General features: G+C 58.3%; 85 protein-coding genes, 3 tRNA genes, 1 other RNA gene and 2 pseudogenes. 56 read left to right on the forward strand and 35 right to left on the reverse strand.

Features of this window, described 5'->3' with window-relative positions; all coding sequences use genetic code 11:
• Positions 1-237 precede the first annotated feature (237 nt).
• Complete coding sequence (locus KGA88_RS07535) at positions 238-1,002, forward strand: sulfite exporter TauE/SafE family protein (RefSeq protein ID WP_223589963.1); 765 nt, start codon at positions 238-240, stop codon at positions 1,000-1,002.
• Here KGA88_RS07535 and KGA88_RS07540 read toward each other — a convergent pair.
• Positions 992-1,306, reverse strand: a complete 315-nt coding sequence (locus KGA88_RS07540; RefSeq protein WP_223589965.1) for a putative quinol monooxygenase — start codon at positions 1,304-1,306, stop codon at positions 992-994. The genes KGA88_RS07535 and KGA88_RS07540 overlap by 11 nt on opposite strands.
• Positions 1,307-1,469: 163 nt before the next feature.
• Between KGA88_RS07540 and KGA88_RS07545 the strand changes: the two genes are divergently transcribed.
• The 8 genes from KGA88_RS07545 (at position 1,470) to KGA88_RS07580 (ending at position 10,342) form a co-directional block, all read left to right on the forward strand.
• Positions 1,470-2,060, forward strand: a complete 591-nt coding sequence (locus tag KGA88_RS07545) for an NAD(P)H-dependent oxidoreductase (protein ID WP_223589968.1) — start codon at positions 1,470-1,472, stop codon at positions 2,058-2,060.
• A 216-nt stretch (positions 2,061-2,276) separates the two neighbouring features.
• Positions 2,277-3,188, forward strand: coding sequence for a LysR family transcriptional regulator (locus tag KGA88_RS07550; RefSeq protein WP_110662165.1), 912 nt, complete (start codon positions 2,277-2,279; stop codon positions 3,186-3,188).
• 103 nt (positions 3,189-3,291) lie between these two features.
• Positions 3,292-4,185 (forward strand): NAD-dependent epimerase/dehydratase family protein, encoded by an 894-nt coding sequence (locus tag KGA88_RS07555; protein WP_223589971.1) that lies wholly within the window; start codon positions 3,292-3,294, stop codon positions 4,183-4,185.
• Between the two features lie 203 nt (positions 4,186-4,388).
• Positions 4,389-5,834 (forward strand): SulP family inorganic anion transporter, encoded by a 1,446-nt coding sequence (locus KGA88_RS07560; RefSeq protein WP_223589973.1) that lies wholly within the window; start codon positions 4,389-4,391, stop codon positions 5,832-5,834.
• Between the two features lie 220 nt (positions 5,835-6,054).
• A complete protein-coding gene (locus KGA88_RS07565) occupies positions 6,055-7,404 on the forward strand; it encodes a gluconate:H+ symporter (RefSeq protein WP_223589975.1) in 1,350 nt (449 codons plus the stop codon).
• 13 nt (positions 7,405-7,417) lie between these two features.
• Positions 7,418-8,278, forward strand: a complete 861-nt coding sequence (locus tag KGA88_RS07570; protein WP_110662680.1) for a MurR/RpiR family transcriptional regulator — start codon at positions 7,418-7,420, stop codon at positions 8,276-8,278.
• Position 8,279: 1 nt separating this feature from the next.
• Complete coding sequence (locus KGA88_RS07575) at positions 8,280-9,737, forward strand: N-acyl-D-amino-acid deacylase family protein (protein WP_110662681.1); 1,458 nt, start codon at positions 8,280-8,282, stop codon at positions 9,735-9,737.
• A gap of 236 nt (positions 9,738-9,973) precedes the next feature.
• Positions 9,974-10,342, forward strand: coding sequence for a glyoxalase superfamily protein (locus tag KGA88_RS07580; RefSeq protein ID WP_223589977.1), 369 nt, complete (start codon positions 9,974-9,976; stop codon positions 10,340-10,342).
• A 26-nt stretch (positions 10,343-10,368) separates the two neighbouring features.
• Here KGA88_RS07580 and KGA88_RS07585 read toward each other — a convergent pair whose 3' ends face one another.
• Entirely contained in the window at positions 10,369-11,397 is a 1,029-nt protein-coding gene (locus KGA88_RS07585) for an AraC family transcriptional regulator (protein WP_223589979.1), read from the reverse strand.
• 209 nt (positions 11,398-11,606) lie between these two features.
• Here KGA88_RS07585 and KGA88_RS07590 point away from each other — a divergent pair, with 209 nt between their 5' ends.
• The 8 genes from KGA88_RS07590 to KGA88_RS07625 all read left to right on the forward strand — a co-directional run bounded on the left by KGA88_RS07590 (position 11,607) and on the right by KGA88_RS07625 (position 22,201).
• On the forward strand, positions 11,607-13,202 hold the full coding sequence (locus KGA88_RS07590; protein ID WP_223589981.1) for an FAD-binding oxidoreductase: 1,596 nt from the start codon (positions 11,607-11,609) through the stop codon (positions 13,200-13,202).
• 5 nt (positions 13,203-13,207) lie between these two features.
• Complete coding sequence (locus KGA88_RS07595; RefSeq protein WP_223589983.1) at positions 13,208-14,797, forward strand: glycerol-3-phosphate dehydrogenase/oxidase; 1,590 nt, start codon at positions 13,208-13,210, stop codon at positions 14,795-14,797.
• 20 nt (positions 14,798-14,817) lie between these two features.
• Positions 14,818-16,386, forward strand: coding sequence for an FGGY-family carbohydrate kinase (locus tag KGA88_RS07600; protein ID WP_110661416.1), 1,569 nt, complete (start codon positions 14,818-14,820; stop codon positions 16,384-16,386).
• Between the two features lie 238 nt (positions 16,387-16,624).
• A complete protein-coding gene (locus tag KGA88_RS07605) occupies positions 16,625-17,914 on the forward strand; it encodes a phospholipase (protein WP_223589986.1) in 1,290 nt (429 codons plus the stop codon).
• Positions 17,915-17,959: 45 nt separating this feature from the next.
• Positions 17,960-19,918: a DUF1302 domain-containing protein gene (locus tag KGA88_RS07610; protein WP_110659751.1), complete on the forward strand. Its 1,959-nt coding sequence runs from the start codon at positions 17,960-17,962 to the stop codon at positions 19,916-19,918.
• Between the two features lie 160 nt (positions 19,919-20,078).
• On the forward strand, positions 20,079-21,452 hold the full coding sequence (locus tag KGA88_RS07615) for a DUF1329 domain-containing protein (RefSeq protein ID WP_223589988.1): 1,374 nt from the start codon (positions 20,079-20,081) through the stop codon (positions 21,450-21,452).
• Between the two features lie 87 nt (positions 21,453-21,539).
• A complete protein-coding gene (locus KGA88_RS07620) occupies positions 21,540-21,785 on the forward strand; it encodes a FitA-like ribbon-helix-helix domain-containing protein (RefSeq protein ID WP_046038645.1) in 246 nt (81 codons plus the stop codon).
• Entirely contained in the window at positions 21,782-22,201 is a 420-nt protein-coding gene (locus tag KGA88_RS07625; protein WP_223589990.1) for a type II toxin-antitoxin system VapC family toxin, read from the forward strand. Before KGA88_RS07620 ends, KGA88_RS07625 begins: the two co-directional genes overlap by 4 nt.
• Positions 22,202-22,311: 110 nt before the next feature.
• Here KGA88_RS07625 and KGA88_RS31725 read toward each other — a convergent pair whose 3' ends face one another.
• On the reverse strand, positions 22,312-23,175 hold the full coding sequence (locus KGA88_RS31725) for a methyl-accepting chemotaxis protein (protein WP_411740837.1): 864 nt from the start codon (positions 23,173-23,175) through the stop codon (positions 22,312-22,314).
• Between the two features lie 42 nt (positions 23,176-23,217).
• Positions 23,218-24,231: pseudogene (locus KGA88_RS31730) on the reverse strand (methyl-accepting chemotaxis protein); the annotation flags it as partial.
• A gap of 260 nt (positions 24,232-24,491) precedes the next feature.
• Here KGA88_RS31730 and KGA88_RS07635 point away from each other — a divergent pair.
• Both KGA88_RS07635 and KGA88_RS07640 read left to right on the forward strand, forming a co-directional pair.
• Positions 24,492-25,163: a histidine phosphatase family protein gene (locus KGA88_RS07635; protein WP_110659747.1), complete on the forward strand. Its 672-nt coding sequence runs from the start codon at positions 24,492-24,494 to the stop codon at positions 25,161-25,163.
• A 34-nt stretch (positions 25,164-25,197) separates the two neighbouring features.
• Positions 25,198-26,031, forward strand: coding sequence for a phosphatase PAP2 family protein (locus KGA88_RS07640; protein ID WP_110659746.1), 834 nt, complete (start codon positions 25,198-25,200; stop codon positions 26,029-26,031).
• Positions 26,032-26,149: 118 nt separating this feature from the next.
• On the opposite strand, the gene KGA88_RS07645 is transcribed toward KGA88_RS07640, so the two are convergent.
• Complete coding sequence (locus KGA88_RS07645) at positions 26,150-27,589, reverse strand: ArnT family glycosyltransferase (protein WP_223589992.1); 1,440 nt, start codon at positions 27,587-27,589, stop codon at positions 26,150-26,152.
• 222 nt (positions 27,590-27,811) lie between these two features.
• Here KGA88_RS07645 and KGA88_RS07650 point away from each other — a divergent pair, with 222 nt between their 5' ends.
• Positions 27,812-28,807 (forward strand): metallophosphoesterase, encoded by a 996-nt coding sequence (locus KGA88_RS07650; RefSeq protein WP_223589994.1) that lies wholly within the window; start codon positions 27,812-27,814, stop codon positions 28,805-28,807.
• A gap of 342 nt (positions 28,808-29,149) precedes the next feature.
• Here KGA88_RS07650 and KGA88_RS07655 read toward each other — a convergent pair whose 3' ends face one another.
• Positions 29,150-30,556 (reverse strand): DUF2252 domain-containing protein, encoded by a 1,407-nt coding sequence (locus KGA88_RS07655; RefSeq protein ID WP_223589996.1) that lies wholly within the window; start codon positions 30,554-30,556, stop codon positions 29,150-29,152.
• Positions 30,557-30,697: 141 nt separating this feature from the next.
• Between KGA88_RS07655 and KGA88_RS07660 the strand changes: the two genes are divergently transcribed.
• Entirely contained in the window at positions 30,698-31,606 is a 909-nt protein-coding gene (locus KGA88_RS07660) for a YeeE/YedE thiosulfate transporter family protein (RefSeq protein WP_110657625.1), read from the forward strand.
• Positions 31,607-31,703: 97 nt separating this feature from the next.
• Here the strand turns inward: KGA88_RS07660 and KGA88_RS07665 are convergent, their stop codons facing one another.
• The gene (locus tag KGA88_RS07665) at positions 31,704-32,066 is read right to left on the reverse strand and encodes a DUF6124 family protein (RefSeq protein ID WP_223589998.1); all 363 of its coding nucleotides are present in this window, start codon (positions 32,064-32,066) and stop codon (positions 31,704-31,706) included.
• A gap of 601 nt (positions 32,067-32,667) precedes the next feature.
• Here KGA88_RS07665 and KGA88_RS07670 point away from each other — a divergent pair.
• Complete coding sequence (locus tag KGA88_RS07670) at positions 32,668-32,931, forward strand: hypothetical protein (RefSeq protein ID WP_110657621.1); 264 nt, start codon at positions 32,668-32,670, stop codon at positions 32,929-32,931.
• 667 nt (positions 32,932-33,598) lie between these two features.
• Here KGA88_RS07670 and KGA88_RS07675 read toward each other — a convergent pair.
• A complete protein-coding gene (locus tag KGA88_RS07675) occupies positions 33,599-33,799 on the reverse strand; it encodes a hypothetical protein (protein WP_147307234.1) in 201 nt (66 codons plus the stop codon).
• Positions 33,800-34,098: 299 nt separating this feature from the next.
• Here KGA88_RS07675 and KGA88_RS07680 point away from each other — a divergent pair, with 299 nt between their 5' ends.
• Together KGA88_RS07680 and KGA88_RS07685 are read left to right on the forward strand one after the other, a co-directional pair.
• Positions 34,099-35,475 (forward strand): AAA family ATPase, encoded by a 1,377-nt coding sequence (locus tag KGA88_RS07680; protein ID WP_115948372.1) that lies wholly within the window; start codon positions 34,099-34,101, stop codon positions 35,473-35,475.
• The gene (locus tag KGA88_RS07685; protein WP_115948371.1) at positions 35,472-35,951 is read left to right on the forward strand and encodes a hypothetical protein; all 480 of its coding nucleotides are present in this window, start codon (positions 35,472-35,474) and stop codon (positions 35,949-35,951) included. Before KGA88_RS07680 ends, KGA88_RS07685 begins: the two co-directional genes overlap by 4 nt.
• 826 nt (positions 35,952-36,777) lie before the next feature.
• Here the strand turns inward: KGA88_RS07685 and KGA88_RS07690 are convergent.
• The 3 genes from KGA88_RS07690 to KGA88_RS07700 form a co-directional block, all read right to left on the reverse strand.
• A complete protein-coding gene (locus tag KGA88_RS07690) occupies positions 36,778-37,671 on the reverse strand; it encodes a hypothetical protein (protein WP_115948369.1) in 894 nt (297 codons plus the stop codon).
• A 121-nt stretch (positions 37,672-37,792) separates the two neighbouring features.
• Positions 37,793-38,377, reverse strand: a complete 585-nt coding sequence (locus KGA88_RS07695; RefSeq protein WP_147307233.1) for a hypothetical protein — start codon at positions 38,375-38,377, stop codon at positions 37,793-37,795.
• 656 nt (positions 38,378-39,033) lie between these two features.
• Entirely contained in the window at positions 39,034-40,146 is a 1,113-nt protein-coding gene (locus KGA88_RS07700) for an SAVED domain-containing protein (RefSeq protein ID WP_223590000.1), read from the reverse strand.
• A gap of 127 nt (positions 40,147-40,273) precedes the next feature.
• Here KGA88_RS07700 and KGA88_RS07705 point away from each other — a divergent pair, with 127 nt between their 5' ends.
• Positions 40,274-41,464, forward strand: coding sequence for a nucleotidyltransferase (locus KGA88_RS07705; protein WP_115948366.1), 1,191 nt, complete (start codon positions 40,274-40,276; stop codon positions 41,462-41,464).
• Positions 41,465-41,615: 151 nt separating this feature from the next.
• Positions 41,616-42,107 (forward strand): hypothetical protein, encoded by a 492-nt coding sequence (locus tag KGA88_RS07710; RefSeq protein ID WP_158560147.1) that lies wholly within the window; start codon positions 41,616-41,618, stop codon positions 42,105-42,107.
• A 338-nt stretch (positions 42,108-42,445) separates the two neighbouring features.
• Here KGA88_RS07710 and KGA88_RS07715 read toward each other — a convergent pair whose 3' ends face one another.
• From KGA88_RS07715 to KGA88_RS07810, 20 genes and pseudogenes are all read right to left on the reverse strand, one after another.
• A complete protein-coding gene (locus KGA88_RS07715; RefSeq protein ID WP_223590002.1) occupies positions 42,446-42,742 on the reverse strand; it encodes a hypothetical protein in 297 nt (98 codons plus the stop codon).
• The gene (locus KGA88_RS07720; protein WP_223590054.1) at positions 42,739-43,719 is read right to left on the reverse strand and encodes an integrase domain-containing protein; all 981 of its coding nucleotides are present in this window, start codon (positions 43,717-43,719) and stop codon (positions 42,739-42,741) included. The genes KGA88_RS07715 and KGA88_RS07720 overlap by 4 nt, the downstream gene beginning before the upstream one ends.
• Positions 43,697-44,056: a hypothetical protein gene (locus tag KGA88_RS07725; RefSeq protein ID WP_223590005.1), complete on the reverse strand. Its 360-nt coding sequence runs from the start codon at positions 44,054-44,056 to the stop codon at positions 43,697-43,699. Before KGA88_RS07725 ends, KGA88_RS07720 begins: the two co-directional genes overlap by 23 nt.
• On the reverse strand, positions 44,040-45,440 hold the full coding sequence (locus KGA88_RS07730) for a YfjI family protein (protein WP_223590007.1): 1,401 nt from the start codon (positions 45,438-45,440) through the stop codon (positions 44,040-44,042). The genes KGA88_RS07725 and KGA88_RS07730 overlap by 17 nt, the downstream gene beginning before the upstream one ends.
• A 1,028-nt stretch (positions 45,441-46,468) precedes the next feature.
• Positions 46,469-46,789, reverse strand: a pseudogene (locus tag KGA88_RS07735) (tyrosine-type recombinase/integrase); the annotation flags it as partial.
• A gap of 20 nt (positions 46,790-46,809) precedes the next feature.
• On the reverse strand, positions 46,810-48,165 hold the full coding sequence (locus tag KGA88_RS07740) for an McrC family protein (protein ID WP_317851660.1): 1,356 nt from the start codon (positions 48,163-48,165) through the stop codon (positions 46,810-46,812).
• A 3-nt stretch (positions 48,166-48,168) separates the two neighbouring features.
• On the reverse strand, positions 48,169-50,550 hold the full coding sequence (locus KGA88_RS07745) for an McrB family protein (RefSeq protein WP_223590011.1): 2,382 nt from the start codon (positions 50,548-50,550) through the stop codon (positions 48,169-48,171).
• 5 nt (positions 50,551-50,555) lie between these two features.
• On the reverse strand, positions 50,556-51,269 hold the full coding sequence (locus tag KGA88_RS07750) for a SprT family zinc-dependent metalloprotease (protein ID WP_223590014.1): 714 nt from the start codon (positions 51,267-51,269) through the stop codon (positions 50,556-50,558).
• Positions 51,270-51,273: 4 nt separating this feature from the next.
• Positions 51,274-54,591: a type I restriction endonuclease subunit R gene (locus KGA88_RS07755; protein WP_223590018.1), complete on the reverse strand. Its 3,318-nt coding sequence runs from the start codon at positions 54,589-54,591 to the stop codon at positions 51,274-51,276.
• Positions 54,591-55,928, reverse strand: a complete 1,338-nt coding sequence (locus KGA88_RS07760) for a restriction endonuclease subunit S (RefSeq protein WP_223590020.1) — start codon at positions 55,926-55,928, stop codon at positions 54,591-54,593. The genes KGA88_RS07755 and KGA88_RS07760 overlap by 1 nt, the downstream gene beginning before the upstream one ends.
• Positions 55,921-58,422, reverse strand: coding sequence for a type I restriction-modification system subunit M (locus KGA88_RS07765; RefSeq protein WP_223590023.1), 2,502 nt, complete (start codon positions 58,420-58,422; stop codon positions 55,921-55,923). The genes KGA88_RS07760 and KGA88_RS07765 overlap by 8 nt, the downstream gene beginning before the upstream one ends.
• A gap of 162 nt (positions 58,423-58,584) precedes the next feature.
• Entirely contained in the window at positions 58,585-59,841 is a 1,257-nt protein-coding gene (locus KGA88_RS07770) for an integrase domain-containing protein (protein WP_223590025.1), read from the reverse strand.
• Between the two features lie 187 nt (positions 59,842-60,028).
• Positions 60,029-60,422: a transfer-messenger RNA gene (ssrA, locus tag KGA88_RS07775) on the reverse strand.
• Positions 60,423-60,516: 94 nt separating this feature from the next.
• Complete coding sequence (locus KGA88_RS07780) at positions 60,517-60,795, reverse strand: hypothetical protein (protein WP_223590028.1); 279 nt, start codon at positions 60,793-60,795, stop codon at positions 60,517-60,519.
• Between the two features lie 229 nt (positions 60,796-61,024).
• The gene (locus tag KGA88_RS07785) at positions 61,025-61,297 is read right to left on the reverse strand and encodes a hypothetical protein (RefSeq protein ID WP_223590032.1); all 273 of its coding nucleotides are present in this window, start codon (positions 61,295-61,297) and stop codon (positions 61,025-61,027) included.
• A gap of 201 nt (positions 61,298-61,498) precedes the next feature.
• The gene (locus KGA88_RS07790; RefSeq protein ID WP_223590036.1) at positions 61,499-64,309 is read right to left on the reverse strand and encodes an FAD-binding and (Fe-S)-binding domain-containing protein; all 2,811 of its coding nucleotides are present in this window, start codon (positions 64,307-64,309) and stop codon (positions 61,499-61,501) included.
• Positions 64,306-64,977 (reverse strand): lactate utilization protein C, encoded by a 672-nt coding sequence (locus KGA88_RS07795; RefSeq protein WP_223590039.1) that lies wholly within the window; start codon positions 64,975-64,977, stop codon positions 64,306-64,308. Before KGA88_RS07795 ends, KGA88_RS07790 begins: the two co-directional genes overlap by 4 nt.
• Complete coding sequence (locus tag KGA88_RS07800; protein ID WP_223590042.1) at positions 64,977-66,431, reverse strand: LutB/LldF family L-lactate oxidation iron-sulfur protein; 1,455 nt, start codon at positions 66,429-66,431, stop codon at positions 64,977-64,979. Before KGA88_RS07800 ends, KGA88_RS07795 begins: the two co-directional genes overlap by 1 nt.
• The gene (locus KGA88_RS07805; protein ID WP_110657597.1) at positions 66,428-67,252 is read right to left on the reverse strand and encodes a (Fe-S)-binding protein; all 825 of its coding nucleotides are present in this window, start codon (positions 67,250-67,252) and stop codon (positions 66,428-66,430) included. The genes KGA88_RS07800 and KGA88_RS07805 overlap by 4 nt, the downstream gene beginning before the upstream one ends.
• Before the next feature lie 150 nt (positions 67,253-67,402).
• Positions 67,403-69,097, reverse strand: a complete 1,695-nt coding sequence (locus KGA88_RS07810; RefSeq protein WP_110657595.1) for a lactate permease LctP family transporter — start codon at positions 69,095-69,097, stop codon at positions 67,403-67,405.
• Between the two features lie 261 nt (positions 69,098-69,358).
• Between KGA88_RS07810 and KGA88_RS07815 the strand changes: the two genes are divergently transcribed.
• Positions 69,359-70,126, forward strand: coding sequence for an FCD domain-containing protein (locus tag KGA88_RS07815; RefSeq protein WP_110657593.1), 768 nt, complete (start codon positions 69,359-69,361; stop codon positions 70,124-70,126).
• A 139-nt stretch (positions 70,127-70,265) separates the two neighbouring features.
• Here KGA88_RS07815 and smpB read toward each other — a convergent pair whose 3' ends face one another.
• Positions 70,266-70,748 carry an SsrA-binding protein SmpB gene (smpB, locus tag KGA88_RS07820; RefSeq protein WP_027619335.1) on the reverse strand — a complete coding sequence of 161 codons (483 nt, stop codon included), beginning with the start codon at positions 70,746-70,748 and terminating at the stop codon, positions 70,266-70,268.
• A 118-nt stretch (positions 70,749-70,866) separates the two neighbouring features.
• Here smpB and KGA88_RS07825 point away from each other — a divergent pair, with 118 nt between their 5' ends.
• Genes KGA88_RS07825 through KGA88_RS07835 form a run of 3 tightly spaced genes read left to right on the forward strand, consistent with a single transcriptional unit; the run spans position 70,867 to position 73,019 of the window.
• The gene (locus tag KGA88_RS07825) at positions 70,867-72,270 is read left to right on the forward strand and encodes a sodium-dependent transporter (RefSeq protein WP_110657808.1); all 1,404 of its coding nucleotides are present in this window, start codon (positions 70,867-70,869) and stop codon (positions 72,268-72,270) included.
• Between the two features lie 7 nt (positions 72,271-72,277).
• On the forward strand, positions 72,278-72,712 hold the full coding sequence (locus KGA88_RS07830; RefSeq protein WP_046038689.1) for a type II toxin-antitoxin system RatA family toxin: 435 nt from the start codon (positions 72,278-72,280) through the stop codon (positions 72,710-72,712).
• Entirely contained in the window at positions 72,705-73,019 is a 315-nt protein-coding gene (locus KGA88_RS07835) for an RnfH family protein (protein WP_110657810.1), read from the forward strand. The genes KGA88_RS07830 and KGA88_RS07835 overlap by 8 nt, the downstream gene beginning before the upstream one ends.
• A 61-nt stretch (positions 73,020-73,080) precedes the next feature.
• Here KGA88_RS07835 and KGA88_RS07840 read toward each other — a convergent pair whose 3' ends face one another.
• Positions 73,081-73,608 carry an outer membrane protein assembly factor BamE gene (locus KGA88_RS07840; protein ID WP_110657812.1) on the reverse strand — a complete coding sequence of 176 codons (528 nt, stop codon included), beginning with the start codon at positions 73,606-73,608 and terminating at the stop codon, positions 73,081-73,083.
• Positions 73,609-73,705: 97 nt separating this feature from the next.
• Here KGA88_RS07840 and fur point away from each other — a divergent pair, with 97 nt between their 5' ends.
• Entirely contained in the window at positions 73,706-74,110 is a 405-nt protein-coding gene (fur, locus tag KGA88_RS07845) for a ferric iron uptake transcriptional regulator (RefSeq protein WP_003197684.1), read from the forward strand.
• 75 nt (positions 74,111-74,185) lie between these two features.
• Here fur and recN read toward each other — a convergent pair whose 3' ends face one another.
• A complete protein-coding gene (gene recN / locus KGA88_RS07850; protein WP_110657814.1) occupies positions 74,186-75,859 on the reverse strand; it encodes a DNA repair protein RecN in 1,674 nt (557 codons plus the stop codon).
• A 240-nt stretch (positions 75,860-76,099) separates the two neighbouring features.
• Here recN and grpE point away from each other — a divergent pair, with 240 nt between their 5' ends.
• The 8 genes from grpE to KGA88_RS07890 all read left to right on the forward strand — a co-directional run bounded on the left by grpE (position 76,100) and on the right by KGA88_RS07890 (position 86,565).
• Positions 76,100-76,666: a nucleotide exchange factor GrpE gene (grpE, locus tag KGA88_RS07855; protein ID WP_056728221.1), complete on the forward strand. Its 567-nt coding sequence runs from the start codon at positions 76,100-76,102 to the stop codon at positions 76,664-76,666.
• 102 nt (positions 76,667-76,768) lie between these two features.
• The gene (dnaK, locus tag KGA88_RS07860) at positions 76,769-78,685 is read left to right on the forward strand and encodes a molecular chaperone DnaK (RefSeq protein ID WP_110657816.1); all 1,917 of its coding nucleotides are present in this window, start codon (positions 76,769-76,771) and stop codon (positions 78,683-78,685) included.
• Positions 78,686-78,981: 296 nt separating this feature from the next.
• Positions 78,982-80,106: a molecular chaperone DnaJ gene (dnaJ, locus tag KGA88_RS07865; protein WP_110657818.1), complete on the forward strand. Its 1,125-nt coding sequence runs from the start codon at positions 78,982-78,984 to the stop codon at positions 80,104-80,106.
• A gap of 10 nt (positions 80,107-80,116) precedes the next feature.
• Entirely contained in the window at positions 80,117-80,920 is an 804-nt protein-coding gene (gene dapB / locus KGA88_RS07870; RefSeq protein ID WP_110657820.1) for a 4-hydroxy-tetrahydrodipicolinate reductase, read from the forward strand.
• Between the two features lie 259 nt (positions 80,921-81,179).
• Positions 81,180-82,316 (forward strand): glutamine-hydrolyzing carbamoyl-phosphate synthase small subunit, encoded by a 1,137-nt coding sequence (gene carA, locus KGA88_RS07875; RefSeq protein ID WP_110657822.1) that lies wholly within the window; start codon positions 81,180-81,182, stop codon positions 82,314-82,316.
• A gap of 115 nt (positions 82,317-82,431) precedes the next feature.
• Positions 82,432-85,653, forward strand: a complete 3,222-nt coding sequence (gene carB / locus KGA88_RS07880) for a carbamoyl-phosphate synthase large subunit (protein WP_110657824.1) — start codon at positions 82,432-82,434, stop codon at positions 85,651-85,653.
• A gap of 2 nt (positions 85,654-85,655) precedes the next feature.
• On the forward strand, positions 85,656-86,132 hold the full coding sequence (greA, locus tag KGA88_RS07885; protein ID WP_056728592.1) for a transcription elongation factor GreA: 477 nt from the start codon (positions 85,656-85,658) through the stop codon (positions 86,130-86,132).
• 28 nt (positions 86,133-86,160) lie between these two features.
• Complete coding sequence (locus tag KGA88_RS07890; RefSeq protein WP_110657826.1) at positions 86,161-86,565, forward strand: MFS transporter; 405 nt, start codon at positions 86,161-86,163, stop codon at positions 86,563-86,565.
• A gap of 9 nt (positions 86,566-86,574) precedes the next feature.
• On the opposite strand, the gene KGA88_RS07895 is transcribed toward KGA88_RS07890, so the two are convergent.
• Positions 86,575-86,883: a YhbY family RNA-binding protein gene (locus KGA88_RS07895; protein WP_007942889.1), complete on the reverse strand. Its 309-nt coding sequence runs from the start codon at positions 86,881-86,883 to the stop codon at positions 86,575-86,577.
• A 101-nt stretch (positions 86,884-86,984) separates the two neighbouring features.
• Here KGA88_RS07895 and rlmE point away from each other — a divergent pair, with 101 nt between their 5' ends.
• The 17 genes from rlmE (at position 86,985) to KGA88_RS07980 (ending at position 102,983) form a co-directional block, all read left to right on the forward strand.
• On the forward strand, positions 86,985-87,614 hold the full coding sequence (gene rlmE, locus KGA88_RS07900; RefSeq protein WP_110657828.1) for a 23S rRNA (uridine(2552)-2'-O)-methyltransferase RlmE: 630 nt from the start codon (positions 86,985-86,987) through the stop codon (positions 87,612-87,614).
• 202 nt (positions 87,615-87,816) lie between these two features.
• Positions 87,817-89,727 carry an ATP-dependent zinc metalloprotease FtsH gene (ftsH, locus tag KGA88_RS07905; RefSeq protein ID WP_015093436.1) on the forward strand — a complete coding sequence of 637 codons (1,911 nt, stop codon included), beginning with the start codon at positions 87,817-87,819 and terminating at the stop codon, positions 89,725-89,727.
• 8 nt (positions 89,728-89,735) lie between these two features.
• Positions 89,736-90,587, forward strand: a complete 852-nt coding sequence (gene folP / locus KGA88_RS07910; RefSeq protein WP_110657830.1) for a dihydropteroate synthase — start codon at positions 89,736-89,738, stop codon at positions 90,585-90,587.
• Between the two features lie 16 nt (positions 90,588-90,603).
• Positions 90,604-91,941 carry a phosphoglucosamine mutase gene (glmM, locus tag KGA88_RS07915; RefSeq protein ID WP_110657833.1) on the forward strand — a complete coding sequence of 446 codons (1,338 nt, stop codon included), beginning with the start codon at positions 90,604-90,606 and terminating at the stop codon, positions 91,939-91,941.
• 66 nt (positions 91,942-92,007) lie between these two features.
• On the forward strand, positions 92,008-92,763 hold the full coding sequence (tpiA, locus tag KGA88_RS07920) for a triose-phosphate isomerase (RefSeq protein WP_223590044.1): 756 nt from the start codon (positions 92,008-92,010) through the stop codon (positions 92,761-92,763).
• A gap of 4 nt (positions 92,764-92,767) precedes the next feature.
• The gene (gene secG, locus KGA88_RS07925; protein WP_017336473.1) at positions 92,768-93,151 is read left to right on the forward strand and encodes a preprotein translocase subunit SecG; all 384 of its coding nucleotides are present in this window, start codon (positions 92,768-92,770) and stop codon (positions 93,149-93,151) included.
• A 22-nt stretch (positions 93,152-93,173) separates the two neighbouring features.
• Positions 93,174-93,259 (forward strand) — tRNA-Leu (locus KGA88_RS07930).
• A gap of 97 nt (positions 93,260-93,356) precedes the next feature.
• Positions 93,357-93,433: transfer RNA gene (locus KGA88_RS07935), tRNA-Met, on the forward strand.
• Positions 93,434-93,571: 138 nt separating this feature from the next.
• Positions 93,572-94,030, forward strand: coding sequence for a ribosome maturation factor RimP (gene rimP / locus KGA88_RS07940; RefSeq protein ID WP_064387885.1), 459 nt, complete (start codon positions 93,572-93,574; stop codon positions 94,028-94,030).
• Positions 94,031-94,089: 59 nt separating this feature from the next.
• Positions 94,090-95,571 (forward strand): transcription termination factor NusA, encoded by a 1,482-nt coding sequence (gene nusA / locus KGA88_RS07945; protein ID WP_007900474.1) that lies wholly within the window; start codon positions 94,090-94,092, stop codon positions 95,569-95,571.
• Positions 95,572-95,598: 27 nt separating this feature from the next.
• Entirely contained in the window at positions 95,599-98,124 is a 2,526-nt protein-coding gene (infB, locus tag KGA88_RS07950; RefSeq protein WP_223590047.1) for a translation initiation factor IF-2, read from the forward strand.
• 159 nt (positions 98,125-98,283) lie between these two features.
• Positions 98,284-98,685 carry a 30S ribosome-binding factor RbfA gene (rbfA, locus tag KGA88_RS07955; RefSeq protein WP_007973108.1) on the forward strand — a complete coding sequence of 134 codons (402 nt, stop codon included), beginning with the start codon at positions 98,284-98,286 and terminating at the stop codon, positions 98,683-98,685.
• A gap of 3 nt (positions 98,686-98,688) precedes the next feature.
• Entirely contained in the window at positions 98,689-99,606 is a 918-nt protein-coding gene (gene truB, locus KGA88_RS07960; protein ID WP_223590049.1) for a tRNA pseudouridine(55) synthase TruB, read from the forward strand.
• Between the two features lie 142 nt (positions 99,607-99,748).
• Complete coding sequence (rpsO, locus tag KGA88_RS07965; RefSeq protein WP_003177875.1) at positions 99,749-100,018, forward strand: 30S ribosomal protein S15; 270 nt, start codon at positions 99,749-99,751, stop codon at positions 100,016-100,018.
• Between the two features lie 206 nt (positions 100,019-100,224).
• Complete coding sequence (pnp, locus tag KGA88_RS07970) at positions 100,225-102,330, forward strand: polyribonucleotide nucleotidyltransferase (protein WP_053117036.1); 2,106 nt, start codon at positions 100,225-100,227, stop codon at positions 102,328-102,330.
• Positions 102,331-102,468: 138 nt separating this feature from the next.
• A tRNA-Thr gene (locus tag KGA88_RS07975) sits at positions 102,469-102,544 on the forward strand.
• A gap of 133 nt (positions 102,545-102,677) precedes the next feature.
• The gene (locus KGA88_RS07980) at positions 102,678-102,983 is read left to right on the forward strand and encodes a DUF6388 family protein (RefSeq protein ID WP_223590052.1); all 306 of its coding nucleotides are present in this window, start codon (positions 102,678-102,680) and stop codon (positions 102,981-102,983) included.
• The last annotated feature ends 64 nt before the right edge of the window (positions 102,984-103,047 follow it).

Below are 103,047 nucleotides of genomic sequence, written 5' to 3' on the forward strand. Positions count from 1 at the left end.
TGTGGGATATTTACCTCTGCAGTTACCTATTAGGCAGGCTGAAAAGCGGCGAGAGCCGCCTTTCAAGCCAACAGAAACGTAAAGGATGTCCCCGGTTTCAATCGTAAAGGATGTGTCCGTTTCTACATCGCGAAGGCGCCAGTCGCTGCAGCGAAATACTCAGCCTCTACCAAAGCAAGAGGCAACCTCAGTATATGGCAGATTTTCAATCAACCCTGGCGGGCTCACCATAGCCCCATGAATACACTCTCGGCGTTTTACCAGAATCTCGGCCTGGCCTTGTCACTGTTGGTGATCGGCACCTTCATGCTGGCCGGCATGATCAAGGGCGTGATCGGTCTCGGCCTGCCCACGGTCGCCATGGGCCTGCTCGGCCTGGCTATGGCGCCGTCGCAGGCTGCGGCGCTGCTGATCATTCCGGCGACCCTGACCAACGTTTGGCAACTGGCATTCGGCGGGCATCTGTCGGGGCTGGTCAAACGGTTGTGGCCGATGTTGCTGGCGATCTTCATGGGCACCGGGGCAGGCACTCTGTGGATCGGCATGAGCGGTGGCCATTGGGTGGTGCGAGGGTTGGGGGCGGCGTTGTTGCTCTATGCGCTGAGCGGTTTGTTCCTGCCGACCCTGCGCGTGGGGCGGCGCCGCGAACGCTGGTTCGGTCCGCTGTGTGGCCTGCTGACCGGCGTCATCACTTCGGCCACCGGCGTGTTTGTGATTCCGGCGGTGCCGTACCTGCAAGCGCTGGGCTTGAGCAAGGACGAACTGGTGCAGGCACTGGGCCTGTCGTTCACCGTTTCGACCCTGGCCCTGGCCGGTGGCTTGTTATGGCGCGGCGCTCTCGGTGGGGGCGAGTTGAGCGCATCGCTGCTGGCGCTGATCCCGGCCATGCTCGGCATGTGGCTGGGGCAAACGCTGCGCCAACGGATCAGCGCGCTGTGGTTCAAGCGCGTGTTCTTCGTTGGCATGGGGTTGCTCGGCGGCCACTTGCTGATCAGCGGCTAGCGGACGACCGGCTGATCATGTCGATGGCGCGGATCTCGAAATCCCGCTCCAGGTACTCATCACGCTGCTCGAGGAACTGCTTCATGTGTGGCAGGTTCGAGTGCACGTCGAGGTGGGCCTGGGATTGCCAGATCTCGTAGAAGATGAACAGGCTCGGGTCCTGTTTGTCGCGCAACATGTGGTATTCGATGCAACCGGGTTCGGCTCGGCTCGCCTCCACGTAGCCGCTGAAAAATGCTTCGAAGGCGTCGGATTTTTCCGGACGGGTCTTGGCGTGCAGGATGAAGCCCTGGATTTCACTCATCTACATCTCTCCTCAAGTCAGAACTGGCGCCAGTCTAAGGCAACAATAGCCTGTTGATTCGTGCTTGTAGGTCAAATGAATTTTGCCAAACCGAGGCTTATTCCGCGCGAGGCCGATCGGTACTCTGCCGCCATTGAATTCCCGACCCTTCCCGAGATCTCCCATGAAAAAAGTCCTGTTGCTCAATGGCGGCAAAAAATTTGCGCACTCCGACGGCCGCTACAACACCACCCTGCATGAAGCCGCGTTGAGCGTGCTGGATCGTGGCGGCATGGATGTGAAAACCACCTTCATCGATGAGGGCTACGAAGTTGCCGAAGAAGTGGCCAAGTTCCTCTGGGCCGACGTGATCATCTACCAGATGCCCGGTTGGTGGATGGGCGCGCCGTGGACCGTGAAGAAGTACATCGACGAAGTCTTCACCGAAGGCCATGGCAGCCTCTATGCCAGCGACGGCCGCACTCGCTCCGACGCCTCGCAGAAGTACGGCAGCGGTGGCCTGATCCACGGCAAGCAGTACATGCTGTCGCTGACCTGGAACGCCCCGCAGCAAGCCTTCGACGACCCGACCGACTTCTTCGAAGCCAAAGGCGTGGACGCCGTGTACTTCCCGTTCCACAAGGCCAACGAGTTCCTGGGCATGACCGGTTTGCCGACGTTCCTCTGCGTGGACGTGATGAAGCGTCCGGACATCGAAGGCGATGTGGCGCGTTATGAGCGGCATTTGAGTGAGGTGTTTGGCCTGTCGTCGTAACTGTTTCGGGCTACTATCGATTGTTTGAGTCAGGCACAGTTCCTGTGGCGAGGGGGCTTGCCCCCGTTGGTGCGCGAAGCGGACCCATAACCGGTGCGCGCGGAGGTTCAGATACACCGCGTATGTCGATTTTACGACGGCTTCGCCGCCGAACGGGGGCAAGCCCCCTCGCCACAATGGACTTCCTCTGCACAATAGAACGACGCAGGACTATCGATGAAAGCCAGATCCGATGAATTGCAGATTTTCGTCTGCGTGATTGAATGCGGGTCGATTTCTGCGGCGGCCGAGCAGGTCGGGCAAACGCCCTCGGCGGTCAGTCGTACGCTGTCGCGGCTGGAGGCCAAGCTCGACACCACCTTGATCAATCGCACCACACGGCGCATGGACCTGACCGAAGAGGGCAAGTATTTCTTCGAGCACGCCAAGCGCATTCTCGATCAGATGGATGAGCTCGAAGAGCGCCTGTCTTCGCGCCAGCAAACGCCGTCCGGGCGTCTGCGGATCAACGCGGCATCGCCGTTCATGCTGCACGCCATCGTGCCCTACATCGATGAGTTCCGCAGGCTCTACCCCGACATCCAGCTTGAACTCAACAGCAATGATCTGATCATCGATCTGCTTGAGCAGAGCACCGACATCGCCATCCGTATCGGCACCCTGACTGACTCGACGTTGCATGCCCGCTCCCTGGGTTGCAGCCCGTTGCACATCGTCGCCAGCCCGGCGTACCTGGAAAAACACGGCACCCCGCAAGCCGTGGCCGATCTGGCTGACCATACGCTGCTGGGCTTCACCCAGAACGAAGGCCTCAACCAATGGCCGCTGCGTTATGTGCATGGCGATCGCTGGCCGATCCAGGCGTCGATCAGCGCCTCCAGCGGCGAGACCATCCGCCATCTAGCTCTGGACGGCCAGGGCATCGCCAGCCTGTCACACTTCATGACCATCGAAGACATTCGTGCCGGGCGCTTGAAAGTGTTGCTGGGTGAATTCAACAGCGGCTACCGCCAGCCGATCAACGCGGTGTACTACCGCAACTCGCAACTGGCCCTGCGGATTCAATGCTTCCTGGACTTTATCCAGGGCAAGTTGGCGGGTTATGCGAGCGCAGATTTCAAGGGCTGATTCGTGATTCCTGCGCAAAAGTGAATTGGGTCAGAGGGCATTTTTCGGCAGTGATCGCTCCTTGATACTCCTTGCATCACTTATCCACGCAGGGAGTTTCTCCATGAACGTATTCGTTACCGGCGCTGCCGGTTTTATCGGCGGCTCCATCGCCACGGGACTGGTCCAGGCCGGCCACAACGTCACCGGCCTGGTGCGCAGCGCCGAACAAGCGGATGAACTGCGTGCGCTGGGCATCGCCCCGGTGATCGGCACCCTCGACGACTCTGCCCTGTTAGCCGATCAGGCGCTGGCCGCGGACGCTGTGATCAACGCGGCCAGCAGCGATCATCGTGGTGCGGTGGAGGCCTTGCTCGATGCCTTGCGCGGTTCTGGCAAAGTATTCCTGCACACCAGCGGTTCGAGCATCGTCGGCGATGCCTCGGGCGGCAAATCCAGTGATGTCATCTACTTCGAAGACAACCTGCCAGAGCCGACCGTGGACAAAGCTGCGCGCGTGGCCATCGATACTCTGATCCTGGCGGCGGCCATGGATGGGGTGAACTCGGCGGTGATCTGCAACACCTTGATCTACGGCCACAGCCTGGGTGTGCATCGCGACAGCGTGCAGCTGCCGCGCCTGCTCAAACAGGCACGTAAAAGTGGCGTGGTGCGCCATGTCGGCACGGGGCGGAACATCTGGTCCAATGTGCACATCGAAGACGTGGTTTCTCTGTACCTGCTGGCGCTGACTGAAAACGTACCTGGCACCTTCTACTTCGTTGAAAGCGGAGAAGCGTCGTTCATCGACATGACCACTGCCATGGCAAAGGCGCTGAACCTGGGCGAGCCGCAGGACTGGCCGCTCAAGGACGCCGAAGCCGAGTGGGGTTATGAGATGGCCAACTATGGTTTGGGCTCCAACAGTCGGGTTCGTGGCAAGCATGCGCGGGAGTTGCTGGGTTGGGTGCCGAAGCGCACGTCGGTGGTGGAGTGGATTCGCGAGGAGATGGTGTGAGTTCGCTATAGATCGCGTCATCGTTCTTCGCGAGCAAGCCCGCTCCCACAATTGATCGCGCTCCGTCAGAAGGAATGCGATCGAATGTGGGAGCGGGCTTGCTCGCGAAGACTTTTTCGATGACACAGATGATGGCCGCTCGGCCCTCGATTCCGTAACATCCGCACACTCTTTTTCGTTTTTCCCTGTGTGCGGTCCCCCCCATGAAAGCAAAACGTCTACGCGCCGATGTCCTGGCCGGACTTACCACTTCCTTCGCCCTGTTGCCCGAGTGCATCGCGTTCGCGCTGGTGGCCCATCTCAACCCGCTGATGGGGCTCTACGGTGCGTTCATCATCTGCACCCTGACCGCACTGTTCGGCGGGCGGCCGGGCATGGTCTCCGGCGCGGCCGGCTCGATGGCCGTGGTGATCGTCGCGCTGGTGGTGCAACACGGTGTGCAGTACTTGCTGGCCACGGTGTTGCTGGGCGGGCTGATCATGATGGCGTTCGGGCTGCTCAAGCTCGGCAAGCTGGTGCGCATGGTGCCGCACCCGGTGATGCTCGGTTTCGTCAACGGCCTGGCGATTATCATTGCCCTGGCGCAACTGGAGCACTTCAAGAGCGGTGAGACCTGGTTGAGCGGTACGCCGCTGTACATGATGCTGGGCCTGGTCGCGGTGACCATGGCGGTTGTCTACGTGCTGCCGCGCCTGACCCGTACGGTGCCGCCGGCGCTGGTGGCGATCCTCGGCGTGGGCCTGGCGGTGTATCTGCTCGGCCTGCCGACCCGCACCCTGGGCGACATGGCGCACATTGCCGGTGGCTTGCCGACCCTGGCGCTGCCGGACATTGCGTGGAATCTGGAGACCCTGCGCATCATCGCGCCTTACGCGATCCTGATGGCGCTGGTCGGCTTGCTGGAAACCCTGTTGACCCTGAACCTCACCGACGAAATCACCGAAAGCCGTGGCTTCCCGGATCGCGAGTGCGTGGCGCTGGGGGCGGCGAATCTGGTGTCCGGTGCGTTCGGCGGCATGGGCGGTTGCGCCATGATCGGCCAGACCGTGATCAACCTCAGTTCCGGCGGTCGCGGGCGCTTGTCCGGGGTGGTGGCCGGGGTGTCGATCCTGCTGTTCATCCTGTTCCTGTCGCCGCTGATCGAGCGCATTCCCTTGGCCGCGTTGGTTGGGGTGATGTTCGTGGTGTCGCAGCAGACCTTCGCCTGGGCTTCGTTGCGGGTACTGAACAAAGTGCCAGTGAACGACGTGCTGGTGATCATCGCAGTGACGGTGATTACTGTGTTCACCGACCTGGCCACCGCGGTGCTCTGCGGCATCATCATCGCGGCACTCAATTTCGCCTGGCAGCAGGCCCGACAGCTGTATGCCGACAGTCATCTGGAGAACGACGGCAGCAAGCTGTACCGGGTGCATGGCACGCTGTTCTTCGCCTCGACCACACCCTTTCTCAATCAATTCGATCCGGCCAACGACCCGGCGCAAGTGACCCTGGATTGCCGTCACTTGAGTTTTGTCGACTATTCGGCCATCGCCGCGCTGGGCACCTTGCGCGAGCGCTACGCCAGGGCCGGCAAGCACCTGCGGGTGCTGCATTTGTCCGAGCGTTGCAAGAAACTGCTCAAGCGCGCGCGGATGCAGCACGACTGAAGTCAGCCGTTCGATCGTTCCCACGCTGATAGGGGAACGATCTGACAGTCGGCGATGAAAATTCACACGGCCGACTTTCATAATTTGCGACACGGCATACCTCTGTGCGACATGTCTTACCTCTGTACGAAAATTATTTTCACCTCGTTTGAAAATAACGCCTCGAAATGTTTTAAGAGTTTCACAAATATTTCGACGTGACCCTCTCGAGGAGTACCGCATGACCCTGTCCTTCGGCTATTGGCTGCTGGTGTATGCCGCCATCGCCATCATTGCACTGATCGTTCTGATCGCCCGTTACCGGCTCAACCCGTTCATTGTCATCACCCTGATTTCCATCGGCCTGGCGCTGGTGGCGGGGATGCCGCCGTCGGGTGTGGTGGGGGCGTACGAGGCGGGTGTCGGCAAGACGCTGGGGCACATCGCGCTGGTGGTGGCGCTGGGTACGATGCTCGGCAAGATGATGGCCGAATCCGGCGGCGCCGAGCAGGTGGCGCGGACCTTGATCGACCGTTTTGGCGAGAAGAACGCGCATTGGGCGATGGTCTGCATCGCGTTCCTGGTGGGGCTGCCGCTGTTCTTCGAAGTCGGTTTCGTCTTGCTGGTGCCGATTGCCTTTACGGTGGCGCGGCGCGTGGGCGTATCGATCCTGATGGTCGGCTTGCCGATGGTCGCCGGGCTCTCGGTGGTGCATGCGCTGGTGCCGCCGCACCCGGCGGCAATGCTCGCGGTGCAGGTGTATCAGGCGTCGGTGGGGCAGACCTTGCTCTATGCGATTGCGATCGGCATTCCGACCGCGATCATCGCCGGTCCCCTGTACGCCAAATTCATTGTTCCGCGCATTCAATTGCCAGCAGAAAACCCGCTGGAACGCCAATTCCTGGAGCGCGAACCGCGCGACAGCCTGCCGGGGTTCGGCATCACCATGGCGACCATTCTGTTGCCGGTGGTGTTGATGCTGATCGGCGGCTGGGCCAATCTGATTTCCACGCCGGGTACAGGTTTCAACCAGTTTTTGTTGTTCATCGGCAACTCGGTGATCGCGCTGTTGCTGGCCACCTTGCTGAGCTTCTGGACCCTCGGCCTGGCCCAGGGTTTCAACCGCGAATCGATCCTCAAGTTCACCAACGAATGCCTGGCGCCGACCGCGAGCATCACCCTGCTGGTGGGTGCCGGTGGTGGCCTGAACCGGATTCTGGTGGACGCCGGCGTCACCGACCAGATCGTCGGCCTGGCCCACGAGTTTCATCTGTCGCCGCTGTTGATGGGCTGGCTGTTTGCCGCGCTGATGCGCATCGCCACCGGTTCTGCCACTGTGGCCATGACCACCGCTTCAGGTGTGGTCGCCCCCGTGGCCATTGGTCTGGGTTATCCCCATCCGGAACTGTTGGTGCTGGCGACGGGCGCGGGGTCGGTTATCTTTTCCCACGTTAACGACGGCGGTTTCTGGTTGATCAAGGAATACTTCAACATGACCGTTGCCCAAACCTTCAAGACCTGGACCGTGCTCGAGACGTTGATCTCGGTCGTCGCCTTCGGCCTGACCGTTGGCCTTTCTTACCTGATTTAACCGGAGCCACTGCATGGACATCCTCTACCAGATCCGCGCCCGTCAGGATTCCTTCAGCGCCGGTGAAGGGCGCATCGCCCGCCTGATGCTCGACGACGTCGGATTTGCCGCCTCGGCCAGCCTCGATGAGCTGGCGTTGCGGGCGGAGGTCAGCAGCGCCACGTTGTCGCGTTTCGCCCGTACGGTCGGCTGCAAGGACCTGCGTGACTTGCGCTTGCAACTGGCCCAGGCCAGCGGCGTCGGCAGCCGCTTTCTCGACCCGGCGGGCACGCCCGAGCAGTCGGCGTTCTACGGGCAGATCGTCGGCGATATCGAGACGACCTTGCGCCAGCACCTGGCGGCGTTCGACGAGTCGCGTTTCGCCGACGCGGTGAAATTGCTGGGCAAGGCGCGGATGATTCACGCGTTCGGCATGGGCGGCTGCTCGACCCTGTGCAGCGATGAACTGCAAGTGCGCCTGGTGCGCCTCGGCTATCCGATCACGGCGTGCCACGATGCGGTGATGATGCGCGTTACCGCCGCCAGCCTCAGCGCTGAACAGGTGGTGATTGTCTGCTCGCTGACCGGCATCACCCCGGAACTGGTGGAAACGGTGGAGCTGGCGCGCAACTACGGTGCGCGCATCCTCGCCATCACCCGCGCCGATTCGCCGCTGGCGCAGCTGGCCGACATCGTCCTGCCCCTGCAAAGCGCCGAAACCTCGTTCATCTACAAACCCACGGCAGCGCGCTACGGCATGCTGCTGGCCATCGATGTGCTCGCCACCGAGCTGGCCCTGGCCAATCCTCAAGACAATCAAGAACGTCTGCGGCGGATCAAGCTCGCCCTCGACGAATACCGCGGCGGCGACGACCACTTGCCGCTGGGAGACTGACATGCAGTACGACACGCTGATTCGCAACGCCCTGATCATCGACGGCAGTAACAGCCCCGGATACCCCGCCGACGTGGCCATTCTCAACGGGCGCATCGAGCGTATCGGCGACTTGCGCGATGCACGCGCCAATGAAGAAATCGACGCACAGGGCCATGTGCTGGCGCCGGGTTTCATCGACGTGCACACCCATGACGACACCGTGGTGATCCGCCAGCCGCAGATGCTGCCCAAGCTCAGCCAGGGCGTGACCACGGTGATCGTCGGCAACTGCGGGATCAGTGCCTCGCCGGTGAGTTTGCGTGGTGATCCGCCGGACCCGATGAACCTGCTGGGCACGGCCGCTGCGTTCGTTTACCCGACCTTCGGCGCCTACCGCGCCGCGGTCGAAGCGGCAAACACCACGCTGAACGTTGCCGCGTTGGTCGGCCATACGGCGTTGCGCAGCAATCATCTGGACGACCTGTTTCGCACCGCCAGCGCCGATGAAATCAGCGCGATGCGCGAGCAATTGCGCGAGAGCCTCGAGGCCGGCGCGTTGGGTCTGTCCACGGGTCTTGCCTATGCCAGCGCCTTCTCGGCATCGACCGATGAAGTGATGCAACTGACCGAAGAGCTGACGGCATTCGGCGGGGTCTACACCACTCACTTGCGCAGCGAGTTCGAACCGGTGCTGGAGGCCATGGACGAGGCGTTCCAGATCGGTCGACATGCGCAAAGCCCGGTGATCATTTCCCACCTCAAATGTGCCGGTGCCGGTAACTGGGGGCGTAGTCCGCAGCTGCTGGCGTCCCTCGAAGAGGCGGCGAAGACCCACCCGGTGGGTTGCGATTGTTATCCGTATGCGGCGAGCTCCTCGACCCTGGACCTCAAGCAGGTGACCGATGCCCATCGCATCACCATCACCTGGTCGACCCCGCATCCGGAAATGGGCGGCCGCGACCTGATGGACATCGCCGCCGAATGGAATGTGTCGCTGTTGGATGCTGCTCGCCAGCTGCAACCGGCCGGCGCGGTGTACTACGGCATGGATGAGGCGGATGTGCGCAGAATACTTGCGCACCCGCTGTCGATGGTCGGCTCCGACGGCTTGCCGGAAGACCCGTTTCCGCACCCACGCTTGTGGGGTGCATTCCCTCGCGTACTCGGACATTTCAGCCGTGACGTAGGACTGTTCCCGCTGCACACGGCGGTGCACAAAATGACCGGGCTGTCGGCGGCACGCTTCGGTTTGAAGGCGCGCGGTGAAATACGCGAAGGTCATTGGGCCGACCTGGTGTTGTTCGATCCGGCGACTGTCCGCGATGTCGCCGATTTCAACGATCCGCAACGGGCGGCGCAAGGCATCGAGGGCGTCTGGGTCAACGGTGTGTTGAGCTACCGCGATGGCCAGGCCAATGGGCGCAGGGAAGGGCGGTTCCTGGCTCGGGAAGGGGATTTGCGCACGGGTTTTCAGTGAGTTTCGAGGACTGCGTCACAGTAGTGGCACTTTGAGACTAAAGAACGCCATTTCCGCGCCGAAGGACTGATATCAAGACCGACTTCCCTTGCTGGTCGGTTACGTATTGTGTAGGAGCGAGCTTGCTCGCGATGGTCGTTAACGATAACGCGTTTTGACTGGCTAAACGCGGTGCCTTTGACTCCATCGCGAGCAAGCTCGCTCCTACAGGTCTTTCACCGTCTGGGAGCAACTCGATGAGCTTCGGCAAAACCACTCCGGTCCTGCGCATTTTCGACGAAGTCAAGGCCGTGGAGTTTTACGTCGATTTCCTGGGGTTCAAGATCGACTGGCAACATCGATTTGCAGCGAGTTCCCCGCTGTACCTGCAAATCTCCCGTGGCGAATGCGTGCTGCACTTGTCCGAACACCATGACGACAGCGCACCGGGTTCTGCACTGCGGATCGAGACCGAGGAGCTTGAGCAGTTCCAACAGCAACTGTTGGCCACGGAATACGGCTTTTCCCATCCGCAGATCCAGGTCATGCCGTGGGGCAGCCAGGACCTGACCATCGCCGATCCTTTCGGCAATCGGTTGGTGTTCACCAACGCGATCAGCCTCTGAGCCTTCAGCCCCTCAGGCTTAAGCCTTCAGCCTTCGTTCGGCACCCGGTGGGTCTGGCGAAACTCGCCGGGCGGCATCCCGCGCCGGCTTTTGAAGGTGCGGTGAAACGAGCGGGGTTCGGTGAAACCCAGGTACTGGGCGATGTCCTGAATCGGCAGGGTGCTGTTGAGCAGGTAATGCTCGGCCAGCTCCTGGCGCAGGTCATCGAGGATCTGCTGGTACGACGTACCGGCCTGATGCAACTGGCGTTGCAGGGTGCGCACTGACACGGCGAGCTGCTCGGCCACCTGCTCCTTGCGTGGCAGGCCTTCCTTGAGCAACTGGCGCAGGATGTTTTTGACCCGCTGCTGCAGCGACGCGTCCTCCAGTGTGGCCATCAATCCCAGGGCATGTTCTTCCAGGGTGCGCAGCAATTGCGCATCGGCCTGGCGCAAGGGCAACTGCAAATACGGCAACGGCACAATCAGCGCCGAGTAAGGCTGGTCGAACAGCACCGGGCAGTCGAAGAACTGCTCGTACTCTACCAGCGTCGTGTCGGTCGGACGTGCATGTTCCAGCCAGACGGCGGCCGGCGACAGTTGCGTGTCGGCGATCCAGCGCGCGTATTGCAGCCAGGAGCCGAGCACGTTTTCCACCAGGTGCCGGCGAATTCGCGGGCGTTGATGGCGGCAGGTCCAGATCAGGTGCACCTCGCTGCCTTGCACCTCGGCGCGGCTGACGCCCATGTCGCCCACCAGCTTCTCGAACGGCATGATGCGACTCATCGCATCGCCCAGGGTCGCGCAGTTCATGGTGATGTAGCCCAGCACGCTCCAGGAGTTGGGCAACACAAAACGCGCGGCGTTGAGACCAAACAAGGCATCGCCCGAGTGTTCGCAGAAATAATCGAGCAGCCGTTCATGGGCCTCACCCGGCAACCGCAGGCTGTTGTCACTCAACTGCTGTGCCTGCAACCCGGCAGCCGCCAACGCAGGCTCGATGGCCATGCCCAGTTGTTCGGCATGGCGCAGGTATTTGAGCAGCGGCGGAACTGAAGTGAAGCCCAGGGATTGCATGATCGTTTCCTTTGATCAAGGCCCGCGTGCGCGGATGAATGCCCTGAAAGGTAATTTGAAACCACGGCTAAAGTAAATGGCTGACGCTTGCGCGACGTTTGACTCAATTGGCTACTCGAACTGGCCGGATGCGACCGTGACACTTTCGGGCGGCTGACTAGTATGGGGGCCTGAAATATCACTGATCAGAACCGCAAAAGGACACACGCATGCGACGCTGGAACGGCTGGGGAGATGCAACCACGGTGGTCGAACTGCCGGCCCAGGGCGCGAGCTTTCTCGCGCAACGAGTGGGTGACGGTCGAGCGCTGCCCGATGCGACGCTTGAGACGGCATTGGCCCGCGTGCCCGTATCGCGGTTGCAGCAACACCTCTTGTACAGCCTGGATGCCCATGATCGCTTGCTGCATGCCCGAGGGCAGAGCCTGCCGGACTGGCTGGCGTTGCGTGAAGGCGCGCTGGGTAATTATCCCGATGCCGTGGCCTTTCCCGAGAGCGCTGAACAGATTCGCCAGTTGCTGGCGCTCGCTCATGAGCAGGACCTGTGCCTGATTCCTTATGGTGGCGGCACCTCGGTGGCCGGCCACATCAACCCGCCGAATTCTGCGCGGCCGGTGGTGACGGTTTCCCTGGCTCGCATGAATCGCCTGCTGGAGCTCGACGAAGAGAGCCTGCTGGCCACCTTTGGCCCCGGCGCCAGTGGACCGCAGGTGGAAAGTCAGTTGCGCGCCCGTGGGTACACCCTGGGGCATTTTCCGCAGTCCTGGGAGCTGTCGACACTGGGTGGTTGGGTCGCCAGTCGTTCCAGTGGCCAGCAGTCGCTGCGCTATGGGCGAATCGAGCAATTGTTCGCCGGCGGGACACTGGAAACCTTTGCCGGCCCATTGGAAATTCCCACCTTTCCAGCCTCGGCGGCCGGTCCCGATCTGCGCGAAGTGGTGCTGGGCTGTGAAGGCCGTTTCGGGATCATTTCCGAGGTCAAGGTTAGGGTCAGTGAATTGCCCGCCGATGAACGTTTCTACGGCGTTTTTCTGCCCGATTGGCCGCAGGCGCTACGCGCCATCCGCCAGTTGGCCCAAGCGCGGGTGCCGCTGTCGATGCTGCGCTTGTCCAACGCGGTGGAAACCGAAACCCAACTGGCGTTGGCCGGTCATCCACAGCAGATCGCCTGGCTGGAAAAGTACCTGGCCCTGCGCGGCGCCGGCGAGGGCAAATGCCTGCTGACGTTCGGCGTGACCGGCAATCGTCGGCAAAATGCGCTGTCCCTGCGTCAGGCCCGGCAGCACCTGAAGGCGTTCGGCGGGGTGTTTACCGGCACCTTGCTCGGCAAGAAGTGGGCGCAGAACCGTTTTCGCTTTCCCTACCTGCGCGAAAACCTGTGGAACGCCGGTTACGTGGTCGACACCCTGGAAACGGCCACTGACTGGAGCAACGTCGATAACCTGCTCACGCTTGTCGAAAACAGCCTGCGTGACGCCTTGGCTGCCGAAGGCGAGCGCGTGCATGTCTTCACCCACCTGTCCCATGTCTACGGCGAAGGATCGAGCATCTACACCACCTATGTGTTTCGCCCGGCGGCGGACTACCCCGCCACCCTGGCGCGCTGGCAGGCACTCAAGCAGGCGGCCAGCCAGACCATCGTCGACAACCACGGCACCATCAGTCACCAGCATGGCGTGGGCAAGGACCACGCGCCGTATCTGCGACGGGAGAAGGGCGCGCTGGCGATGGACACCCTGCAGGCACTGAGTCGGCATTTTGATCCGGCCGGGCGCCTGAACCCCGGCACGTTGTTGCAGGAGTGACGGCCATGAGCCTGGACTGGAACGCGGCGTGGCGACAGCAGGTGCTGCCGACGCTGGCGGAGGAAACCTGGGACCTGATCGTCATCGGCGGCGGCATCAGCGGCGCCGGTATCCTGCGCGAAGCAGCGCGCCGTGGCTGGCGTTGCCTGCTGCTGGAGCAGCGCGATTTCGCCTGGGGCACCTCCAGCCGCTCCTCGAAAATGGTCCATGGCGGCTTGCGTTACATCGCCAAGGGCCAGTGGCGCCTGACCCGCGATTCGGTCCGCGAACGCCAGCGCCTGCTCGATGAAGCGCCGGGGCTGGTGGAGCCAATGAGTTTCATGATGCCGCATTACCGTGGCGGCTTTCCCGGACCGCGCGTGCTAGGTGGTTTGCTGTCCGTCTATGACGCCTTGGCCGGGCGGCGCAGCCATCACTTCCATGACGCGCAACAACTGCGTTATCTGGCGCCCGGGGTGAAGGAAGATGACCTGTTGGGGGGTACCTGTTTTGTCGATGCGCTGACCGATGATGCGCGCCTGGTGATGCGCGTATTGGGCGAGGCCCGGGCCGACGGCGCCGTGGTGCTCAACGGCGTGCGTGTGCAGCAGTTGCTGCGTGAACAGGGGCGCGTTTGTGGGGTTCAGGTCGAAGACGGCGAGGGCGGTGGATTACTGACATTGCGTTGCGGTGTGTTGGCCGTCGCCACCGGTGCGTGGGCCGAGCGCCTGCGCCTGCCCGATGCCCCGCGCCAGTTGCGCCCGTTGCGTGGCAGTCATTTGTTGTTGCCGGGCTGGCGCCTGCCCGTGGCGCAAGCCTTCACCTTCCTGCACGAGCGTGACCGTCGACCGGTGTTCGTGTTCCCTTGGGAAGGCGCCACGGTGGTCGGCACCACGGACCTCGATCATCACGGCGATCTGGACCAGAGCGCGAGCATCAGCCCTGAGGAACTCGACTATCTGCTGGCTGCCTGCAGCCAACAGTTTCCCGGCGCTGAAGTGGTCGCCGCCGATGTGCTGTCGACCTGGTCGGGCGTGCGTCCGGTGGTGGGCAGCGCTGCGGGTGAACTCAAGCCGTCGAATGAAACCCGTGAGCACGTGCTGTGGCAGGAGCCTGGTTGCGTGACCCTGGCTGGCGGCAAGTTGACCACCTTTCGCCCGCAGGCGATCGAAGTGCTTAAGGCCTGCGCGAGCATGCTCGAGCGGCCCTTCGATGATGACGCCGCGCCGGTGTTCGCCGTCGTGCCGCCGCTGGCGATACCGGGACTCAGCGCCAACCGCTGGCGGCGCCTGGCCGGGCGGCATGGCCGTGACCTGCCGAGGCTGGCGCAACTGATCGCCGAGCTGGGCCACGACACTGTCGGCGGCACTGACACCTTGTGGGCGGAACTGGCCGTTGCCTGCGATACAGAAATGGTCCTGCACCTGGATGACCTGCTGCTGCGCCGAACCCGCCTGGGCTTGTTGCTGCCGCGCGGTGGCGAGGATTATTTCGCTGCCATTCGCCGACTCTGCCAGCCACGGCTGGGCTGGGACGACGAGAGCTGGAAGCACGAGCAGCAGCGCTACCTGGAGTTGTGGCAACGCCATCATGGTTTGCCGGATGCCGCGCATTGATGCCCATTGAAGAGAGCTCCATGGATAACCACCCGAACAAGCGTTACCTGTTGGCCATCGACAATGGCACCCAGAGCGTGCGCGCGCTGCTCTTCGACCTGCAGGGCAATCTGCTGGGCAAAGGCAAGGTCGAATTGCAGGCCTATTACTCGACTCAACCCGGCTGGGCCGAGCAGGACCCAGAATATTACTGGGCAAAGCTGGGTGAGGCGTGCCAGCAGTTGTGGCAGCAGACCGGCATCGATCGTTCGCAGATTGCCGGCGTATCCCTGACCACCCAGCGCGGCACCGTGATCAACGTCGATGCCCAGGGCAAGCCGCTGCGCCCGGCGATCCTGTGGCTCGATCAACGCCAGGCCGAAGTCGAAGGCGGTATCAAGGGGCCGTGGGGCTGGTTGTTCAAACTGGTCGGCGCGAAAGCCACGGTGGACTATTTTCGCGCCCAGGCCGAGGCCAACTGGATTGCCCGCCATCAGCCTGAAGTGTGGGCGGCGACCGACAAGTTTCTGCTGCTCTCGGGGTTTCTCACCCATCGCCTGTGCGGGCGCTTTGTTGATTCCGTGGGCTGTTGCGTCGGTTACCTGCCGTTCGACTTCAAACGCCTGAAATGGGCCGCGCCGGCCGACTGGAAATGGCAAGCGCTGGCGGTGCGTCCCGAGCAACTGCCGAGCCTGCACAAGCCCGGCGAAACCCTCGGCCACATCAGCGCCGAGGCCAGCCGCCACACCGGTATTCCCGAGGGGTTGCCGCTGATCGCCGCGGGTGCCGACAAGGCCTGCGAGGTCGTGGGTTCCGGCGTGGTCGACGCAGGCACCGTGTGCCTTTCCTACGGCACCACGGCGACGATCACCAGCACCCGCTCGCGCTACCTGGAAATCGTCCCGTTGATTCCGCCTTACCCGTCCGCGGTGCCGGATCAATTCAACTGCGAGGTGATGATTTATCGCGGCTACTGGATGGTCAGCTGGTTCAAGAACGAGTTCGGCCTGCGGGAAATGCAGCAGGCCAAAGCCCAGGGCGTGGAGCCCGAGCAGCTCTTCGATGCGCTGGTCGATGCCGTGCCGCCGGGCTCGATGGGGTTGATGCTGCAACCCTATTGGTCGCCCGGCATTCGCGAGCCGGGTGTGGAAGCCAAGGGCGCGATGATCGGCTTCGGCGACGTGCATACCCGCGCGCACATCTACCGGGCGATCCTCGAGGGGCTGGCGTATGCATTGCGCCAGGGCATGGAGAAGATCGAGAAACGTTCGAAGGTCTCCATCACGCGCTTGCGCGTCGCCGGCGGAGGTTCGCAGAGTGATGCCGCGATGCAACTCACGGCGAACATTTTCGGCCTGCCGGCCGAGCGACCGCATGTCTACGAAGCGTCCGGCCTGGGCGCGGCTATTTGCTGCGCGGTGGGGCTGGGGCTGCACGCGGATTTCCCCACGGCGATGGCCGCCATGACGCGGGTTGGTGCGGTATTCATGCCGCAACCCGAGGCGCAGCAGATCTATGAGCGACTGTACAAAGAGGTCTACCTGCGCATGTATCGACAGCTCAAGCCGCTGTACCAGAGCATCCGCAAAATTACCGGTTACCCCGCCTGAAAGAACACAGCAGATCCCCTGTGGGAGCGGGCTTGCTCGCGAAGGCGGCGTGTCAGTTAAATCAATGGCGACTGACACTCCGCCTTCGCGAGCAAGCCCGCTCCCACATTGGTCCGTGGTGTTTTTTGCGCCGAGGCGTGGCGCTATCGGAGAACTTTTCTGGTGAGATCGGACAGTGTCAGGGCCCGGGTCGGTTGTTAGGCTCAACCCCCACGGCACATCCAATAAGAACCAGGCAATGAAGCTGAAATTCCTCCTGTTGCTGTTTTGTGCAACGGCCCCGACGGCCTGGGGCTGGTCCAACCATACGGTGGGCAGCTACCTGGCGTTGCAGGACCTGCCGGCCTTGCGCGACGCACCGCAGGTCAAGGTCGAACCGCTGGAACAGTTTCTCTCACAGCAATACGAGGCCGTGAGCGCGTTGCTCGACGAGCAGGAGCGCTTCGCCCGCGAACACTTCGCCCAATACCCGCCGCGCCCCGACAACCTGCGATTGCCAGCAGTACCCGGGGATAAATTGCGCCACGATTTCCTCACCGCGCTGCGGATCAATCCACAGATTCATCTGGCGATGGTCATCCAGCCGTTGCCCGGCAAGGATCTGCCCGAGCGTGAACACCTGAGCGCCGAGCAGGTCATGGTCGAGCAAACCCTCTCGCCGTGGAATCGCCAGCGCTTCATCCGCGTGACCGACAACGAACAAGTCACGCCCCTGGCCGTGTTGGCCAGCGCTGCCGATGAGCCGGATTACGGCCACGACATCAACCTGTTCAGCGACAACCCAGGCGAGGTGGGCGTGCTGTACGGCTTCGGCCCGCAGCCCTTCGGTGACGCGCGGTTTCAGTACAGCTCCCAGGCACCGTTCCATATGGGCTTCTTCCATGAGAGCGCGGTGGTGTACGCCGCTGCCGGATTCCTCCAACGCAGTTGGCCGGACTGGCGCGCCTACCAGTACATGGGGTTGGCGCGATTGGCCTTTGCCACCGGCCATTCCTACTGGGGCTATCGCTTTCTCGGCTGGGGCCTGCACCACATTCAGGACCTGACCCAGCCTTATCACGCCAAGCCATTGCCTGGTGTCGACCTCGCCAATCTTCTTCTGCTGGAGGGCAAGGCACTGGCCGGTTTCGCTGCCGACAAGCAGGCGGCCATCGAACGGGTGGCCACCCGGCACATGGAAGTGGAGAAGTATCAGTCGACCTGGCTGCGTCGTTTGCTGCGCGCCGGTCAGCCCCATCCAATGCTCGACGCTTATGCCGATTCTGCCCAGGACGCCCATTACCCGCCGTACTCGGTGGACTACCTGCGCGACGTGGTGAGCGCCGAGTCTGTTGACGACAGCGCAGTGTTTGACAAAGCCATCGGGCAGTGGCTCGAGACGGCGCCGATCACCAGCGATTTCAGCAGCGGCAATCAAGTGCAGCGGGAAAATTTCGATCACCCGGAACTGAACCGGCAACTGTTCAAGCTGCTGGGGCATTTCGGCGCCCACAGCCGGATTTATGCCCGTGCGGGATTGGCGCCATAGCTTTCGCTCATGACCAAAAAAATAAAAACAGGGAAGGAGGAACACATGATCAACACTCGATTGCGCCTGTCTGGCATGGCGCTCCCCGGCGTCGGCCTGGCCGGGCTGCTGCAACTGTGCGCAGTCGATAGCGCACACGCTGTGGAATTCAGTGCGCTGGACCAACAAGTCACGGGTTCGTTCGACAGTACCTTGTCTTATGGCCGCTTGTGGCGGGTCCAGGGTCGGGACAAAAACAACGACGACATCAACACCAACGACGGTGATCGCAACTTTGATACCGGGCTGGTTTCCGAGGTGTACAAGATCACTTCGGAACTTGAGGCCAACTATCAGAACTACGGATTGTTCGTGCGTGGCACCGCGTTCTATGACACGCAACTGATGGACAAGCGCAACGACTACTACGACAACAACAACCCGTCGCAACCGAGCCAGAGCTACCCGCAGGACGATCACTTCACCAGCCAGACCCGCGACATCGCCGGCAGCCGGATCGAAATGCTCGACGCCTACGTGCATGGCAGTTGGGACGTCGCACAGATGCCGGTCACCGCGCGTGTCGGGCGCCAGGTGTTCAACTGGGGTGAGGGGATTTTCTATCGCGGTGGGGTCAATACCACCAACCCGGTGGACGCGGCCAAATACCGTTTGCCGGGTTCAGAGGTCAAGGAAGTGCTGATTCCGGTGGAGGCAATCAGCTTCAATGTCGGCTTGACCGACAGCCTGACCATGGAAAGCTTTTACCAGACCAACTGGAAGGAAACCCGCATCGACCCGGTCGGTACGTTCTATTCACAAACCGATTTGTTCGCCGACGGTGGCAACACCGCTTACAACAACTTCAGTGGTACGGCCCTCGACACGCCGGTGCCGGGGTTTGGCAACGTCATTGGCCTGTACAGCGCACTGGGCAACAACCCTTTGCTGGCGCCGGCCCTGAAAAGCACCGGCCTGTACGCCAATGGTGTGACCCCGGCCTTCGGCAACACCCTCAAGGTGGCGACCATCGGCAAGGATGACAACGCACGCAACGATGGCCAGTTCGGATTCGCCTTTCGCTACATCGCTGAAGAACTCAACAGCACCGAGTTCGGCTTGTATATGGTCAATTACCACGCCAAGGAGCCGACCGTTGCTGCTGACCTGGGCGGTTACAAGGGCATCGACATGAACGCCTTGACCAACATGCTGGCCAGCGTTGCCGGCAGTCAGGCAGGGGCACTCGCCAACGGTCTGGCCACTGCCGATGTCATGGGCAACATTCAGGCGCATCGACGCTATGCCGAAGACATCCGCATGTACGGCTTCAGCTTCAACACCACGCTGGGTGATGCATCGGTGTTCGGCGAAGTGGCCTATCGGCCTAACCTGCCCATCGGCATTGCGGCCACCAACGACTTGATTGGCGACTTGGCCAACGGTGCCGCCACGGCGGTGACCGGCAAGGCCATCAACGTCGGGGGGCAGATGGTCACCCTCGACAGCCAGATCAACAACGCCGAGCGCGTCGAAGCGTTCAACACCTCATTGGGCAGCATCTACAACTTCGGTCCGACGATGTCGTTCGATTCGATGTTTGGCGTCTTCGAACTGGCCTCCGAGCACCTGCGCGGCAGCAGCCTGCAATACACCGCCTACGACGGCAGCACCCGTTATTACGCGGGTACCGGCAACACGTCGTATGTGTCTGGCGGTGACCGCGACGACCAGGTCAATCGCGACTCCTACAGCTACACGGTGATGTTCAACGGTACCTGGAACGACGTGTATGCCGGGGTCAACGTTTCACCCTACGTGGTCTACAAGGACGACTTCCAGGGCAACAGCTATCAGGCGGGCAACACCATCGAAGGCCGCAAGGCCTACACATTGGGGATCAAGGCCAACTACCAGAACAAGCTGGAGGCCGAGCTGCAATACACCGAGTTCTACGGCGGCGGACAGAACAACGGTCTGCGTGACCGCGACAACGTCGGCTTCAACCTCAAGTACTTCCTTTGATTGCTGCACGCAAACCCATTGTGGGAGCGGGCTTGCTCGCGAAAGCGGTGTATCAGGCGACATCTGTGCTGGATGAGCCGCCCTCTTCGCGAGCAAGCCCGCTCCCACAGGGGATCTGCTGTGTGTTGCAGACCTGCGGCCTTTATTTCGGAGAACGATCATGTTTCACACTTCACGATTGACCAAGACCACGCTGGCGCTGTTCCTGAGCCTGACCGCCGGCAGCGCACTCGCCGCGATCACGCCCCAGCTGGCCGAACAATTGAAAACCACGCTGACGCCGCTGGGCGCCGAACGTGCCGGCAATGCGGCCGGGACCATTCCTGCATGGACCGGCGGCATCACCCAGGCGCCGGCGGGCTACAAGCCTGGCCAGCATCACCTGGACCCCTATGCGGCGGACAAGCCGCTGTTCACCATCACCAAGGCCAACCTCGATCAGTACAAGGCCCACCTCAGCCCGGGTCAGATCGCCCTGTTCAACAGCTACCCCGACACCTTCCAGATGCCGGTCTATCCCTCTCGCCGCTCGGGCTCGGCGCCGCAGTGGCTGTATGACAACACCTTGAAAAACGCGACCTCGGCCAAGCTGCTCGATGGCGGCACCGGATTTGCCGATGCCTATGGCGGTGTGCCGTTCCCGGTGCCCAAGGACGGGGTCGAGGTGCTGTGGAACCACATCACCCGTTATCGCGGCATCTATGTGGTCCGTCGTGCTTCCGAAGCACCGGTGCAACGCAACGGCAGCTTCGCGCTGGTGACCTCGCAACAGGAAGGGCTCTTCAATTATTACCGCCCGGGCGGGCAGTTTGCCGACCTGAAAAACATCCTGTTCTACTACCTGGCGTTCGTTAAGAGCCCGGCCCGGCTGGCGGGCGGTGCGGCACTGATTCACGAGACCCTGGACCAACTCAAGGACCCGCGTCAGGCCTGGGTCTACGACGCCGGTCAGCGCCGTGTGCGGCGGGCGCCGAACCTTGCGTATGACACCCCGATCGCCTCATCCGACGGCCTGCGCACGGCGGACGATACCGACCTGTTCAACGGCTCGCCGGACCGCTACGACTGGAAGCTCAAGGGTAAGCAAGAGGTCTACATTCCCTATAACAATTACAAAGTCGGTAGCCCCGAGGTGAAGTACGAGCAGTTGCTCACACCGGGCCACCTCAACCCGCAATTCACCCGTTATGAGCTGCACCGGGTCTGGGTGGTCGAAGGCACGCTCAAGCCGGGCGCGCGGCATATCTATTCCAAGCGCGTGCTGTTTCTCGACGAGGACAGTTGGGGCGCTGCATTGGTGGATCAATACGACGGACGAGGGGAGTTGTGGCGGGTGTCGATGGCCTACCTGAAAAACTTCTACGACCTGCCCACCACCTGGAGCGCGCTGGACGTCTTCCATGACTTGCAGGCGCGTCGTTACTACGTGCAGAACCTGGATAACGAAGAGCAGGGCACAGTCGACTTCGCCCAACCGGTGCCGGAAGACGCGTACTTCATGCCGTCGGCATTGCGTCAGCGCGGTACGCGGTGATATTGGCCATTGGGAAGATTGCCGGGGTTTGGTTTACCAGGATGTGCTAGCCTGCAATCAATGATTTCATTGATTGCAGGAGGCATCATGGCCAGCATCACCATTAGAAACCTTGATGAGAAGCTCAAGGAGCAGCTGCGTATCACGGCGGCTCATAACGGACATTCGATGGAAGAGGAGGCTCGCCTGATTCTGGGCCGGGCCTTGGCGACTGTTGATCGCGCCGGTGGACTTGGAAGCAGGATCCGCAACAGGTTCAGCGCTCTCGGAGGCGTGGAGCTTGATCTGCCAGAACGCTCAGAGAAAGCGACGGCGGTGGATTTTTCTGAATGATAGTGCTCGATACCAACGTTCTTTCAGAGTTTATGCGAGTCGAACCTGAAGCCCGGGTGCTTGCCTGGGTTGATGCGCAGCCATCGATGGATCTGGCAGTCAGTGCGGTAACGGTGGCGGAAATACTCCACGGCATCGCACGCCTGCCTTCCGGCAAGCGCAAACAAAAACTTGAAGCCCATGCCATGGCAATGTTCGAAGAGGACTTTGCCGGACGCATTTTGCCGTTCGATGCTCATGCCGCTGTCGAGTACGCAACGCTGGTAGCAGGTGCTGAAGCCAATGGGCGTGCGGTTTCAATGGCAGATGCGCAAATTGCCGCCATTTGCCGAAGCCATGGGGCTGCCATAGCCACCCGCAATGTTCGAGATTTCGAGTTCAGCGGTGTTGAAGTGATAGATCCCTGGATAAGCTGAGCCCCCTCTGTAGGAGCGAGCTCGCTCGCGAAAAACTTGCCAGCGCCGCGATCATTCAGAATGCACGCGTTATCGTTGGCCACCATCGCGAGCAAGCTCGCTCCTACAGGTCAGACGCGGAAGTGGCTCACCATCTGCTGCAACTGACCACCCAGCCGCGCCAGCTCAACGCTGGACTTGGCGGTTTCATCGCTCGCCGCCGCGGTCTGTTCGGACACATCGCGCACGTTGATGATGCTGCGGCTGATCTCTTCGGCCACGGCGCTTTGCTGTTCGGCTGCGGCGGCGATCTGCTGGTTCATCGACTGGATGTTGGACACGGTGCGGGTGATGCTCTCCAGAGACTCGCCGGCCTTGCGAGTCAACGCCACGCTGCTGTCGGTGAGGACGCGGCTGTTGTTCATCACGGCGGACACTTGTTGCGTGCCGTTCTGCAGGCCGGCCACCAGGCCTTCGATTTCCTCGGTGGATTTCTGCGTGCGCTGGGCCAGGCCGCGGACCTCGTCGGCGACCACGGCAAAACCACGACCGGCTTCACCGGCGCGGGCCGCTTCGATGGCGGCGTTGAGCGCCAGCAGGTTGGTCTGTTCGGCCACGGCCTTGATCACGTCCATGACGCTGCCGATCTTGTCGCTTTCCTGTTGCAGCACGCTCATGGCCTCGGTGGAGCGCACCACTTCGCTGGCCAGACGCTCGATCTGGGCGATGGCTTCGTTGACCACCTTGTCGCCTTCACGGGCTTCGCCGTCCGCCGCCGCAGCGGCTTGCGAAGCTTCTTCGGCATTGCGCGCGACTTCCTGCACGGTGGCGGTCATCTCGTGCATGGCGGTGGCAACTTGATCGGTCTCGATTTTCTGGCTGTTGACCCCGGCGCTGGTCTGCTCGGTCACCGCTGACAGCTCCTCGGCGGCGCTGGCGATCTGGGTCACGCCGTCGCGGATACCGCTGATCAAGTCGCGCAGGGTCACGCCCATGCGCGCGATGCCTTGCTGCAACACGCCGAGTTCGTCACGACGGGTGACCAGCACGTTCTGCGACAGGTCACCGCTGGCGATGCGATCGACCACCGCCAGGGTTTCACGCAATGGGCGGGTGATCTGGCGGGTGATGACCACGGCGGCAATGATGCCCACCAGCAAGGCCAGCAGCGTGCTGATCAGTTGCAAGGTGCGCGCCTGGGCGCTTTCGGCGTCACGGCGATCGAGCTGGATCTGATACAGCTGATCGCTCTGGGACACGATGGCGGCGCCCTGCTCGGTCATTTCCTTGCGCGCCTGCACGGCGTCATTGCTGGCGCTCTTGTAGGCCTGCAAGGCACTGCGATAGTTGCCCAGCGCAGTTTCCAGCTGACGCAGGGCGTCTTGCTGGGAATCGGCGAAATGCGCGTTCAGCGGTTTCAGGCTGGCGATGGCCGCGTCCAGTTGGCCGACGGCTTTTTGTTCGGTTTCGGCGTTGGTACTGGCGGTGTAGCCGCGCACTTCGTAGCGGGCCAGCAGGAACGCTTCCTTGGCCGCGGTGATGGCCTGGAACTGTTCGAAGCGCTGGTCGCTCAGCGGCATTTGCTGCACGCGGGTGTTGATGTCATTGATCAGCGTGTTGGCGGTTTCGGCGTTGGCGCTCATGGCGTCGCGGGCGCTGTTGCCGGCGCGGTAAGCGTTGCGCATCTTGCCCAGGGACGTCTTGTAGGCGTCGATGACGGTGCCTTGCTCGCGCAGTAGCTTGAGGTTTTCCGGGCTCTTGAACTTCGCCAGCAGGGCTTGCTGCTGGGCCGAGAAGGCGTCGAGGGTGGTCTGCACGCTCTGGGCGGCGGTTTCGTCGCCGTTGGTCAGCATGTATTGCAGGCGAACCACGCGCAGTTTGGTCAGGCCGGCATTGAGCTGGGTGATATCGCTCATCCAGTTGCTGCGGTCGATCAACCCGCCCAGGCTGGTCCAGCCGGTCAAGGCGAGGACGCAGGTCAGTGCCAGCACCAGGCCAAATCCAAGGCCCAGTTTCAGGTTCACGCTGATGTTGCCGAACCAGCTATTCATCAAATTCCTCCAGGAACGTAGTGCTTCTTTATCGTCGTTTGGCTGGAAGATTGTTTTTTTTGGGGGCCGCCAAGCTGTGTAAGCAGGATGTATCGGCAGCAATCCCTGTAGCTGAAAGGATTTTTCCGAACGGATTCTGTAACAAGGTTTTTACAGTGCTTTTAAGCTTTTTTTCACATGAGTTTCACCAGCCACCGACGCACGCTTCTTTAACCTCCCGGGATCTAATGAGGTGGTGCGTGCCGGCGAGGCGGCTTGATGTGGAATTAAGACTGAGTCTTTTCGGGATAAAACGCTCGATCGATCTGAACCGCTTCGCCCGTTATCGCAACGCTGCGGTGGTGTTGGCTTCGGCGCTGCTGGTCATCCCGCTGACTGTGTTTTTGCTGCGTCCTGCCACCGCACCGGACCTGGCTCACGGTAATGTGGCCGGCGCACAGGCCTTGATGAAGGGGTGGGCCAAGGGCGACATGATCGTGTTGGTGCGCCACGTCGAACGCTGCGATCACTCCCCGGCGCCTTGCCTGCTCGGCAACGATGGCATTACCGAGCGCTCTCGTAGTGTGGCCGAGAGTCTCGGTGCGCAGTTCAAACATCTTGGCCTGGACAAGGCCGATATCTACAACAGCCCGATCCTGCGCACCGCGCAGACCGCCAACTTCATGTTCAACAAGGTTGGCACGGGCGAAGACTGGCTGATCAGTTGCAAGGGCACCATGCTGCGCGATGCGCTGGCGCATAAAGTGGCCGGGCGTAATCTGATTCTGGTGACCCACAGCGAGTGCATGGAGCAACTGGAAAAAGATCTCACGTTGTCGCCCTCGACACTGGCTTATGGCGCCTCTCTGTTTATTTCCGCCGAAACCCCGCAGACTCCGCGCATGCTTGGCTTCATCGAAGCTTCTGACTGGAGCTCGGTGAGCACTCATTGAGTTTTTCCCACATCTTTCTGAATCAGGATCCACAATGCTGACCGCTTCCCGCTACCGCTTTTACTGGGTGAATTTCGGTATTCCGCTGGCCTGCGCGGTCGCGGTGTTCCTGATGTTCGACATGACCAAGATCGACATCGCCTTCAACAACTATTTTTTTGATCCGGTGACGCAGACTTACCCGCTGGACCAGGTCCATCTGTTCGAAAAAATCACCCACAAATGGGCACGGATCATCCCGAACTGGACCGGCGAAATCGCGATTATCGGCGCCTTGCTGTCGTTTCTCTGGCCGCGCCTGAAGGCTGAAAAGCACTCGAAAATCATCGCGTTCCTGGAAAAAATCAAGGTCGCACCGGTACTGCGCTTTGCCACCCGGCACCGTCGCGATTTTCTCTACGTGGTGTTCGCGTTTTCCATCAGCACCGGGGTGATTCACTACCTCAAGGGCCACACCAGCGTGTATTGCCCGATCGAGACCACCCTGTACGGCGGCAAAATGCAGCACGTCGAATGGTACGAGAATTTCAAACTGCTCAAGACCGCCGGTGATGGTCGCTGCTGGCCGGGCGGACATGCCTCGGGCGGTTTCACCATGCTGGCGTTGTACTTCGTGGCTCGCCGTTATCGCTGGCGCTATTCGAAAGCGATCATGTACGGCTCGCTGACCCTCGGTTTCATCTACGGCACAACGCGGGTACTGCAAGGCTGGCACTACATGTCCCACACCTTCTGGGCCGGGATCTTTGTGTGGCTGGCGTGTTTGCTGACGGCGCTGGCGTTCTATGGGCGAGCGAGGCTGGAACAGCCGGTGCTCTCCAAAGCACAACAACCGGTGCCGGCGGGCGAGACTCAACCCGTGAATTGAGTCAGCGTTGAACTGCAAAACCCGCACCCCGAAAGGGTTGCGGGTTTTTTGTTGCCCGGGGAAATGTCAGCGAACTCAGGAGTTGGAAGCAGCAACGATCCTACACGTGGCGGATGCTTCACTGGCTAACGAAGTAATAGGCCTGACGCCCCACCATCATCGTCTTGATCACCTTCAGCGGCGCGGCAGGCTCAGTGTCGCCGGAGAGCACCGCGACATGATCAGGCGATGCACTCAGAAACTCATGAAGCTGCGACTCGGTATCGAGCCCCTTGAGCACGCTGCGGGTATAGAACACGCTGGCGCCGCCCAATCGTTCATTGGCCTGGAACAGCGCGACTTGCTGCCCCATGGCCTGCATCGACTGGATCTGCTCGGTCAGCGGCAGGAAGGACAACGTGCGGTCGGCATGGGGCATCGCCCATTGTGCAGCGGCGAAGTAACCGCTAATGACCACGGCCAGGGTGCCAACAGCCAGACCGTTACGATGCCCGGCCAAGTGGCCGATCCAGGTCGAGGTGCCTTCACGGGACTTCAGGCGCTCGAACAGGACGCTCGCGTACTCGGCGGCGATCACTGCTGCGGCGGGCGTCAGCGACATCAGGTACACCGTACGTTTGCTGGATGCCAGCGTCAGCATCACAAATTGCGCCAGCAACCACAGGGTGAAGAACAGCAAGTAACGGTTGGCCATCAGGCTTTTGCGGAAATGCCACAGGCCCAGGTACACCAGAATGTTCCAGGGCAAGAATGCCTGGGGCAGTTTGACCAGGTAGTAATAGTACGGCTCGTGATGCCCCGCTTCGACGAAAGAACCGCTGAAGCGACCGACGCTGTTGGTCAGCAACACCTCCGTTACGGCATGGGCACCACCACGCTGGTACAGCATCGCAAGCCAGATCATCAGCGGTACCAACCCCAGCAGCGTCAACAGGCCTGGCCGCAGCCAGCCCGCGACGTTCAGGCGTTTGTCCATCAGGCCGGTAGCCAACAGATACGCGAAGATCACCACACCCGGCATGGCCAGGCCCAGCACACCCTTGCTCAAGGTCGCGATGGCGATCCCCGCCACAAACAGCAATCCATTGCTGATACTTGCTTGTCGTTGCCCTGCAAGGAACGCCAGCAGCGCGGTGCTCACTCCCAGGGCGAGCAACGCATCTTCACCGACTCCGCGCACGTTGCTCCAGTAACTGGCCATGGTCGCCAGCAAAATCGCGGCCGTCCACGCGACAGTGACGGGCCGACCGAGCCGACGCAGCATGGCGTACAACAGCATCACACTGAACAACCCGGCGAATGCGGACGTCAGGCGAACGGCCCACGGCGTACCGCCAAATGCGCGGATGGCCCCGGCATCAAGCCACAGGCTCAGGGGTGGTTTTTCCAGAAACGGTTCGCTGAAAAGCCGCGGCGTTACCCAATCGTTATCCAGGTGCATTTCCATGGCAATTCCGGCGACCCGCGCTTCGGTGGAACCTTGTAATTGGTGGTTGCCAAGGGCGAAGAAAAACAGCAGGGAACACAGGGCAAACAGTAGTGGGACAGGGCGCGACATGACTTCTGGCTACCGGAAAAAGAAGGCCGAAAAAAACAGGCTGGAAAAAAAGTATACGGAACGATTTCTTAACAAATCGTGAACAACTGCTGTGATCTATTGGGGGGGAAGGTTGACCTTCATTTCGCCAACCAATTTGGCATTCGATGCCCGGTGATTCCCTGATTGAATCGCACAACTTCCCCCTCCAAATCTGCCAGGCGTCGGGTGCTCCGACGGATCATGTCTGGTTCAAGCGTGGCCTTCATTTTTCTGCTCATCGCGGGTGGCTACTGGTTGTTCACTCCGCCGTCACCTTATGTTCCGCTGAGCGGCCTGGACCCCACGTCGGCGTCGTTGATCGCTGTGGGCGATCAAGGCAGCGGTGACTGGCAACAGTGGCGTGTGGGGCAGGCCATGGAACGAGTCGCGGCTCGAGAGGGGCGCCTGGACATGGTGGTTTTTCTCGGCGACAACTTCTACGGCAAGCCATTGACCAGCACTCGCGATCGCCACTGGGAAACCCGATTCGAACGTGTCTATTGGGGACACTGGCTCAGCCATGTGCCGTTTTACGCAGTGCTGGGGAACCACGATTACCCGGTATCGCAAAAATACGAGATTGAGTACGGCCAACAGCACAGGGGATCGGGTCGCTGGCAGATGCCGGCGAATTTCTACGTCAAGGATTTCGGTGAAGTCGACGGGCGGCCATTGGTGCGAATGGTGTTCCTCGATACCTCGGCGCCGCGTGAGAGTTTGCAGCAGCAAATCGACTTGATCGACCAGGCGTTCCAGGCACCCGGACCGGCTCCGGTATGGCGAATCGCAGCGTCCCATCACCCAGTGCGCAATCAAGGCCGACATGGAGAGGAGCCAGATCTGGTCACACGGCTCTTGCCAGTGTTGGAACGCAACCACGTCGATCTGCTTCTGTCAGGTCATGATCACAACCAGCAATTGCTGTTGCGTGCAGGTGAGCCGGCTTGGGTGATTTCCGGGGCGGGTGGCCAGAAGTTGAATGCTTTGAATACGCCAACATCCGATAGCACGTTTACCGCCTCGCGGGCCGGTTTTGCCAAGCTCGACCTGAGCGCCACTCAACTCAGGCTGGGCTACTACAACGACCGCGGCGATCTGGAGTCGGGCTTTCGCTGGGCCCGGGACTGCCAGTGGATGGCCAAAGGCTGTTTGCTGCCTGAGCAACCGCAAGGGCGCCTTGCACAGGTGGCGCAGTGATGGGCGCAAACCCGCAGGCAAAAAAAAGGTTCTTCACGCATTCCCGGGAAACTGTAGGAGCCGGCTTGCCGGCGATGGACTCAAGTGCGCCGCGTTTATCCAGTTCACGCGCGTTATCGTTAGCGACCATCGCTGGCAAGCCAGCTCCTGCAAGGGACCGCGTCCGAGTCAACAATGTGGGGGCCTCCAAACCAGTGAAAGTTCCAAAAAAAAAGCCCGCGGGAGGGCGGGCAAACCGTAGTTTCTTGAATGAGCGAGTGAAATGTACAGGCTGGCGCGAGGCGGCGGGGTGAAGAAAAATTCATTTCGATCAAAGCCCCCGTGCCAGAGCCTGCGCCACAGTTACGGCAAATGATCAGCGGCAAAATCGGCTTCCGAGCGTGCACGTAAACGGCCCTTGCGACAGGCCTGCTGGAACCGCTCGAAATCGCGCTCGTTCTGCTCGGTATAGCCTTGGGCGTATTTATAAAGCGCGTCGGCCAGTGCGTCGCTCTTGCCAATGTAGCCGCTGATCACCGCCGCCTGGCCCGATGCCTTGGCGTGGGCGCGAGCCAGGGCTTGGCCGCAGAGCCGGCCGTATGCCGCGAACGCTTCGCCATCGAAGGTCTCGAGTTCGGCGGAGATTTTCATATCGCGCAATTGCCGCACATAGAAATGACGCCCGCTGGGACCGGTGGTCCAGCCAAGGAACAGGTCGCTGGCCGATTGCATCAAGCGCTGACCGTCGACCACCCGTTGCCCTTCATGGCGCACCCGCGACTTGGCTTTCACGTAGCCGGCAAGCACCGAGCGCCGCGCTTCCTTGAATTGCAGGAACAACGGGAACTCCTGATCGTCGGTCAGCAGCGCCACCAGGCAACGGGTGCCGACACTGCCCACGCCCACCACCTTGAACGCCATGTCCTGAACGTGAAAGCGCGACACCAGATCACGGCGGTCCGCTTGCAGGGTGCCGCGATAGTCGCGCATGAAGGTGTCGTAGAGCGGGCGCCAGTCCGAGAGACGCAACCAGTCATCATCGGCATCCAGCAGCGTGGTGTTTTTGTGCAGGTGGAAAATTTCCGGCAAGTCATCGCGAATGATCAGACGACCATGGGCGTCGCGCTCGCTGATTTTTGGCAGCAGTTCAGCATGGGTGCGCCGTTCGGCCTTGGCGATGGCGCGCTCCACGTGTTCCAGGGTGCTTTTGTTGGCCTGCGCCAGCAGGTCGTCATAGCTGATGGATTCGTACCAGGTTTCCAGCGCACTTTGTTCGGCGCATTCGAGCATGGTTTCCTGATAGGCGCCCACGACGTGGTGGCAAACCGTTTCCTCAACCGTTTCCCCATGACGCAGGTCGCGAGCCGCCACCAGGAAACTCGCCACCAGACGCTTCAAGTCCCACTCCCACGGCCCGGGATGGGCCTCGTCGAAGTCATTGACGCTGAACAGCAGGTTGCGCTCAGGCGTCGCGAAACCGCCGAAATTCATCAGGTGGCAATCGCCGCAAATCGGTGAAACCAGCCCCATGTTCGAGGTGCCCGCCAAATCGTGGGCCTGCAGCAGCGCATTGCCGCGATAGAAGGTGAACGGCGACACCAGCATGCGCCCGTAGCGCAGCTCCACCAGCGATTTGACGCGCCCTTCACTCGACGCCTTGATCAGCGGAATCGGGTCGCGATCGACATTGCCCAGGGACGCTTGCGAACTGCGCGAGCACTTCTTGCGCGCATCCTTGCCTTGCTTCAAACGGTCGGTGAGGGTGGTCATGGGGGCCTATTCGACAGGTGTTGTAGGGCGTTTGCGGATTGAGTGTAGAAGGGCTTTGCGGGTTTATCGGAAGTGTTTGCCCAGCGACTAATCTGATTGTCAGGCATCGACGCGATGCCACCACCGGAAACAGGGAGGCCCGTGTATTCACTGCTGATTTCGCTGCTGCTGGCGTTCCTCATTGGCTGGGTATCCCAGCGCATGGGTATGTGCCTGGTCAATGCCATGGGGCTGCTGCTCAAGCGCCGGCCGACCCTGTTCGTGTCGCTGGTCAGTTGCGGTTTGTTCGGCCTGTTGCTCGCACCGCTCTACGCCTTGTCTGGCGTCAGTCAACCTCTGTTCATCCCTGAAGTCGGCTATCTGTCACTGGTCGGTGGCGGGTTGTTGTTCGGCCTCGCGTCGGTGCTCAACGACGGGTGCAGCGTCGGCACCCTCACCAAACTCGCCAGCGGCAACCTCAACAAGGTCTTCACCATCCTCGGCTGGGTGCTGGGCATCGTGCTGTGGCATCACCTGAACATGCTGACCGAACACCGGGCGCTGCAAATGCCGATGATCACCAGCCGTCATTACTGGCTGGTCATTGGCATCGTGCTGCTGATTTTGCTGTTCCTGATCCGGATTCACGGCGACAAACACCTGGTGCTGTCGAGCCTGCTCCTGGGGGCGTTGACCAGCGCCCTTTACACCTTTGAACCGCTGTGGACCCCCAGCGTGTTTTTCTACGATCTCTCGCAACCGTTCTGGGGGGCGGGCGACACATCATTGACCACCCAGCGTGTGACGGTGTTCGCCATGCTGATGCTGGGCATGCTCTGTTACACCCTGCATCGCCGCACGTTCAGCTATCAGCGGTTTGCAGCGATGACAGCAGGCAGGCATTTGCTCGCGGGCGTGGTGATGGGGACCGGGGCATCGATGATGCTCGGTGGGAATGACTCGCAGATTCTGTTGGTGTTTCCGACGCTGACCTGGGTGGGAGCGGTGCCGTTGGTGTCGATTGTGTTGGGGATATTGGTGGGGGTTGGGGTTAAGCGGTTGCGTGCTTGATGATCGCGGATCTGGAGTGGGACGACCTCAATGAGACCGTCCATTTTTCAAGGCAATGGTGCAGTCGATGCCGGTCATCGGCATGTATCGATCCTTCTCAAGCCTCCATTTCGTCGAGTGGCGCGATGTTGTCCAGTGCCCGGTTCACCAGCAATTGCGCCAGCACGGCCAGTTGCTGAATTGCCAGGGCGATGTTGCGACGGGAGCTTTCAAGTTCACAGGCAAGGTCGGTGCTCATGACGTTGAGCGAGGCTAGGGTTTCGCTGGCGTGGGTGAGCAGGGACGGTGTGTCGATGTCGGGGCGGAGGGTGAAAACGTGGCTGATGGGGTCGAGGTGATTGGGGTTGCGCAGGCGGGCGCTGATGGCGGGTTCGGTGGTTTTGGAGAGTTGGGATAAGTCGATTTTGTCTTCAGCTAAATTAGCTGGGGTTTCCGGGGGATTGGGGCTGTTCTTTTTCAAAATGGCATTCCTCACACTGTTTAGAGAAGCTGCCATCCCCTGCTGTCAAACAGGATTGGGTGGCAGCTATACGCGGGTTGACAGACCGGAAGTGTGAGAACCCGGTGCACCCGAAGGTGCCCCGCGCACAGCCGCCATAATCGTGACTACATGCGCAAATGCATGCTGTCTGATTTGGGAGGTGTGAAGATTACACTTTCAGCCTGTCAAAGCCGATCGCTGAATTGCAGCGACCCCTGAAGGCTATCGTCGAGAAGTTGCGTCCGCCAGTTCATGAAAGGCGATGCGTTTTGCGGGAAATGTCCTAGGACGTGAGGAAGGCGTCGAGATGGGTCCGCTGGTGTCCAGTGACGACACCACCGTCAAATCCGTGATCAATGTCGGCTGCAAACCCGCATCAAATAGCTCAGCCGTTACCGATTCCCATATTGCCACCATGCACATAACAGCCTGGCGCGACGGCCTATGTGATCCTATCGTCAGAATTCACCTGCCACAAAGTGCTTTTGTGAGTTGTGAGCGTACGATGTAATACAGGTTGTCGCTGAATTCCTGCTTGAGCGAACGAAGCGACTGAGCGAAATGGAATTGGAGATACATCATGATTCCCAAGCACTACTTGAAAGCCCTGGCGACGCTGCTCATCGCCGCTGGCGTGCAGTGGGTGACGCTACCCGCCTATGCGACCGAGCAGGGTGAACAACGGCGTGAAGCTCGCGATACCAGGCAGGAAGGGCGCTCCACTGCCCGGCAAACCAAGGATGCCTGCAGAAAGGGCAGTGACAAGAGCAACGTGGAATGTCGCCAGGACAAGCGCAGCACCAAGCAGGATACCCGTCGCACAGCCCGGGATATCAAGTACTGATCGCTGGCGTGGGGCCTGTTTCAGCCCCGTGCGGGACTTGCGATTCAGCCAGAAACAACAAAGCCCGCACAAGGCGGGCTTCGTTGGTGTCTCAATTGGTGGGCCGGGGTAATTTGAATCCGTTTAGTAAATTGTTGATTTATAACATTAATATCTAATTTGATTTCTAGTTGGAATACCAATTGGAATACTGCACTCCAGTTGACCACCCGTTTGCATTCGATCTGACCAGCACGTTTCGTAACCATGATTGGCAGTGAACTGCCCATAACTGCTGGTGGCGGCAGGCAGAAATCGGCCGATTCTGTTGAAAAAGTCGGCCATCCAAAACTGCCCGATCATTGACCGGTGAAAACGCCTTTTATACACGCTGCTACGTGAAATCTGCGTCTGAAAACCTCTGACGAAAGTAAAGATTTCAATCTCGGACGCGTACGTTTCAGCTGCGGAAACCATGGCCGACTTTTTCAACACAATCGGCCAAAAGCGGGCATTCGATTTCGCTATTCATCAATCTCCCAAGCGTGCGAAATTACCAGCCCTTCAATTTCTCTCAAAGGCAGGCTCATGACCTCCAACCCTGGCAGTCTCGGATATTTTAGGTCCATGGAGTGGGGATGCCCCCACAGGACTAATTCAGCGTTGCAGGGAGGCATGGGACACACCTCTAGAGAGTTTGAATGATCTTATAGTCGCTACTTTTTTGAATCAGAACATCGCGACCAAACACCTGCTCATCGAGGCTAAGCGCCGCATGAAAGACCAGGAACGAGATGAAACCGAGTACTTCGACGGCCAGCTTCTCGAAGCTATCGAGCGCTTGCAATCCGGGGAGTAATTCATCCCGACGGTTTGTTGCGTTCGACACGGACTATCTATATTGGGTCGCTTTCTGTCTCACGCGACTGGCAGAGAACGGCCAGAAGTAGTCATTCGAAGACGCCTAGAAAATAACCAGTGGTGATTCAAATACGTTTTCCACGCGCGAACCACCGCGGCCGCTTCAATTTTTGTGCGTCCCCCTAACCTGGGCATCCCATCCACACCGGGATTTCGGTAACTGATACTAAAAAGCTCCGGGTTAGAGCTAGAGAAATTAAGGTGTTTTTTAGAACTCTTGACGTTACGATGTGTAGAAATGAGCTCCATAAAATTCGCGGAGAAAATATGCTTAAGCACCTAAGCGTAAAAAATTTTAAGTCATGGAAAGACTTGAATATAGTATTTGGCAACGTAACTGGGCTTTTTGGAACCAATAGTTCTGGGAAGAGTAGCTTGTTGCAATTTTTACTACTCCTGAAACAAACCAAAAATGCTACCGACAGAGGCCTTGTTCTAGACTTCGGAGGCCCAGAGCAATACATAAACTTAGGTAGCTTCCAGGATGTTGTTTTTAAACATGACGTTCAACAAGTAATAGAGTGGTATTTAGAATGGTCTCTGCCTAAAAAAAGAACAATTAGTGACCCGCTCGGAAAGAGAACTGATGTTTTGGCGTCGGACAACAACCTTGCAATGTGGAGCGAGGCGCACTTAAAAAATAAACAAGTATTTTGTACGTACTTAGAATATGTATTTGGTGACTATTCATTTTTCATGCGGCCTAAAAAAAAGGGGGCAACCGAGTTTGAACTAATTGCTGGAACAGATGAAGAGCAAGAAAAATTTCGATTTAAAAGAGTAAAAGCCAGAGCTTGGTCACTTCCTGGTCCAGTGAAGACACACCTGTTTCCCGATCAAGCAAAAACGTATTTTCAAAACTCCGACTTCTTAAGCTTGTTTGAGACGGAATATGAAGCCTTTATGGATAATTTATATTATCTCGGCCCTCTAAGGGAACCACCAAAGCGCGATTACTCTTGGTCAGGCGCGAGCCCATTAGATGTAGGTAAAAAAGGGGAACTCACAGTTGCCGCCCTGCTTTCGGCAACTATTAGAAATGAGGTAAGAAATCTTGGGGGCAGAACACATTACAAAAGCTTTCAAGAGATGATTGCATATTGGCTAAAAGAACTTGGTCTGATACACGAGTTTGAAATTTCTGAAATTGGTGAAGGATCAAATCTTTATCGGGCTTACGTCAAAAAAGATAAGTACAGCGCTCCTGCTCTTCTTACAGATGTTGGCTTCGGTGTATCGCAAGTTCTACCAGCACTTGTGTTGCTCTACTATGTGCCTGAAGGCAGCATAGTTATTATGGAGCAACCTGAAATTCATCTGCATCCGTCTGTCCAGAGCCGCTTTGCTGACCTAATACTCACCGTTTCAAAAACGAGAAAATTGCAAGTAATACTAGAAAGCCACAGCGAACATATTTTAAGGCGCCTCCAGCGGAGAGTTGCTGAGCAAACGGCAGAATCACAGGATATAAAGTTATTCTTCTGTGACCAAGTTCGCGGTGAATCTACTATTTCCGAGCTTGAGCTTACTGAATTTGGTGACATAAAAAACTGGCCAGATAACTTTTTCGGTGACGAAATGGGTGAGATTTCTGCCACCAGAACTGCAGCACTTAAAAGAAAAATTGCGCTGGCAAAAAAATGAAAGTAATTGAAACTAATGTTGCTATATCTGCAAACGGAAAAAATACACATTCGAGTTTAGAGTGTCAACTCGCGTGCGTTGTTTTTTTAAGTGATGTCGTTGCTCGAAAAGAGTTGATTGCAATAGACGAGCTAGGACTAATGCTTGAGGAATATGCGAAGTACCTAAACTATAGTGGGCAGCCTGAGGTCGGTGATGAGTTCTTCAAATATCTACATGATCACCAATATTACCCGCAGCGAGTTTTAAGAGTCAACATAACACCTAATGACGTTCAAGAAAGAGGGTTCGATGAACTTCCCATAAATACTATGGATCCTTCAGATCGAAAGTTCTTAGCTGTAGCACTTGTTTCAGGCGCTATAGTGGTTAACGCTCTTGATAGTGACTGGGATGAAAACATAGAAGAAATCAATAATATGGGTGTCCAAGTCAGCCAGTTATGCCCGGAGCATGCATGCAAACTACACCCCTGAGGGAAAACAGGGGTCAGACAATAATTCAAAAGCATGGCCCACCCATTTTCCATGTGAGGTCCCTCAGTGTCTGACTCTTATCCTTCTTTAGTCTTTAACGCGACGGCCGTCACTTTACGACTGTGCTGGTCCGGCAAGCCAACTTGCCAACGGTATGAATTGGCCTGGCTTCGTAGACATCTCGAACGACTGCTTTTCGCCGATTCTGTTGAAAACAGTCGGCCATGGTTTCCACAACAGAAAAGTACGCGCTTGAGATTGAAATCTTTACTTTGAGCAGAGGATTCCGGGCTCGGATTTCGCGTAGCTGCGCGCAAAAAAGGCGTTTTCAGCAGTCAGTACGCGAGCAATCTGGAAGGACCGACTTTTTCAACACAATCCGCCGATCGCTGCCGTTCGCGACCGGCGGCTTTCGGCTCAGAGTGTGTAAAAACGCGCTGATGCACTGTTGGCGCGCAGCTCTGACGGTGTTAGCTGAGTAATTGCTCACAACAAGTCCTGGGGATCATCACTAGGGCCTGAGAGCCCCTAGCACGAAAGGTAGAGACAAATCCGTAATATTTGGGTACCTCACCATCATAAAAAACCAGTTTGAAAAAATCTTAGACTCTACAAACAAGTACTTTAAATATTAAGGGCTTCTTTTAGCAGTATTCAAAAGGGATCAGAAGATTCAACAAGCTCACAAAGAGCATCCCAGTTGACGGCGGAACCCGGATTATCGGTAAGCATTTTTATTAGTCTGCCCGTTCGGCCTAAACTCAGGTCGCACGGGGCGCTGCCAGGATTTCAATAGTTAGACGCCCAAGCCAAATGGCATACAACTTCAATCCTCCGGCCTATCAATAAAGCATCGTTTGGATGCATCAATCAGTCGCCCACAACCATCATGCTCGAACTCTATATCATCCCGCGGAGTCCAAAAAATAAAAGACAATCCGCCAAACAGGACCACCTGAGTATACATCATATCTTCTTTCAAGCTTGTAACAAACATATGATGCTTCACAGCAAGCTTTACAGTAGGCTCGTAATGATCGGCCGGAAGATTCTGCCAATACAGCCCTGATGATTTTAGTTTCTCTTCATTACGAGCCTCAAAGGCGGCCCTAAATACAGCGCCACTCTTTGAAGTGATTGCGATATCCCCATACACTTTCACAGTAAACAGATAAGCTGCTTTGATTGCCTCACGAATAATCAACATAAAGTCGCTATAAAGGGACATATCCAGACGCTCTTTACTGTGAATAAACATAGTTATATCATCTTTTATCTCCCTCCCCTTGCCAGCCATATTTTTGGCAATTTTAGCCGCCTCGCCAAAAACCTCTTCACCAAAGCCTTTTACCAAAATTTTTCCGGTAGCCTTATCTTTTTCAACAGGCTTACTATATTTAAAATCGATAGATTCTTTGGTGACATTTGCAGTGAATCGACCTCCGATCTCCGTTTCTCCATGCATCGTAGCAGCCTTGCCTCCAGACCGTCCGTTAATATCGGCCATCATGCAAAACATTTTAATAATTGGATCATTTATCATTGGAGCGTCAACCAGATCATTAAGGCGACTATTTTCTGATAAAGCTGCCTCTACATAAAATGACTCTGGAGCACCAATCCCTACTGGTAGCACATGCTCCCTATTAACTTGCTCAATCTCTGTCAGCGGCTTGACAAGATAGGGGCAAAGAGTATTTTTAATCTCAGCACTTGCCATCTAAGAAACTCCATAATCCATGAACTTAGCGCTAAACCCTGAGCCTTGCAAACAAGGAAGCTAAATCCACCATAAAATCCATTAATTTAAAGTCATGCAACCCCGCCCTGGCAACTCCAGATCATAATACTGACGCAGGATCTCTTGCGTAGTTACCTAAAAAATTAACAGCCTGCGCCAAGTATTCATTATGAGAAATAAGATTTACCATCTCCCGTTCAAGATCATGAATAGAAAGTACGACGAATCCCAACATGCCGACTTCCAAAGCAGTTATCCCTTTCTTCTTAGCTTGAGGCGCATTAGTGGTCAGGAGCACAAAGGCATTGTGATGTTTCGCCCGGCGGCCAGCCCAGTGAGCGAAATGGTGGCGCAAGTCGCGGTGCATCTCTAGCGTTTTTGCTGATGCAACCAAACCACTTTTGACAGCTGGCAAATTCTTCAGAGACGCTGCCTCAGAAGCCAGATGCGTGAGCACATCCGTATCATTTAAATTTCCTGAAAAATTACGTGCATCCCCACTGTTAATCTGCCTAAGGTAATTCACGGCGCGTCGAGCATTAAAATCCGCCCAGCAATACTGCTGTACAAACCGCCCTATAAGCATTTCATCCTCAGTCGATAGCGGGACAGTATTCCCGATAAAGTCATCATCCCCACCGAGATTCACGACGATCTCTTCCAATAACGAAGTATTTGAATTCAAAACATTCACTCCAAAAACGAAGCCCTCACGAAAAAATACCCAAGCAACACATCACCTAAGCGCAAAATTAGCCGGTTCCCACAAATATCGAGCCTGATAGAAACAAAGGGACTAGACTGCGATTGCGCCATCCGCCAGCCAACAGGCACTCGATGACGTTGCGCTCTCGGTATTTTGGTTTGTCGAATTGAATCACCCCTTGTTCTATAAAGGCCTCAGTAAAGTCCATAAGATGAGCTTTTCTTTATCAGTTTTGCACATCAGTATGCCATCAAGCAGAATAGCTCTGCGAGTGAAGCGAATCGACTATTTCAGCGGTGGGCGGTGGTCTGCGGTAAACGTAGACGTTCACGACCGTCCCCTTCTGGCCGAGGCTGTGTAAAAACGCAGACACCGTTTTGAAGTGTGCGTTGCTACGTAAAATTTGCCAGCGTTTAGTTGGTCAGCAGCTCCAAAATTTGCATAGAATCGCGTTTTTCGTTGCGATCCTGACTGCCAAACTCGCTCTAAAACGTTTTCACACAGCCTGGGCCGATAGCTGCCTGACCTGAAGGGCAGCTATCGACCCCATTGCAGCCACTCGCCAACGACTCCAATAGTCCTGAAGTGGTAGCTTGGTTTGTCGTATCGCGACAATTAGATAGAAGCTAGCTGCTTCACGTCTGCTGTTCCGTAGCGGTAGTTGCCCGCGACCGGTAGACGAGTTGGGGCGCAGTTACCCCATGGCTTGGCAACTCAATACCCCATGGGTATGCAGGCGATGAAGTACGCTCGAACTGGTGAACTATCGCTGGTGGTAGATTGCGCCTGTCGTAAATTCGCCCCAGCTGGAAGACGACACTATTTGGGGCGGCGATGATCAGGTGAATACGACTGAAACCGCAGGCAGCTAGCCTCTTGAGCTCTTCGAAGAACTGCATGGCCAACGAAGCCTGCTTCTCGCTTGACCAATGCGAATCTGACGATAGCTCGCGCATTCTCAGATGAGTTAGAGGCAAATCTCCGAATGTTTTCCGGATCGCGGCGAGCTCCACCTGGTAAGACACGGACAAAGCCAAAATCGCCTCTCCCTGATTTCCCTCGGATCGCTGGTCTACTTCGAATCGTTTCTGATCGTCACCACCAATAGCGATCTCTTTCCAATGCCCCGGTGGCTTTCGATCCCAATCGAAAACCTTGATGTGGCTTTCATCATCGAGCAATAAGCCTGCGAGGAAGGTCAGAGGCACTGCGTTCAAGCCGCCGTAGACCAGCACCACATCTTCCGGACTTTCACGCTCTAGACGACGCTTTAAATCCCCCCTTGAATCGACGATTTTTTGTAGCGCAATGTCAGGTCGTGTGAGCTTGCCGTCTTCAATTCCCTCCCGCACGTCGACGATGAGCTCTTCTCTTCTGCCTACATCCGTCGACGGCAACGAGCTAGCCAGTGGGGTGTCTATCGGAAACAGACCTCGGTGCTCCATCACGATGACGCACTTGCGCTGCATTTGCTTTCGATCTTGCCAAGCCAGAATTAAGCCAAGCACTACCAGTAGAAGCCCCAAAGCACCTATACCGTAAAGCCAAGCATTAGGCAGGCCCCCGGTTGTCGAGCCACTAACACGCAGCTCTATTTCCTGGCTCTTAAAAAGCATGTCGCCTGCAAAGTTTCCCAAGGCCGAGATACCTATGAGCGCGACACCAGCGCTGATCAACTTCACGGCCAGCGTTTTTGGCCTGGTGTACCAATCGATAAGCTTGTGCCACAAGGCCATCCAATCATTCATTACCCATCTCCCTCTTGAAATACTGTAAACGCCCCCAACATCTGGCATCACGGGGCCACTATGAGCGATATTCGTAGATACCTGGAGGAAAAACCACAGTATTTCTGATCTTTGATGGAGATAGAGCATGACTGCCGACAGCTACGAGAAAACGCTCAAACTGGCCGTAGATGCCCTTGAGCTTCCCGACAGCGCTTACGAAAAGGCTATCAATCGCTACAAGGATCTGGGGGAATGGTTCGGGCGCCCCGAATCCACGATTGAAGCCAACGACCCGCATGTTTTTGCCCAAGGCTCGTTCGCTTTAGGCACAGCCATCCGGCCCTTGCTCGAAGGGGAAAGCTACGATCTCGACTTGGCGTGCAAGCTGCGTACGGGGGTGAGTAAAGCAACCCACAGCCAGCACGACCTCAAACAGCTGGTGGGGAAAGAGCTTGAAAGCTATCGGGAAGCTCGCCGTATTTCTAACCCCTTGGAGGAGAAGCACCGCTGCTGGCGGCTCGAGTACCGCGACGAATTGAGTTTCCATATGGATGTTGTGCCCTGCATTCCTACCGACTTCAACGTCAAGCAGCAGCTGACTTCTATCTTAGAAAGTCGAGGGCTGGACAAAGCCCTGGCCAGCACAGTGGCCGACGACTCAGTGAACATCACCGACGACCGCTTGCCCAATTATCGGATGAAGGATGGTGGCTGGCACATCAGCAACCCAGAGGGCTATATCGAGTGGTTCAAGTCTCGGCAACGCGCGGAAGGTTTGCTGAACCTGGCTGAAGCTCGTGCTCAGGTAGACGAGGTACCACTGTACCGCCGCAAAACACATCTCCAACGTTGCATTCAGTTGCTCAAGCGCCATCGCGACTTGATGTTCAAAGACGAGCCTGATTCGAAGCCAATCTCGATCATCATCACAACAATTGCCGCTCGCGGCTACACCGGCAGACCCACCCTCGCAGGGGCAATGGAGCAGGTGCTTAGAGGTCTTAGCGAATTCCGCGCCTCGAACTCAAACGAAGTTCCGAACCCCGCTAACCCGAACGAGAATTTCGCTGATCGCTGGCAGACAGATGAGGGGCGCCGGCTGCGCCTCAAGGAGAATTTCAACGACTGGGTGCGCCAGGCATCCATCGACATTCCACGCCTAGGAGATTTCGTAAACGGCACTGACTTGTCTGAACAGCTCAACGAGAAGTTGGACGTCAATTACTCCGCCGCAGCACTCGAGACCAAAGTTGGCCTACAGGTAACGGCGGTCGCCTTCCAGGCCCCTCATGTGCACATCCCACAAAATGCACCTAGCCCGTGGAGTCAAAATTAAGTTGCCGTTACGGAACGATATCGATCTCTTCCTTAATGCCCAACCTGGGATGGCCCTCAAGCCGTCCCTGGACGGCTGTGTACACATTAAGGGGCGATTCAGACTCTCTGCCTCAAGCGAAGGGGCACCTACGGTTGAAGACGCCTTTCAGTTGCACATCAAAATCTCACGGCACTACAAAGAGCAACTGCCATTGGTGTATGAGACAGACGGGAGAATTCCCCCGGACGGCAATCACCATGTCAATCCGGACGGCTCACTCTGTCTTGGTGCGCCGATCAGGCTCCACAAAATTCTGGGCAAAAACTTTTCACTAACTGATTTTGTAGAGCGGTGTGTTGTCCCGTTCCTCTACTCCATATCGCTAGCAGAGGCAGGGCATCAGCGCTTCCAATTTGGCGAACTTGCCCACGGCGTCAATGGGCTTATCGACGACTACCTCAAGTTGTTTGGCTGTTCATCCAGAGAGGCATTGACGCGATACCTACATACACTGACGCTGAAAAAGCGCCGAGCGAATAAACAGCGCTGCCCCTGCAACTGCGGGAGAAAGCTAGTGAAATGCCGCACCCACAAGGCAATGCTGGAGATGCGGGGCACTATTCCCAAACGCCTGTTTAAGGAAACACTGGCGATGATCTGAAATGGTGCTTATCGCTATGGCGTGAACGACTGCTTTTGGCCCAGGCTGTGTGAAAACGTTTTAGAGCGAGTTTGGCAGTCAGGATCGCAACGAAAAACGCGATGCTATGCAAATTTTGGAGCTGCTGACCAACTAAACGCTGGCAAATTTTACGTAGCAACGCACACTTCAAAACGGTGTCTGCGTTTTTACACAGCCTCGGTCGTTTTCGGCCTGTCACGACTAACCAGTTTGGGTTGTTTTTTGCCATTGCGGCGGTGTTTTTCGAGCAGGTTTATCCGCAAGAGAATATCCACGCTGAGATAGATGAAGGTGGGCAAGTGAGACTGGGGGGCTGCCTACCTACGACTAGTCGAGCTACCAATCAGCAATTGCCGGTCATTCCCTAATCGCTTCCAGACCAATAGAGCGGTGAGCCGATAGTAATACCGGGTGGCGTCGGAGTGATCTCTCAGGTGCTGAGTGAGAAACCAGCGCACATGCTTGAGCTGCCAGGTCCAGGGATTGTCTCGCTGCCATCGCTGCTGAATGGCCGCTTGCATGATTCGGGCTTGCCGTAGGTGTCGTTGCTGCGTGGCATTCGAACCAGTCAGTACGCCGCTCAGGAACAGCGCCATACCGAAGGGCTTGCTCACGCACGACCTCCAATGTAGGCCGAAACCACATCGATCCGGTTATGCCCGAGCTCAAGGCTGATCTGTTGGCGCGCCTGTTGATCAAGGTCGCGGTCAATGCAATAGCAGTGGCCGCCGTTGACCGGTGCGGCATGGCCAGTGAGCTGTTCGTAACGCTCGCAGGCGTAGGCTGCTCGCAGTTCATGAAAGCCCTTCAGCCCGTGTTCATGCAGCGTTTCGCGGGCGGGGAGCACGGTCTGTTGCAGGAACGCGGCGTAGCTTTCGTCTCGGGCCAGCAAGTTGCGGCTATGGGGCGGCGACGCATGACGAGCCAACTGCAGTGCCGCCTTCACCGCTGCATTGGCCACAACCCATCGCGGCGCGGAAGCCCCTGAGCGACCGCCTTTGGTGCCGTCCTGGATGTTGATGCGGCCTAAGTGTTCGGCTTCGCGTTGCAGTCGTGGCAGCTCAGCCAGGATCGCTTCGCGCAGGCGCATACCGGTTGTTCGGGCCAACAGGACAATCGCTGCCACCCGCTCGTGTTGCTGTTCGCCAAGCGCCTCAATCACTCGCCGCACCTGTTGGTGGTCTTGGCCATCCGGCGCGCGGGTGCGTACGCTCGAGCGCTGCAGTCCTAACGCCTGGCTCGGACTGGCGATCCTCACGTCCTGATCACCGCGCAGCGCAGCGAGGGTGCGGTTGACGCTGCTCAGGCGGTTCTGCGCGGTCGCGATGCAGAGTTCACCTTGCTGGATCTGCTGGCGCAGATACGCGGCGTAGTCTTGCAGCGTCCGTCGATCGATCTGGCGCGCATCGTTGTAACCGGGGCCGTGCTCTGACCGACACCAACGCACGAACGCTTGCCAGCGATCGCTGTGCGCTTTGACCGTGGCGAAGTGGCCGCCGGCAAACAGATCCTTGAGCGCTTGTGGGCCGGCGTAGCTCAGCTGACGACCGTAGCCGAAGTTGCGACCATCACGCCGACCGACCAAGGCCATCATCATCACCGTCTTCGTTTTTTTGCAAAAAGAGCAGTAAGGCTTTCCAGTGGAGGCTGAGCCTGTCTACCTGCTGCCAGTGTGTTGGGCGGATCAGGAGGGTGTTCTCGTGGTGTTGCAGCAGTGCCCCTTCCTCACGCAGTTGCTCAATCAGCAGGACGAGGTAGGCAGGATCAAGTGGTGGTGTGGCGACATCGGCGACAGTGGCGACAACCCGAGTCGTTTCTGGCCTGGGGCGCGGCGACAGGGTGGCGACAGAGGTGGCGACACGCCGCGATTCTGGCTGAGGTTGATGTTGCGCTTGGTAGCGGCGCACCGCGTCATTGAGGCGGAACATGGCGTACCTCGAAGGTTCTTCCATCGCGACTGCTCAGCCAGCGATGAGTGATCAGTACGACCAATAAAGAGGCGGTATGGTCAGCGCTCTTACGGGCAAAACGAGGGCCGTTGCGATTGACGTCTCGGATGCTGAAGTGGGTCCAGCCTTTCTGCACCAGCCAGCGCAACAGCCGATCCGCCTCTTCGCGTCGGCTATTGACTGGCTCCTGTTCGGTCAGGCGCTGGATCTCGGCCAGGTAGTAATCCATCAACGTGGAGGCGCGCTGGATGTGTGCTTCATCCAACTGACTGGCCTCTTCAACCATGGCCAGCACGCCCGCGATGCGCAGCACATTCGCCGGGGCTTTGCCCGCGAAAGGCTGGACGCCGGCTAGCTCGCCGAACTCGCCAGACTGGCACTCGATGGTGTCGTGAATATCAATCCAGGCACGACGGGCACGGGCGGTCAGCTCGAGCGTGGCGGGATTGAGTGAGCCATCCTGGTGAAGTGACCAGGGCTTTTGCAGCAGGGCGGTGATCCGCTGTTGGTAGCCCTGGACTTTGGCATCTCGGGTCAGGTCGATTGCCTTGTAGAGTCGCTGGCCAGCCAGGCGCTCGGGCCAACTGATCAGGCAACGGCCGAGGATGCCTTGGCCATTGATCACCGGGTCTTTGAACAGTTGGTTGGCCAGGTAGGGCTGCAGCATCAGATGCAGACTGAGGCGGCGGTCATAGGCGCGCAGGCTTTCTCCGGCCATGGAACGCGCCCGGTCGATCGGGCTACCATCCCACAGTGTCGACAAGGTGGTGATCGCCTTGAGCAGGTTCTCTTTGCTCATGGTGCTGCTGCCCAAGAACTGGCCACCTTCATCATTGAACAAGCCCATGCTGGGCAAACCATGGCACAGGCTTTTGACCAGAGCCTCAATGGTGGGTTCGGCAATGATCAGTCTCGGCGGTACCGGCTCGGATAGCTCACTGTCTTCCGCCTCCGCGTGTTTCTTTGAGGTTTTGGGTTTGGTAATGATGCTGGTGGCTACGCGATAAGCTTTGAGCTTTTCCGCATACAGGGTCCACTGCTGTCGTTCCCAGTCGCGCGCGGCCTTCAGTGCCAGGTGGTCCACCGCGCTTTTGCGATCACCCGAGGACGCCACCGTCAGTAGGTAGAGGGACAGCGGATAGGTTCGGCCGTCGAGTTGGACATTGGCATGACCCTGGCTCACCAGGGCGGCAGTGGCCAGCACCGATTGCGCCGCCATGGCGCAAGGCACGCCGATCACCTCGGCCAGTCGTTCGACCGCAGGGCCCAACAGTTCTCCGAGTGCTTCGACCGGGTAGGGCAGTGGCGCCTGCTGGCATTCCAGCAATGGTTGTGGTGGCTCGAACGCTTCGCACAGTTGCATCGCTATTCTCCTGAGATTATCGACTTCGTCCTCACTCATCCCGCCACGGTTGTTGAGTGTTATCAGGGATCAAGGCCCCTGCGACCTGTGAGGTTTGTCCACTCACGCGGGACTGACGGCTCCTTACGACCGGGAGCTTGGGCATCTCATGATCCGGCCTCCTGAACACCGATAGCGGTGGGCGGGTGGAGGCTGCACTGGCTGACGAAACCAGCGCCGCGAGATCCTGAGTCGTGTGAAGGCAGTGATTTGATGACTGGGACATGCCTGACTGTCAGTCAGGTGCAGTCCATTCCGTGGGCTGCGGCACCGTCATCGGCATCGCTGTGGCGAGTGAGCATTCGGTGTTTGTCACGCCGATTGTCACGAGGGGGAAAGCCGCAAAGACCCGTGCGAGCAGGGCTGCAGCAGTGGTAGGGGCGCCCGTCTCTTTAGGGGGCAAAGAGACGGGAAAAAACTTGGCGCAAGAAATGGCCAAGCGGATAAATTGCTGCAGAGCAGCCAGGAGGGGCATGAGCTACCGCAGTGGGCATTCTGGAAGAAGTGGCATCCATCACATCGCTGTGACCGTGCGAGCCGCCGGATGCTAATCGCACTTGGGGAGAACCACCACAATGTGGCGTAGCCTCAAAGGTTCTGGCTACCTGGGTGCTGTCGAGGACAGCGCTTGTACAGTTCTGGTTTAGCGCTCGTTCTGCTCGCGGTCAACAGTATTTTGGGGGGCGGCTGTTGCGCTAATCGGTAGCGCTGGAAGACCTTGGATGCCGGTGGCTTTCCATGGCAGGGTGGTCGTTCGTCGGTTTTTAATGTGAGCCCATGCGAGTGGGAATGCGGAGCCTTCCCGCTCGCGTGGGCTTGGCCGAGAAAGCCCCAAGAGAGAGGTTTGCAACGGCGACAGTCGCCACTTCTGTCGCCATGCTGCAAACCAGGTATTACGCGGGTTGTCGCCGGTGTCGCGACTGTCGCCAAATCAACCATCACTCCACCTGGGGAGTCATTTTCGGTTACCTGCGGCGTTCGGTGAGCGCTTACCGTATCGGCACGACATTGCAGTTCCTGGTGTCATTGATGGCAGCTACCGACAGACTGCCCATTGCTGCTTTTTGGATGTGCTCACTCCACTAAGCCATCATCGGACGCCGGCGTTCGATGTAATCCGCTCGGTTGTAAGCGCTTCGGACTTCGTCCTTGTCGACATGCGCCAGCGCGACTTCGATCAGCTCCGGATCCCACCCATGCTCGTTCAGGATGGTGCTGGCCATGGAGCGCATGCCGCGGCTGACCAATCGGCCCTCGAAGCCCATGCGTTTCAAGGCCATGTTGGCGGTCTGGCTATTGCTGCTCTGGCGAACTACGAGTGGAACAGTTGTCAGTCAAATGTCGGCAGCTCAACTCCGGAAGTAATTTCCCTCTGCGTGCCCTTGAAAACTGCAGTAAACGGAGCACCGCCCGGAACCAAAAGCTGGCGTGACTTCAGGCAAAAGGGTAGTACCCACAGCCGCAGACCGTCTATCTTGGGGAACTCGAATACTGAAAGCGGCCGGTCGAATGCGGCCGTCTTAGGGTAAATCAGCACCACATCCCCCGTTCCATTAAGATAGCTCTGTCCGTAGGCCTGTAATTGGTAGAAATCGCCTTGCACGAGGCCGTACTTGTTCGTGCCATTCGCCTTCAGTCCATCCAACAGTTTCCACTTTGTGTCGAGAACCAGCAGATCCTTGTTGGTATCCCGAATCAACAGGTCTGGCTTTAGACAAAACCAGTTCTGCTCTCGATGTCGAACCAGGTGATGACTGCGTGCTTGGGTTTTTAGGACAAGCGGCCGCGTCAGTTGTTTCGCGAGATGCTTGGAGACGAACGCTTCGAACACTGCCTCCATTGGAAACAGCAGTGATGGAGCATTGTGACCGCCGCTGCCAGTCAAGGGCGACTGCTCCTCTAGAATCAACCTCGCCCAAGCCAGCGCATCACTGTAGTAGCCCATTCCCCGGTCGAGCCGCACTCGCTGGAAATCGATCCGTGGCTGTATTGAAATCGGGACCTCTGCAAATACGAACTCTAACTCACAGGCCAGTTGCTGATGAGCCTGAGACGCCGACAGCATTAGTACTCGTCGCAATGCGGTGTGCAGCAAGCGGTTTTCCGGGCGATCGATCGAAAACTCGTCGTGCTCTGTGAAAAAACGGTCTGCCCGATATAGGTTTTGCCGCAGATGCGATGCCATCATCAGCTTGCCGCGAAGTGCAAATAGGTTGTCCTGCCGACAGGAGTAGTTGCTGCGCAATCCTCGTTTGACGATGTGCTCGACCGCGCGCAGAAACTCGGCAATAAAAACTTCCAGCAAGGGCATTCGTGTCGCCGAGAGCTTGGCGCTGTCGGTTTGAACGTGGCGGAAGCCTTGAAGACAGCAGAGCATCTCAATTAGAAGCTGACGCGCCTCCATTGCGCCGCCGCCTATCGCTTTGCCGACCTTGGGTAGCACTTCGATCTGGTAACCGTCCGGTGCGCGGATCACTCCGACAAAACTGGTGACCTGAACGACACGATAACCACGCCGCTGAGTCAGACGCAGCCATTGAGAACCACTTTCGTTGGCTGCCCGCAGGCACTGGCGTTCGAGCCATCCGTAGACCTTGTCCGGGACCGTGTGCAAGACCTCGGAATGCGCATCACTCGACGTCGCTGCTGTCAGCACGTCAAATTCGTAGATCGTGATGCCGCTCACCATTCAAGTCGACAACGTCAGGTAGATGCCGATGTAGGCATCCGGATTTGAGAACGCAGCCTCCTGCACAGCGTAGTGGCGCTTAGTGGAGTAGCTGTCCATGCCATGGTCGCTGCCGAACAGTCGAGCCAAATCGTCCTCCTGATCTTGCCCCTCAACAACAAAACGTGCGGCGGGGGATTTCTGGTTGTCCGCCAATACAAGACGGATCTTTTGCCAGTCTTCAAAAAAGTACTCTTCGAGTAGGGGCAAAATGCGAGTACTGAACACCTGTTGCAATGCTACAAATCGTTCATCCCCATCAGGAACCTGCGCCAACGGTGTGAAGTATGCGTGGCCGATACAATGGTCGCGATCGTAGAGCATCTCAACGCGCTGGTTTATGGCATCAAGCATGCGAGGCACATCTACCAGCTGTTCGCCCATGCTGACCCGCAGGCCTGCGAGCGGTGCACCCGGCTCATCGCGAGCGTCCGGCATCACCGGCACAAATTCGAATCGACGGCGCAGCGCGGTATCCAGCAACGCAAGCGATCGGTCTGCCGTGTTCATTGTGCCGATAATGTCGATGTTGGCTGGCACCGAAAAACTTTCGCCGGAATACGGCAACGTCACTGAAATGGCGTTTACAGCTCCTTCGCGCTTATCAGCTTCGATCAGGGTGATCAGCTCGCCGAAGATCTTGCTGATGTTGCCTCGGTTGATCTCGTCGATCACCATCGCGAATTGCTGATCTGGTGCCAATCGTGCCTTCCGGCACAGATCCTTGAAAGCCCCCGCGCGGATCTCGTAATGGATTTCACCGGTCTCTGTATCGCCGTCGAGAACCGGTCGGAGCCCCTCTACGAATTCTTCGTAACCATAGGATTGGTGAAAGGTGACGAAGCTGTAACGTTTGATGTATTCGGTTGAGGGTGGGCCGGCATCGTACTCATCCACGAGCCTTTTCAGGTCGGCGGCTGCGTCCTCCCAGTCCCCAGCAAGTATCCAGGACGAATCCGGTAGCTTGTCAAACACAGCCGGTGCCATCCGTTTGCTCATCTTGACAGTTTCAGATGATTCAATCGTGTGGTACTGAAGGGCACCCCAAACGGTGTTTCGTACATTCTTGTTCGCACTCTTGGCGACGGCAATAGCTTTCATGAAAGGGTGATCGAGCAGTGTGTCGACGCTCGCTTTCCCGCCCAGATGGTAGAGAGCCGCTGCAGCAGCCTCCCACCAGGTGAGGCCCACTGCATTTGCGCCCACAAATTGATTTTGCCACTCTTCCTTGGAAACGGAGGTCATGGCCTGCTCATACTCTCGCTTAAGCAGCTTCGACAACTCGTAGGTCTTCCCCGTGCCGGGAGGGCCGTAGTAGATACGGTTGATGGGAAACCTCACTGCATCAGAGTCGGCTGTTTCGTCTTCGTCGGCATCATCACCTTGCTCCACTGGATCATCCCGCAGTTGATCTGGCCACAGTCCCGGCCGCTCCGTTTCAAGCACCAGCCAGTCGTCGAGTGATTCACGCTCGGCAGAAAGGGCTGCTTCGATCTTTGAGACTAATTCCTCGGTCAGCGGTTCGCGGTTGAGCTTGGTTAACGCACCCATCTCCCGCGTCCATGAGAGCCTCCGCGTCCGTGTGCCCCGAATGACGCCAAGCACACCGACCGCGCGCTCACTTCCGGGATTCTTCCGGCCAAACCGCACTTGGACGCCCTTATTCATGTGCCACCAGTCCAGACCTGCCGTATGGACAGCCCGCGCCAATCGACAGAACAGAGCTTTGTCTTGTGGTGACCACGAGGCACGGAAAGTCTGGAAGGCAGGTTTACTGTCGAAGTGCTTAAGCAGGTCCTCGTCGCTCAGTGTCTTACCGAGGCTCAGCTTGGCAACCACCTCGTCGTAGCGCAGCTTGAAGCTGCGAATGGCTTCAATGCTCCAAGTAGTGAGCTGGTCCAACGATTTTCCCAGACCATCGGCTGCGGGTAGTTTGGTGACAAAGGGGGATGAGTTGTTATAGGCGCCACGCAGCGTTAGATAGGCTCTTCGCGTCACATCCAATTCGTCCAGTCCGACGGTATCGATCTTGACCACGAAGCCGTCATTGGCTTCGATGCCTACGGTGTAGGCCAACTCCTTCGGTGCTTCGGACGAGGGGTAGAGTTTGGCCCAGTTGTAGCCAGCGAAATTATTGCCTTGGTTGGTAGGGCGCTTGCGAATCTCGACGCGGCCCATAGGAAACAACTCGGCCTTGAGCCTGTTCGCCCACTCCTCTGTTACTTCATAGGCCTTTTTTAGATCTTCGTAGGCCCGGTTTTGCTCAGGGTTTGATTCGTCACGCTTTTGTCCCTTCCACTTGTTCAGCAGTTTGAAGTGGTCACTGGTGAAATAGTCCGCCATGGTTCTCAGATCCCTTCGACATCAATCCCGTGTTCGGCCAGCCAAGTCTTTCGCTGCGCGAAATCAGGCATAGCGCGCTCCACGCGTAACCAGAACGCGGGAGTATGGTGCGGCTCGTGCAAGTGAGCCATCTCGTGTACTACTACGTATTCAGCGATACGTGTCGGCAATAAGATCGCTTTCCAGTGGAAGTACAGCCAGTCGCCCTTGCCACAGGAACCCCACCGATAACCCAGGTCCTGCACCTTCACGCCCGCCGGTCGCACCTCCATCCGCGACTGGCAGTCGGCCACCCGGCCCGATAGCCAGGCCTTCGCACGTGCGCTGTACCAGCGAATGAAATGCGCGCGCGCGGTGGGTATGGCGTCACGGCGTATACAGAAGCGGCCACCTGCAAGCTTCAGCGGCACGTTCTGTTCCTCGACCACCTTCAGCCGGTGGCTGCGCCCGAGGTACAGGAAACCCTCGCCGCCGACGAACTCCTTGTGCGGAATCTGGCGCTGCAAACGTTCCTTCTCAGCTATCTTGGTGTAGATCCAGAAGCGCTTCTCCAAGACAAATTCGCGCAGCTGAGCTTCGCTAACCTCCGGCGGAGCAGACAGAACCAAGTTACCACTGCGTTCTACCGTGATCTCCATCGTTCTGCGACGTGCGCTGCGTCGGATGGAGAACAATAAGTCGTCCACTTGGAGTACTGGTGATCTCGTAGATACGAGCATCGGATTACACCTGCACCAGCTTGTCGTGGTTGGCGCGGGCCTGCTCCATCAGCTTGTCAGCCAGCACACCGGCTTTGTCCGCATCCACCAGAGGCGGACGAAGGCGCATTAGCTGGTCGAATAACTGGCCGTTCAGCTCGTCCTGTGCGGCGCGTTTGTGCGGACTCCAGATATTGCGGTTGCTCTGCAGTTCCTGAGCCAGAGATTCGACCAGCTCAACCGTTACATCCTTCAGGCGCAGCAACTCGGCTGCAGTTGGCGTCTGGCCAGCACAAACGACATCAAGGACAGTGCGGAGGAACGGCGCGTAGTGTTCGGGTAAGTCGCTCGGCGTATCGGCACTTCCCACCTTGCCAGTGCGCAACTCGTCGATAATCTTCTGCAGTTGCGAGATCACCTCGTTCCACTTTTCACCTAGTGTTTTGAGAATGTCGTTCAAGTGCTCGGAGAGCTTGCGGTACAGCACCGGGTCTTCATCGGTGTGCTTACGGATGTGCGAGCGAATCGCATGCTCCATCTCGGAAGCCTTGGCGCGGTCGTTTACGGCACGCGCAAGGTGTGTATCAAACTCGGCATCGGTCAGCTGAATCGGCGGGATCTTTGGGTCGATGCCCAGCGAGATCACATGGTCGTCGATCAGCTTACGAACCTTGGCACCCACATCCTTGCCCAGTACCGGCGTGTCCTTGTAGCGATTGCGGGCGCGGGCATGGATGTAAGCTAGGCGCTTGGCGTCTCCGGAATAAGGCAACCCTTCCGGTCGCGGCAGCACCGTGTCCAGTGACCCCAAGAAAGCCTTGAGCTTAACGACGAACTCGGCGCGCAACCTCTCGTTGCCCAATGCCTCAACACAGGCTTCAGTGTCCTCCAGCGACTCGATACCGTGCTGGCGGAACAGGTCTACTACACGCAGGTGCCTGTCGCGCAGCACCGGTACTTCGTCCTTTAGGCTAGCCAGCGCGCCGTCCACGTCCTCATCAGCGTAGGCTGCCAGCGCCTCCTTCAAATGCTGTGCCACGCCGTAGTAGTCCACCACAATGCCGCAGCGCTTGCCGAAGCCGGTACGGTTGACGCGGGCAATCGCCTGTAGTAACTCAGCCTCGCGGATCGGGCGGTCGAGGTACATCACGCCTTCGATTGGCGCATCAAAGCCGGTGAGCAGCATCGACTTCACGACAAGGAAGGCCAGCGGGTCGATCTTCTCCGGCTTAGCATTGAACAGCGGCTTCTTGAAGCGCTTGATCAGTTGCTCATGCACCGCGCCGTCTGTCCACTGCTTCCACGCAGGGTCGTCATTGTTGCTGCCCGAAATGATGGGCGCGAATTCAATGCGCGCCAGCGTGTCACGGTACCGCCAGGCCTGTACCACCGCCTGCACGCTCAAAGGACGCTGACACAGGGCCTCGTCATCCAGGACCTTGTCTTCGGGCGAGAGCACCTGCGCCTCGGCCAATAACTCATCGCGGGCTGACCGTAGCGCTTCAAAATAACGAATCGCGGCCAACCGGCTGTACGCCACCACCTGCGCCTTGTAGCCGTTGGGCAGGATGTTGGTCACGTAGTGACGAATGATATCGCGGGCCTTGTCGGCGATCAGCGCCGGGGCATCAAAGATGTGGCCTTTGGTGGCGTACTTTTTCTTGATCGCCTCCAGCTCTTCCGGGGAGTGCTGGCGGAACAGATCTTCGAACAGTTCGTCCAGGCTGGCGCCGTCCTTGATCGCTCCATTGGCCGTTCGGCCCTCGTAGAGCACCGGGACCGTAGCGCCGTCGGCCTCGGCTTCCTTGATGGTGTAGCGGTCAATGAACTCGCCAAAGATCTCATGGGTACGCTTCTTGTCACCCATAATGATTGGAGTGCCGGTAAAGCCGATGCGCGCGCAGTTGGGCAGGCCCGCCAGCAGGTTGGCTTGAAGGTCACCAGCCTGGGTGCGGTGCGCCTCGTCCACCAGCACAAGGATGCTATCGTCTTCGTTCAGCACCTCAAATTTTTCGTCAGCCTTGTAGATGACCTTGGACTCTTCCACTTTCGGTAAATCGTCCGCTGTCAGCGGCGCATCACCGGTGCTATCTGGGTCACGGTATTTCTGGATCGTGGCAAAGATCAGCCCCGGGCCCTTGCGCCGTGCCAGCGCCTTTACGCCCGCAGTGCTCTCTGCTACGTCCACCACTTCGCCGGTCAGCGTGGCGGTCGCGGATAACTGGCCCTGCAAGTCTTTGCGGTCGGTGACGACGACTACCTTGAAGCGACGTAGTCGCGCGTCTGTGCGCATCTTGCGAATCAGGAACACCATTGTCAGACTTTTGCCGGAACCCTGGGTGTGCCAAATGATACCGCCGCGCTTGTCGTGTTCGCCGTGCTGCAACCGCGTCTGTCCGGTCTTGAGGCGGGCAATTGCCCTGTTTACTGCCCGGTACTGCTGGTAGCGGCACACCGTTTTGATGGTCTGGCCGCCTGTCTGCATGAACAACATGAAGTTCTTCACAACATCCAGTAGATGCGAAGGCGAAAGCAATCCGGCGATCAAGCGCTCTTGCTCGGATAGAGCCGCCTTGCCTAGCGCCTGAGCCACCTCAATCTCGCTACCTGCGCCATCAGGGCCGACCACTGTCTTCCACTGAGCATAATGCTCAAAGGCTGCACCCACGCACCCCACGCGCGCCTCGTCATAACTGGTCGCCACCAGCATCTGGTTGGTGGCAAATAGCGCCTCGTTGCCCTCATTGTCGTCCACCTCAAGCGCAGCTTTGCGCTGGTTGGTGTAGCGCCGCAGTTGGTCCACCGCCTCGGTCAGCGGCTCAGGGACGGACGGGCTCTTGCACTCCACTACCACCAGCGGGATGCCGTTCACCAGTAGCACCAGGTCAGGAACGATGAAGGCCTTGCCACTATTGAAGCCGGGCGGGCAATCGACGCGGTATTGATTGATCACCGTGAAGCGGTTGTTGGCGGGGGTATCCCAGTCGATGTAGCGAATCGTCTGGCCCCGTCCGCCGTCCCAGCCCGGCAACCCTTCCACAGTCAGGCCTTTGATCAGGAGCCCAGTGGCTTTCTCATTGGCCTCTATCAGCTTGTGTGTTCCCAGCCGTGTGATAGCTGCCACGACTTCCGACAGCCGCGCATCGTCCAGCCAAGGCGCATCATTCGCCCCTGGGTTCAACGCGCGTAGTTGCTCGCGCAGCAATCCCTCTTGTATCACCTCAGCAAAACTGCTTCGGCCGGTGATTGTTGGATCGTCGAGACTGCCAGCCTTATAGGTCCAACCAAGTGCCTGTAACTGGGCGACGAATGGTGTTTCGACGTCATCGAGCTCCCATCCCATCAGGCATTCCCTTCTGCTTGTGCGGCATCGGCCAGCAATGGTGTGACGCGGACTCGACCGGTGAGGAGGTCGTCCATAAGGGCGGACTTTTGGTGTCTGAGTTTTTTCAAAGTATCTGCTTCGTATTCCAAGCGATCCAGTGAGGTGCGCATCCTACGAGCGATCTCGCGTTGCTCATAGGGTTTTGGCCAGGGAATATCAAAGGCAAGGACGTCTGTCTTGGTTATATTCGGGTCTTTTCGGGTACTGGCTGCGACCCTTTGCCAGCGCGGTCGACCGTGCTGCAGAGCTCGCAGAGCGAACTCGGGACTGGCCTCGGTAGACTTGAAGGTCAATGCACTGACCGCTTGGTTTGTAGCAGCAGCAATAGCCAGAAGAGCAGTTCGCCCAATCTGCTCCCATCCCCCATACATGGCGACCAAAACAGTGCCTTCTGGCAAGAGGCTGCAAGAAGTTTCCCTAAGAGCCGTTACCGTTATGCTCTCGTCAGTTTCTCGAATCAGATCTTCGTTCAAGTCCTGCGTCTTGACCCATGGCACACCAACGACAGAGAAATAACGATTTTCCTGCTCGCGGGAAGGAGTTGAGCCCGATTTCACGTCTGCAATCTCACTGACTTTCTTTGCGTCCCAATCCTTCGGGATCCACCCCAACTGCGACTCTTTGTAGAGATGCGGTGCTTCTGACTGGGGCGGGCGCAAGGCACCGTTGGCGGCTATGCCGCGTGTCAAAAGGTCGTGCAGCAGACCTTGCTTGACGGACGTGAGCTTGGCGATGATCGCCTCGGTTTCGTAAATGGCAGTGTCGAGGGTATCTATAACCAGTCCCATCGCTCGTTGGTCATCGATATGGGGGGTGGGTAATCGACTCACACGCAATGGAGTGCGATTTAACTCTAGTTGATTGGTTGAGCCTGCAAAGCAAAACCGCTCTAGATGTCTTTGAAGTGCTGGCATGCGGAGCACAGAGTTCAGCCACCGGCTATCAGCAATGTCGGCACGTGGCCGCATCACAGTGACGTGCCCATCAACAATAAAAGTACCGGGTGCATTGAAAACAACGGATCGACCAATAGTCCCAGTACCCGTCGAATTCAAAAGAACATCACCAGATTCTGGTCGAAGCACATTGCGCATTGCGCGGTGCGAATGGGGACGTGCGAAGTCGGGAGCAAATCCTGTGGAAGCAACACAGCGCTGGCCGATCGCCAAGACTTCGCTGTATTCAACGTAGACTGGTGCCGTTCCGCGCGAAATCAAACTACATAGGCTATCGACCGATTGTATCGGCCAATCTGCTTCGTTTGGGATGTCGACGTTTAGTTCGGGTTCAGACATATTGCAACTCCTTCAAGAACCCTTGCAGTGCCTTTGCAGCTTCATCACGCTTGCCCTCGATCTCGGTCAGCGTCACGCGATACTTGTCCCACCAGTTCTCGTACGCTGTCACGATCTGTTTGCGCTGCGCAGCCATGTAGCGCTCAACAATGGCCTGCATATCGTTGTGTAGAATGGTCAGCAGCAGGGCGTCGGCAGCTTCCGGTGTCAACCCCTCAACCGCGGCGCCGATGTGCTGTTTGAAGCTGTCATTCTTGGACTTGAGTTGCTTTTTGACGGAGGTAAGGTCCTTTCTCCAAGCTTTGAGCTGAGCCTCATCCACGACGCGTTCTTCGTCGGCTTCGTCATCTGCAGCCTCAGCGGCTTCGCCATCTTCCCCTTCTGCATCCTTGGGGCTGGCGGCCTTGATTTGGCTTTCCAACTCGGACTTTCTGGCCTCCAGTTCGGTGATGGCCTCGACGAAATCGCTCATCAGGAACTTGACCAGCTTGTGCTCCAGGGGGTTTTCTTTACTGGCTTTATCTTCCAGCGCGGTGACGATGCTAGTGCGCCAGGCGTCGGCCACGCCCTTTGCACCGCGTGCCATCAGGGTTAGGAAGTCGTACTTGGTCTGGTACCAGAAGCCGGCAACGATGCCGCGCACTTGGAAGGGGTTGAGCAGACCGACGGTTTCCAGGCTTTGGCTGAAACTGGCCAACAGCTCGTTGCGCAAAGCTACCAGGCTGGCGGCGTTGTCCATTTGCCCGGATAGCGCCGTGATGCGTGCGCTGTGGGTTTGCCACCACTCCTCGAAGGCGGTTCGGATGGCCGCTTCCTTTGCGACCAGACCGGCATTGCTTTCGATTGTCGGTTTGAGAGCCTGTCGTTTATCGAGCACAGGAGCGAAGTCGAGATACTTGGCCTCACGCTCCACCAGCAGGTCCATCGGATTCAGGCCGTGGGCGCTGAACAATCCTGCTTTGTCGGCTACTTCGGCCTTTGGGATGCCGCCGACCAAATGGGCGCGCACGTCATGTGGTTCGGGCGGCGGGGAATTGTCGGCATAGCGGCGAATGTTGAGGTTGTAGTCGTTTGCCTTGAGTGTGGCGTTGTCGACGATGGCCGAGAAACCGTCGATGGCACGAAACTCGTCGAAGGTGGTGACTATCTTTTCGATGTGCTCCGGCAGCAGGTAATTCTGTGCCCGGCCTTCGAAGAGTTCACGGTCGGCATTAATAAACAATACCTTGCCTCGACGTTCGGCGGGTTTGCCGCTGACGCGGTTGGCACCTTTCTGCACCCTCTGGCGCAGTACCAGAATACAGGCCGGAATACCGGTGCCGTAGAACAGATTGGGGGCGACGCCGATGACGGCTTCGAGCAAGTCGTCCTCAATGATGCCTTTTCTGATGATTCTTTCTTCACCACCCCGGAACAGTACGCCGTGGGGCAGAACAGTGGCCACAATGCCACCGTCGCGCGTGACGGCCAGCATGTGTTGCAGGAACATCATGTCGGCCTTCTTGGCACCCAGCGGCACCTGGCCATAAGAGAAGCGCTCAGTTTCAAACTTGGGCTTCCAGGCGGGCTTGCCATCAGCATCCTTTTCGGTATTACCCCAGTGGATGGAAAACGGCGGATTGGTGAGCACGCGGTCGAAGTGTTTCAACTCGCCACCCTCAACGTGTTGGGGCTCGGCTAGGGTGTCCTCGTTTTGCAGATCGGCGTTGCTGATGCCGTGTAGCAGCATGTTCATCTTGGCGATGGACCACACTGTGCCGTTGAACTCCTGGCCGAACAGGTTCGCCTTGCGACCATCTTCGCCGTGCTCGTCGATGTATTCCTTTGCAGCGATCAGCATGCCGCCGGAACCACAGCAGGGGTCGTAGATGTCGTGTTTGAGCTCGGGTTTGATGAGCCGCACCATCATCCGCACCACCGAGCGCGGCGTATAGAACTCGCCACCTTTTTTGCCCGCCGAATCGGCGAATTCGCCAATCAGGTATTCGTAAGCAGCACCCAGCAAGTCAGGGAACTCGAAGTCCTCGTTGCGCAGGCGAAACACACCAAAGTGCGTGATGAGCTGGCGCAGCTTGATGTCGGAGATCTTGCTCTGGCCGACCTTGCGCGTGAAGTCGATATGCTCTAGTACGTCGTACAGGCTGGTGTTGGCTGTCTCGATACCGGTCAGCGCCTTATTCAGGAAGTCGCCCACGTTCTGGTGCGCATCATTGAGTAAAAAATCGTAGCGCGACTGCGGCGGCACCCAGAACGAGCCTTCTATTTTGTACCAGCGCGAAATCTCCGCAGAGACTTGCGCCTGGACCTTGCTCTTGCCGCCCTCCATCTCGAGGCGAATCACTTCCTCGCGACGTTGATCGAACATGTCGGAGCAGCGCTTGAGGAACAGCATCCCGAAGATGTATTCCTTGAATTCGGAGGCATCCATCTTGCCGCGCAGAATGTCGGCGGCCTTAAACAAGTGGCGCTCTAGTTGGGGCAGAGTCAAAGGCATTGGTTGATATCCAGACAGATCATTACTAGCCATCATGTTGAGGCATTTTCGGGTCGACAGTGTATTCGCAAAGACGATTGCAATTCATGCCTAAACGAGAGCTCGAGAAAGTCCCCGTTTCTCTGATGCGTCATTTTCGGCCACCAGCGCGTTAGGTGGGCCTCACCGTATCGGCACGACGTTGCTGTCCCTGATTTGATTGATCGCAGATGCCGAGAGGCTGCCCATTGCCGCCTTCTGGATATGCTCACTCCACCAAGCCATCATCGGCCGCCGGCGTTCGATGTAGTCCGCCCGGTTGTAGGCGCTCCGAACTTCGTCCTTGTCGACATGCGCCAGGGCGACCTCGATCAGCTCGGGATCCCAGCCATGCTCATTCAGGATGGTGCTGGCCATTGAACGCATGCCGTGGCTGACCAAGCGGTCCTGGAAGCCCATGCGCTTCAACGCCATGTTGGCGGTCTGGCTGTTGGCGTGGGTGCGCGGATTTCTATCTGCCGGGAACACGTATTCCCTGTGGCCGCTGTGGGGCTTGAGCGCCTCCAGTAACGCGAGTGCCTGTTCGGTCAGCGGGATGGTATGCGGGCGACGCTTTTTCATGCGCTCCGGCGGGATGGTCCAGATGCGTTTGTCAAAGTCGATGTCTACCCATCGGGCGGTAGCCGCTTCGGCAGGACGGGTCATAGTGTGCAGTTGCCATTCGATCAGGCAGCGGGTGATCCGCTTGATGCTGGCGTTCGCGATTTCGATCATGAGCTCGGAAAGCTCATCGGGTCGTAGCGCGGCCATGTTCTGTTTCTTGGGTTTCTTGAATACCGCCCGAATGCCACTGAGGGGGTTAGCGAAAATCAGCCCGGAGTTTACCCCGTAGGTCATGATCTCATTGAGCCGTTGGCTCAGTCGCTTCACTGTCTCGAGACTGCCTTTAGCTTCTATTGGGCGCAGCAGTTCGATGACCATCGGTGCGCTGATTTTCGAGAGCGGCGTTGTTTTCAGGTCTGGAAATACATGCAGCGTGAGCGACCGCCAGATGTCTTCGGCGTACGCCGGCGTGACGGAGTCCTTCTTCAGCTCGAACCAGGCGGTGGCCACGTTCTCGAACGTATGTTCCGTCTCCGCTCGTTTGGCTTCGTCCTGTGCATTGCGTTGCACCTTGGGATCAATGCCTTGTGCAAGCAGCTCGCGCGCTTCCACCACTTTTTTCCTGGCGTTCGCTAGTGAGAGCTCTGGGTACGTGCCCAGCCCCATATTGATACGATTTTTGGTTACCGGCTCGCGGTAGTTGAAGTTCCACAACATCGAGCCATTGCTCCTGACTCGGAGCTGAAGGCCGTCACCATCGCTGAGGACGTAATCCTTGTCTTTTGCCTTGACTGCCTTGAGCTGGCGGTCGGAAAGGCGAAGGGCTGGAGCAGGCATGAGAGCTACCTCTGACACCGTTTTGGTATTCCAAAAAATAGCACCGGATGGCTTGGAATACCATTTGGAATACCCAAACGGCTGGAACTCAAAAAACCTCTCCAGCGCCCAGTAGCGCTTAAACCCTTGATTTCACTGGATCTCAGGCACAAAAAAAGACGTCCGTGGACGTCTTTAGATGATGAAGTGGTGGAGCCGGGGGGATTTGAACCCCCGTCCGCCAGTACTCCGCTGTCGGTACTACATGCGTAGCCGTGTCTATTAAGTTAACCCTCAGCGACCCGACGGGCAGGGTGCATTGGGCGAGTTGTGTAAGTTTTAGCCGCTTCGTCCACAACGTACTGCACGGCGATTCTGTTCTATATGACAATCACTTTGGGTTTACAGACATCCCCTGATGATTGCTGGACCCGAAGGTACCAGAAGGGAAGGGCTAAGGCTGCTTACGCAGCGAGAGCGTATTCCCCGTAGGTTTCGTCATTGGCAACTATAGAAAGTTGCAACAGTGGATTTACGAGTTCTGTTACCAACTCGGCATGCACCTAAAGTTTCGCAACCGGCGTCGAATCCAAAACGGCCCCGAGCCTGGTGCTCTGTGAATCAAGTGAGCAACAAGCCTGCACAGTGTACGTCAACGTGATCCAGAAGGCCAACCCGAAGGTTGGCCACCACAGATCATGGGTTTGCTTCGTTGCTCTGTCTGTCAGCGAGTGCCAATGCCTGGGTGGCCTCGGTGACGCATTTTTTGTCGTCTCCGGAGGCTTGTGAGGCTTCGGCGCTGGACATCAGTCGTTTGATCTCCATGGCGGTGTTTCCGGCGGTCGCCGGCAGGGCGTTCACTTTGCCTTTGAGCTCTTGCAGCTTGCTCGTGCAAAGGTTGTTGTCCGCGGCAAATGCAGGAGAGGCCAACATGGCTGCAGAAATGAACAGAGCAGCGAGTGCGGTACGTTTCATGGATGTCTCCTTGAACTGATGGGGCATGTTTCAAAGACCCCGATTCAACGCAAGAATTCGTTTTTTTAGAAATCTGCCGCACAGTGCGCGGTTACACATTTCCAGACCCCGGATGCAACAAAACCCGCAATTGGCGGGTTTTGGTTTGCTTCGTATTGGACGCCGCCGGGTTCTGAATTCCCGGTTGCGGAGCCAAGAAGGCCAACCCTAAGGTTGGCCCTGAGCTGAGTTACTTCCCGCCTTTTTTCGAGTCGGTGACGGCCTTGATGATGTCGTTGGTCTCGGCAATGCAATCATTAGTACCTTCCGTGGTGCCTTTTGCCTGGTCGACTTTGGCTTGTTCGACGGAGGCCTTTACCTGGTCAGCCATTTCCGGAGGAATCTGTGCCTTACCGTTTTCGATGGTTTTCAGGTTGACCGCGCAAAGGTCTTCTGCAGCAAACGAAGTGGAAGCCATGATGGAAGCAGCAACGAACAAACCTAACAGCACAGAACGATTCATGTGTTTCTCCTTGAACTGAAGGACCAGGCATTGCTGGCCATCAAATCGGTCTACCGAGTTTTGGGAAGGTCCCGCATTAGCGGGACTTGATCAGTGGACTGCAGCGGCACATCAGGGTTCTGTTTTTTTACTGTAGAGCTGTCGATTCCGAATGTAGCGTTAAGGAAGGTACATCTATGCACCTTCCTGTAGATCCTGCTATCAGGGCACCCTAGCCTGGGTAACGCGGTCCACCAGATAGACTAGCCCGTGGTAGTCAATGCCGCCATGTTGCGTCAGACCGATCTCACAGGTGCGGCTGGTGGAAATGCCTTCGCTGCATTGTTGCACCGCGTCCTTGAGCGTGCGCAGCGAGTGGGCATTCAACTGCGGCGTGGTGAAGCCCTTGTCGCCGGCGAAGCCACAGCAGTGAATGCCTTCAGGAATGACCACGGTTTTGCTGCATTTTCGCGCCAGATCGATCAGCGCCTGGCTTTCGCCAAGGTGTTGAGTGCTGCACGTGACGTGCACCGCAATCGGCGCTTGCTGTGGTGTGAAGTCGAGGCGATCCATCAAGTGTGTGCGAATGAAGCGCACCGGGTCATACAGGTCCAGACGGCTTTCACTCAGGTCCTGGACCAGGCGCAAGGTGCACGGGCTGGTGTCGCAGTAGATCGGATCCAGCCCGCCGCGACTGGCGTGCAGCAAGGCGCCAATCAACTCCTGGCGTTTGTGCTCGGCTTGCTCGACGTAGCCTTTTGACGCGAATGGCTGGCCGCAGCACAGGTTGTCGAGGTTGTCCGGGAAAACCACCTGGTAGCCGGCCTTTTCCAGCAGGCCTCGGGTCTTGTCGTGCAGGGACATTTGCTCCTTGTCACCTGCTGCCGGCCCCATGGCCCGTGATACGCACGCGGCCAGGTATACCACCCGCGGGCGCTCATCGGTGATCGCCGGGCTGAAGCGAATCGGCCGTTCAGGCTGGGGCATGGCGTTGGTCCACTGCGGGACCTGACCCTTGGACAGCTTCGTCAGCGTCGCCGAGAGTTTTGCCAGGCGAGGCGCGCCCAACAACATCCGTGCACCGTTGGCGACGTGCAGGGTAAAACGCGCCCCTTGCAGTGCCGTGGCGAAATTTCCTTCAAGCCAGTTGGCGGTTTTCGTATGCGTTGCCTTGCGACCGCGCAGCTTTTTCACCAGCTCGCCGGTATTGATGCCTACAGGGCAGCGTTGTGCGCACAGGCCGGTGGCGGCGCAGGTGTCGATGCCCTGGTATTCGTAAGCGGTTTCGAGTTCGGTGGTGTCGATGCCGGCGCGTTTCTTCGCCTGAATGTCGCGCCAGATCACGATGCGCTGTCGCGGACTCAGGGTCAGGCCTTTCGACGGGCAGACCGGTTCGCAGAAGCCGCATTCGATGCACTTGTCGACAATCTCGTCGGCGGCCGGCAAGGGCTTGAGGTGCTTGAGGTGGATCTGTGGGTCTTCGCTGAGCACCACATCCGGGTTGAGAATGCCGTTGGGATCCAGCAAGCGCTTGAGTTGCCACATCAACTGATAGGCATCGCTGCCCCATTCCAGCTCGACGAACGGCGCCATGTTGCGCCCGGTGCCGTGTTCGGCTTTCAGCGAACCGCCGAACTCCACAGCCACCAGTTGCGCCACGTCGTCCATGAACGCCTGATAGCGTGCGACTTCTTCCGGGTTGTTGAAGCCTTGGGTGAAGACGAAGTGCAGATTGCCTTCCAGCGCGTGTCCGAAAAGGATCGCTTCGTCGTAGTGATGTTTGTCGAACAGCTCGATCAGGCGGTTGACGCCGATGGCCAGTTGTTCGACCGGGAAGGTGACGTCTTCGATGATCACCGTGGTGCCGGTCTTGCGCACGGCACCGACGGCCGGGAAGGTGTCTTTGCGGATGGCCCATAGACGGGCGTTTTCCTGTGGGTCCTCGGTGAAGTCGACCTGTTTTTCTACCGGGAACGCCTGCAGGGACGTCATGATCTGCACCAGCTGTTCGTGCAGGAGGGTGGACGACGCCGCGCGGGATTCGATCAACAGTGCACAGGCATTATTCGACAAGTGCTGTACGAAGGCGGGCATGCCAGGTTTGTCCTGCACTGAGCGCAGGCTGCGCCGGTCCAGCAGTTCCACGGCCGACACCGGTTGGCTTTTCAGCACGGTGACCGCGTTGCAGCAGGTCTCGACATCCGGGAACACAATCAGGGCCGAGGCCTTGTTCGGGTGGTCGATCACGGTGTCGTAGGTCACGGCACTGATGAACCCGAGCGTACCCTCGGAGCCCACCAGCAAGTGGCTCAAGATATCCACAGGCTCGTCGAAATCCACCAGGGCATTGAGCGACAGGCCGGTGGTATTTTTCAGACGGTATTTGTGGCGGATTCTCGCAGCCAGTTCGGCGTTGGCGCGGGTCTCGCGCCCGATGGTCGCCAGGCGTTCCAGCAGGTCGGCATGGCTTTGGCGAAACGCCGCGACACTGGCGGCATCTTCAGTATCGAGGCGGCTGCCATCGGCCAGCACCAGACGAATGCCGGCCAGGGTGTGATAGGTGTTTTGCGCGGTGCCGCAGCACATGCCGCTGGCATTGTTGGCGACGATACCGCCGATCTTGCAGGCGTTGATCGATGCCGGGTCCGGGCCGATCTTGCGTCCGAACGGTGCCAGCCAGGCGTTGGCCTGGGCACCGATCACGCCCGGTTGCAGGCGAATCTGTGTGCCTTGCCCGCGAATCTCGCGTGCGTTCCAGTTATCCCCAAGCACGATCAGTACCGAGTCGCTGATGGCCTGACCTGAGAGGCTGGTACCAGCGGCACGGAAAGTCACCGGGACTTGATCGCGTTGCGCCAGTTGCAGTAGCGCCACCACTTCGTCTTCGGACTCGACGCGGATCACCAGCTGCGGAATCAGGCGATAGAAACTGGCATCGGTGCCGAACGCCAGGGTCGACAGCGGGTCGTCGAATCGTCGCTCTTGGGGAATCAGTTGCTGTGCATCACGCAGGAACGCGGCCGGTAGACTCATTGGTCCTCCAGAATCAGCACCACCAGGTCTTTCGGACCGTGGGCGCCGTACGCCAGCACTTGCTCGATGTCGGCGGTCTTCGACGGGCCGGACACCAGCAACGCGTTGGTCGGCATGCCCTGGGCCCATTCGAACTCCTGTTGCACCTGATAGAAGTTGTCGCGGATTTCGCTGGCCTTGAGCAGGGCGAAATGCACCGGTGGTACCAGGCTCATCAAGCGTGGCTCTTCTCGCGTCGGCCACATGATCAGGCTACCGGTCGCAGCGATGGCACCGAGAGTGGTAGTCAGACTCGCCGGGGTGTCGTTGAACAGCTCGGCTTTCCATTCTTCAACCGGGCGGTCGTAGGCTTTGAGCGTTGGCAGGCCGGGATTATTCGCCCAGTGCTGTGTGATGCATTGACCGTGGGGCGTTGTCGGTGCGATCAACAGACTGGGCAACTGGCGGTCGCGCAGTAATTGCGCCAGCAGCGCCGGCCATTCTTCGCCGGACGTCAGATGGATTTCCGTGTGCACCGCTTCCATCAGTTTGCGCAGTTGCGCGATGCGTTGTTCAGGTGCGTAGGTGTAAGGCTGGGTCACCAGATCGACATCAAAGTTGTCGGCTACCGGTGTGGTGCCTGTCAGACTTTTACGCAGTTTGGCGAGGATATTTTGCTTGGCGCTCATCAACGATCTCCCTGTTTGGCCAAATGCTCGCGGGCCATGTCATGCAGTGAGCGGGCGGCGGGTTTCGGTGCGCTATGGTTTTGCGTCCACGGGCCGACATTACTCGGTGTGAGGGCGCGCAACCGGGTGGCGAAGAAACCGAACAGGCGATACAGCGTCGGCGAACTGTTGAGCTTCGCCCAGGCGTTCCAGATGAATCGTTCCTTGCGCGAGTACTTGCTGCCCTGGCCGCGCATCACTTGATGGGGGCTGTCGGGGGCCTTGACGTTTTCTTCCCGCAGGCGCCGCAACAGAGCAGGGATCGGGATTTTCACCGGGCAGACTTCACCGCAGGCGCCGCACAGCGAAGAAGCGCTCGGGTGATCCGGGACTTTCGCCAGGCCAGCCATGTGCGGGGTGACGATTTTTCCGATAGGGCCGGGGTAAACCTCCCCATAGGCATGGCCGCCGATTCGGGTGTAGACCGGGCAATGATTCATACAGGCGCCGCAGCGGATGCAGTTCAGGGTCTGGCGCAATTCGCTGTCGGCAAAGGCCTGGCTGCGACCGTTGTCGAGCAATACCAGGTGCACTTCTTGAGGGCCGTCGAGTTCATGTTCCTTGCGCGGGCCCGAGATCATGTTGACGTAGGTAGTGATCGGAATGCCCAGGGCCGAGCGGGTCAACAGCGACAGGAGCGGCACCACGTCGCGCAGGTTTTCCACGACTTTTTCGATACCGGTGACGGCGATGTGCACGGGTGGCACCGTGGTGGTCATGCGGCCGTTGCCTTCGTTTTCCACCAGCAGCAGGGTGCCGGTTTCGGCCACGGCGAAGTTGACACCGGAGACGCCGATGTCCGCTTCAAAGAATTTCTGCCGCAGGACTCTGCGGCCGATTTGAATGAGTTGGTCTACGTCCTTGGTGTATTCCACGCCAAGTTTGTCGTGGAACAAGGACGCGACCTGACCGGCATTCTTGTGGATTGCCGGCATGATTATGTGTGAAGGCTTCTCGTGGTCGAGCTGGACGATGTACTCGCCCATGTCTGATTCCAGGCATTCAATGCCCTGTTCAGCGAGGAAATGGTTCATCTCCATTTCTTCGCTGACCATCGATTTGCCCTTGATCACTTGCCGCCCCTCGTGAGCGCGGATGATCGAAAGGACGATGCCATTGGCTTCGTCCACCGTTTCCGCCCAGTGCACTGTCACACCATTGCGGGTCAGGTTCTGTTCAAGTTGCTCGAGCAGGTCGGGCAACTTGGATAACGCTCGGGCGCGGACGGCATTGCCCAGCGCGCGCAAATGTTCTCTTTCATGGGCATCGCTGAACGCCGCTGCCCGTTTGCTCATCAGTGAATCCATCGCCTTGCGAAAGTTGCCTCGCAATTGCGCGTCACCCAGCGCGTTGTGGGCGCGGGTGCGGAAATCTTCTTCTACGGCAACCGTAGGAATAATCGCGGAAGTGCTCATCGGGCACCTCCGGTACGCTGCCAGAGGAAGCTGGCCAGATGCTGACCGCGCAACGCTTCCTGCTGTTTTTCCAGGGAACCGTTGATGTTCATCAAACAGCCGCAGTCGGCACTCAACACCTTGTGCGCGCCGGATTCCTTCAATGCCCGGGTCTTGTCAGCCACCATCGCGCCGGAAATGTCTGGCATACGGACGCTGAATGTTCCGCCAAAGCCACAGCACTCACTTTCGTGATCGTGATTGACCCGCTCCACATTGCTCAACTGCGACAACAACTCGCGGCCGTGCAGGTGGGTATTCATTTCGCGGCGTGCCGAACACGAAGTGTGCAACGCCACTTTCACCGGCGCGCCGCTGTCCTTGAGCTGCACCTTGCAGACAAACAACAGGAACTCGGCCAGCTCAAAGGTTCTGGCTGCCAGCGCCTGAACCTGTTTCAACGTCTGCGGCTCGTCCTTGAACAAGTCGGCATAGTGCTCGCGCAACATCCCGGCACAAGAGCCCGACGGCACCACCACTGGATAATCCCCGGCAAACAACGCCAGTTGCGAGCGCGCCACGGTCCGTGCCTGCTCGGTGTAACCCGAGGTGTAGGCCGGTTGTCCGCAGCAGCTTTGTCCTTGCGGGTACTCGACACGGATGCCTTCGCGCTCCAGCAGGTGGATCGCGTCCATCCCGGCTTCGGGGTAGAACAAATCGACCACGCAGGTCCCGAACAGGTAGACCCGTGACGGTTTCTCGCTGGGGTATTGCCGAGGCTCGGGCAGTGGCGGGGCGACACGGGTCGCATTCGGCACAGCGTTGTAAAAAAGCTCGCTCATCAGGCGGTCTCCGGGTGGTCCCGGTTATTCGTCTGTTGAGGCCGCTGAATATAGAGCCGGAAGCTTTCAGCAGCCTTACAGACCGGGGTGTGGATTGCGGACGCCGGGGGCGTGGCCCGGTGTCGGTTTTTACCGTTTTGCCTGTAGTCCTTAGTGGACCAGCATGCCGGTGAACCAGTAGGCCTGGGCCAACGTGATCAAGCCGACAATCGTTGCAAAGAATAGGCTGTGCTTGAGGGTGAAGCGGAACAGATCCGACTCCTTGCCCACCAGGCCTGTCGCGGCGCAGGCCACGGCGATCGATTGTGGCGAGATCATCTTGCCGGTCACGCCGCCGCTGGTATTGGCTGCCACCAGCAAGGTGTCGTTGACACCGATTTGGTGTGCGGTGGTCGCTTGCAGCGAACTGAACAGGGCGTTGGACGAAGTATCGGAGCCGGTGAGGAACACGCCCAGCCAGCCGAGGAACGGCGAGAAGAACGGGAACGCCGCCCCCGTCGCCGCCAGTACCAGGGCCATGGTCGAGGACATGCCCGAGTAGTTGGTCACGAAGGCAAACGCCAGCACCATGCCGATGGACAGGATCGGCCAGCGCAGTTCGTAGAAGGTCTCTTTAAAAGTGGTCAGACCAGTTTTGAAGTTGACCTTGAGCACCAGCATCGAGATCAGCGCCGAGAAGAAAATCGCAGTGCCGGTGGCGGATATCGGGTCCAGTTTGAACACCGCTGGAATGGCGGTTGGCGTAGCCACGATCGGTGCGACCTTGATCACCATTTGATCAAGATGCGGGATCGCAAAGTTGAACACGAAGCTGTACATCGAACCGCCGGCGGCGAACATGGCCTTGAACGGTTTCAGGGTCCAGATGGTGACCAGTACGGTGAGAATCAAAAACGGCGACCAGGCCTTGAAAATTTCCCCAAGGCTGTAGGGCGAAGCCACGGTAGTGCGCTTCTGGCCGAAACCACCGACGCTGGCGCTCACCACGGAGGCCGAGACGGCGCCGGCAATGTGTTGGCCTGCGGCGCGTTTCGGTTGCCAGACTTTCAGGAACAGGGTCAGGGAAATCAGGCTGGCCAGGGCCGAGGTAATGTCCGGCAGTTCCGGGCCGATGAAGTTCGAGGTGAAGTACTGGGTCACGGCAAAGCTCAAGCCGGCCACCAGGGCTGCCGGCCAGGTTTCCCGCACGCCGCGCAGGCCGTCCATCATGAACACCAGCCAGAACGGCACGAACAGCGACAGCAGCGGCAGTTGGCGACCGGTCATGGCGCCGATCTTGAACGCGTCGATGCCGGTGACTTGGCCGGCAACGATGATCGGAATGCCCAGGGCGCCGAAGGCTACCGGCGCGGTGTTGGCGATCAGGCACAAGCCGGCGGCGTACAGCGGGTTGAAGCCAAGTCCTACCAGCAGGGCCGCGGTAATCGCCACCGGTGCGCCAAAACCGGCCGCGCCTTCGAGGAAGGCACCGAAGCAGAAGCCGATCAGCAGGACCTGCAGGCGCTGGTCATCGGTGATCGACAGGACCGAACTGCGGATGACTTCAAACTGGCCACTCTTTACCGTCAGTTTGTAGAGGAACACCGCTGCCACAATGATCCAGGCAATCGGCCACAGGCCATAAGCGAATCCATACCCGGCGGCGGCGAATGCCATATCGACCGGCATCTGGAAAGCGAAGATCGCCACCAGGATCGACAAAGCCAGGGTGATGCTGCCAGCCACATGTCCTTTGAGACGGAACACGGCCAGGGCCAGGAAGAAAAACACGATGGGGATGACGGCTGCGAGTGCGGACAGTCCGAGGCTGCCGAGCGGGGTATAGAGCTGTTGCCAGGTTTGCATATGGGGTGGCCCCTAATTGTTGTTGGTCAGGCACTGATCAGCGTTCTTGGATAATTGGTAAGACCAATTTACAATCGCTGTTGGCTAGGGTAAAAGCCTTGTAGGCGGTGTGTCAATTTGCCGCCCTAAAACTTTTGTCGAATGCAAAGTGCGCAGGTCGTCTGCCTGGTATGACCCAATGCGCTGTGGCAGGTGCTGGCGCGGCGCCGATAGGCCAGAATAGAGCCCCGGCGAGCCGTCGGATCGTGGAGTAATCGAGTTATGGGGTTTGATCAGATTCGTCAGCGCCGTTTGTCTGACGATATTGTCGAGCAGCTTGAGGGCATGATCCTCGAGGGCACGCTGAAAGCGGGTGAGCGCTTGCCGGCCGAGCGCGCGTTGGCCGAACAATTTGGCGTGTCACGCCCTTCGTTGCGCGAAGCCATTCAGAAGCTGACCGCCAAGGGCTTGCTGGTCAGTCGCCAGGGCGGCGGCAACTATGTGGTGGAATCGCTGGGCACGACCTTCAGTGATCCCTTGTTGCAGTTGCTGGAAAGCAATCCCGAGGCGCAACGCGATCTGCTGGAGTTTCGCCATACGCTGGAGGCGTCCTGCGCCTACTACGCGGCGCTGCGTGCCACTGATGTGGATCGCGAGCGGCTGACCGCGGCATTCAACGAATTACAGGACTGTTACTCGCGTCACGAAGAAGTGAGTCGTGCCGAAGAGGGGGCGGCGGACGCCAGATTTCACCTGGCGATTGCCGAGGCCAGTCATAACGCCGTTTTGTTGCACACCATTCGCGGGCTGTTCGACCTGCTCAAGCGCAACGTGGTGACCAACATCGGCGGCATGTACAAGCAGCGCACTGAAACCCGCGACATGCTGATCACGCAGCATCGGGAGTTGTATCAGGCGATTATCGAAGGTCATGCAGAGCAGGCGCGGGAAGTTTCCAGTCGACACATTCTGTATGTGCAGGAGGTGCTGGAAGAAGTGCGTCAGGAAGTACAGCGCATGGCCCGGGCGGAGCGGCGCAGGGGGATGTAATCAGGGTGCATGCGTTGGCAGTTCAAACGCAATCGCCAGCAAGCCGGCTCCTACAGGTTTGTGGCCCACCGTTGAATTCATGACGGGCTGGGGTCTGTAGGAGCCGGCTTGCTGGCGATCGCGATTTCAAGGAGTGGAATTAATCTTCCTTGCCCTTGTTGCGCACCGCTCGCTGCAATTCGCGACCGGCATCGCGTTCGCGCTCGGTATCGCGCTTGTCGTATTCCTTCTTGCCCTTGCCCAGTGCGATCTCGCACTTGACCATGTGCTTGCTCCAGTACCAGGACAGGCACACGCAGGCGTAACCCTTTTGCTGCACGGCAGCGGACAGCTTTTCCAGCTCGCGCCGGTTGAGCAGCAGCTTGCGGGTGCGGACCGGGTCAGCGATGACATGGGTGCTGGCGGTCGTCAGGGGCGTAATGTGGCTGCCGAGCAGCCAGGCTTCGCCATCCTTGAGCAGCACGTAACTGTCAACCAGTTGCAGCTTGCTTGCCCGCAGACTTTTTACTTCCCAGCCGGCCAGGACCAGACCAGCCTCGAACCGATGTTCGATGAAGTAATCGTGTCGCGCCTTTTTATTTTGCGCGATGGTCCCTGTTGGGTGTTTCTTCTGTTTAGCCATAGGGGCGGCATTATAGGGAGTTACAACAGAGTCGGCTATGGGGTTGCTACGTGCTTGAGCAGGTTGATTGAATCCCGGACAATGCGGCCTCTTTTTTGAACGCTTGGGCGTGATAACGATGTCGACAGACAAGGTTTCTGTCCACGGCAGTTGGGCTAGCCGCTGGGTCTTCATACTCGCCGCGACCGGTTCGGCCGTGGGACTGGGTAGTATCTGGAAATTCCCGTACATGGTCGGCGTCTATGGCGGCGGTGCCTTCGTGCTGATGTTCCTGGCCTGCATCGCGCTGATCGGCGTGCCGGTCATGCTGGCCGAAACCCTGATCGGCCGGCGTGCCCGGCAGAGTCCGGCGAATGCCTTGAAGACACTGGCGATCGAGGCAGGGCACTCGGCCAAATGGTCCTGGGGTGCGTTTGCCGGGATGATCACGGCGTTGCTGATCCTGTCGTTCTACAGTGTGGTGGGCGGCTGGTCGCTGGATTACATCATTGATATGGGGCGGGGCGACTTCCAGGGGGTAACGGCGGATCAGGTGGGGGCTTACTTCGGCAACGTGATCGCCGACCCATGGCGCCTGACACTTTGGCACACGATTTTCATGCTGTTGTCTGCGGTGGTAATTGCCAAGGGGGTGGTCGCCGGGCTCGAGCGCAGCCTGCGCATCATGATGCCGCTGCTGTTTGTGATGATCCTGGTGCTGCTGGGCTACAGCATGACCACCGGGCATTTCATGGAAGGCGTGCATTTCATGTTCGACTTCCATCCGGAAAAGGTCCTGGACGGCTTGTTGCCGGCAATGGGGCACGCGTTCTTTTCCCTGAGCGTGGGCGTCGGTTCGATCATGATCTACGGCGCCTACATGCCGAAGAGCTCGTCGATTTCGGGGACGGTCGTTGGCGTAGCATTGCTCGATACCTTCGTTTCCCTGGTGGCCGGCCTGGCATTGTTTCCGATTGTTTTCGCGGCAGGCCTGAATCCGAGCGAAGGGCCTGGGTTGATGTTCGTCAGCCTGCCGTTTGCCTTCGGTAACGTGGCATTCGGCCAATTGATGGGCGTGGTGTTCTTCGTGTTGGTGGCGGTGGCGGCCTGGAGTTCGGCGATCTCCCTGCTTGAGCCGATGGTGGCCTACCTGGTCGAGCGCACTAAAGTGAGTCGTGCCTGGGTTACCTTCTGGTTGGCTTTCAGTTGCTGGTTTGTCGGCCTGGGGACGGTTTTTTCCTTCAATATCTGGAAGGAGGCCAAGTTCTTCGTGAACGAAGGCGGGGTGTTCCACCTCTACCAATGGGGAGCAACCGGCGGTCTCGACTTCTTTGGCGTGATCGATTTCTTCACCTCGCGACTCATGTTGCCGCTTGGCGGTTTGTGTTTCGTGGTGTTTGCGGGCTGGATCATGGGGCGTGAAGCGGTGCGCGACGAGCTGTCGATCCGCAACCCTGCGCTGTTTGGCCTGTCCTTGTTCTTGATGCGCTATGTGGCGCCCATCGGCATTCTTGTAGTGTTTGCCGCCCAGCTGTGGAAGTGACGCTGACATGACGACACACATTTCACGTTCGGCTTTGCTGCCGTACCCGGCACAAGCGCTGTATGACCTGGTCAACGACGTGGCGCGTTATCCGGAGTTTCTGCCGTGGTGCTCGTCGGCCGAAGTGCTGGAGAGCTCCCCTGAGCATATGCGGGCGAGCGTCGGCGTGGCGAAGGGGGGCCTCAGCCAGCATTTCGTGACGCGCAACACGCTGGTTCCGGGGCAGTCGATCGAAATGAACCTCGAAGAGGGCCCTTTCACCCAATTGCATGGCATCTGGGTATTCAAGGCGCTGACCGACAAGGCCTGCAAGATCAGCCTTGATCTGTCGTTCGATTACGCTGGGCCGCTGGTTCGCGCCACTTTGGGGCCGCTGTTCAATCAGGCGGCCAATACCCTGGTGGATGCGTTCTGCCAACGCGCCAAGCAGATACATGGTTGAGGTCATGATTGACGTCGAGGTGGTCTATGCGGCTGTAGACCGTCAGGCACTGCTGACGGTGACGGTGCCTGCCGGGACGACAGTGCGGGCGGCCTTGCTCAGGTCAGCCGTGGCTGAGGAGTTTCCGGAGCTGGATCTGACCCATTGCGCCGTGGGGATCTTCGGCAAGGTTGTCGCCGATCCAGAGAGTCGGGCAGTTCAGGCAGGGGATCGTATCGAGATTTACCGGCCCCTGTTGGCCGATCCGAAAGAGGTGCGCCGACTGCGGGCGGCAAAGGCTGCCGAGGCCAAAGCGCGGAATCAGTGAGTGGCTTGAACGCCAGACAATAAAAAGCCCGGACATGCCGGGCTTTTTAATGCGCCACAAATTATTGCGGCGAAGTTTCCAGCGGTTGCGGCGTCGGGACCGGAACGGTTTCTACACCGTCGACGTCCTTCTGGATCTGATCCAGCAACGAGCCTGGCTTGACCGGTTTTTCCGGCTTTGGCTTCTCGACGTTTTCTGCCGGGGCAGCCACTGTCGTGCCGCTATCCTTGCCAAGAATGGCTTCGTCACGGCTTACGCCTGGCATGAAATCACCAGAGAGGCTGACAAGCTGATCATTTGGGTTGAAGATAACGCTAATGCGTTCCTGTTGGCGTTCACCGCCACCTGGTTGCAGGCTGTACAGATAATCCCAGCGATCGGCATGGAACGTGTCAGTCAGCAGAGGGTTGCCCATGATAAACCGTACTTGCTTACGGGTCATTCCCGGGCGTAACTGGTCTATCATGTCCTGCGTGACGACATTGCCCTGCTGGATGTCGATTTTGTAAACCCCGGGGAATGAACAACCGGCGAGTGCGAGCAGTCCCACAAAGGTGAAACTGGTTAGCAAGAGCTTGGTGTTTTGCATCGGTGGGCGACTTCCACTATCTTGGCTGGGACAACGTAAACGCCGATCATACCCGCATTAAGAGAAGCTGCGAAGCAGCATCGCGAGAAAGCTGACCATGGTTGAAAATAGCGAACTACGCAAAGCCGGCCTCAAAGTGACCCTGCCACGGGTCAAAATTCTGCAAATGCTCGATTCCGCCGAGCAACGCCACATGAGTGCCGAGGATGTCTACAAGGCCCTTATGGAGGCTGGTGAGGACGTCGGTCTGGCCACGGTTTACCGTGTTCTGACCCAGTTCGAGGCAGCTGGCCTTGTGGTGCGGCACAACTTCGACGGAGGCCATGCGGTCTTCGAACTGGACGACGGAAAGCATCACGACCATATGGTCAACGTCGAAACCAGCGAAGTGATCGAATTCTTCGACGAAGAAATCGAGCGGCTTCAGAAAGCAATCGTCGACAAGTATGGCTTCGAGATGGTTGATCACAATCTGGTGCTGTACGTGCGCAAGAAAAAGTAAGCATGTCGCGCGAACATCCGTTCGCGAAACGAGCGAAGGCGACCCCAGGGTCGCCTTCGTGCTTTCTGCCGTTATTCAAGCTTTTGCGGCAACCACCATTTTTTTCGCGTGAGCCAGGGACTCCTTGGTGAGATCGATGCCCCCCAGCATTCGTGCGACCTCTTCGACGCGGTCGTTTTTGCTCAGTTTGGAAACGGCCGTGCGAGTGGCATCTTCGCCACGCACTTTATGCACAAACAGATGCTGATGACCTTGCGCTGCCACTTGCGGCAAGTGGGTCACGGTCAGCACCTGCCCGCGCTCGCCGAGCCTGCGCAGTAACTGGCCGACGATTTCTGCTGTCGGGCCGCCGATGCCGACGTCGACTTCGTCGAACACCAGGGTCGGTACGCGGGAGGTCTGTGCGGTGATCACCTGAATCGCCAGGCTGATCCGCGACAGTTCGCCGCCGGACGCCACTTTCGCCAGGGCCTTCAGCGGCTGGCCAGGGTTGGCGCTGACCAGCAGTTCTACCTGTTCCAGGCCATTTGGTAGCAGTTCGGCGCTGCTGTTCGGGCGCAGTTCAATGGTGAAGCGCCCGCCGGGCATGCCCAGGCGCTGGATTTCCTGTTCCACGGCGCTGGCTAGGCTGTTCGAGGCTTGGTGGCGCAGATCACTCAGTTCGCGAGCCTTTTCCTGGTAATGCCGAGCGTATGAGGCCAGCTCATCGCTCAGGCGCTCGATGGATTCGTCGTTAGCGTTCAGGGTTTCGATTTCATCCAGCAGTTTCTGTTGCATCTCGGCAACTTCGGTCGGCTGGATGCGGTGCTTGCGGGCCATCGTATAGATCGCATCGAGCCGTTCCTCAAGGTATTGAAGGCGCGCCGGATCGGCGTCGAAGTTGTCGAGAAAGCGGTTCAACTCGCCGACGGCTTCTTCAACCTGGATCTGCGCACTGGTCAGCAGGCTGCTGGCCTCGCCGAGAGCGCCGATCGAATTATTCACACTGGACAAGCGGTTGAGGCTTGCAGTGAGTGCGTTCAGTACATTGCCGGAATCACTTTCGCTGCACTGTTCTACGACCTGCCGGCAGATACCCAGCAGGGTTTCTGCGTTGGTCAGGTTCTTGTGTTCCTGCTCAAGCTGCTCAAGTTCATTGTCACCAAGGCCCAGGTTTTCCAGCTCTTCGAGTTGATAGCTGAGCAACTGATGGCGGGCACGCTGCTCATCGCCTGAATTGGAGAGTCGATCCAGTTCCTGGCGGGTCTGGCGCCAGCGCTGGGCGGCCAGTTGAACCTGGCGGGCAAGGTCCGTCGCGCCAGCATATTCGTCCAGCAGGCGACGGTGGGTATCGGTCTTGAGCAGGGATTGGTGTTCGTGCTGGCTGTGAATGTCGATCAGCAACTCGCCCAGCGCCTTGAGGTCGCCAAGCGGGCAGGGCGTGCCGTTGATATAGCCCCGCGAGCGTCCTTCCGATGTAATCACGCGGCGCAGAATGCACGGGCCGTCGCTTTCGAGGTCGCGTTCAGCCAGCCAGGTGCTGGCTTCCGGAATATCGGCCAGATCGAAGGTGGCCAGGATGTCGGCCTTGTCGGCGCCGGGGCGGACCACGCCGCTATCGGCGCGATCGCCCAGGGTCAGGCCCAGCGCGTCGAGCATGATCGACTTGCCCGCGCCGGTTTCCCCGGTGATCACGCTCATCCCGCGATCGAGTTCGAGATCGAGATGTTCAACGATGGCGTAGTTGTGTACGGACAGGTGCACCAGCATATGGGCCGCTCCCAGGTGTTAGGTCTGGTTATTTATACAGTGTTTTGTTTCTGGCTGACAATGCCCCTTGTTAGCTCGATTCGCTCGGTCCGACGAAAGCCTTATCGCGACCGGGAATGACAATGCAGTTGTTTTTTGTAGGGTTAATCATCGGCGCCCCTTGAAGCCGGATTTTGCGGCCCCATATAGCTGGGCAGAAGCGCGAGTTGAGCTCGCGGACGAAATTGAAAGGAGAAATCTATGGCTGACGAACAGACAGTGGATACGCAAAACCCAGACGCCAACCAGGCGCCCGAGGCATCGGGTGATGACCTGGCGGCTCGTGTACAAGTGCTCGAAGAGCAACTGGCAGGCGCTCAGGATCAGGCTTTGCGTGTAGCTGCCGATCTGCAGAACGTCCGCCGTCGCGCCGAGCAGGATGTAGAGAAAGCTCACAAGTTCGCGCTGGAAAAGTTCGCCAGCGACCTGCTGCCGATCGTCGACAGCCTGGAGCGCGGCCTGGAACTGTCCAGCCCGGACGACGAAAGCATTCGTCCGATGCGCGAAGGCATCGAGCTGACCCTGAAAATGTTCCACGACACTCTCAAGCGTTATCAGCTTGAAGCGATCGATCCGCATGGCGAACCGTTCAACGCCGTTCACCATCAGGCAATGGCCATGCAGGAAAGCGCCGACGTCGAGCCGAACAGCGTTCTGAAGGTGTTCCAGAAGGGCTATCAGCTCAATGGTCGCCTGCTGCGCCCGGCGATGGTCGTGGTCAGCAAGGCGCCTGCGCCGGTTTCGCCTTCGATTGACGAGCAGGCTTGAAATCCGCCGCAAGGCCCCCATTTATAAGTCAAGCGTTTAAGTGCTACCGCAGTTAGCCACCACTGCTGCGGCAACCAAATCCAAAGTTTCGGGAGAGTGAACATGGGCAAAATTATCGGTATCGACCTGGGGACTACCAACTCCTGCGTCTCCGTGCTGGAAAACGGCAAGGCAAAAGTTATTGAAAACGCTGAAGGCGCGCGTACCACGCCGTCGATCATCGCTTACGCCAACGATGGCGAAATCCTGGTTGGCCAGTCGGCCAAGCGTCAGGCAGTGACCAATCCGCATAACACCCTGTATGCGGTGAAGCGTCTGATCGGTCGTCGCTTCGACGAAGAAGTCGTGCAGAAAGACATCCAGATGGTCCCTTACAAGATCGTCAAGGCTGACAACAGCGACGCCTGGGTTGAAGTGAACGGCCAGAAAATGGCGCCGCCACAAATCTCGGCTGAAATCCTCAAGAAAATGAAGAAGACCGCCGAAGATTACCTCGGCGAGACCGTGACTGAAGCGGTGATCACCGTTCCGGCCTACTTCAACGACAGCCAGCGTCAGGCGACCAAAGACGCCGGCCGCATCGCTGGCCTGGACGTGAAACGTATCATCAACGAACCAACCGCAGCCGCTCTGGCTTACGGCATGGACAAGGCCAAGGGCGATCACACCGTGATCGTTTACGACTTGGGCGGTGGTACTTTCGACGTTTCCGTGATCGAAATCGCCGAAGTCGATGGCGAGCACCAGTTCGAAGTACTGGCCACCAACGGTGACACGTTCCTGGGCGGTGAAGACTTTGACATTCGTCTGATCGACTACCTCGTCGACGAGTTCAAGAAAGAAAGCGGCATGAACCTCAAGGGTGACCCGCTGGCCATGCAGCGCCTGAAAGAAGCCGCTGAAAAAGCCAAGATCGAGCTGTCTTCCGCTCAGTCGACCGACGTGAACCTGCCGTACATCACTGCAGACGCCACCGGTCCTAAGCACTTGAACGTGAAAATCTCCCGCGCCAAGCTCGAAGCGCTGGTTGAAGACCTGGTTCAGCGCACCATCGAACCTTGCCGCATCGCTCTGAAAGACTCCGGTATCGACGTTGGCGCGATCAACGACGTGATCCTGGTAGGCGGTCAGACCCGTATGCCACTGGTTCAGAAGCTGGTAACCGAGTTCTTCGGCAAAGAAGCTCGTAAGGACGTCAACCCGGACGAAGCAGTTGCCATGGGTGCTGCTATCCAGGGCGCGGTATTGGCCGGTGACGTGAAAGACGTTCTGCTGCTCGACGTCAGCCCGCTGACCCTGGGTATCGAAACCATGGGTGGCGTGATGACCGCGCTGATCGAGAAAAACACCACGATTCCTACCAAGAAATCGCAAGTGTTCTCGACTGCCGACGACAACCAGGGCGCCGTGACCATCCACGTGCTGCAAGGCGAGCGTAAGCAAGCCGCACAGAACAAGTCCCTGGGCAAGTTCGACCTGGCCGAGATTCCACCAGCGCCACGTGGCGTGCCGCAAATCGAAGTGACCTTCGACATCGACGCCAACGGCATCCTGCACGTAGGTGCGAAGGACAAGGCTACCGGCAAGACTCAGTCGATCGTGATCAAGGCCAACTCCGGCCTGTCCGACGAAGAGATCGAGCGCATGGTGCGTGATGCCGAGGCGAATGCCGAGGAAGACCGCAAGTTCGAAGAGCTGGCCGCTGCCCGCAACCAGGGTGACGCACTGGTTCACTCGACGCGCAAAATGGTTGCCGATGCTGGCGACAAGGTGAGCGCTGAAGAGAAGACTGCAATCGAAGCTGCCGTAGTTGCCCTGGAAGCCGCCGTTAAAGGCGACGACAAGGCTGTTATCGACGCCAAGGTTGAAGAGCTGTCGAAAGTCTCCGCTCCAGTGGCGCAGAAGATGTACGCCGAACAGGCTCAGCCTGCTGAAGGCGCTGCACCGCAGGGCGAATCGGCTGAAAAGGCTGACGACGTTGTCGATGCCGAGTTCGAAGAAGTCAAAGACCACAAGTAAGTTGTTGGTCGGCCGGTTGACTGCCTTTAGGCGGTGACTGGTAGGATGTCGCCGCGCGGGAGCTTGCTCCCGCGTTGGCGTATCTGGAATACGCGAATTTTTACAGCATGCGACAGTGTTCGCCTGCTGCTGGCATGGCCGGGAATGCTCCTGCTTTCCGAGCTGTAAGTGCCAATTTGAAACAAAGACCAGGATCGTTGAATTGACGTGAGTTGGGTCCGGGCCTGTATTGGGGCTCAGCGAGTTCGGCAAACTCAGGAGGGTTTTGCCGGACGTCCTCAAGAGTGCAAAGACTTATGGCAAAGCGTGACTATTACGAAGTATTGGGTGTTGAGCGAGGCACAAGCGAGGCGGACCTGAAAAAGGCCTACCGTCGCCTGGCGATGAAGCACCACCCGGACCGTAATCCCGATGACAAGGCGTCGGAAGAGATGTTCAAGGAGGCCAACGAGGCCTACGAAGTGCTGTCCGATTCCAGCAAGCGCGCGGCGTACGACCAGTACGGTCATGCCGGTGTCGACCCGAGCATGGGTGGTGGCGGTGCCGGTTTCGGCGGCCAGAACTTCTCCGACATCTTTGGCGATGTCTTCAGCGATTTCTTCGGTGGTGGTCGCGGCGGTTCCCGTGGCGGCGCTCAGCGCGGCAGCGATTTGCGCTACACGCTGGAACTGGACCTGGAAGAAGCGGTACGCGGCACGACCGTGAATATCCGCGTTCCGACGCTGGTCAACTGCAAGCCTTGCGACGGCTCCGGTGCCAAGAAAGGTTCTGCTCCGGTGACTTGCCCGACTTGCGGCGGTATCGGTCAGGTGCGCATGCAGCAGGGCTTCTTCTCGGTGCAGCAGACCTGCCCGCGCTGCCATGGCCAAGGCAAGATCATTTCCGATCCGTGCGATTCCTGCCACGGCGAAGGTCGTGTCGAAGAGTACAAGACCCTGTCGGTGAAAGTGCCGGCCGGTGTCGATACCGGTGATCGCATTCGTCTGTCCGGCGAAGGCGAGGCGGGTGCCCAGGGTGGCCCGACTGGCGACCTATACGTGGTGATCAACGTGCGCGAGCACTCGATTTTCCAGCGCGACGGCAAGCACCTGTTCTGCGAAGTGCCGATCAGCTTCGTCGATGCGGCGTTGGGTGGCGAGTTGGAGATCCCGACCCTTGATGGCCGGGTCAAGCTGAAGATCCCTGAGGGGACCCAGACCGGCAAGCAGTTCCGCGTTCGCGGCAAGGGCGTTGCACCGGTGCGTGGCGGTGGTGCGGGTGACTTGATGTGCCGTGTGGCGGTCGAGACGCCGGTCAACTTGAGCCGTCGCCAGCGTGAAATGCTCGAGGAGTTCCGTAGCTCCCTGGCGGACGACAACAGCCATTCGCCAAAAACCACCGGTTGGTTCGAAGGCGTGAAGCGCTTCTTCGGCGATTTGTAAGGAGACGGGCATGCGACGTATTGCAGTGATGGGCGCCGCCGGGCGCATGGGCAAGACCCTGATTGAAGCGGTGCAGCAAACCCCGGGCGCCGGTCTGACGGCGGCGGTGGATCGTCCCGACAGCACGCTGGTCGGCGCGGATGCCGGTGAGTTGGCAGCGCTGGGTCGTATCGGCGTGCCTCTGTCTGGTGATCTGGCTCGGGTGGTCGACGAGTTCGACGTGCTGATCGACTTCACGCACCCGACGGTGACCCTGAAGAACCTGGCTTTCTGCCGTAAGCACGGCAAGGCGATGATCATCGGTACCACCGGTTTCAGCGTTGAAGAAAAGCAGCTGCTGGCGGAAGCGGGCAAGGACATTCCGATTGTCTTCGCGGCCAACTTCAGTGTCGGCGTCAACCTGTGCCTGAAGTTGCTCGACACGGCCGCTCGAGTGTTGGGCGACGATGTCGATATCGAAATCACCGAAGCTCACCATCGGCATAAGGTCGATGCGCCGTCCGGCACTGCCGTGCGCATGGGTGAAGTGATTGCCGATGCGCTGGGCCGTGATCTGAAGAAGGTGGCGGTGTATGGCCGTGAGGGTCAGACCGGCGCTCGTGATCGCGAGACCATTGGTTTCGCCACGGTGCGTGCCGGTGACATCGTTGGTGACCACACCGTGCTGTTCGCCGCCGATGGCGAGCGTGTCGAGATCACTCACAAGGCGTCCAGTCGCATGACCTTCGCCAAGGGCGCGGTACGTGCTGCGTTGTGGCTGGAGGGGCGCGAGCCTGGCCTTTACGACATGCAAGACGTGCTCGATCTGCGTTAAGATGCACCCGAAATCGGGCTCGCGCACAGCGTTTGAGCCCGGTTTTGTTCCGCCAAGCGACGTCCTGTCGCATTCTCCAGCCTTTAAGGCTCATTGGCGGTAGACCAAAAAGGCCTTTTTCTGTAAGCTACAGCTTTAGTGTGTCCACTAAAAGCGCGCAGAATAATTCAGTGAAGAAGCGGGGTGACGTGTCCATACGTCACTCCGCTTTTTTACAACCTGCGATCGCCCTTTCAGGCTTTATTTACGGGAGGTCTTCTTGACTAAGCCAGCCATACTCGCCCTTGCTGATGGCAGCATTTTTCGCGGCGAAGCCATTGGAGCCGACGGTCAGACCGTTGGTGAGGTGGTGTTCAACACCGCAATGACCGGCTATCAGGAAATCCTTACCGATCCTTCCTACGCCCAACAGATCGTTACCCTGACTTACCCGCACATCGGCAACACCGGCACCACGCCGGAAGACGCCGAGTCCAACCGCGTCTGGTCTGCCGGCCTGGTCATCCGTGACCTGCCACTGGTTGCGAGCAACTGGCGTAACACGATGTCCCTGTCCGACTACCTGAAGGCCAACAACGTTGTGGCCATCGCCGGTATCGACACCCGCCGCCTGACACGCATCCTGCGTGAAAAAGGCGCGCAGAACGGCTGCATCATGGCCGGTGACAACATTTCCGAAGCAGCCGCCATCGCCGCCGCCCAGGGTTTCCCTGGCCTCAAGGGCATGGACCTGGCAAAGGTCGTCAGCACCACAGAGAAGTACGAGTGGCGCTCGACCGTCTGGGATCTGAAAACCGACAGCCACGCGACCATCGACGCCTCCGAGCTGCCATACCACGTGGTTGCCTACGACTACGGCGTCAAGGTGAACATCCTGCGCATGCTGGTCGAGCGCGGTTGCCGCGTGACCGTCGTGCCGGCGCAAACCCCTGCTGCCGACGTACTGGCCCTGAAGCCGGACGGCGTGTTCCTGTCCAACGGCCCTGGTGATCCGGAGCCTTGCGACTACGCGATCCAGGCGATCAAGGACGTGCTGGAAACCGAGATCCCGGTCTTCGGTATCTGCCTCGGTCACCAGCTGCTGGCCCTGGCCTCCGGCGCCAAGACCCTGAAAATGGGCCATGGCCACCACGGTGCCAACCACCCGGTCCAGGACCTGGACAGCGGTGTGGTGATGATCACCAGCCAGAACCACGGTTTTGCGGTAGACGAAGCGACCCTGCCAGCCAACGTCCGCGCGATTCACAAATCGCTGTTCGACGGCACCCTGCAAGGTATCGAGCGTACCGACAAGAGCGCCTTCAGCTTCCAGGGTCACCCGGAAGCCAGCCCTGGCCCGAACGACGTAGCGCCATTGTTCGATCGCTTCATCAACGAGATGGCCAAGCGACGCTGATCGCTCGCCTTGATGTAGCAAGGCTTGAGGGCGGTCCCGATGCCGGTGGCCCCCTCAAGTCAGAGATTGAACAAGACGGCTTGCCGACTGACCTGCGGATTTGAGTGACAAACCCATGCCAAAACGTACAGACATTAAAAGCATCCTTATTCTCGGCGCTGGCCCGATCGTAATCGGCCAGGCCTGCGAATTCGACTACTCCGGCGCCCAGGCCTGTAAAGCCCTGCGCGAAGAGGGCTACCGCGTCATCCTGGTGAACTCCAACCCGGCCACCATCATGACCGACCCGGCCATGGCCGACGCTACTTACATCGAGCCGATCAAGTGGCAGACCGTTGCCAAGATCATCGAGAAAGAGCGTCCGGACGCGCTGCTGCCAACCATGGGTGGCCAGACCGCTCTGAACTGCGCCCTGGACCTGGAGCGCGAAGGCGTTCTGGAGAAGTTCGGCGTAGAAATGATCGGTGCCAACGCTGACACCATCGACAAGGCTGAAGACCGCTCGCGTTTCGACAAGGCGATGAAATCCATCGGCCTGGCGTGCCCGCGTTCCGGTATCGCCCACAGCATGGAAGAGGCCAATGCGGTCCTCGAGAAGCTCGGCTTCCCGTGCATCATCCGTCCGTCCTTCACCATGGGCGGCACCGGCGGCGGTATCGCTTACAACCGTGAAGAGTTCGAAGAAATCTGCGCCCGTGGTCTGGACCTGTCGCCGACCAAAGAGCTGCTGATCGACGAATCGCTGATCGGCTGGAAAGAGTACGAGATGGAGGTTGTCCGCGATAAGAAGGACAACTGCATCATCGTCTGCTCCATCGAAAACTTCGACCCGATGGGCGTGCACACCGGTGACTCGATCACCGTGGCACCGGCACAGACCCTGACTGACAAGGAATACCAGATCCTGCGCAACGCCTCCCTGGCGGTACTGCGTGAGATCGGCGTTGAAACCGGCGGTTCCAACGTGCAGTTCGGTATTTGCCCGAACACCGGCCGCATGGTCGTGATCGAGATGAACCCGCGTGTATCGCGTTCCTCGGCACTGGCTTCGAAAGCCACCGGTTTCCCGATCGCCAAGGTCGCGGCCAAGCTGGCCGTGGGCTACACCCTCGACGAGCTGTCGAACGACATCACCGGCGGCAAGACTCCGGCGTCCTTCGAACCGTCCATCGACTACGTCGTGACCAAGCTGCCGCGTTTTGCCTTCGAGAAATTCCCGAAAGCCGACGCCCGCCTGACCACGCAAATGAAGTCGGTCGGTGAAGTCATGGCCATCGGCCGTACCTTCCAGGAATCCCTGCAGAAAGCCCTGCGCGGTCTGGAAGTCGGCGTTTGCGGCCTGGACGAGAAGGTTGATCTGAGCAATCCGGAAAGCATGAGCGTGCTCAAGCGCGAGCTGACCGTGCCGGGCGCCGAGCGTATCTGGTACGTGGCGGACGCAATGCGCGCCGGCATGACTGTCGAAGACATCTTCGGCATGACCATGATCGACCCTTGGTTCCTGGTGCAGATGGAAGACCTGATCAAGGAAGAAGAGAAGGTCAAGACCCTGGGCCTGACCAGCATCGACCGCGACCTGATGTTCCGTCTCAAGCGCAAAGGCTTCTCCGACATGCGCCTGGCCAAGCTGCTGGGTGTCACCGAGAAGAGCTTGCGTGCTCACCGTCACAAGCTGGAAATCTTCCCGGTCTACAAGCGCGTCGACACCTGCGCTGCCGAGTTCGCCACCGATACCGCTTACCTGTACTCGACCTACGAGGAAGAGTGCGAGGCCGCGCCATCGGGTCGCGACAAGATCATGATCCTGGGCGGCGGTCCTAACCGTATCGGCCAGGGCATCGAGTTCGACTACTGCTGCGTACACGCGGCACTGGCCCTGCGCGATGACGGGTACGAGACCATCATGGTCAACTGCAACCCGGAAACTGTTTCCACCGACTACGACACCTCCGATCGCCTGTACTTCGAACCAGTGACCCTGGAAGACGTGCTGGAAATCGTTCGCGTCGAGAAGCCAAAAGGCGTGATCGTCCAGTACGGCGGCCAGACCCCGCTGAAACTGGCGCGTGCCCTGGAAGCCGCCGGCGTGCCGATCATCGGCACCAGCCCTGACGCCATCGACCGCGCCGAAGACCGTGAGCGCTTCCAGCAGATGGTCCAGCGCCTGAACCTGCGTCAGCCGCCAAACGCTACCGTGCGCAGCGAAGACGAAGCGATTCGTGCCGCCAGCAAGATCGGTTACCCGCTGGTGGTGCGTCCGTCCTATGTACTGGGCGGTCGTGCGATGGAAATCGTCTACGAAGAAGAAGAACTCAAGCGCTACCTGCGCGAAGCGGTTCAAGTGTCCAACGACAGCCCGGTGCTGCTGGACCACTTCCTCAACTGCGCGATCGAAATGGACGTCGATGCGGTCTGCGACGGCAAAGACGTGGTGATCGGCGCGATCATGCAGCACATCGAACAGGCTGGCGTTCACTCCGGTGACTCCGCTTGCTCGCTGCCGCCGTACTCGCTGCCGGCGCACATCCAGGACGAGATGCGCGAACAGGTCAAGAAAATGGCCCTGGAACTGGGCGTGATCGGCCTGATGAACGTACAGTTGGCGCTGCAAGGCGACGACATCTACGTCATCGAGGTCAACCCGCGCGCTTCCCGTACCGTACCGTTCGTGTCCAAGTGCATCGGTGTTTCCCTGGCAATGATCGCGGCTCGCGTCATGGCCGGTAAAACCCTGAAGGAAATCGGCTTCACCAAGGAAATCATTCCGAACTTCTACAGCGTGAAAGAGGCGGTGTTCCCGTTCGCCAAATTCCCTGGCGTTGACCCGATCCTCGGCCCAGAGATGAAGTCCACCGGTGAAGTGATGGGCGTGGGCGACACCTTCGGTGAAGCATTCGCCAAGGCCCAGATGGGCGCCAGCGAAGTGCTGCCGACCGGCGGTACTGCGTTCATCAGCGTGCGTGACGACGACAAGCCACTGGTTGCGGGCGTGGCCCGTGATCTGATCAACTTGGGCTTCGAAGTGGTCGCCACTGCCGGTACTGCCAAGCTGATTGAAGCTGCAGGCCTGAAAGTACGCCGCGTTAACAAGGTGACCGAGGGTCGTCCGCACGTGGTCGACATGATCAAGAATGACGAAGTCACCCTGATCATCAACACCACCGAAGGCCGTCAGTCGATCGCTGACTCCTATTCCATTCGTCGCAACGCCCTGCAGCACAAGATCTACTGCACCACCACCATTGCTGCTGGCGAAGCCATCTGCGAAGCGCTGAAGTTCGGTCCCGAGAAGACCGTACGCCGCTTGCAGGATCTACACGCAGGATTGAAGGCATGAGCATAACGAAGTACCCAATGACCGTTCAGGGCGCTCGCGCCCTGGAAGAAGAGCACACTCACCTGACCAAGGTCGTTCGTCCGAAGCTCAGCCAGGACATCGGTACGGCCCGCGAGTTGGGTGACTTGAAGGAAAACGCCGAATACCACGCTGCTCGCGAGCAGCAGGGTATGGTCGAGGCGCGGATTCGTGACATCGAAGGCCGGATTCAGAATCAGGTCATCATCGACGTCACGACCATTCCTCACACTGGCAAGGTTATCTTCGGCACCACCGTCGAAATCGCCAACGTCGAGACTGATGAAAGCGTCACTTACCACATCGTGGGTGAGGATGAAGCTGACTTCAAACTTGGCAAGATTTCAGTCGGCTCGCCCTTGGCTCGTGCCTTGATCGGCAAGGAAGAGGGCGATGTGGTTGCGGTGAAAACGCCAAGTGGCGTTATCGAGTACGAGATTGTCGAAGTTCGTCACATCTGAAGGCCGGCGCCCGCTTCGTGCGGGCGCCATGCTTTGGCAGCTGGCCCAGATGTTGTGGGTCGGCGGCTTGTGGCTGTTGCAGATTGGTCTGTTGCCGGTGCTGGGGCTAATTGGCCTGGCGCCGCTGCTGATCGATGAAATCGCAGGCACGCTCAATGCACTCGTAGTGGGATTCGCTACGGCGTGTGTGATTTTTCAGGCTTTGGTGCTGATCAAGACCGAGGGCCTTGCCAGTCTATGGCGAGAAATTCGCGGACAACTGCTGTTGATGGCGCTGTGTGCGTGCGCGATGTACTTCGCGGTGCGTTTCGGTTGGCCGGATGCGCTGCGTTGGCAGACGTTCAGCTATCTTGTTCTGGGCTTTTCCGGGCTGGTGCTGGTGTTGCAGCCGGTGCCGGGATGGAGTGGCAGGGTGCGCGAAGCACACCCCTGACCCTTGCCATCACTTGAAACGATGGACGTTCGACAGCTGCTTGTTGACGCTGAAGTTCTTGCGGTAGATCAGTGCCATCTTGCCGATGACCTGGACCAGGTCCGCTTTGCCGACCTTGCAGAGCTCTGCAATGGACGCCAGGCGCGATTCACGATCGAGGATGTTGAGCTTGATCTTGATCAGCTCGTGATCCGCCAAAGCGCGTTCGAGTTCGGCTAACACACCTTCAGTCAAACCATTATCTGCCACAATCAGAACCGGTTTCAGATGGTGGCCAATGGATTTGTACTGTTTCTTCTGCTCTTGAGTGAGCGGCATAATCTGACCCTTTCGTCTGGATTCTGTAAAATGGCGGCCATTTTACCCGAGGGTTCGTGACTCCGCCCAACTAATCACGACCCTTATCATCGAGGTGCCCAATGGCGCGTTCCAAGACAAGCCTTGAGTGGCTGAAAAGACATGTCAATGATCCCTATGTGAAGCAGGCGCAGAAGGACGGCTACCGCTCGCGGGCGAGTTACAAGCTTCTGGAAATCCAGGAGAAGTACAAACTGATTCGTCCGGGCATGAGCGTTGTCGACCTGGGTGCAGCGCCCGGTGGCTGGTCGCAGGTTACCAGTCGGCTGATCGGTGGTCAGGGGCGTCTGATCGCCTCGGACATCCTGGAAATGGACAGCATTCCGGACGTAACTTTCATTCAGGGTGACTTCACCCAGGACGAAGTGCTCGCTCGGATCCTTGAGGCCGTGGGTAATTCGCAGGTGGACCTTGTGATTTCCGATATGGCCCCCAATATGAGTGGTACGCCTGAAGTGGACATGCCCAAAGCCATGTTCCTGTGTGAGCTGGCGCTTGATCTGGCGGAGCGGATACTCAAGCCTGGTGGTAATTTCGTGATCAAGATTTTTCAGGGTGAAGGTTTCGATGTTTACCTGAAGGACGCCCGTAAGAAATTCGACAAGATCCAGATGATCAAGCCGGATTCTTCTCGTGGCAGCTCTCGCGAGCAATACATGCTGGCTTGGGGCTATCGCGGTCGCAGTGAATAAAACGAGCTTTTTTGGCCGGGGCGATAGGTTTTTCGTATTTCGCCTCGCGTGCATAAGCGAATATTGTGTAGAAAGTGTTTCACAAAGGGTTACAGACGGCGCCTGCCAAGTCGTAGGTAATGTAGTAAGTTAGGCCGGTGAATATCATGCGAAGCGCGCGCCAGTAGCGGAGCTTGCTTCAGAGGGTAGTTAATTGAACGATATGGCAAAGAATCTGATCCTGTGGTTGATCATCGCGGCTGTCCTGGTGACGGTGATGAACAACTTCTCCAGCCCTAACGAGCCGCAGACCCTCAACTATTCCGACTTCATCCAGCAGGTCAAGGATGGCAAGGTCGAGCGCGTCGCGGTTGATGGCTACGTGATTACCGGCAAGCGCAACGATGGCGACAGCTTCAAGACCATTCGCCCGGCGATCCAGGACAACGGCCTGATCGGCGACCTGGTGGATAACCACGTCGTGGTCGAAGGCAAGCAGCCTGAGCAGCAAAGCATCTGGACTCAGCTTCTGGTCGCCAGCTTCCCTATCCTCGTGATCATCGCCGTGTTCATGTTCTTCATGCGGCAGATGCAGGGCGGTGCCGGTGGCAAGGGCGGGCCGATGAGCTTTGGTAAAAGCAAGGCGCGCCTGCTCTCCGAGGATCAGGTGAAAACCACCCTGGCTGACGTTGCCGGTTGCGACGAAGCCAAGGAAGAAGTCGGTGAGTTGGTCGAGTTCCTGCGCGATCCGGGCAAGTTCCAGCGCCTGGGTGGTCGCATTCCACGCGGCGTGCTGATGGTTGGTCCTCCAGGTACCGGTAAAACCTTGCTGGCCAAGGCTATCGCCGGCGAAGCCAAAGTACCGTTCTTCACCATTTCCGGTTCCGACTTCGTCGAAATGTTCGTCGGTGTCGGTGCCAGCCGTGTTCGTGACATGTTCGAGCAGGCCAAGAAACACGCTCCATGCATCATCTTCATCGACGAAATCGATGCGGTCGGTCGCCATCGTGGTGCTGGCATGGGTGGTGGTCACGACGAGCGCGAGCAGACTCTCAACCAGTTGCTGGTCGAGATGGACGGCTTCGAAATGAACGACGGCATCATCGTGATTGCCGCGACCAACCGTCCTGACGTACTGGACCCTGCGCTGCTGCGTCCGGGCCGATTCGACCGCCAGGTTGTTGTGGGTCTGCCGGACATCCGTGGTCGCGAACAGATTCTCAAGGTTCACATGCGCAAAGTGCCGATGGGCGACGACGTTGCCCCGGCCGTGATCGCTCGTGGTACTCCAGGCTTCTCCGGTGCCGACCTGGCTAACCTGGTGAACGAGGCCTCGTTGTTCGCTGCCCGTGCCGGCAAGCGCATCGTCGAGATGAAAGAATTCGAATTGGCCAAAGACAAGATCATGATGGGCGCCGAGCGCAAATCCATGGTCATGTCCGAGAAAGAAAAGCAGAACACGGCTTATCACGAAGCGGGCCACGCCATTGTGGGTCGTGTCGTACCTGAGCATGATCCGGTGTACAAGGTGTCGATCATCCCGCGCGGTCGTGCGCTGGGTGTGACCATGTTCCTGCCGGAAGAAGACCGTTACAGCCTGTCCAAGCGTGCATTGATCAGCCAGATCTGCTCGCTGTACGGCGGTCGTATCGCTGAAGAAATGACCCTGGGCTTCGATGGCGTGACCACCGGTGCTTCCAACGACATCATGCGCGCCAGCCAGATTGCGCGGAACATGGTGACCAAGTGGGGTCTTTCGGAAAAACTCGGTCCGTTGATGTATGCCGAAGAAGAAGGCGAAGTGTTCCTTGGTCGCGGCGGTGGCGGTCAGAGTGCGAGCTTCTCCGGTGAGACAGCCAAGCTGATCGACTCCGAAGTGCGCAGCATCATCGATCAGTGCTATGGCACGGCGAAGCAGATTCTCACGGACAACCGTGACAAGCTCGACGCGATGGCCGATGCCTTGATGAAGTACGAAACCATCGATGCCGAGCAGATCGACGACATCATGGCAGGGCGTACGCCGCGCGAGCCGCGCGACTGGTCGGGTGGCACAGGTACCTCCGGCACCCCTCCGGTGGTGCAGGACGAGCGTCCGGAAACACCGATCGGCGGTCCTGCTGCTGACGTATAAGGTTTGAAATGACTTCTGTTCAGTCCTCGACCCGGTTGCCTTGCGGCAACCGGGTTCTTGATTTGGCCCAGACGCATGTCATGGGTATTCTCAATGTCACTCCTGACTCTTTCTCCGATGGTGGCCAATACAGCCAGCTCGACGCGGCCATGCGCCACGCCGAAGCCATGGTGGCGGCCGGCGCGACGCTGATCGATGTCGGTGGCGAGTCCACCCGGCCTGGCGCCAGGGCGGTGTCGCCCCTGGAGGAGCTGGAGCGCGTGGCGCCCATCGTCGAGCGCATTGCTCGCGAGCTGGACGTCATCATCTCGGTCGACACCTCAACGCCGGCTGTCATGCGTGAAACCGCGCGCCTGGGCGCCGGATTGATCAATGACGTACGTTCGTTGCGTCGCGATGGTGCCCTGGATGCGGCGGCGGCCACTGGCTTGCCGGTTTGCCTGATGCATATGCTGGGGGAGCCCGGCGATATGCAGGACGATCCGCAGTACCAGGACGTTACAAGGGAGGTCGGTGAGTTTCTTGCCGAGCGCATGCATCAATGTTCATTGGCGGGAATTGCCGCTGAGCGGATCATTCTTGATCCCGGCTTTGGTTTCGCTAAAACCTTGCAGCACAACCTAAGCTTGTTCAAGCATATGGAAGCCCTGCATGCCTTGGGGCGGCCCCTGTTGGTCGGGGTTTCGCGAAAGAGCATGATTGGTCAGGCATTGAATCGTCCGGTGGGAGACCGGCTGTATGGTGGTTTGGCGCTCGCAGCGCTGGCTTCGGCGAAAGGTGCGCGTATATTGCGCGTCCATGATGTAGCCGAAACAGTGGATGTGGTGCGGATGATCGCCGCAGTGGAATCAGCCGAATAAGAATGATGGAGCACTTATGAGCAAAAAATATTTTGGTACCGATGGTATTCGTGGGCGTGTCGGTGAATACCCGATTACTCCTGATTTCATGCTCAAGCTCGGCTGGGCAGCAGGTATGGCGTTCCGCAAGATGGGCGCCTGCAAGGTATTGGTAGGCAAGGACACCCGTATCTCCGGCTACATGTTCGAGTCTGCGCTTGAAGCAGGGCTGACCTCGGCGGGTGCCGATGTCATGCTCCTTGGTCCGATGCCAACCCCGGCGATTGCCTACCTGACGCGTACCTTTCATGCCGAAGCGGGCATCGTCATCAGTGCCTCGCACAATCCGCATGATGACAATGGCATCAAGTTTTTCTCCGGCAAGGGCACCAAGCTACCGGATGAAGTCGAGCACATGATCGAAGAGCTGCTCGATACCCCGATGACTGTGGTTGAGTCGAGCAAGATCGGCAAGGTGTCGCGAATCAATGACGCCTCGGGTCGGTATATCGAATTCTGCAAGAGCAGTGTGCCGACCGGTACCAGCTTTACCGGCCTCAAGATTGTGATCGACTGCGCCCATGGTGCGACCTATAAAGTGGCGCCGAGTGTGTTTCGTGAGTTGGGTGCCGAGGTCGTGGTCTTGTCCGCGCAGCCCAATGGTTTGAATATCAATGACAACTGCGGCTCGACCCATATGGGGCAGCTGCAGGCGGCTGTGCTGGCTGAGCACGCCGATCTGGGTATCGCCTTCGATGGTGATGGCGACCGGGTGTTGATGGTGGATCACACGGGAGCCATCGTCGATGGTGATGAGTTGCTGTTCATCATTGCTCGCGCCCTGCATGAGCGAGACAAGCTGCAAGGTGGTGTAGTCGGTACGCTGATGAGCAACTTGGGGCTGGAGTTGGCCTTGGCCGACCTGGCGATCCCCTTTGTTCGCGCCAATGTGGGTGACCGTTATGTGATTGCTGATCTGCTGGAGCGCAACTGGCTGGTCGGTGGCGAAAATTCGGGTCATATCGTTTGCTTCAATCACACCACCACTGGTGATGCGATTATTGCCGCGTTGCAGGTGCTGATGGCGTTGAAAACCCGCGGGCAAGGTTTGGCTGAAGCGCGTCAGGCGTTGCGCAAGTGCCCTCAGGTGCTGATCAATGTGCGTTTCGGTGGCGGTGCAAACCCTCTCGAACACCCGTCGGTCAAGGAAGCCAGCGAGCGTGTGACCAAGGCCATGGCAGGTCGGGGGCGTGTGCTGTTGCGCAAGTCCGGTACCGAGCCGCTGGTGCGTGTCATGGTCGAAGGCGAAGACGAAACCCTGGTTCGCGGCTATGCCGAAGAGCTGGCAAAACTGGTTACTGAAGTTTCTGCCTGAATTCGGCTTGCCAGCCTTGATTGTGTTGGGTAACATCTGCGCCCACTTTGACCGACGAGGTACAGCATGCGTCGCCCTATGGTAGCTGGTAACTGGAAGATGCACGGTACCCGCGCCAGCGTCGCTGAGCTGATCAACGGCCTTCGTGACTTGGCCTTGCCGAGCGGTGTTGATGTCGCGGTATTCCCGCCTTTCCTGCATATCAATCAAGTGATTGATGGCCTGGAAGGAAAGTCGATTTCGGTCGGCGCGCAGAATGCTGCGGTGGAATCCGGACAAGGTGCGTTGACCGGTGAAGTTGCACCGAGTCAGTTGGTGGATGCAGGTTGTTCCCTGGTACTTGTCGGGCACTCCGAACGCCGCCAGATTATGGGCGAGCAGGACGCGGTGCTGATTCGCAAGTTCGCAGCGGCGCAGGCATGTGGCTTGATTCCGGTGTTGTGCATAGGGGAAACCCTTGAGCAGCGTGAAGCTGGAAAGACTCTTGAGGTTGTCTCGCGTCAGCTTGGCAGTATCATTGAGGAGCTGGGTGTCGGTGCCTTTGCCAAGGCAGTGATCGCTTACGAGCCGGTCTGGGCCATTGGTACCGGGCTGACTGCAACGCCGCAACAGGCGCAGGATGTGCATGCAGCCATTCGCGCTCAGTTGGCGGCAGAGAATTCTGAGGTCGCACAAGGTGTGCGGCTTCTATACGGCGGCAGCGTGAAGGCGGCCAATGCGGTCGAACTGTTCGGCATGCCGGATATCGATGGGGGCCTCATTGGTGGGGCTTCCCTGAATGCAGATGAGTTCGGTGCGATTTGTCGCGCCGCGGGAAACTGAAAAAATGCTGGAAACAGTCGTAGTCGTTTTTCATCTGCTGGGTGCATTGGGCGTAGTAGCTCTGGTTTTGCTGCAGCAGGGTAAAGGTGCGGACGCTGGCGCGTCTTTCGGAGCAGGTGCTTCAAATACTGTGTTCGGAAGCCAAGGTTCCTCTACCTTTCTTAGTAAGTTTACTGCTATACTTGCCGCAGGTTTTTTCATAACCAGCTTGGGGTTAGGTTACTTTGCTAAAGAGAAGGCTCACCAGCTGACTCAAGTAGGTCTGCCAAACCCAGCGGTACTGGAAGTTCCAAAGCAACAACCGGCTTCTGATGATGTCCCGGTGCTTCAAGAGCAAAAGTCGGCTACTCCAGCGACTGACGTACCTCCAGCTCAAGAGCAGAAGTAAGAAGGGTTTCAAACGTAGTATTGCCGAGGTGGTGGAATTGGTAGACACGCAACCTTGAGGTGGTTGTGCCCATAGGGTGTAGGGGTTCGAGTCCCCTTCTCGGTACCAATTAGTCAGGAGAGCCCGCTGTTGCGGGCTTTCTTGCAGGTGGAAGGTTACATTGACCCTGTAGGGGATCGGTCGTATACTTCCGCCCCAGCTTTGTCGCGGGGTGGAGCAGTCTGGTAGCTCGTCGGGCTCATAACCCGAAGGTCGTCGGTTCAAATCCGGCCCCCGCAACCAGTTTAAGGAGCCCCTTTTAAGGGGCTTTTTGTTAGCTGGACACTTTCTACGCCGCTGTTCGACGGCGTTTCAAGGATGGGCGTTTCGCCCATTTTTTTATTTTGCATAGCATGCACATACATGCACTAGGGGGTTCAGGTGTCGAGCAAGCTAGAAGAGTTGCAGGCCTTGCTGGCCCCGGTGGTCGTGGCCCTAGGCTATGAATGCTGGGGTATCGAGTTTTCGGCTCAGGGTCGTCACTCGATGTTGCGCGTTTATATCGATAAAGAGGGCGGCGTGCTGGTGGACGATTGTGCCATCGTCAGCCGTCAGATCAGCGGTGTGCTGGATGTTGAAGATCCAATCACCGTTGAGTACACCCTTGAAGTTTCCTCGCCTGGCATGGAACGCCCTCTGTTCACTCTTGAGCAGTTTGCAAAATTTGCCGGTGAACAAGTGAAGATCAAGCTGCGCTCGCCTTTTGAAGGACGACGCAACTTTCAGGGCCTTCTGCGCGGCGTAGAAGAGCAGGATGTCGTGGTGCAGGTGGAAGACCACGAGTTCCTGTTGCCGATCGATATGATCGACAAGGCCAACATTATTCCCAGTTTTGACTGAGGCGTGCCAGATACTGCGGATCCCGCGGATCCAATGGCTTGCGAAAGGCGAGGCGTACGATGAGCAAAGAAGTACTGCTGGTTGTTGAGTCGGTATCCAACGAAAAGGGTGTACCGGCAAACGTTATTTTTGAAGCGCTGGAGCTGGCCCTGGCCACTGCGACCAAAAAGCGTTTCGAAGACGAAGTTGATCTGCGTGTGGAAATCAATCGCCACACGGGTGCCTACGAGACTTTCCGTCGCTGGACGGTCGTCGAGGAAGCAGACCTGGACGATCCGGCCATCGAAACCTGGCCGAGCAAGGTTGCTGAAACGCACCCTGGCGCCAAGGTCGGTGACGTCGTCGAAGAGAAAATCGAGTCCATCGAGTTCGGGCGCATCGCTGCACAGACTGCCAAGCAGGTCATTGTGCAGAAAGTTCGCGAAGCCGAGCGCGCTCAGGTTGTTGACGCTTATCGCGAGCGCCTGGGTGAAATCATCTCCGGCACCGTGAAAAAAGTCACCCGCGACAACGTGATCGTTGATCTGGGCAACAACGCTGAAGCGTTGCTGGCCCGTGAAGACATCATTTCTCGCGAAACTTTCCGGGTTGGCGTGCGTTTGCGTGCGCTGCTCAAGGAAATCCGCACAGAGAACCGCGGCCCGCAGCTGATCCTGTCGCGTACCGCGCCGGAAATGCTGATCGAGCTGTTCCGCATCGAAGTGCCGGAAATTGCCGAAGGCCTGATCGAAGTGATGGCTGCGTCCCGTGATCCGGGATCCCGCGCCAAGATCGCCGTCCGCTCCAAGGACAAACGCATCGACCCGCAGGGCGCTTGCATCGGTATGCGCGGTTCGCGCGTCCAGGCAGTGTCGGGTGAGTTGGGCGGTGAGCGTGTTGATATCGTTCTGTGGGACGACAACCCGGCTCAGTTCGTGATCAACGCCATGTCCCCGGCCGAGGTTGCGGCAATTATTGTTGACGAAGATGCCCACGCAATGGACATCGCCGTTGGCGCAGACAATCTGGCTCAGGCCATTGGTCGCGGTGGTCAGAACGTGCGTCTGGCCAGCCAGCTGACTGGCTGGACCCTGAACGTGATGACCGAATCGGACATCCAGGCTAAGCAGCAAGCAGAAACCGGCGACATCCTGCGCAACTTCATCGACGAGCTGGAAGTCGACGAAGACCTGGCGCAGGTGCTGGTAGATGAAGGCTTCACCAGCCTGGAAGAGATTGCCTACGTACCGTTGGAAGAAATGCTCAACATCGACGGCTTTGACGAAGAAACCGTCAACGAGCTTCGTGCTCGTGCCAAGGATCGTTTGTTGACCAAAGCCATCGCTACTGAGGAAAAGCTGGCAGACGCCCATCCGGCCGAAGACCTGCTCTCGCTTGAGGGTATGGACAAGGATTTGGCGATGGAACTGGCGGTGCGCGGCGTAATTACCCGCGAAGACCTGGCCGAGCAGTCTATTGACGACCTGCTCGACATCGACGGCATTGACGATGATCGTGCCGGCAAGTTGATCATGGCCGCCCGAGCCCACTGGTTCGAGTAATTAGGCGCGGCCTGAGGAGAGAAGTGCATGACGCAAGTCACGGTGAAACAACTGGCCGATGAGGTCAAAACACCGGTAGAGCGCCTGTTGCAGCAGATGCGTGAGGCAGGTCTGCCGCACACCGCCGCCGAAGAAAGTGTGACTGACAGTGAGAAGCAATCGTTGCTGACTCACTTGAAAAGCAGCCACAAGGCGAAAGTGGAAGAACCACGCAAGATTACGCTGCAGCGTAAAACCACCAGCACCCTGCGGGTTGCTGGCAGCAAAAGCATCAGCGTTGAAGTACGCAAGAAGAAAGTCTTCGTACAGCGCAGCCCGGAAGAAATCGAAGCCGAGCGCAAGCGTGAACTGGATGAACGTCGCGCAGTAGAAAATGCTGCACGTCAGAAGGCTGAAGAAGAAGCCAAGCGTCGCGCCGAAGAAGAAGCGCGTCGCCAGCCTGCTGCTGCGCAGACCGCTCCAGCCGAACCTGTTGCAGCGCCTGCTGTGGTAGCCGAACCTGTGCGTGAAAGCGCACCGGTTGTGGCAGCTGCTCCGGCTCCTGCGGCAGACGCTCGCAAGCGTGACGAACAGCGTCGTCCGGACAAGCCACGTGCCGACGACAACAATCGTCGCGGTAGCGGCGATGGCGAGCGCAAAAACGCTCCGCATCGTGCTTCGGTCAAGGAAAAGGCGCCTGCGCCACGCGTTGCCCCACGTACTACCGACGAAGAAAGCGATGGCTTCCGTCGTGGTGGTCGCGGCAAGGCCAAGCTGAAGAAGCGCAACGCCCACGGTTTCCAGAGCCCAACCGGCCCTGTCGTGCGCGAAGTGAAGATCGGCGAAACCATCACTGTTGGCGACCTCGCTCAACAGATGTCGGTGAAGGCTGCTGAAATCATCAAGTTCATGTTCAAACTGGGTACTCCAGCGACCATCAACCAGGTACTGGATCAGGAAACTGCCCAGTTGGTTGCCGAAGAGCTGGGCCACAAAGTGACCCTGGTCAGCGACACCGCCCTGGAAGATTCCCTGGCCGAGTCCCTGAAGTTTGAAGGCGAGGCAGTTTCCCGTGCACCAGTCGTGACCGTAATGGGCCACGTTGACCACGGTAAGACTTCCCTGCTCGACTACATCCGTCGTGCCAAGGTTGCAGCTGGCGAAGCCGGCGGCATCACCCAGCACATCGGTGCATACCACGTTGAAACCGACCGTGGCATGGTGACGTTCCTCGATACCCCTGGTCACGCCGCGTTTACCGCAATGCGTGCCCGTGGTGCCAAGGCGACCGACATCGTGATCCTGGTGGTTGCAGCGGACGACGGCGTAATGCCGCAGACCATCGAAGCTGTTCAGCATGCCAAGGCTGCGGGTGTTCCGCTGGTCGTGGCTGTGAACAAGATCGACAAGCCAGGTGCTGACCTCGATCGCATTCGTAGCGAACTGTCGGTACACGGCGTGACGTCGGAAGAGTGGGGTGGTGACACGCCATTCGTACCGGTTTCGGCGAAGATGGGTACTGGCGTCGACGAACTGCTCGAAGCGGTACTGCTGCAAGCCGAGGTCCTGGAACTGACTGCAACTCCATCGGCTCCTGGTCGTGGCGTAGTGGTTGAGTCCCGCCTGGACAAGGGCCGTGGCCCGGTGGCTACCGTTCTGGTTCAAGACGGTACCCTGCGCCAGGGCGACATGGTCCTGGTCGGTTCGAACTATGGCCGCGTTCGCGCCATGCTCGACGAGAACGGCAAGCCAATCAAGGAAGCCGGTCCGGCCATCCCTGTCGAGATCCTCGGCCTGGACGGTACCCCGGACGCTGGCGACGAGATGAGCGTGGTTGCCGACGAGAAGAAAGCCCGTGAAGTGGCTCTGTTCCGTCAAGGCAAGTTCCGCGAAGTCAAACTGGCTCGTGCTCACGCAGGCAAGCTGGAAAACATCTTCGAAAGCATGGGCCAGGAAGAGAAGAAGACGCTCAACATCGTCCTCAAATCCGACGTCCGTGGATCGCTGGAAGCGTTGAACGGTGCCTTGAACGGCCTGGGTAACGACGAAGTGCAAGTGCGTGTGGTCGGTGGCGGCGTCGGTGGTATCACCGAATCCGATGCCAACCTGGCTCTGGCCTCCAACGCTGTACTGTTCGGCTTCAACGTGCGTGCCGATGCCGGTGCGCGCAAGATCGTCGAGCAGGAAGGTCTGGATATGCGTTACTACAACGTGATCTACGACATCATCGAAGACGTCAAGAAAGCCCTGACCGGCATGCTCGGCAGCGACGTTCGCGAGAACATCCTGGGTATCGCCGAAGTGCGTGACGTGTTCCGTTCGCCGAAGTTTGGCGCGATCGCCGGTTGCATGGTTATCGAAGGTGTTGTTCACCGTAACCGTCCAATCCGTGTACTGCGTGAAGACATCGTTATCTTCGAAGGCGAGCTGGAATCCCTGCGTCGCTTCAAGGATGACGCTTCCGAAGTACGTGCCGGCATGGAATGCGGTATCGGCGTGAAGAGCTACAACGACGTCAAGGTCGGTGACAAGATCGAAGTCTTCGAGAAGGTGCAGGTTGCTCGCAGCCTCTAATTCGCGCACTTCAAGAGCCGTGACGGGTAGCCGCATGCAAGTGCGCAGCTCGCCACCAGGACTCTAAACGCAACGCCCGGTCTGGCTTTTGTCAGGCCGGGCGTTTGCCGCTTTCAGACCTCACGGGTTTCACCGTGGGGCAGTAACAGGTAACAGGACATGGCAAAAGAATATAGCCGTACCCAACGCATCGGCGATCAGATGCAGCGTGAGCTGGCACAACTGATCCGTCGTGAAGTAAAAGACCCGCGCGTCGGCCTGGTCACCATTACCGCAGTGGAAGTCAGCCGTGACGTCGGTCACGCCAAGATCTTCATCACCGTGATGGGGCAGGACAGCGCCGAGGAAATCGCACAAAGCATCAAGGTGCTCAACTCCGCCGCCGGTTTCCTGCGCATGCAGCTGGCTCGCGAGATGAAGCTGCGCAGCGTTCCACAGCTGCACTTCCACTACGACGAAAGCGTCGTGCGTGGCGCGCACCTGTCGGCATTGATCGAGCGCGCAGTGGCTGAAGACAATCAGCATCCGGTTGCGGCAGAAGCCGAAGACACCAAGGAGTAATCGGTGGCTCAGGTCAAACGTATCCGTCGTAACGTCAGCGGCATTATCCTTCTCGACAAGCCGCTGGGGTTCACCTCCAACGCGGCCTTGCAGAAGGTTCGCTGGTTGCTGAACGCCGAAAAGGCAGGTCATACCGGCAGTCTCGATCCCTTGGCCACCGGCGTGTTGCCGCTGTGCTTCGGCGAGGCGACCAAGTTCTCGCAATACCTGCTCGATTCCGACAAGGGTTATGAAACCCTGGCGCAATTGGGCAAGACCACCACCACGGCGGATGCCGAGGGTGAAGTTTTGCAGGAACGTCCGGTGACCGTTGGTCGCACCGAAGTCGAAGCTGTGCTGCCGAAATTTCGTGGGCAAATCAGTCAGATACCGCCAATGTACTCGGCGCTCAAGCGCGATGGCCAGCCGCTGTACAAGCTGGCTCGTGCAGGCGAAGTAGTGGAGCGCGAACCGCGTTCTGTTACTATTACGCGCTTGGAATTGCTGGCCTTCGAAGGTGATACTGCGCGGCTGTCGGTGGATTGCACTAAAGGCACCTATATCCGCACCCTGGTGGAGGATATCGGTGAGCAACTCGGTTGTGGCGCTTACGTTGCAGAACTGCGACGTACCCAGGCCGGGCCATTCACCCTGGCGCAGACGGTTACCCTGGAAGAGCTGGAAGCAGTACATGCCGAAGGCGGCAATGAAGCGGTCGATCGCTTCCTGATGCCATCGGACAGCGGCCTGCTGGATTGGCCACTGTTGCAGTTCTCGGAAGCGAGCGCGTTCTACTGGCTTAACGGCCAACCGGTACGTGCCCCGGATGCTCCGAAGTTCGGCATGGTGCGAGTACAGGATCACAATGGTCGCTTCATCGGTATCGGTGAAGTGAGCGAAGACGGGCGCATCGCGCCGCGTCGTTTGATTCGGTCAGAATGACCGGAACCGGCCTGTGTAACAGCAGGTCGGCGAGTGTGGCTGTTAACAGGCACGGTCACGACTCATTTTTAGATACAGGGATTTGTCCCTGGCCTGTTGAAACTGTTTTTCTGAAACAGTTTCCTGATAAAAGGATTGCCTCATGGCTCTCGACGTTCAAGAAAAAGCTCAAATCGTTGCTGACTACCAGCAAGCTGTTGGTGACACCGGTTCGCCAGAAGTGCAAGTTGCACTGCTGACCCACAACATCAACAAGCTGCAAGGTCACTTCAAGGCCAACGGTAAAGATCACCACTCCCGTCGTGGTCTGATCCGCATGGTAAACCAGCGTCGTAAGCTGCTGGACTACCTGAAAGGCAAGGATCTGGGTCGCTATCAGACTCTGATCGGTCGCCTGGGTCTGCGTCGCTAATAAGCGATTGCGCTAGAGGTTGGTTGTCTGTCGTGCACCAGCGGGTTTCCCGCAGGTGCATGGCAGGCTCCCAGCCTCAAGTTTTATCTGGATACCTGCTTTGCCTGAGTAACACCTGGACAAGCCAGTCGGGCCGATTCCCGACATTGCCCAAGAATTTCGCAAGAAACCAGTTCCCCCAAGAGCCACAAAGAAGGTAGGACACCGTGAACCCGGTAATCAAAAAATTCCAGTTCGGTCAGTCGACCGTTACCCTCGAGACTGGCCGTATCGCCCGTCAGGCCTCCGGCGCAGTATTGGTCACCGTTGACGACGACGTCAGCGTATTGGTGACCGTAGTCGGTGCAAAACAAGCCGATCCAGGCAAGGGCTTCTTCCCTCTGTCTGTTCACTACCAGGAAAAGACTTACGCTGCCGGTAAGATCCCTGGCGGTTTCTTCAAGCGCGAAGGCCGTCCTTCCGAGAAAGAAACCCTGACTTCCCGACTGATCGACCGTCCGATCCGTCCGCTGTTCCCTGAAGGCTTCATGAACGAAGTGCAGGTAGTCTGCACCGTCGTTTCGACCAGCAAGAAGACCGATCCGGACATCGCTGCGATGATCGGTACCTCGGCTGCCCTGGCTATCTCGGGCATCCCGTTCGACGGCCCGATCGGCGCCGCTCGCGTAGCTTTCCACGAAAGCACCGGCTACCTGCTGAACCCGACTTACGAGCAGCAAGCTGCTTCGAGCCTGGACATGGTCGTTGCCGGTACTTCCGACGCCGTGCTGATGGTTGAATCGGAAGCCAAAGAGCTGACCGAAGACCAGATGCTGGGCGCTGTACTGTTTGCTCACGACGAATTCCAGGTTGTGATCAACGCTGTTAAAGAACTGGCCGCTGAAGCTGCCAAGCCAACCTGGAACTGGGCTCCTGCTCCAGAAGCCACCGAACTGCTGGGCGCTATCCGTGCCGAGTTCGGCGAAGCGATCTCCCAGGCTTACACCATCACCATCAAGGCCGACCGTTACGCTCGCCTGGGTGAGCTGAAGGATCAGGTGGTTGCCAAGCTGTCCGGTGAAGAAGGCCAGCCTTCGTCCAGCGAAGTCAAAGCTGCTTTCGGCGAAATCGAATACCGCACCGTTCGCGAAAACATCGTAAACGGCAAGCCACGTATCGACGGTCGCGACACCAAAACCGTACGCCCACTGAACATCGAAGTCGGCGTTCTGCCGAAGACTCACGGTTCGGCACTGTTCACCCGTGGTGAAACCCAGGCTCTGGTTGTTGCAACACTGGGCACTGCCCGTGACGCACAGCTGCTGGACACCCTGGAAGGCGAGAAAAAAGACCCGTTCATGCTGCACTACAACTTCCCTCCGTTCTCGGTAGGCGAGTGTGGTCGCATGGGTGGCGCTGGTCGTCGTGAAATCGGTCACGGCCGTCTGGCCCGTCGTTCGGTTTCGGCCATGCTGCCAGCCGCTGACGTGTTCCCGTACACCATCCGTGTGGTTTCGGAAATCACCGAATCCAACGGTTCGAGCTCGATGGCTTCCGTTTGCGGTGCTTCCCTGGCCCTGATGGACGCTGGTGTGCCGATGAAAGCGCCGGTTGCCGGTATCGCCATGGGTCTGGTTAAAGAAGGCGAGAAATTCGCAGTCCTGACCGACATCCTCGGTGACGAAGACCACCTGGGCGACATGGACTTCAAGGTAGCTGGTACCGCCAAAGGTGTTACCGCGCTGCAGATGGACATCAAGATCAAAGGCATCACCGAAGAGATCATGGAGATCGCTCTGGGCCAAGCCCTGGAAGCGCGCCTGAACATCCTCGGCCAGATGAACCAGATCATTGGCCAGTCGCGTACCGAGCTGTCGGCCAACGCTCCGACCATGATCGCGATGAAAATCGACACCGACAAAATCCGTGACGTTATCGGTAAAGGCGGCGCGACCATTCGTGCGATCTGTGAAGAGACCAAGGCTTCGATCGACATCGAAGACGACGGTTCGATCAAGATCTTCGGCGAAACCAAGGAAGCGGCAGAAGCTGCTCGTCAGCGCGTACTGGGCATTACCGCTGAAGCTGAAATCGGCAAGATCTACGTCGGCAAGGTTGAGCGCATCGTCGACTTCGGCGCATTCGTCAACATCCTGCCGGGCAAGGACGGCCTGGTTCACATCTCGATGCTGAGCGACGCTCGCGTTGAGAAAGTGACCGACATCCTGAAAGAAGGCCAGGAAGTGGAAGTACTGGTACTGGACGTGGACAACCGCGGCCGTATCAAGCTGTCCATCAAAGACGTGGCAGCAGCCAAGGCTTCGGGCGTTTAATTACGCCTCACGCCTGACCGCTTCAGCGTTGTAAAAAATGCCCTGCAGTGAAAGCTGTGGGGCATTTTTTTGTCTGCAGGAAATTGAGACGTTCCGGAAGTTGCCTGCCCCTGAAGTCAATGCTAGGTTTAGCCCACCGCCCGTGTAGCTCAGCCGGTAGAGCAGCGCACTCGTAACGCGAAGGTCGCAGGTTCGATTCCTGTCTCGGGCACCAGCAAGACTTGTTTTCAGATGATCCCGAATGGTTCTGAAGGCCAGATAAACCGTGCTTCATACGGTTTTTTTGCGTCAGAGAGATCCTTGATGATCCAGATCCATCTTCCATTCCCCAGATCAACGAGAACGCCATGACAATAAAAGAATTGACCCAAGAAGCCAGACACGAAGAAGCGCTGAAGAAGTACGTGCTGGATGCCCCCGAGCTGATGGACGAGATCAAGGACTTGAGTCCCGATGATCAGAAAGACCAGATTCAATGGGCTTTCGAGGACGAGGCCGAAGCCCAGGGTTTGCAGCCATGGGAACTGACCCTCAAGTACACCTCGACGCCTGAGGAGTACGAGACAGAACGCCTGAAACTGCACAAGGAAGCGGCCGAGGTGTTGGGCGTCGAGTGGGAAGAGTACTGCGAGATGAACAATCTGGTGGTTTGAGCAACCTACCTGCCAAGCCGCTTTTGTAGGAGCCCGGCTTGCCGGCGATGGCGATCTCAAGGAC

The sequence above is a fragment of the Pseudomonas sp. A-R-19 genome (assembly GCF_019956575.1).
Classification (GTDB): Bacteria; Pseudomonadota; Gammaproteobacteria; order Pseudomonadales; family Pseudomonadaceae; genus Aquipseudomonas.

Bases quoted from the DNA above. Each gene is read 5' to 3' on its own strand.
- KGA88_RS07705 (WP_115948366.1), top strand. From the start codon at position 40,274: ATGACTGCCGACAGCTACGAGAAAACGCTCAAACTGGCCGTAGATGCC.
- nusA (WP_007900474.1), top strand. From the start codon at position 94,090: ATGAGCAAAGAAGTACTGCTGGTTGTTGAGTCGGTATCCAACGAAAAG.
- KGA88_RS07835 (WP_110657810.1), top strand. From the start codon at position 72,705: ATGGTTGAGGTCATGATTGACGTCGAGGTGGTCTATGCGGCTGTAGAC.
- KGA88_RS07805 (WP_110657597.1), bottom strand. From the start codon at position 67,252: ATGAGCGAGCTTTTTTACAACGCTGTGCCGAATGCGACCCGTGTCGCC.
- KGA88_RS07685 (WP_115948371.1), top strand. From the start codon at position 35,472: ATGAAAGTAATTGAAACTAATGTTGCTATATCTGCAAACGGAAAAAAT.
- KGA88_RS07780 (WP_223590028.1), bottom strand. From the start codon at position 60,795: ATGAAACGTACCGCACTCGCTGCTCTGTTCATTTCTGCAGCCATGTTG.
- KGA88_RS07790 (WP_223590036.1), bottom strand. From the start codon at position 64,309: ATGAGTCTACCGGCCGCGTTCCTGCGTGATGCACAGCAACTGATTCCC.
- rlmE (WP_110657828.1), top strand. From the start codon at position 86,985: ATGGCGCGTTCCAAGACAAGCCTTGAGTGGCTGAAAAGACATGTCAAT.
- KGA88_RS07795 (WP_223590039.1), bottom strand. From the start codon at position 64,977: ATGAGCGCCAAGCAAAATATCCTCGCCAAACTGCGTAAAAGTCTGACA.
- KGA88_RS07615 (WP_223589988.1), top strand. From the start codon at position 20,079: ATGTTTCACACTTCACGATTGACCAAGACCACGCTGGCGCTGTTCCTG.
- dnaJ (WP_110657818.1), top strand. From the start codon at position 78,982: ATGGCAAAGCGTGACTATTACGAAGTATTGGGTGTTGAGCGAGGCACA.
- KGA88_RS07595 (WP_223589983.1), top strand. From the start codon at position 13,208: ATGAGCCTGGACTGGAACGCGGCGTGGCGACAGCAGGTGCTGCCGACG.
- KGA88_RS07565 (WP_223589975.1), top strand. From the start codon at position 6,055: ATGACCCTGTCCTTCGGCTATTGGCTGCTGGTGTATGCCGCCATCGCC.
- KGA88_RS07700 (WP_223590000.1), bottom strand. From the start codon at position 40,146: ATGAATGATTGGATGGCCTTGTGGCACAAGCTTATCGATTGGTACACC.
- KGA88_RS07825 (WP_110657808.1), top strand. From the start codon at position 70,867: ATGTCGACAGACAAGGTTTCTGTCCACGGCAGTTGGGCTAGCCGCTGG.
- KGA88_RS07840 (WP_110657812.1), bottom strand. From the start codon at position 73,608: ATGCAAAACACCAAGCTCTTGCTAACCAGTTTCACCTTTGTGGGACTG.
- KGA88_RS07640 (WP_110659746.1), top strand. From the start codon at position 25,198: ATGCTGACCGCTTCCCGCTACCGCTTTTACTGGGTGAATTTCGGTATT.
- KGA88_RS07645 (WP_223589992.1), bottom strand. From the start codon at position 27,589: ATGTCGCGCCCTGTCCCACTACTGTTTGCCCTGTGTTCCCTGCTGTTT.
- KGA88_RS07815 (WP_110657593.1), top strand. From the start codon at position 69,359: ATGGGGTTTGATCAGATTCGTCAGCGCCGTTTGTCTGACGATATTGTC.
- KGA88_RS07670 (WP_110657621.1), top strand. From the start codon at position 32,668: ATGATTCCCAAGCACTACTTGAAAGCCCTGGCGACGCTGCTCATCGCC.
- infB (WP_223590047.1), top strand. From the start codon at position 95,599: ATGACGCAAGTCACGGTGAAACAACTGGCCGATGAGGTCAAAACACCG.
- KGA88_RS07750 (WP_223590014.1), bottom strand. From the start codon at position 51,269: ATGCTCGTATCTACGAGATCACCAGTACTCCAAGTGGACGACTTATTG.
- KGA88_RS07680 (WP_115948372.1), top strand. From the start codon at position 34,099: ATGCTTAAGCACCTAAGCGTAAAAAATTTTAAGTCATGGAAAGACTTG.
- ftsH (WP_015093436.1), top strand. From the start codon at position 87,817: ATGGCAAAGAATCTGATCCTGTGGTTGATCATCGCGGCTGTCCTGGTG.
- KGA88_RS07745 (WP_223590011.1), bottom strand. From the start codon at position 50,550: ATGGCGGACTATTTCACCAGTGACCACTTCAAACTGCTGAACAAGTGG.
- rbfA (WP_007973108.1), top strand. From the start codon at position 98,284: ATGGCAAAAGAATATAGCCGTACCCAACGCATCGGCGATCAGATGCAG.
- folP (WP_110657830.1), top strand. From the start codon at position 89,736: ATGACTTCTGTTCAGTCCTCGACCCGGTTGCCTTGCGGCAACCGGGTT.
- KGA88_RS07590 (WP_223589981.1), top strand. From the start codon at position 11,607: ATGCGACGCTGGAACGGCTGGGGAGATGCAACCACGGTGGTCGAACTG.
- KGA88_RS07570 (WP_110662680.1), top strand. From the start codon at position 7,418: ATGGACATCCTCTACCAGATCCGCGCCCGTCAGGATTCCTTCAGCGCC.
- glmM (WP_110657833.1), top strand. From the start codon at position 90,604: ATGAGCAAAAAATATTTTGGTACCGATGGTATTCGTGGGCGTGTCGGT.
- KGA88_RS07585 (WP_223589979.1), bottom strand. From the start codon at position 11,397: ATGCAATCCCTGGGCTTCACTTCAGTTCCGCCGCTGCTCAAATACCTG.
- recN (WP_110657814.1), bottom strand. From the start codon at position 75,859: ATGCTGGTGCACCTGTCCGTACACAACTACGCCATCGTTGAACATCTC.
- KGA88_RS07650 (WP_223589994.1), top strand. From the start codon at position 27,812: ATGTCTGGTTCAAGCGTGGCCTTCATTTTTCTGCTCATCGCGGGTGGC.
- grpE (WP_056728221.1), top strand. From the start codon at position 76,100: ATGGCTGACGAACAGACAGTGGATACGCAAAACCCAGACGCCAACCAG.
- secG (WP_017336473.1), top strand. From the start codon at position 92,768: ATGCTGGAAACAGTCGTAGTCGTTTTTCATCTGCTGGGTGCATTGGGC.
- KGA88_RS07625 (WP_223589990.1), top strand. From the start codon at position 21,782: ATGATAGTGCTCGATACCAACGTTCTTTCAGAGTTTATGCGAGTCGAA.
- KGA88_RS07760 (WP_223590020.1), bottom strand. From the start codon at position 55,928: ATGTCTGAACCCGAACTAAACGTCGACATCCCAAACGAAGCAGATTGG.
- KGA88_RS07620 (WP_046038645.1), top strand. From the start codon at position 21,540: ATGGCCAGCATCACCATTAGAAACCTTGATGAGAAGCTCAAGGAGCAG.
- KGA88_RS07550 (WP_110662165.1), top strand. From the start codon at position 2,277: ATGAAAGCCAGATCCGATGAATTGCAGATTTTCGTCTGCGTGATTGAA.
- dnaK (WP_110657816.1), top strand. From the start codon at position 76,769: ATGGGCAAAATTATCGGTATCGACCTGGGGACTACCAACTCCTGCGTC.
- fur (WP_003197684.1), top strand. From the start codon at position 73,706: ATGGTTGAAAATAGCGAACTACGCAAAGCCGGCCTCAAAGTGACCCTG.
- KGA88_RS07725 (WP_223590005.1), bottom strand. From the start codon at position 44,056: ATGTTCCGCCTCAATGACGCGGTGCGCCGCTACCAAGCGCAACATCAA.
- KGA88_RS31725 (WP_411740837.1), bottom strand. From the start codon at position 23,175: ATGGGCGTGACCCTGCGCGACTTGATCAGCGGTATCCGCGACGGCGTG.
- KGA88_RS07545 (WP_223589968.1), top strand. From the start codon at position 1,470: ATGAAAAAAGTCCTGTTGCTCAATGGCGGCAAAAAATTTGCGCACTCC.
- KGA88_RS07560 (WP_223589973.1), top strand. From the start codon at position 4,389: ATGAAAGCAAAACGTCTACGCGCCGATGTCCTGGCCGGACTTACCACT.
- KGA88_RS07605 (WP_223589986.1), top strand. From the start codon at position 16,625: ATGAAGCTGAAATTCCTCCTGTTGCTGTTTTGTGCAACGGCCCCGACG.
- KGA88_RS07785 (WP_223590032.1), bottom strand. From the start codon at position 61,297: ATGAATCGTTCTGTGCTGTTAGGTTTGTTCGTTGCTGCTTCCATCATG.
- KGA88_RS07655 (WP_223589996.1), bottom strand. From the start codon at position 30,556: ATGACCACCCTCACCGACCGTTTGAAGCAAGGCAAGGATGCGCGCAAG.
- dapB (WP_110657820.1), top strand. From the start codon at position 80,117: ATGCGACGTATTGCAGTGATGGGCGCCGCCGGGCGCATGGGCAAGACC.
- KGA88_RS07980 (WP_223590052.1), top strand. From the start codon at position 102,678: ATGACAATAAAAGAATTGACCCAAGAAGCCAGACACGAAGAAGCGCTG.
- KGA88_RS07580 (WP_223589977.1), top strand. From the start codon at position 9,974: ATGAGCTTCGGCAAAACCACTCCGGTCCTGCGCATTTTCGACGAAGTC.
- KGA88_RS07535 (WP_223589963.1), top strand. From the start codon at position 238: ATGAATACACTCTCGGCGTTTTACCAGAATCTCGGCCTGGCCTTGTCA.
- carB (WP_110657824.1), top strand. From the start codon at position 82,432: ATGCCAAAACGTACAGACATTAAAAGCATCCTTATTCTCGGCGCTGGC.
- KGA88_RS07765 (WP_223590023.1), bottom strand. From the start codon at position 58,422: ATGCCTTTGACTCTGCCCCAACTAGAGCGCCACTTGTTTAAGGCCGCC.
- KGA88_RS07575 (WP_110662681.1), top strand. From the start codon at position 8,280: ATGCAGTACGACACGCTGATTCGCAACGCCCTGATCATCGACGGCAGT.
- KGA88_RS07600 (WP_110661416.1), top strand. From the start codon at position 14,818: ATGGATAACCACCCGAACAAGCGTTACCTGTTGGCCATCGACAATGGC.
- KGA88_RS07890 (WP_110657826.1), top strand. From the start codon at position 86,161: ATGCTTTGGCAGCTGGCCCAGATGTTGTGGGTCGGCGGCTTGTGGCTG.
- KGA88_RS07555 (WP_223589971.1), top strand. From the start codon at position 3,292: ATGAACGTATTCGTTACCGGCGCTGCCGGTTTTATCGGCGGCTCCATC.
- KGA88_RS07770 (WP_223590025.1), bottom strand. From the start codon at position 59,841: ATGCCTGCTCCAGCCCTTCGCCTTTCCGACCGCCAGCTCAAGGCAGTC.
- KGA88_RS07830 (WP_046038689.1), top strand. From the start codon at position 72,278: ATGACGACACACATTTCACGTTCGGCTTTGCTGCCGTACCCGGCACAA.
- KGA88_RS07730 (WP_223590007.1), bottom strand. From the start codon at position 45,440: ATGCAACTGTGCGAAGCGTTCGAGCCACCACAACCATTGCTGGAATGC.
- KGA88_RS07610 (WP_110659751.1), top strand. From the start codon at position 17,960: ATGATCAACACTCGATTGCGCCTGTCTGGCATGGCGCTCCCCGGCGTC.
- tpiA (WP_223590044.1), top strand. From the start codon at position 92,008: ATGCGTCGCCCTATGGTAGCTGGTAACTGGAAGATGCACGGTACCCGC.
- smpB (WP_027619335.1), bottom strand. From the start codon at position 70,748: ATGGCTAAACAGAAGAAACACCCAACAGGGACCATCGCGCAAAATAAA.
- KGA88_RS07755 (WP_223590018.1), bottom strand. From the start codon at position 54,591: ATGGGATGGGAGCTCGATGACGTCGAAACACCATTCGTCGCCCAGTTA.
- KGA88_RS07800 (WP_223590042.1), bottom strand. From the start codon at position 66,431: ATGAGCACTTCCGCGATTATTCCTACGGTTGCCGTAGAAGAAGATTTC.
- KGA88_RS07720 (WP_223590054.1), bottom strand. From the start codon at position 43,719: ATGGCCTTGGTCGGTCGGCGTGATGGTCGCAACTTCGGCTACGGTCGT.
- KGA88_RS07540 (WP_223589965.1), bottom strand. From the start codon at position 1,306: ATGAGTGAAATCCAGGGCTTCATCCTGCACGCCAAGACCCGTCCGGAA.
- rpsO (WP_003177875.1), top strand. From the start codon at position 99,749: ATGGCTCTCGACGTTCAAGAAAAAGCTCAAATCGTTGCTGACTACCAG.
- KGA88_RS07810 (WP_110657595.1), bottom strand. From the start codon at position 69,097: ATGCAAACCTGGCAACAGCTCTATACCCCGCTCGGCAGCCTCGGACTG.
- KGA88_RS07895 (WP_007942889.1), bottom strand. From the start codon at position 86,883: ATGCCGCTCACTCAAGAGCAGAAGAAACAGTACAAATCCATTGGCCAC.
- KGA88_RS07690 (WP_115948369.1), bottom strand. From the start codon at position 37,671: ATGGCAAGTGCTGAGATTAAAAATACTCTTTGCCCCTATCTTGTCAAG.